General features: G+C 38.7%; 88 protein-coding genes, 1 tRNA gene and 1 pseudogene (1 of these 90 cut by a window edge). 35 read left to right on the top strand and 55 right to left on the bottom strand.

Going from position 1 to position 93,354, the window contains the following annotated elements; all coding sequences use genetic code 11:
* Positions 1–105: 105 nt before the first annotated feature.
* Both AACQ49_RS08050 and AACQ49_RS08045 read right to left on the bottom strand, forming a co-directional pair.
* Positions 106–528 carry a hypothetical protein gene (locus tag AACQ49_RS08050; protein ID WP_004251614.1) on the bottom strand — a complete coding sequence of 141 codons (423 nt, stop codon included), beginning with the start codon at positions 526–528 and terminating at the stop codon, positions 106–108.
* 415 nt (positions 529–943) lie between these two features.
* Positions 944–1,870: a helix-turn-helix domain-containing protein gene (locus tag AACQ49_RS08045; RefSeq protein WP_004251618.1), complete on the bottom strand. Its 927-nt coding sequence runs from the start codon at positions 1,868–1,870 to the stop codon at positions 944–946.
* Positions 1,871–1,973: 103 nt separating this feature from the next.
* Here AACQ49_RS08045 and AACQ49_RS08040 point away from each other — a divergent pair, with 103 nt between their 5' ends.
* Complete coding sequence (locus tag AACQ49_RS08040) at positions 1,974–2,309, top strand: carboxymuconolactone decarboxylase family protein (protein WP_004251632.1); 336 nt, start codon at positions 1,974–1,976, stop codon at positions 2,307–2,309.
* Between the two features lie 323 nt (positions 2,310–2,632).
* Here AACQ49_RS08040 and AACQ49_RS08035 read toward each other — a convergent pair whose 3' ends face one another.
* The 10 genes and pseudogenes from AACQ49_RS08035 to AACQ49_RS07990 form a co-directional block, all read right to left on the bottom strand.
* Positions 2,633–3,154, bottom strand: a complete 522-nt coding sequence (locus tag AACQ49_RS08035) for a YagU family protein (RefSeq protein ID WP_004247148.1) — start codon at positions 3,152–3,154, stop codon at positions 2,633–2,635.
* A 271-nt stretch (positions 3,155–3,425) separates the two neighbouring features.
* Positions 3,426–3,548 (bottom strand): annotated as a pseudogene (gene ymcF / locus AACQ49_RS08030) (cold shock small protein YmcF); the annotation flags it as partial.
* 7 nt (positions 3,549–3,555) lie between these two features.
* Positions 3,556–3,768: a transcription antiterminator/RNA stability regulator CspE gene (gene cspE / locus AACQ49_RS08025; RefSeq protein WP_004247137.1), complete on the bottom strand. Its 213-nt coding sequence runs from the start codon at positions 3,766–3,768 to the stop codon at positions 3,556–3,558.
* Positions 3,769–4,110: 342 nt separating this feature from the next.
* The gene (locus tag AACQ49_RS08020; RefSeq protein ID WP_004247136.1) at positions 4,111–4,509 is read right to left on the bottom strand and encodes an antiterminator Q family protein; all 399 of its coding nucleotides are present in this window, start codon (positions 4,507–4,509) and stop codon (positions 4,111–4,113) included.
* A gap of 27 nt (positions 4,510–4,536) precedes the next feature.
* Entirely contained in the window at positions 4,537–5,562 is a 1,026-nt protein-coding gene (locus tag AACQ49_RS08015) for a DUF968 domain-containing protein (protein ID WP_004247135.1), read from the bottom strand.
* Positions 5,562–6,269, bottom strand: coding sequence for a phage regulatory protein/antirepressor Ant (locus AACQ49_RS08010; protein ID WP_004247134.1), 708 nt, complete (start codon positions 6,267–6,269; stop codon positions 5,562–5,564). Before AACQ49_RS08010 ends, AACQ49_RS08015 begins: the two co-directional genes overlap by 1 nt.
* A 171-nt stretch (positions 6,270–6,440) precedes the next feature.
* Positions 6,441–7,532: a hypothetical protein gene (locus tag AACQ49_RS08005; protein WP_004247133.1), complete on the bottom strand. Its 1,092-nt coding sequence runs from the start codon at positions 7,530–7,532 to the stop codon at positions 6,441–6,443.
* Positions 7,533–7,544: 12 nt separating this feature from the next.
* Entirely contained in the window at positions 7,545–7,724 is a 180-nt protein-coding gene (locus tag AACQ49_RS08000; protein ID WP_004247132.1) for a DUF4222 domain-containing protein, read from the bottom strand.
* A gap of 288 nt (positions 7,725–8,012) precedes the next feature.
* Positions 8,013–8,471, bottom strand: coding sequence for a YmfL family putative regulatory protein (locus tag AACQ49_RS07995; protein ID WP_004247130.1), 459 nt, complete (start codon positions 8,469–8,471; stop codon positions 8,013–8,015).
* Positions 8,472–8,555: 84 nt separating this feature from the next.
* Entirely contained in the window at positions 8,556–8,795 is a 240-nt protein-coding gene (locus tag AACQ49_RS07990) for a transcriptional regulator (RefSeq protein ID WP_004247129.1), read from the bottom strand.
* 103 nt (positions 8,796–8,898) lie between these two features.
* Here AACQ49_RS07990 and racR point away from each other — a divergent pair, with 103 nt between their 5' ends.
* The 6 genes from racR to AACQ49_RS07960 all read left to right on the top strand — a co-directional run bounded on the left by racR (position 8,899) and on the right by AACQ49_RS07960 (position 13,296).
* Positions 8,899–9,381: a DNA-binding transcriptional repressor RacR gene (gene racR / locus AACQ49_RS07985; RefSeq protein ID WP_004247128.1), complete on the top strand. Its 483-nt coding sequence runs from the start codon at positions 8,899–8,901 to the stop codon at positions 9,379–9,381.
* Positions 9,382–10,029: 648 nt separating this feature from the next.
* A complete protein-coding gene (locus tag AACQ49_RS07980) occupies positions 10,030–10,404 on the top strand; it encodes a hypothetical protein (protein ID WP_004247126.1) in 375 nt (124 codons plus the stop codon).
* Positions 10,405–10,469: 65 nt separating this feature from the next.
* On the top strand, positions 10,470–11,297 hold the full coding sequence (locus AACQ49_RS07975) for a YfdQ family protein (protein WP_004247125.1): 828 nt from the start codon (positions 10,470–10,472) through the stop codon (positions 11,295–11,297).
* A 56-nt stretch (positions 11,298–11,353) separates the two neighbouring features.
* Entirely contained in the window at positions 11,354–11,884 is a 531-nt protein-coding gene (locus AACQ49_RS07970; protein ID WP_004247124.1) for a hypothetical protein, read from the top strand.
* A gap of 61 nt (positions 11,885–11,945) precedes the next feature.
* Complete coding sequence (locus AACQ49_RS07965) at positions 11,946–12,188, top strand: excisionase (RefSeq protein WP_004251672.1); 243 nt, start codon at positions 11,946–11,948, stop codon at positions 12,186–12,188.
* A complete protein-coding gene (locus AACQ49_RS07960; protein ID WP_004247122.1) occupies positions 12,169–13,296 on the top strand; it encodes a site-specific integrase in 1,128 nt (375 codons plus the stop codon). The genes AACQ49_RS07965 and AACQ49_RS07960 overlap by 20 nt, the downstream gene beginning before the upstream one ends.
* Positions 13,297–13,415: 119 nt before the next feature.
* On the opposite strand, the gene icd is transcribed toward AACQ49_RS07960, so the two are convergent.
* Positions 13,416–14,669, bottom strand: a complete 1,254-nt coding sequence (gene icd / locus AACQ49_RS07955) for an NADP-dependent isocitrate dehydrogenase (protein ID WP_004247120.1) — start codon at positions 14,667–14,669, stop codon at positions 13,416–13,418.
* A 138-nt stretch (positions 14,670–14,807) separates the two neighbouring features.
* Here icd and rluE point away from each other — a divergent pair, with 138 nt between their 5' ends.
* The 8 genes from rluE (at position 14,808) to AACQ49_RS07915 (ending at position 22,772) form a co-directional block, all read left to right on the top strand.
* Entirely contained in the window at positions 14,808–15,437 is a 630-nt protein-coding gene (rluE, locus tag AACQ49_RS07950) for a 23S rRNA pseudouridine(2457) synthase RluE (protein WP_004247841.1), read from the top strand.
* Positions 15,430–15,882, top strand: coding sequence for an NUDIX hydrolase (locus tag AACQ49_RS07945; RefSeq protein ID WP_004251825.1), 453 nt, complete (start codon positions 15,430–15,432; stop codon positions 15,880–15,882). The genes rluE and AACQ49_RS07945 overlap by 8 nt, the downstream gene beginning before the upstream one ends.
* Before the next feature lie 105 nt (positions 15,883–15,987).
* Positions 15,988–17,091: a tRNA 2-thiouridine(34) synthase MnmA gene (gene mnmA / locus AACQ49_RS07940; RefSeq protein ID WP_004247117.1), complete on the top strand. Its 1,104-nt coding sequence runs from the start codon at positions 15,988–15,990 to the stop codon at positions 17,089–17,091.
* Positions 17,092–17,093: 2 nt separating this feature from the next.
* Positions 17,094–17,723 (top strand): high frequency lysogenization protein HflD, encoded by a 630-nt coding sequence (gene hflD, locus AACQ49_RS07935; RefSeq protein WP_004247840.1) that lies wholly within the window; start codon positions 17,094–17,096, stop codon positions 17,721–17,723.
* A gap of 32 nt (positions 17,724–17,755) precedes the next feature.
* Positions 17,756–19,126, top strand: coding sequence for an adenylosuccinate lyase (gene purB / locus AACQ49_RS07930; RefSeq protein ID WP_004247115.1), 1,371 nt, complete (start codon positions 17,756–17,758; stop codon positions 19,124–19,126).
* A gap of 190 nt (positions 19,127–19,316) precedes the next feature.
* Positions 19,317–19,991 carry a two-component system response regulator PhoP gene (gene phoP, locus AACQ49_RS07925; RefSeq protein WP_004247114.1) on the top strand — a complete coding sequence of 225 codons (675 nt, stop codon included), beginning with the start codon at positions 19,317–19,319 and terminating at the stop codon, positions 19,989–19,991.
* A gap of 1 nt (position 19,992) precedes the next feature.
* Positions 19,993–21,456, top strand: coding sequence for a two-component system sensor histidine kinase PhoQ (gene phoQ, locus AACQ49_RS07920; RefSeq protein WP_004251833.1), 1,464 nt, complete (start codon positions 19,993–19,995; stop codon positions 21,454–21,456).
* Positions 21,457–21,650: 194 nt separating this feature from the next.
* The gene (locus AACQ49_RS07915) at positions 21,651–22,772 is read left to right on the top strand and encodes a ribosomal protein uL16 3-hydroxylase (RefSeq protein ID WP_004247836.1); all 1,122 of its coding nucleotides are present in this window, start codon (positions 21,651–21,653) and stop codon (positions 22,770–22,772) included.
* Positions 22,773–23,359: 587 nt separating this feature from the next.
* Here AACQ49_RS07915 and pepT read toward each other — a convergent pair.
* The 5 genes from pepT to lolC form a co-directional block, all read right to left on the bottom strand.
* On the bottom strand, positions 23,360–24,604 hold the full coding sequence (pepT, locus tag AACQ49_RS07910) for a peptidase T (RefSeq protein ID WP_004247111.1): 1,245 nt from the start codon (positions 24,602–24,604) through the stop codon (positions 23,360–23,362).
* A gap of 51 nt (positions 24,605–24,655) precedes the next feature.
* Complete coding sequence (gene cobB / locus AACQ49_RS07905; RefSeq protein WP_004247834.1) at positions 24,656–25,513, bottom strand: Sir2 family NAD+-dependent deacetylase; 858 nt, start codon at positions 25,511–25,513, stop codon at positions 24,656–24,658.
* 90 nt (positions 25,514–25,603) lie between these two features.
* Positions 25,604–26,851, bottom strand: coding sequence for a lipoprotein-releasing ABC transporter permease subunit LolE (gene lolE / locus AACQ49_RS07900; RefSeq protein WP_004247833.1), 1,248 nt, complete (start codon positions 26,849–26,851; stop codon positions 25,604–25,606).
* A complete protein-coding gene (gene lolD, locus AACQ49_RS07895; protein ID WP_004247832.1) occupies positions 26,851–27,555 on the bottom strand; it encodes a lipoprotein-releasing ABC transporter ATP-binding protein LolD in 705 nt (234 codons plus the stop codon). Before lolD ends, lolE begins: the two co-directional genes overlap by 1 nt.
* Entirely contained in the window at positions 27,548–28,750 is a 1,203-nt protein-coding gene (gene lolC, locus AACQ49_RS07890) for a lipoprotein-releasing ABC transporter permease subunit LolC (protein ID WP_012367767.1), read from the bottom strand. The genes lolD and lolC overlap by 8 nt, the downstream gene beginning before the upstream one ends.
* A 194-nt stretch (positions 28,751–28,944) precedes the next feature.
* On the opposite strand from lolC, the gene mfd reads away from it, so the two are divergent.
* Positions 28,945–32,400 carry a transcription-repair coupling factor gene (gene mfd / locus AACQ49_RS07885; RefSeq protein WP_161778971.1) on the top strand — a complete coding sequence of 1,152 codons (3,456 nt, stop codon included), beginning with the start codon at positions 28,945–28,947 and terminating at the stop codon, positions 32,398–32,400.
* Between the two features lie 88 nt (positions 32,401–32,488).
* Here the strand turns inward: mfd and umoD are convergent, their stop codons facing one another.
* The 21 genes from umoD to yceD all read right to left on the bottom strand — a co-directional run bounded on the left by umoD (position 32,489) and on the right by yceD (position 50,167).
* A complete protein-coding gene (gene umoD / locus AACQ49_RS07880) occupies positions 32,489–32,989 on the bottom strand; it encodes a flagellar biogenesis regulator UmoD (protein WP_036908097.1) in 501 nt (166 codons plus the stop codon).
* 888 nt (positions 32,990–33,877) lie between these two features.
* Positions 33,878–35,185 carry an NAD(P)/FAD-dependent oxidoreductase gene (locus AACQ49_RS07875; RefSeq protein ID WP_004247101.1) on the bottom strand — a complete coding sequence of 436 codons (1,308 nt, stop codon included), beginning with the start codon at positions 35,183–35,185 and terminating at the stop codon, positions 33,878–33,880.
* 394 nt (positions 35,186–35,579) lie between these two features.
* Positions 35,580–36,125 (bottom strand): alpha/beta hydrolase YcfP, encoded by a 546-nt coding sequence (gene ycfP, locus AACQ49_RS07870; RefSeq protein WP_004247100.1) that lies wholly within the window; start codon positions 36,123–36,125, stop codon positions 35,580–35,582.
* Positions 36,122–37,141, bottom strand: a complete 1,020-nt coding sequence (gene nagZ, locus AACQ49_RS07865; RefSeq protein ID WP_004247099.1) for a beta-N-acetylhexosaminidase — start codon at positions 37,139–37,141, stop codon at positions 36,122–36,124. Before nagZ ends, ycfP begins: the two co-directional genes overlap by 4 nt.
* A 38-nt stretch (positions 37,142–37,179) precedes the next feature.
* A complete protein-coding gene (locus tag AACQ49_RS07860) occupies positions 37,180–38,091 on the bottom strand; it encodes a phosphotransferase (protein ID WP_046335331.1) in 912 nt (303 codons plus the stop codon).
* The gene (locus tag AACQ49_RS07855) at positions 38,084–38,665 is read right to left on the bottom strand and encodes a penicillin-binding protein activator LpoB (RefSeq protein ID WP_004247096.1); all 582 of its coding nucleotides are present in this window, start codon (positions 38,663–38,665) and stop codon (positions 38,084–38,086) included. Before AACQ49_RS07855 ends, AACQ49_RS07860 begins: the two co-directional genes overlap by 8 nt.
* A 14-nt stretch (positions 38,666–38,679) precedes the next feature.
* A complete protein-coding gene (locus AACQ49_RS07850; RefSeq protein WP_004247095.1) occupies positions 38,680–39,081 on the bottom strand; it encodes a YcfL family protein in 402 nt (133 codons plus the stop codon).
* Positions 39,082–39,122: 41 nt separating this feature from the next.
* Positions 39,123–39,473 (bottom strand): purine nucleoside phosphoramidase, encoded by a 351-nt coding sequence (hinT, locus tag AACQ49_RS07845; RefSeq protein ID WP_004247827.1) that lies wholly within the window; start codon positions 39,471–39,473, stop codon positions 39,123–39,125.
* Positions 39,474–39,537: 64 nt separating this feature from the next.
* Positions 39,538–40,323 (bottom strand): metal-dependent hydrolase, encoded by a 786-nt coding sequence (locus tag AACQ49_RS07840; protein ID WP_004247093.1) that lies wholly within the window; start codon positions 40,321–40,323, stop codon positions 39,538–39,540.
* 67 nt (positions 40,324–40,390) lie between these two features.
* Entirely contained in the window at positions 40,391–41,377 is a 987-nt protein-coding gene (gene holB, locus AACQ49_RS07835) for a DNA polymerase III subunit delta' (protein ID WP_004247092.1), read from the bottom strand.
* Complete coding sequence (gene tmk / locus AACQ49_RS07830; RefSeq protein ID WP_004247091.1) at positions 41,374–42,018, bottom strand: dTMP kinase; 645 nt, start codon at positions 42,016–42,018, stop codon at positions 41,374–41,376. The genes holB and tmk overlap by 4 nt, the downstream gene beginning before the upstream one ends.
* Before the next feature lie 2 nt (positions 42,019–42,020).
* The gene (gene mltG, locus AACQ49_RS07825; RefSeq protein WP_004247090.1) at positions 42,021–43,043 is read right to left on the bottom strand and encodes an endolytic transglycosylase MltG; all 1,023 of its coding nucleotides are present in this window, start codon (positions 43,041–43,043) and stop codon (positions 42,021–42,023) included.
* A 17-nt stretch (positions 43,044–43,060) separates the two neighbouring features.
* Positions 43,061–43,888, bottom strand: coding sequence for an aminodeoxychorismate lyase (pabC, locus tag AACQ49_RS07820; RefSeq protein WP_004247089.1), 828 nt, complete (start codon positions 43,886–43,888; stop codon positions 43,061–43,063).
* A 144-nt stretch (positions 43,889–44,032) separates the two neighbouring features.
* Positions 44,033–45,274, bottom strand: coding sequence for a beta-ketoacyl-ACP synthase II (gene fabF, locus AACQ49_RS07815; protein ID WP_004247823.1), 1,242 nt, complete (start codon positions 45,272–45,274; stop codon positions 44,033–44,035).
* Between the two features lie 74 nt (positions 45,275–45,348).
* Positions 45,349–45,585, bottom strand: a complete 237-nt coding sequence (acpP, locus tag AACQ49_RS07810; RefSeq protein WP_004247087.1) for an acyl carrier protein — start codon at positions 45,583–45,585, stop codon at positions 45,349–45,351.
* A 157-nt stretch (positions 45,586–45,742) separates the two neighbouring features.
* The gene (gene fabG, locus AACQ49_RS07805) at positions 45,743–46,477 is read right to left on the bottom strand and encodes a 3-oxoacyl-ACP reductase FabG (RefSeq protein ID WP_004247085.1); all 735 of its coding nucleotides are present in this window, start codon (positions 46,475–46,477) and stop codon (positions 45,743–45,745) included.
* A gap of 8 nt (positions 46,478–46,485) precedes the next feature.
* Positions 46,486–47,418 carry an ACP S-malonyltransferase gene (gene fabD / locus AACQ49_RS07800; protein ID WP_004247084.1) on the bottom strand — a complete coding sequence of 311 codons (933 nt, stop codon included), beginning with the start codon at positions 47,416–47,418 and terminating at the stop codon, positions 46,486–46,488.
* 19 nt (positions 47,419–47,437) lie between these two features.
* Entirely contained in the window at positions 47,438–48,391 is a 954-nt protein-coding gene (locus AACQ49_RS07795; RefSeq protein ID WP_004247821.1) for a beta-ketoacyl-ACP synthase III, read from the bottom strand.
* Between the two features lie 4 nt (positions 48,392–48,395).
* Complete coding sequence (gene plsX, locus AACQ49_RS07790; protein ID WP_012367762.1) at positions 48,396–49,433, bottom strand: phosphate acyltransferase PlsX; 1,038 nt, start codon at positions 49,431–49,433, stop codon at positions 48,396–48,398.
* Between the two features lie 24 nt (positions 49,434–49,457).
* Positions 49,458–49,628 (bottom strand): 50S ribosomal protein L32, encoded by a 171-nt coding sequence (gene rpmF, locus AACQ49_RS07785; RefSeq protein WP_004247080.1) that lies wholly within the window; start codon positions 49,626–49,628, stop codon positions 49,458–49,460.
* Positions 49,629–49,633: 5 nt separating this feature from the next.
* Entirely contained in the window at positions 49,634–50,167 is a 534-nt protein-coding gene (gene yceD, locus AACQ49_RS07780; protein WP_004247079.1) for a 23S rRNA accumulation protein YceD, read from the bottom strand.
* A 141-nt stretch (positions 50,168–50,308) separates the two neighbouring features.
* Here yceD and AACQ49_RS07775 point away from each other — a divergent pair, with 141 nt between their 5' ends.
* Together AACQ49_RS07775 and AACQ49_RS07770 are read left to right on the top strand one after the other, a co-directional pair.
* Positions 50,309–50,908: a Maf family protein gene (locus tag AACQ49_RS07775; RefSeq protein WP_004247078.1), complete on the top strand. Its 600-nt coding sequence runs from the start codon at positions 50,309–50,311 to the stop codon at positions 50,906–50,908.
* A 65-nt stretch (positions 50,909–50,973) separates the two neighbouring features.
* Positions 50,974–51,351, top strand: a complete 378-nt coding sequence (locus AACQ49_RS07770) for a hypothetical protein (protein ID WP_223231955.1) — start codon at positions 50,974–50,976, stop codon at positions 51,349–51,351.
* Between the two features lie 106 nt (positions 51,352–51,457).
* Here AACQ49_RS07770 and rluC read toward each other — a convergent pair whose 3' ends face one another.
* On the bottom strand, positions 51,458–52,411 hold the full coding sequence (gene rluC, locus AACQ49_RS07765) for a 23S rRNA pseudouridine(955/2504/2580) synthase RluC (protein WP_161778970.1): 954 nt from the start codon (positions 52,409–52,411) through the stop codon (positions 51,458–51,460).
* Positions 52,412–52,942: 531 nt separating this feature from the next.
* On the opposite strand from rluC, the gene rne reads away from it, so the two are divergent.
* Positions 52,943–56,464, top strand: a complete 3,522-nt coding sequence (rne, locus tag AACQ49_RS07760) for a ribonuclease E (RefSeq protein WP_161778969.1) — start codon at positions 52,943–52,945, stop codon at positions 56,462–56,464.
* Positions 56,465–56,637: 173 nt separating this feature from the next.
* Here the strand turns inward: rne and tmaR are convergent, their stop codons facing one another.
* Positions 56,638–56,976, bottom strand: a complete 339-nt coding sequence (gene tmaR / locus AACQ49_RS07755) for a PTS system regulator TmaR (RefSeq protein WP_004247073.1) — start codon at positions 56,974–56,976, stop codon at positions 56,638–56,640.
* Positions 56,977–57,236: 260 nt separating this feature from the next.
* Positions 57,237–58,499: an MFS transporter gene (locus tag AACQ49_RS07750; RefSeq protein ID WP_004251857.1), complete on the bottom strand. Its 1,263-nt coding sequence runs from the start codon at positions 58,497–58,499 to the stop codon at positions 57,237–57,239.
* Positions 58,500–58,918: 419 nt separating this feature from the next.
* Here AACQ49_RS07750 and sbcB point away from each other — a divergent pair, with 419 nt between their 5' ends.
* On the top strand, positions 58,919–60,349 hold the full coding sequence (sbcB, locus tag AACQ49_RS07745; protein ID WP_161778968.1) for an exodeoxyribonuclease I: 1,431 nt from the start codon (positions 58,919–58,921) through the stop codon (positions 60,347–60,349).
* Positions 60,350–60,430: 81 nt separating this feature from the next.
* On the opposite strand, the gene dld is transcribed toward sbcB, so the two are convergent.
* Positions 60,431–62,200, bottom strand: coding sequence for a D-lactate dehydrogenase (gene dld, locus AACQ49_RS07740; protein WP_036905800.1), 1,770 nt, complete (start codon positions 62,198–62,200; stop codon positions 60,431–60,433).
* 217 nt (positions 62,201–62,417) lie between these two features.
* Complete coding sequence (locus tag AACQ49_RS07735) at positions 62,418–63,311, bottom strand: LysR family transcriptional regulator (protein ID WP_004251865.1); 894 nt, start codon at positions 63,309–63,311, stop codon at positions 62,418–62,420.
* Between the two features lie 149 nt (positions 63,312–63,460).
* Here AACQ49_RS07735 and AACQ49_RS07730 point away from each other — a divergent pair, with 149 nt between their 5' ends.
* Positions 63,461–65,110, top strand: coding sequence for an alpha-keto acid decarboxylase family protein (locus AACQ49_RS07730; protein ID WP_161778967.1), 1,650 nt, complete (start codon positions 63,461–63,463; stop codon positions 65,108–65,110).
* Positions 65,111–65,427: 317 nt separating this feature from the next.
* On the top strand, positions 65,428–68,355 hold the full coding sequence (locus tag AACQ49_RS07725; protein WP_161778966.1) for an autotransporter domain-containing protein: 2,928 nt from the start codon (positions 65,428–65,430) through the stop codon (positions 68,353–68,355).
* Positions 68,356–68,420: 65 nt separating this feature from the next.
* On the opposite strand, the gene AACQ49_RS07720 is transcribed toward AACQ49_RS07725, so the two are convergent.
* The 5 genes from AACQ49_RS07720 to yieE all read right to left on the bottom strand — a co-directional run bounded on the left by AACQ49_RS07720 (position 68,421) and on the right by yieE (position 76,038).
* The gene (locus AACQ49_RS07720) at positions 68,421–69,800 is read right to left on the bottom strand and encodes an APC family permease (RefSeq protein WP_004247065.1); all 1,380 of its coding nucleotides are present in this window, start codon (positions 69,798–69,800) and stop codon (positions 68,421–68,423) included.
* Positions 69,790–69,999 (bottom strand): hypothetical protein, encoded by a 210-nt coding sequence (locus tag AACQ49_RS07715; RefSeq protein WP_017628390.1) that lies wholly within the window; start codon positions 69,997–69,999, stop codon positions 69,790–69,792. The genes AACQ49_RS07720 and AACQ49_RS07715 overlap by 11 nt, the downstream gene beginning before the upstream one ends.
* Positions 70,000–70,750: 751 nt before the next feature.
* Entirely contained in the window at positions 70,751–72,757 is a 2,007-nt protein-coding gene (locus tag AACQ49_RS07710) for a ligand-gated channel protein (RefSeq protein ID WP_049219759.1), read from the bottom strand.
* A gap of 780 nt (positions 72,758–73,537) precedes the next feature.
* On the bottom strand, positions 73,538–75,025 hold the full coding sequence (locus tag AACQ49_RS07705) for an amino acid permease (protein WP_004247812.1): 1,488 nt from the start codon (positions 75,023–75,025) through the stop codon (positions 73,538–73,540).
* Positions 75,026–75,147: 122 nt separating this feature from the next.
* Positions 75,148–76,038: a DNA-binding transcriptional regulator YeiE gene (yieE, locus tag AACQ49_RS07700; RefSeq protein ID WP_004247811.1), complete on the bottom strand. Its 891-nt coding sequence runs from the start codon at positions 76,036–76,038 to the stop codon at positions 75,148–75,150.
* Positions 76,039–76,222: 184 nt separating this feature from the next.
* On the opposite strand from yieE, the gene AACQ49_RS07695 reads away from it, so the two are divergent.
* From AACQ49_RS07695 to yeiP, 5 genes are all read left to right on the top strand, one after another.
* Complete coding sequence (locus tag AACQ49_RS07695) at positions 76,223–77,308, top strand: YeiH family protein (protein ID WP_004247810.1); 1,086 nt, start codon at positions 76,223–76,225, stop codon at positions 77,306–77,308.
* A 146-nt stretch (positions 77,309–77,454) separates the two neighbouring features.
* A complete protein-coding gene (gene nfo / locus AACQ49_RS07690; RefSeq protein WP_004251877.1) occupies positions 77,455–78,300 on the top strand; it encodes a deoxyribonuclease IV in 846 nt (281 codons plus the stop codon).
* A gap of 84 nt (positions 78,301–78,384) precedes the next feature.
* Positions 78,385–78,801 (top strand): nucleotide triphosphate diphosphatase NUDT15, encoded by a 417-nt coding sequence (locus tag AACQ49_RS07685; protein ID WP_004247058.1) that lies wholly within the window; start codon positions 78,385–78,387, stop codon positions 78,799–78,801.
* 296 nt (positions 78,802–79,097) lie between these two features.
* Positions 79,098–80,339 carry a tryptophan permease gene (gene mtr, locus AACQ49_RS07680; RefSeq protein ID WP_004247056.1) on the top strand — a complete coding sequence of 414 codons (1,242 nt, stop codon included), beginning with the start codon at positions 79,098–79,100 and terminating at the stop codon, positions 80,337–80,339.
* A 134-nt stretch (positions 80,340–80,473) separates the two neighbouring features.
* Positions 80,474–81,046, top strand: a complete 573-nt coding sequence (gene yeiP, locus AACQ49_RS07675) for an elongation factor P-like protein YeiP (RefSeq protein WP_004247807.1) — start codon at positions 80,474–80,476, stop codon at positions 81,044–81,046.
* A 134-nt stretch (positions 81,047–81,180) separates the two neighbouring features.
* Here the strand turns inward: yeiP and AACQ49_RS07670 are convergent, their stop codons facing one another.
* The gene (locus AACQ49_RS07670; RefSeq protein WP_004247806.1) at positions 81,181–81,507 is read right to left on the bottom strand and encodes a hypothetical protein; all 327 of its coding nucleotides are present in this window, start codon (positions 81,505–81,507) and stop codon (positions 81,181–81,183) included.
* Positions 81,508–81,771: 264 nt separating this feature from the next.
* On the bottom strand, positions 81,772–82,083 hold the full coding sequence (locus AACQ49_RS07665) for a hypothetical protein (RefSeq protein WP_004247804.1): 312 nt from the start codon (positions 82,081–82,083) through the stop codon (positions 81,772–81,774).
* 346 nt (positions 82,084–82,429) lie between these two features.
* On the opposite strand from AACQ49_RS07665, the gene AACQ49_RS07660 reads away from it, so the two are divergent.
* Entirely contained in the window at positions 82,430–83,152 is a 723-nt protein-coding gene (locus AACQ49_RS07660; protein ID WP_004247803.1) for a phosphatase PAP2 family protein, read from the top strand.
* Positions 83,153–83,500: 348 nt separating this feature from the next.
* Positions 83,501–84,115 carry a bifunctional murein DD-endopeptidase/murein LD-carboxypeptidase gene (gene mepS / locus AACQ49_RS07655; RefSeq protein ID WP_004247050.1) on the top strand — a complete coding sequence of 205 codons (615 nt, stop codon included), beginning with the start codon at positions 83,501–83,503 and terminating at the stop codon, positions 84,113–84,115.
* A gap of 185 nt (positions 84,116–84,300) precedes the next feature.
* Here mepS and AACQ49_RS07650 read toward each other — a convergent pair whose 3' ends face one another.
* From AACQ49_RS07650 to rsuA, 3 genes are all read right to left on the bottom strand, one after another.
* Positions 84,301–84,648 carry a YejG family protein gene (locus AACQ49_RS07650; protein WP_004247049.1) on the bottom strand — a complete coding sequence of 116 codons (348 nt, stop codon included), beginning with the start codon at positions 84,646–84,648 and terminating at the stop codon, positions 84,301–84,303.
* A gap of 515 nt (positions 84,649–85,163) precedes the next feature.
* Positions 85,164–86,348 carry a Bcr/CflA family multidrug efflux MFS transporter gene (locus AACQ49_RS07645; RefSeq protein WP_004247802.1) on the bottom strand — a complete coding sequence of 395 codons (1,185 nt, stop codon included), beginning with the start codon at positions 86,346–86,348 and terminating at the stop codon, positions 85,164–85,166.
* A gap of 35 nt (positions 86,349–86,383) precedes the next feature.
* Positions 86,384–87,088, bottom strand: coding sequence for a 16S rRNA pseudouridine(516) synthase RsuA (gene rsuA / locus AACQ49_RS07640; RefSeq protein ID WP_004247801.1), 705 nt, complete (start codon positions 87,086–87,088; stop codon positions 86,384–86,386).
* Positions 87,089–87,284: 196 nt separating this feature from the next.
* On the opposite strand from rsuA, the gene AACQ49_RS07635 reads away from it, so the two are divergent.
* Together AACQ49_RS07635 and rplY are read left to right on the top strand one after the other, a co-directional pair.
* A complete protein-coding gene (locus tag AACQ49_RS07635) occupies positions 87,285–89,048 on the top strand; it encodes a DEAD/DEAH box helicase (RefSeq protein ID WP_161778965.1) in 1,764 nt (587 codons plus the stop codon).
* Between the two features lie 140 nt (positions 89,049–89,188).
* Complete coding sequence (gene rplY / locus AACQ49_RS07630; protein WP_004247799.1) at positions 89,189–89,473, top strand: 50S ribosomal protein L25; 285 nt, start codon at positions 89,189–89,191, stop codon at positions 89,471–89,473.
* An 83-nt stretch (positions 89,474–89,556) separates the two neighbouring features.
* On the opposite strand, the gene yejK is transcribed toward rplY, so the two are convergent.
* Positions 89,557–90,561 carry a nucleoid-associated protein YejK gene (gene yejK, locus AACQ49_RS07625; protein WP_004247043.1) on the bottom strand — a complete coding sequence of 335 codons (1,005 nt, stop codon included), beginning with the start codon at positions 90,559–90,561 and terminating at the stop codon, positions 89,557–89,559.
* Between the two features lie 163 nt (positions 90,562–90,724).
* Here yejK and AACQ49_RS07620 point away from each other — a divergent pair, with 163 nt between their 5' ends.
* From AACQ49_RS07620 to AACQ49_RS07605, 4 genes are all read left to right on the top strand, one after another.
* Positions 90,725–90,952: a YejL family protein gene (locus AACQ49_RS07620; RefSeq protein WP_004247042.1), complete on the top strand. Its 228-nt coding sequence runs from the start codon at positions 90,725–90,727 to the stop codon at positions 90,950–90,952.
* Between the two features lie 23 nt (positions 90,953–90,975).
* A complete protein-coding gene (gene yejM / locus AACQ49_RS07615; protein WP_012367752.1) occupies positions 90,976–92,709 on the top strand; it encodes an LPS biosynthesis-modulating metalloenzyme YejM in 1,734 nt (577 codons plus the stop codon).
* A 126-nt stretch (positions 92,710–92,835) separates the two neighbouring features.
* Positions 92,836–92,912 (top strand) — tRNA-Pro (locus tag AACQ49_RS07610).
* Between the two features lie 224 nt (positions 92,913–93,136).
* Positions 93,137–93,354, top strand: partial view of a LysE family translocator gene (locus tag AACQ49_RS07605; protein ID WP_161778964.1) — the beginning only. The gene runs 430 nt beyond the window's last position; 218 of the gene's 648 nt are visible here — the first part of the coding sequence; the start codon lies at positions 93,137–93,139; its stop codon lies off the right edge, out of view.

Below are 93,354 nucleotides of genomic sequence, written 5' to 3'. Positions count from 1 at the left end.
GCCGTTAGGCCTGCTGTTCCATAAGTTACATTGGTTAATTTTTCCATACGCATAGTCACCCCCTGAGGAGTGTCCGTTAATGATTAGTGTGAGAAAGTTAAAAAATTAGGCGGGTATTGATACTTTAAGTGCTTTTAATAAATCTTCAGGCAACTGTTCTTCCAGTGACGCATTAGAAACAATCACAAGGCCGTACATGGATATCCATGTATTCGTTTGTTGTAAGTGTCCTTGAATAAACTGTTTTGCTTTCTCTAAAAAATAAATACAACTCTCTTGTGTGTTTTTACGCCAATAAGATTCAATCGCCACCAGCAATGGAGCACCAGCATCACTAATTTTTTGCAAGCCGATTCGATATTGCTTTTTACCTGCGGAAGATGTCGTGCAAATTAATTGTGTCAGTTGTTGAGTTTCACCATCAGTCGTATGGATATTCGCCGTTAAAATGGCGGAGGTATTCTTTTCACTGTCTGTTTCTGAGGCATAGTGAAGACTAAACTGTAATTCGCTTATCTCTTTTGACATAACACACACCTTTTATTGATATATATCATATTTAGACAAGAAAAAGGTCACTGTAGTGACCTCATATAATTGACAATTAAATGATAATGATTATTATTCGTAAATGTGCTTTTTTTTCTCCGATATTGATACATTGCTTTATAGTTAATGATCGCTCTCGTTATTAACACTTTTCCCGAAGATTTATGCCGACATGACTCCTAGCGCGTCGGCTTTTTTTTACTCAAATCGGGAATGATAACTCGAACAGCATTCCCGTCACTTAAGTAATAGTGAACTTCTTCTGCTTCTCAATTCCCTTACTCAGCGATTAATTTAAGCGCAAATATAATTTCGTTTTTACTTTAGATAACAAAAAAGTCACCGAAGTGACTTCAAAAGAAAGTAATAATTCTTCTTTACTCTGTGCAAATTTTTACACTTTACTCTGTTGCTTCTTCCACTGCCCTGGTCTGCAATTAAATACACTTTTAAATGCTTTACTAAATGCAGCTTCAGATTGGTATCCGACTCTTTCTGCGATATCTGATAATGTATATTTATTTTGTTGTAATAATGAAAGTGCTTTTAGCATACGAATGGATTGTAGAACTTCGCCAGGTGTCGTATTCGCCGTTGCTTTAAATTGACGCACAAAAGTCGCTCGTGACATTGAAGCGACATTAGCTAAAGAATCAAGTGTCCACCCTTTTTGTGGTTCATTTAACATAGAATTAAATACACGACTTAACCGAGGTTCAGCTAATAATGCTAACCAACTTGAGTTTATATCTGGTTTTTGCCCATAAACACGTAATGCAAAAGCGAATAAAGTCTGAGCAAGCCCATTTAGTATCGCAGCCGCCCCTTGATTTGCATTAATGGCTTCCTCTCGAAGCAACTGGCTAAATAAATTCAATACTGTTAGCCCTGGCATTTCCACCAAATTTGCCACTACCATATCAGGAAACCCATTTAATAATAGTAACCCGCTTCCTTTAGCATAAGCCATTCGCCCGCAAAGCAAATCAACATGTTGAGTCTGATCTTCAGATTTTGTGTACTTAACAGGTAAGAAGCCATTATTTTTATGCAAAAAAGGGGGAGGTTCTATATCTCGTTCTCCACTCCAAAGGGTATGTGATTGCCTTCTGTTTAACATTAAAAAAGTGCCTTCGGATAAAACTATAGGGGCTGATTTTTCAATCTGAACATAACACTGCCCTGATAGAACTAAGTGAAAAATAGTTTCATGTTCAACAGATGAAACATGCGGTAAGGAAAAATGTCCTTTCATTTGACAAAACACATCTAATTGCAATTGCCCTTGAGAAAGGTATAAGAGTTGGCTCAACGTATCCATGAGACTAATTCACTAAAAATTGATTCGTTTGATGATGTCATCATCTTTTTTTTCATCCCATAATGTCAACCAATAATTCAGTTAACTCAATAAGGTTAATATCATGCTTAATTGGAATGAATATCGAAAACAATTAATGGGGCGTATTGGTGAGTTAGGAAAATTAACACCTGATACGGTTACTGGCTACCAAGCACTTTCCAATGCAGGTAAAAAAACTAATCATTTAGATGCAAAAACAAGAGAATTAATCGCATTAGCAGTTGCAGTCACAACACGCTGTGATGGTTGTATCGCCGTACATGCTGACACCGCTTTAAAGTTGGGTGCTAGTCATGAAGAAATTGCAGAAGCACTCGGTGTTGCTGTTGCATTAAATACTGGTGCTGCGATGGTTTATTCTGCTCGAGTATTGGATGCTATTGCACCTGAAAATTAATTCGTAATAAATCAATATCAGGGATATTAATTCAATAATCTCAATATATGACCCCAAAAATAATTGGGGTCTATTATTTAAGAGACTTATCATTACACATTGAGATTTTCATTTCCTTCTTCAAAGTAAATGCTCCATACCTAACTCTCTTAAAGTAAAACTCAACTAAATTAACGAAGAATTTAATCAATAAGATGCCGACTCACAGCTCTTGTGTGAACGTGATAACGAGGGTGATTGATTCTGTGGTCGGCATATACGAAAAAAGACCGCCTAAGCGATCTTTAAGAAATTTATAACAGATTAAGGTTGAACTTCCTTATCTACTCAGCATCATTTTCTTTAGTTAAACAATAACGCAAATTTTGTCTAATCGCTTCAATTGACCAGATCCAAAAAGCGGTTCCAACAAACTCAGAAATTAATGCTTGATAACCTGCTGTCCAAAGCCAGCCAGACAATCCTAGTAGAGGTACGACTAAACCATGAGCAAAAACAGAAACGCCAATACCAAAACAAATACCGTGTAATAATTTAACCTTTGGCAAGAATTCAGCAATAACACAATATGTCACAGCGATAACTATTGAGAATAATATATGAACACCATTACCGCCCCAATTAATACTATATCCCATCCAATGATAAGTCATAGTATCTATATTTAATCCAAGCTTTTCGAGTAAGACGACTGGCGGGGGTGTCGTTTCAAGTGTTCTCGGGGGAATTAGGTCTTCAAAACCAGATTTAACTAAAGCTGAAAAGATACCCGCTATAATACCAACATATATTGCTATACCAATATGCCTAGAACTTTTTTTCGTTAACTTAAACAAATCAATCATTATATATACTCGCTCTATAAATTGAATATTATGAGTATAGTAGAGATAAGAATACCTGTTTATTATTTTAATTATTAGTTAAACACTGCAGGTTTATTCTTATAGGATAACAATAAATTTCATCTTGAATATAAACAAACAATCAATGAAAACGAAAAACTTCCAACAAATTTTTTAATTAATAATTATAAATATATTTAAAAAAAACAAAACCCCGCCAAAGCGAGGTTTTGTATATTCAACTATTTAATGCTCAACTCATTTGAGCTGTCATCACACTTTTGCAAAAGATACATTTTGCGCCGTGCGGATTGTTCACTGTGACATCAAATTGTGATGTTCTATATTGTGAACCGCGACAACAAGGGCATTTAAAATAGAGGTAAATAGTAATAGCGCCTTTAGAGAGCCACCACGTTGCCTGCTGCTGGGCCTTTCATACCATTTTCCATGGTAAATGAAACTTCTTGGCCTTCCATCAGAGATTTGAAGTCATCACTCTGAATTGCAGAGTAATGTACAAATACATCTTTACTTCCATCTTTAGGAGTGATGAAACCAAAACCTTTATCATCGTTAAACCATTTTACTGTACCAGTCATTGTATTAGACATAGAATTTCCCTTAATTTATTTAATTTGCCATAAGGCATAGGCGGTTTGTTTTGTATTTTTACTTATGGGTATTAATTAGAAGGAATTCACAATGAAGAGGTATCGAGGATAACGCTAAATGGGAACAACTTTAAACTTACTAACATAAATAGGTCTGTACTTCCAAACCAGTGACGCTATTAAGCCATAGAAAAATTCAGATAGCAAACTTTATTTTTTAGCTGTAAATCAGATTACGTGCACCTCTAAAAAACACAACCTCGTTATACTCACGAGCTTTTCTTAATAGATAAACCATGTAATATCAAAACCATTATTAATACAATATATTGTGTTTTGTAATTACGCAAGACTATAAATAGGGTATTTTTTAATTATTTTATCCATATCTAATTTTACATTATCAACCGATAAACACCCTTCAATAAATCCTTCCGCTGCCTGTAATCGCTTAGCCACTTCATTATGCGAAATACCGAGTTTTGAAGCCATTGAACGCAAAGGATAATTCTTCACATAGTACATAATAACCAATTGAAACAAGTAACTATTATTTATCTTTAAATGTAATACCGCTTTATTGATTTTTAAGCCATCATCATCTGAACATTGCTCTTGGCTTCGTCTTGAACTTGGAATCAACCCTTTAAAACCTGCGGCAATTGATGAGTAATCGATACTATTTCCCTCATTAGCTGACCACGCTCCCCAACGCGATAAAACTTCCTGCATATCTCTCATACTAATGCTCCCCGTGCCGTATACACGTTAAACCAATGCCCCTATTCCTAATGAACGATTTAGAAAAGAAAATAACAATTCGATTTGATTGCCATAAGTGGCTTCCCACAACTTGGGATCACGATGTAACTCATCATGATGTTGCCGACATAATGGAATAGTGAATAAGTCATGAACTTTCGTTCCCATACCTCCCATACCATGGCCGATAATGTGATGTGGATCGTCAGCTTGTTGTCCGCAAACACAACAAGGCTGTGTTTTCACCCATTGAAGCCATTGGGAATTCTCCCAACGTTGCATTTTAGGTTTCAAAAGGAATGACGCTAGTGGCTCAGGATCGATAGCAACTTTTATGACTGGTCTTATCATGTCTAATCGTTCATTCATTGTTGATAGTGCTGTTACATTGCTTGGAATAATATCTGCTTCAGGAAAACCACCATGTACCCTGCGCTCTTTAGGTTTTTCAGACCAATCCAAAATTTGACGTAATATCGCATCAGGTAATTCATCAACCAGTTTATGCATCACAGCAAATGAGAAAAAATCGGGTACTGTCAGCTGGTGGCCATTATCCAATCTTAAACGACTGCGAATAGTGTCTACCATCCAAGCAATACGATTTTTATGAGCCAATTCAGCAACCCACTCAGCTGATGAATGGCGAATATGATTATCATGGTACCAACAAGTCCGTATCACACCGTCTTTATGCCATGTGGTTGTTAATTCATGATGATGATAACTGTCATGCTTATCGTTAATCTGACAACAATGGATATTTCTGCCTATCCACATATTCATCGATGACAATCCTCCCATAGCTTGGAGAACTTTTTTATTATTCAAAAAATCAACAATGCCCTTGTTATCCAATAATGGCTGTTCATTTCCTGTTAATGCCCCAGAAGGCCATTTATCTAAACTTTTTGGTACATCGCTAATAATCACGCGCGAATGTGGTTTAAATTGCTTAAGCAACTCCGCTCCAGGCTTCAATAAAACAACGCCAAGGTCAGACTGAATATAGGGCGTTAAGAGTAGTTTCATTAAATCTCATCCTCAACTTTATATTCAGCCCATAACCCTGCAATCCACTTCACACCTTTAGTAGTAAACCTTGATTGTGCAAAAGCGTGGTTATTTTTTTGGTTCGTTCCCGTTTTTATCTCAAAGCGACCAAGATCGACATGAGTTTGATAAGGCGTAAACGTATTATTCAAGCGATACATAATTTTCTTATCAATTAAAAAACAACGAAAATCGGTTTCTTTCGCCTGCAGTAATTTACACACTTGTCGAAATGTCATAGAACCATGGGATAAAACATAATTATCAACAAACTGAGCCTTAGGTGTCGCAATCGCCAGTTCACTTTCCAATTTTTGTTTTTCTTCTGCTAAGTCTGCTGCTAATCGCAATGCTTCTGGTAATGTTTGAGGAATGACTGGCTGCATTTTTGATTCTAATTCCTGCCAGCGATCAACTATTTTTGCTGTGAACTGAGGTGACAATCGAGCTACCAACACCAGAGAGTCTCTTTTATTAAAACGATATTCAGTATATTGATTGCCGTTATGTTCAAAAGGGAACTCAGCCAATGGCTGGGTTAAAATTTGAGCAACAAAAAGCCTATCGGCAGAACGCTTAACATCGGAATGATTACTTCCCGTTAAACTGGCAATCTCTCGACTCGACATAGTTAATTCACGATTCATTATGGGTAATACTGAAACTTCCATTATTTTTTGCATCATGCTATTTCTCTCCACGTTTTACTCGTGACCGTACATCACGTGATTAAATGGGCAGATTATTCTCTCCTTCACAATATCCATTAACATCAACTCAGGCATAAGTACCCCATAACCCAATCAATAATGTCACTACAAACCAAAAACCAACGAACAAAATGTATTTAGTTAGCATTACTGAGTCTCCTGTAACATTTCTATCGCTTGCTTCCAAATGCTGTTCCATGCTTGGCGACCTGAAAACTCACTCATACGACGAATGCCTGTTTTACCTGCTAGCTCAAGTGCAATTTCTTCAATGCGGTTTTTAGGTTTAGAGCGAGAGCCAATCAAGCGGGAAAAGGCACTATCGCGTTCAATGGTGTCAACTTGAACTTTTGGTTCATTCCTTGGCTCTTGGCTACGGATAGTGAGTTCATCAAAGTGTTTACGTAATTTTCGAGGACTTAAAATATTTTTGTGCCAGAATGAATCTTTGTTAGCCCAATCGAACAAGGCACAAATTTTCTCATGGGTACGCCCATCGATTTGGCGCATCAGGCGGATATCGTTCGCCCAGTCATACCAAGTAGGCTCTAACGCGGACGGATTCAGTTTTTTAACACGACCAAACATCCATTTCGCCGTTTTTAAATCATCTTCATCCCCCCATTTCTGCCCATTAGCGCTGTAAATCACTGCTTCAGGATAACGAGTTAAAAAATCATTTTTCGACTGGTCGCTGGATTCGTCAGAATTCTGCGACGAATGATCTGTTTCTGTTGTACTCTCTGAAGTAATCTCTGTTGTATTCTCTGTAAGAACAGGCCATTTTGACCCGTTCAGAACAGCGCATTTTGCACTGTTTGATGGTTTCAATTTGCGCTTATCGATAAGGTCATTTTGAACTGTTCGATCAGATGAATTATCACCATTCGATTGGGTCATATTGACCTCATCGGTCAGCAAGTGGTGATCGTAGTTAATCGCATAATAATTAGTGCGGTCATGGTTCGATTTATTGATTTGCTCGATGCGTAAAACACCCTGCTTTTTCAAATTAGTAAAAGCACGTTTAATCGTTGATTCAGAGAAAAAAGGAAATTGATTCTTCCACTCCTCAACTGTGTTATAAATCCAGCGTGAGCCGTCATATTCAACACCTGAAGTGGTTTCAGTTAGCCAATATTGAATTTGCTGTAACAGCATCGCCTCATTTAAACCAAGGCGTACCGCTAATTCAGGAATAACGACTAAAGGGCGACTTTTTAGTAATAATAAACTCATCTTGCCACCTCATTACTTAATACGTGTGTACTTCTCTTTAAAACGCTGTACAGGTTCACACTGTGGGTCGTCACAACCATCAAGCATAAAAATAACGCGCTGTTTTTCTCTGTCATAACGAACAACATGAACAACGATACCTCGGTGATTTTTATAGTAGCGATCAAGTTGGTTTGGGTTCTCATTGCTCATTGTCCCGCTCTCCACTTGAAAAATAAAAATCAGCCCATGCCTTTTTAAGAGACTGTCTATCTACCAAACATGCAGATTTCTTGTAGTTGTCTGGTTGTTCGTCAGAGACTATGATTTCTACATAGCGGAATGACTGACGACCTGAGACAGGTAAACATCGGAATTGCTTTTTAGGTACTAAATGCGCTAATCTACTCATGCTAATTTCTCTTCACACAATTGAAATTTGGCAAACCGAAGCCAGAGGCCGTACACCTTTGGCTTCACCCTTTCTGGATATAGCCATCTTTAATTTCTCTTTTGATGTAACAAAACAAACGCATTCATAAATGTGTGGATCTGCGAAATTAATCCATCCAACATCATTTTTATTTTCTGCTCTTCTTCGTTATCAATAACACCATCAGCCAAACTATTTTTCATCAGTAACGCTAAATGCCCTTGCATTTCATCAACATTGCTGCGTAATGTGAATAACTCGGTTGTGTCTAGTTCAGCTGGATTGACTCTATCCACTAACAAGCGATTGGATTCACGAGCAACAAACTCAGCAAACAAAACGGTTTTAGAAATATCTTGCATCGCTAACAACTCATTTAAATCAAATGAACGACAACCGTTTTTCTCATAAAGCTTGTTATTGAATGATGTTAAAGACAGACCGAGCGCACCAGCCATTGCTTCACGTCCACCAGCTGTCGCCTCACACATCGCTTTCACTACCTGTTTTATTGATTGACAACTCATTTCCTACCACCATTGATAGATTCTTGTAGTTAACTGCTTTAAACGGTTTTGCTATTGTTTATTTCAATAAAGTAAGTATAAAAATCATTGTTGAGTTCCCCGTAAATAAGACCAATCAACATCAGGCCTTAGTTCTTCACATCGAACCACTCCTGAAGTTACTTTTTCTATTTCAGGGCAACGTCGTGCTGGAATTTTTCGAGTTCCATTGATCCATTGATTTACTGTAGGCGGTGAAATACCCAAGCGTTTAGCCATTTCAGACTGCCCACCGACATAATTACATGCTTTTTTTATTGCGGTTGTGGCACTTATTTGATCCATTATTCAATTACCTCCGGCCTATATTGAAATACAATGTTAGGCTAAGCCTAATGTTAAATCAATAGGAATTGCCTACACAATATAAAGATAAGATAATTAGGCTATGCTTAATGGTAAAGATTTAGGCCGAGCGATAGAGCAGGCAATTAATAAAAAACTATCATCAGGATCAGTTAAATCAAAAACTGAGATTGCTCGACATTTCAATGTAAAGCTACCATCTATTTATGATTGGATAAAAAAAGGCTCCATTTCAAAAGATAAGCTACCTGAATTATGGAGTTATTTTTCTGATGTTGTTGGACCTGAACATTGGGGCTTAAAGGAGTTTCACCTCCCAGTAAATAAAGCTGAATCAAGATGTACACATGATGAACATCAACTTAATAGCCTTATTCATGCTTATATGTCAGCTTCGGCAGAAAGAAAAGAAATAATAAAATATCTTTTGCTGCAAAATAATACAAAAGAACCTTCTTGGGTTAATAGTGATACTAGGGCATACATTATAACTTTAGAACGACAAGCCTCTGAATGGTTAAATAACAATAAAAGCAATAAAAAATCCTCAAAGCGTCCAGCTTAAACTCATTTGGTCTGATGGAAACTTGTTAAGCTAGGCCTTTCCTAATTATCTACTCAATTGATTTTGATATAAAAAATAATCATCGTCTAATTTCATTTAATTTATTAGGCATAGCCTATTGACTAAAGATTAGGCTTAGCCTAATATCATTTATAACAATAAGCTAAATTTTTATATGTGAAGGAAAAGTAAATGATAACTGAACCAGTAATCATACTTCCAGTAAGTTTCACTGATGAAGATATTGCAAACTAGATGCTGAAATAGACGAGTACAGAATCAAAAGTGCTATTCAAACACAAAATAAATGATTTTTATGTGTGAAGAGAACGTGTGAAGAGAAACAATGGCTGACTGAGTCTTTTACCATTAAAAGGGGTTGTGGTGATAATGTTCTGCTCAGTCAGCCATTTTTATAAAGTTAGTTTTATAACCAAAGAGCGTGGGCGTGAAAAAAAGTAACCTGCAGCCAGCTAGAAATCCGAATCCCAATCGGGCTGATGCAACCACAGGTGGTCCACTCTTTTTGATTATGACTCTAACAATAAGTAAGGGTACTAATATTACTTGTGAAATGTCTTATCCGGGTTGTATCAACTCGCTAGTGCCCTTTCTTATTGTGTGAAGAGATAACATGAGGTTATAGAAATGAGCCAAGAAGATCGTAAGACAAATGTCCCTGACTTTCTTTCTGAATTAGATGCTGGCGTTTTTGAAAATAAAGTCTCTGCTGTTTTAAATGATGTGGCTTTAGGCGTTTTAAATAATGGTGGAAAAGGCAAAGTCACTATTGAATTAGATTTTGCTCGCCTTAGTAATTCAATGGAAGAAAAACGAGTTGAAATAACTCATAAGCTTAAATTCTCTGCACCAACACCTAGAGGAAAACGGACTGAGGAAGATACCACCAAAACACCTATGTACGTGGGTAAAGGCGGCAAGTTGACCATTATGCAAGAAGATCAAGGTCAATTATTTTCTTTACAAGGTCAGCCCGATGGTAAATTAAAAGCCATTAATTAGTTTTCTTATTTTTAATTAAACCTATCCATTTAATTTAATACTTTTAAATAAGTAGGAGTCTACTCATGTCTCAATTAGACGGTAATGCTATTTCGCAAATTCAAGATATGACCGTGGCTTCATTAAGCCTCGAAGCAATAGAAAAATCTCTTTGTCCAGCGATTGTGCTTCCGAATGACTTTAAAGTAAGTAGTTTAGAAAATTTACAAGAAGGTCGTTTCCGTTTTCGCGGGGAAATGAAAACAACCAGTATCAGCGACTTTGTTAAATACTCAATCAAGAATGCAATTGATGAAGGTGTTAGCTGCTTTATTGATGCCGATGAAATGAGTGCCGAAACTATTTTTAATCTCGGCACAATAGGTAAAGCAGGTCATGCTGATAACACTGCTATTGTGAAATTAAAACAAACCGCCCCATTCACAGCATTATTAAAAATGGATGGTGTTAAATATCGTCAAAAACAATTAGCCGAGTGGTTAGAAGATTGGCACGATTATTTAATGGCATTTGATGCTGACGGTAATGTTTTAGATATCAAACAAGCTATTTCTGCTGTTCGTCGTATTACGATTGAATCAACACGCTCTGCTGAACATGAAAATGCTGATTTTAGTGCTAAACGCTCAGTGTTAGAAAATGTTGAAGCAAGAAGCAAAGACATTATGCCTGCTACATTCCAGTTTACTTGTACTCCTTATGACGAATTAAAAGAACGTAGCATTAAATTACGTTATAGCGTACTCACTGGTGATGATATTCCCGTTTTAGTTCTTCGAATCATTCAACTTGAAAAACTTGAAGAACAAATCGCTCAAGAGTTTCGAGATATGCTTTGCAATGAATTCAATGAAAGCAAAATCGAAACATTCATTGGTAAATTTTCAGCGTAATTAATCGCACAAATGCCACTAACTTGGTGGCATTTGTAAATTGTGTGGAGAGAATAATGTCTTATATTGCAACAGCAACAAATAAACATTTCTATTACCTAGATGTACGGATCGAAGATATAGACATTCAAGATATTGCGACAGGTTTAGCTAATGAGTGTCGCTTTAATGGACAGATTGATAATTTCTATTCTGTTGCTCAGCATTCTGTATATGCAAGTTATTTAGTTGCACCTGAATTTGCTTTAGAGGCCCTACTTCATGATGCCAGTGAAGCTTATGTCAAAGACCTACCGTCACCACTTAAAAAGTTATTGCCTGAATATAAATTAATTGAATTGCGTGTGGAAAAAATGATCCGCAAAAAGTTTGGGTTACCTGAAAATATATCTGATGAAGTCCATTTTGCAGACCTAGTGATGTTAGCCACAGAAAAGCGTGATTTAGACATTGATGCAGGTAGTAACTGGTTAATGCTTGAAGGTATTCCAGCTAGCGATTTTGCTGTCACCCCGCTAACCCCTCGACAAGCAAAATCCCTATTCTTACGCCGTTTTAATGAACTTTATAAAGAGAAAAAGGGCTAATAACCACCAGCATTGACTAATATCTATTTAAACTGTGTACGGACAGTGTGGAGAGAAAAATATGCAAATGTTGACTTTAGAGGAGTGGGCGCAAGAAAGATATAAAAGTCGTCCACCAAAGTTAGGAACGCTACAACGATATGCTCGTGGTGGCCTGTTCTACCCACCAGCAAGGAAAGAAGGTGGCATTTGGCGCGTGAGAGAAGATGCCGACCTTGTCGGTAATTTGACATCACCGGTTATCAATAACAACGATAACCTTATTTTACAGAGGATCCTCAAAGATGGCTGCCAGACCTCGTAAAAATAACGTCAATATTCCTAATCTTTACCCATTACTTAGTCGTAAATCCAGCAAGGTTTATTGGCGTTATCGCCATCCTGTAACAGGTAAATATCATGCCCTCGGTGACAATGAAGCCGAGGCGAAAGCAATAGCCATTGAAGCTAATACAAGATTAGCAGAACAACGAAGCCGACAAGTTATGGCTATTAGTGATCGAGTGGCAAAAATTAAAGGTAAAGAAATCACGGTTAATACTTGGTTAGATAAATACTGGGCTATTCAAGAAGAGCGTTTAAAAGAAGGTGATATAAAGCCAAATACCTATAAACAAAAAAGGAAGCCAGTCGATTTAATGAGGCAAGCCTTATCCATGAAACCATTACCCGCAGTTGATGCCAGAGATATTGCTGGGATCCTTGATGAATATAAATCTAATGGCCAGCACAGAATGGCACAAGTTATTCGTTCTGTTTTAATTGATGTATTTAAAGAAGCACAACATGCAGGTGAAGTTCCTCCTGGTTATAACCCTGCCCTCGCCACTAAACAACCGAAACGAAAAGTAACTCGCCAACGCCTTAATTTTGATGAATGGAAAAAGATATTTGAGATTGCTGACAAACAACATCGTTATATGGGCAATGCCATGTTGCTTGCACTTATTACAGGCCAACGATTAGGTGATATCTCGGCAATGAAGTTTAGTGATATTTGGGATGATCATTTGCATATTATCCAAGAAAAAACTGGCACCAAATTAGCTATTCCATTATCACTACGTTCTGAACAATTAAATATGTCATTACGTGAAGTTGTTGCTCGTTGTCGTGATCGCGTTATTAGCCCTTATCTTATTCATTATTTTCATACCACTTCACAATCTAAACGTGGCGAACAAGTTACAGCAAATACACTAACGACTAACTTTAAAAAGGCGAGAAATAAAACGGATATTGATTGGGGAGAAGGAACACCTGCAACATTTCACGAACAGCGCTCTTTATCTGAAAGGTTATATCGAGCACAAGGTATAAACACTAAAGATTTGCTGGGTCATAAAAACCAAATTCAAACGGATAAATACCATGATGATCGAGGGAAAGATTGGATAAAAATCGTGATTTAATTGCTCAAATTTCAGGCGGTTTTGATAACTCGTTTTGATAACTTTTTGATAACCGTTTCAATATTGATAATAAAAACGGGAACTAATAAGCTCCCGTTAACTATTTATCAAATCAACAATTACATATGTTTGATAATCGCGTCACCAAACTCGCTACATTTCAGCAGTTTAGCACCGTCCATTAGACGTTCAAAATCATAAGTAACGGTCTTCGCTTCGATCGCGCCTTCCATACCTTTAATGATTAAGTCAGCGGCTTCTGTCCAACCCATATGGCGTAACATCATCTCCGCGGAGAGAATAATAGAGCCTGGGTTAACTTTATCTTGTCCGGCATATTTTGGTGCTGTTCCGTGAGTCGCTTCAAATAATGCACACTCATCACCAATATTAGCGCCAGGAGCAATCCCAATACCGCCAACTTGTGCTGCTAATGCATCAGAAATATAGTCACCGTTTAGGTTCATACAAGCGATAACATCATACTCGGCTGGGCGTAACAGGATTTGTTGTAAGAATGCATCTGCGATAACATCTTTAACAATAATATCTTTGCCTGATTTAGGGTTCTTAATTTTAACCCAAGGACCACCATCTAACAGCTCACCACCAAATTCTTCACGGGCTAATTCGTAACCCCAATCTTTAAAGGCACCTTCGGTAAATTTCATAATATTACCTTTATGCACCAATGTAACGGAGTCGCGATCGTTATCAATTGCATATTCAATCGCTGCACGAACTAAACGTTTAGTCCCCTCTTCTGAACAAGGCTTAATACCGATACCACAATCTTGTGGGAAGCGAATTTTGGTTACACCCATTTCATCTTGCAGGAACTTAATCACTTTATCAGCTTCTGCTGAACCGGCTTTCCACTCAATACCGGCATAGATATCTTCTGAGTTTTCACGGAAGATAACCATATCCGTCAGTTCTGGGTGTTTTACTGGGCTTGGAGTTCCTTTGTAATAACGCACTGGGCGCAGGCAAACGTAAAGGTCGAGTTGTTGGCGTAGTGCCACATTTAATGAACGGATACCACCACCTACTGGTGTAGTAAGAGGACCTTTAATAGAAACACGATATTCACGAATAAGATCTAAGGTTTCTTCTGGCAGCCAAACATCTTTACCATAAATTTGTGTTGATTTTTCACCGGTGTAGACTTCCATCCACTCAATCTTACGTTCATTGCCGTAAGCTTTTTCAACCGCTGCATCAACAACTTTTAACATTGCTGGCGTGACATCGATACCGATACCATCCCCTTCGATATAAGGGATAACCGGATTATTTGGAACAACAAGCTTACCTTTAGCATCTAATGTAATTTTAGCACCATTAGCCGGAACAACTACTTTGCTTTCCATTTACCTCTCCTTTCATGTAAGCGCACGCTTTGTTAATTTTTTGTAAGAGACCTGTCAATACTACTTGATTATTCAGCTAACGCCAATCGCTTCTCTTTTAAGGTATAATCAATCTCCCATTTTTGACAAAAAATAGCTATGGCAAATCAATTTAACAATAGATCGAAACTACGCAAATCTCACGCACTAGCAGGACAAAAAAAACCTTCTCGCCCCAGAGGTGAGCGTAAAGTGATTATCTTTAATAAACCCTTTGATGTCCTTGTGCAATTTACCGATGACAGCGGTAGAAAAACGCTAAAAGATTTTATCCCCATTCCTGATATTTATGCGGCAGGACGGTTAGATAGAGATAGTGAAGGTCTGTTAGTATTAACAAATGATGGCAAATTACAGGCCAAATTAACTCAACCAAATAAAAAAACAGGGAAAGTCTACTATGCTCAAGTAGAAGGCATTCCCACAGAGATAGCGTTACAACAATTTCGTGAAGGACTTAACCTAAAGGATGGGAAAACACTACCTGCAAAAATTGAAAGGGTAGAACAGCCAACGTGGGTTTGGGAGCGATTTCCACCTATTAGGGAGCGTCAATCTATTCCGACTAGCTGGTTAAAAATTACCTTATTTGAAGGAAAAAACCGCCAAGTTAGACGTATGACCGCCCATATTGGTTATCCCACATTACGCTTAATTCGTTTTAGCATGGGAAATATTACCTTGGATAATCTATTACCGGGTCAATGGAAGGAGATTAATTTTGTTTAAACCACATGTCACTGTTGCTTGTATTGTTCATGCAAACAATAAATTTTTAGTTGTTGAAGAAACGGTAAATGGCAGAGCCACATGGAATCAACCCGCAGGACATTTAGAAGCAAATGAAACCCTGATCCAAGCGGCACAACGAGAGTTATGGGAAGAAACCGGTTTAACCTTGCCGGTACAATATTTTCTGAAATTACATCAGTGGGTGGCACCGGACAATACGCCATTTTTGCGTTTTTTATTTTTGATAGAAGCACCAGAACAATTAGCCACACAACCACATGACGATGATATTAATGGCTGCTACTGGGTGACCGCGCAAGAGATAATCAATAGCCAACAATTACGTTCACCGCTGGTAAAAGAAAGTATTCTTTGTTATCAACAAAATGAACGTTATCCACTCTCTTTACTGGATAGCTTTGGTTCAACATTTGCCTCTTAACAATGACTTTCATGGTTAAGAAGGCAAAAAATGTATTCGTTTGATGCACCCTTGATAGTGATATGGTAAAGTATGGCGCTTATTTTTCCGCAGTGAGATCCATTCATGTCAGATAACAGCCAAAAAAAAGTCATCGTTGGAATGTCCGGTGGCGTAGATTCATCCGTCTCAGCCTATCTTCTTAAGGAACAGGGATATCAGGTCGTTGGTCTGTTTATGAAGAACTGGGAAGAAGATGACGATACAGAATATTGCTCAGCTTCTGCCGACCTTGCCGACGCGCAAGCCGTGTGCGATAAGCTTGGCATAGAACTTCACACTATCAATTTTGCCGCTGAATATTGGGATAATGTATTTGAACACTTTTTATCTGAATATAAAGCTGGCCGCACCCCTAATCCCGATATTCTATGTAATAAAGAGATAAAATTTAAAGCATTTTTAGAATATGCAGCCGAAGATTTAGGGGCCGACTATATTGCAACGGGCCACTATGTTCGTCGCCGTGATATTGATGGTAAAAGCCAATTACTGCGCGGTGTTGATAACAACAAAGATCAAAGCTACTTCTTATATACATTAAGTCATCAGCAAATCGCCCAAAGCCTTTTCCCTGTCGGTGAAATGGAAAAACCTGAGGTGAGAAAAATTGCCGAGAAGCTTGATTTAGCCACCGCCAAGAAAAAAGACTCTACGGGGATCTGTTTTATCGGTGAACGCAAGTTTACTGATTTCTTATCGCGCTATTTACCTGCCAAACCGGGTCCTATCGTCACCGTAGATGGCGAAACCATTGGTGAACATCAAGGGTTGATGTACCACACCTTAGGTCAACGTAAAGGTCTGGGTATCGGTGGCACAAAAGAAGGTAGCGAAGATCCTTGGTATGTAGTCGATAAAGATGTTGCAAATAACATATTAATTGTCGCACAAGGTCATGAACACCCTCGATTAATGTCCGTAGGCTTAATTGCTCAACAACTTCATTGGGTCGCAAGAGAGCCTATTACCGAAGCTTTTCGTTGCACGGTGAAAACACGATATCGCCAAGCTGATATTCCGTGTACAGTAACACCATTAGATGAAGATAAAATTGAAGTCCGTTTTGACTATCCTGTTGCTGCTGTTACACCGGGGCAATCGGCCGTTTTCTATCAAGACGAAGTCTGTTTAGGTGGCGGTATTATTGAAACACGTATTCAGGAGTAGATGTGGCTAAAGATTTTCGTGATATTACCCTTGCACTGGCAGGTATCTGCCAGGCAAGTCGTCTTGTTCAGCAAATTGCTTATCAAGGGAATGCAGACGAGAAAGATGTTGAAGTCATGGTTAACAGCATTTTTAATATCAACCCAACTTCAACCTTGGATGTTTATGGTAATCAAATAAGTCATTTGAAATTAGGTTTTCAAACTATAAAAGCTATCCATCAAGCGGTAAGAAGAGAAAAACTCACGTTTGAGTTGATGACTTATCAACAAGGCCTGATTAACCTTGAACGTATCATAAACAAAAATAACGATTATAGTTCGCATTTATCACAAAAAATATCTCAACTTGAACGACAAAAAAATTATTTTGAACCGCTTTCTGACGGATTATTTAATGCTCTCGCTGGCGTTTATAGTGATGCGGTCAGCCCTGTAGGGCCAAAAATTCAAGTTAATGGTTCGATTGAGTTGCTTAAAAACCCTATTATTCAAGCCAAAGTTCGTGGATTACTTCTGACAGGTCTTCGTAGTGCCGTACTTTGGCGTCAAGTAGGTGGTCGCCGTTTTGATTTTTTACTCCATCAAAAAACCATCTTACGACAAACTGATGATTTTCTCGCTCAATGTTAATACTTTAAAATTCAACCTGGGAGTTGCCAACAATGGAATTATCTTCGCTGACAGCGATTTCACCGATTGACGGTCGTTACGGTAGTAAAACCTCGTCGTTACGGACTATTTTTAGTGAATTCGGTCTTTTGAAATTCCGTGTACAGGTAGAAGTTCGCTGGCTACAAAAGCTAGCATCTTGCACCGACATTAAAGAAGTTCCCGCCTTTGAACAAAACGCAATCGATTACCTTGATGCAATTGTTGCTAACTTCAATGAAGATGATGCTGCTCGTATCAAAACTATCGAGCGCACCACCAATCATGATGTGAAAGCGGTTGAATATTTCTTAAAAGAAAAAGTGGCAGCTATCCCTGCACTACAGCAAGTTTCTGAGTTTATTCACTTCGCTTGTACTTCTGAAGATATTAATAATTTATCCCATGCCATCATGTTAGAAACAGCACGCCAAGAAGTGCTACTACCAGCATGGCGCGAGCTTATTGATACTATCAGTAAAATGGCGCAAGCATATCGTGATTTACCCCTGCTCTCTCGTACTCACGGACAACCGGCAACACCTTCAACGGTAGGAAAAGAGTTTGCAAACGTTGCATACCGTATGGAGCGTCAATATCGCCAACTTACTCAAGTAGAAATTTTAGGTAAAATTAATGGTGCAGTAGGTAACTATAATGCTCACCTAGCTGCCTATCCTGAAGTTGATTGGCACCAATTTAGTGAAGAATTTGTTACTTCATTGGGGATCACATGGAACCCATATACTACTCAAATTGAGCCACACGACTATATTGCCGAGCTTTTTGATTGCATCAGCCGCTTTAATACAATTTTAATTGATTTTGACCGTGATATTTGGGGTTATATCGCTCTTAATCACTTCAAACAGAAGACCATTGCCGGTGAGATTGGCTCATCAACAATGCCTCATAAAGTGAATCCTATCGATTTTGAAAATTCTGAAGGTAATTTAGGTTTAGCTAATGCCGTTATGGGTCACCTTTCCAGCAAATTACCAGTTTCGCGTTGGCAACGTGATTTAACTGACTCAACCGTACTACGTAACCTAGGTGTCGGTATCGGTTATGCATTAATCGCTTACCAATCAACCATGAAAGGCTTAAATAAATTAGAAGTTAATGAAAGTCATCTTCGTGAAGAGTTAGATAGCAACTGGGAAGTTCTTGCTGAACCAATCCAAACGGTTATGCGTCGCTATGGTATTGAAAAGCCTTATGAAAAACTTAAAGAGTTAACTCGTGGTAAACGGATCACGGCACAAGATATGATTGTGTTTATTGACGGTTTAGCGCTACCAGAACAAGAAAAAGCACGCTTAAAAGCGATGACACCTGAAAGCTATATTGGTTTTGCCAGTCAACTTGTTGATAAATTAGATTAATTTATCCAATACTTAAAAGGCAGATAATCTCTGCCTTTTTTTATATCGATGACCCGTCCTAAATAAGATAAAAACTATCTATAACTTAAACACATTGTCCGTTACGGTATTCTTTAAGTGCTAGATTGACTATCATTATCTTAATTTCTCTTACAGCAACTGATTTTTACTGATGTACACAAGGTGGAATATGCGGATCTTAATTATTGAAGATAATATCTTACTTCGCCATCATTTATCTGTGCAGTTTCGCGATGCAGGACATCAAGTTGATGCAGCACAAGATGCGAAAGAAGCCGATCACTTTATCGCAGAAAGTACACCTGATGTCGCCATTGTTGATTTAGGTCTTCCTGATGAAGATGGTATCAGCCTTATTCGTCGATGGCGGGAAAATAATATTACTATTCCTATTATGGTATTAACGGCTCGAGAAAGCTGGCAGGAAAAAGTGACCGCATTAAATGCCGGTGCTGATGATTATGTGACAAAGCCTTTTCATTTTGAAGAGATCGTGGCACGCGTTCAGGCATTAATGCGAAGAAACATGGGCATTGCCTCACAAATACTGACTATTGCCCCTTTTGAGTTGGATTTATCACGTAAAGAGTTCATGATCTTAGGTGAGCAAATCAAGCTCACTGCATTCGAATATACTATTTTAGAAACATTAATGCGTAATCAAAACAAAGTGGTGAGCAAAGATGTGCTAATGCGCCAACTTTATCCTGATGCAGAGCAGCGAGAAAGTCATACCATTGATGTGCTTATGGGGCGTCTGCGCAAAAAAATTCTCCAAAAATATGATAATGATGTCATTGTAACTGTACGTGGACAAGGTTATCGTTTTGATATGAAAGCTTAATATGCATAAAAAACAACGTTCGCCCTTCTCTTTACGAACAAGATTTTTACTTGCCACCAGCGCCATTATTTTAGCACTGACACTCTCTTATGGTTTGGTTGCCATAGTCGGTTCTATTGTCAGTTTTGATAAAACGACTTTTATGCTAATGCGTAGCCAAAGTAATCTCTACTATAGCTTAGCGCAATGGAAAGATGGGCAATTGCAGATTGAATTTCCGACTAACCTCAATAACAACAACACATCGCTGGTGGTTATTTTCGACGAGAAAGGCAATGTGCTATGGACGCCAACGGATTTACCTCAGGTGATCCCAAACAGTATCGCGCCAAAATGGCGCAATAAAGAAGGCTTATTTGAAATTAGTGTGAATGTTAAAACGACACGTTTTATGTTACAGCAACTGCCTCAATATCGAGCCTATCTAAAAAAACTCAACGAATATTCAAGTAATGATACCTTAACGCATTCCGTGGTTATTAATCACTATCCTGCGGCGGATAATATGCCTTATCTATCCATTGCGGTTATCGATCCTATTCCTCAAAGTCTGCAAAATGTAAGTAGAGTCTGGGATTGGTTTCTCTATATATTACTAGCTAATTTTCTTTTGGTGATCCCATTAATTTGGTTAGCAGCCCATTGGAGTTTAAGGCCGATTAAATCCATTATTGAGCAGATCAGCGCGTTGGAAAAAGGCACTCGCGATAATTTAGATGAAAATCCCCCTAAAGAGCTCAAAGGATTAGTTTATAATCTCAACATTTTATTGCGTAATGAACGCAACCGTTATAGTAAATACCGTACCAGTTTATCTGATCTGACCCATAGCTTAAAAACCCCCCTTGCTGTTTTACAATCAACATTACGTGCCCTACGTGCTGGCAAACAAATGTCTATAGAACAAGCTGAGCCAATTATGCAAAGTCAAATTGAACGAATTTCACAGCAAGTTGGTTATTATTTACATCGAGCTTCTCTTCACGGCGATCACGATATAACAACACGCAAGCTCCACTCTTTATCAGGCTTACTTGACAATCTTTGTAGTGCACTTAATAAAGTCTATCAATCCAAAGGCGTTGATATAACGTTAAATGTTTCCCCTGAAATGATGTGGTTAGGTGAAAAGAATGATTTTATGGAAGTCATGGGAAATGTACTTGATAATGCTTGTAAGTACTGCTTAGAGTTTGTCGAAATCAATGTAAGTCATGATGACAATTGTGTGATTATCACCGTAGATGATGATGGCCCAGGAGTCAGCCCAGAAAAAAGGGAGCTTATTTTTCAGCGTGGTACACGTGCAGATACATTGCGCCCAGGACAAGGTTTAGGATTATCAATTGCTGTTGATATTATTGAGCAATATAACGGTGATATCACCATTACCGATAGTCCATTAGGGGGGGCAAGACTCATCGTCACCTTTGCTGAGCAACAACTCACTACTGAAATAGAGTAACGCTCTTCTCTATCAACTTATATTATTGCTGATTTAATTTAGGTCTTATCACAATAAGATTGCGAGATGTATGATAACTACGCAGTTGTCAGTATATTACTCGTTATTACTCACATTGCACCAAGGAATGTTTAGCAGGAAGTTGTAATTCATTATATGATATTTTTAGGCTTCCCAAATTCAGGAAATACACAATGGACTATAAACTTAATTTAGATTGGCAATCATTTTTAGAAAGCCATTGGCAAAAACGTCCTTTATTAATCAAAAACGGCTTCTCTGGTTTTGTTGATCCTTTATCTCCTGATGAACTTGCAGGTCTTGCAATGGAAGATGAAGTGGATAGCCGTCTTGTGAGTTGTCAAGATGGGCAGTGGGGAGTTAAACATGGGCCTTTTGAGCACTTTGAAGGTTTGGGCGATAAAGATTGGTCGTTATTAGTTCAAGCGGTCGATCACTGGCATTTTCCAAGTGCGGCATTGATGAAACCTTTTCGTGTGTTACCCGATTGGCGTATTGATGATTTGATGATCTCTTACTCTGTTCCCGGAGGCGGTGTGGGTCCTCATCTTGATCAATATGACGTATTTATTATTCAAGGGCAAGGTCGTCGTCGTTGGCGTGTGGGTGAGAAAATCCCAATGAAACAGCACTGCCCTCACCCGGATTTACTTCAAGTTGATCCTTTTGACGCCATTATCGATGAAGAATTAGAGCCGGGTGATATTCTGTATATTCCACCTGGATTTCCTCATGAAGGTTATGCCATTGAAGAATCACTAAACTATTCTGTTGGCTTTAGAGCACCTAATGCACGAGAGCTATTTAGCGGTTTTGCTGACTATGTTTTAGCAAATGACTTAGGAAGCTACCGTTACAGTGATCCTGATCTTACTCCTCGAGATAATCCGGCATTAGTCCAGCATCAAGAATTAAATAAGTTGCATGATATGATGGAAGACTTACTTGCCCAACCCGAAGTATTCCGTCATTGGTTTGGGGAGTTTATTTCTCAATCTCGCCATGAACTTGACTTGGCCATTCCTGAACCTTTATATGAAAATGCTGAGATCCACGATTTACTGCAACAAGGTGAACAACTTCATCGTTTAAACGGTATTCGCGCACTGCGTGTTGGTGATAGTTGCTTTGTTAATGGTGAATTAATGGATACTCATCATATTGAAGCTGCAGATGCCCTTTGCCAATATGATTGTATTGATAAACAACATTTAGGTGATGCTTTAGCAGATCCAAAATTTATACGTTTATTGACGCATCTTGTTAACCAAGGCTATTGGTATTTTGAAGATTAAGTATAAATAAACTATTTTTATACAAACACACCCAGCTAATTATAGCTGGGTGTTATTTTAACTATGTTAATAAACAGTAACTGTTATCTTATTAAATAATACATTGCCTCTTTTAGTAACGTTCTTGTGCCATAAAATAACCATGGCAAAATGATAAAGAACGCACTCTGTAGCCCTAAAAGTAACCAGGTATGCTTATCATTTGATAAATATAAAGAAAATATAATAAGATGGGTAATTAAAAAATAGCTGAAAACGATAATAAACGATGCTTTATACTCTTTTTTACTAAAAGTATTATCACTGGTTATCGGTATTTTTTTACACAGACATTCTGATCTTGTTTGTTTTATTATTATTTTGGAGAGTACAGCCATTACCATTACGCAAATATCCTTATATCATTTTATTTAGATTATAAAGAATATTATTTGAAATAATCGGCCAATAACTTATAAAAAACAAACTTATTTTTAAAGTTTAATTTTAAATAATATGAAAACAAACCCTATATTTAAAATATAAAGATAAAATAATAGCCGAGATTGTCGGCTATTATGGGGCAATTATTTTACATAACTGCTCTATTAACAAATAACTTTTGCTTTTTCTCTTTCGGCAGTAATTTCAGCAATTCGCATAATAACACTTACTGCGGCTTCCATACCTTCTAAAGAGATAAATTCATGTTTGCCATGAAAATTATACCCACCCGTAAAGATATTTGGGCAAGGTAATCCGCGGTAAGAGAGCTGAGCACCGTCTGTACCACCACGAATAGGCTTAATATCAGGTTCAATATCACAATCAATCATTGCTTGTTTTGCAATATCAATAACATGTGGATACTGAACCACTTTATCATGCATATTGTAGTAGCTATCATCAATAGTTAGTTCAATATAGCAATCAGGATGTAGACCTTTACCTACTTTTTCAGCAATCGTGATCATGTTTTGTTTACGCTTTTCAAACTGATTGCGATCAAAATCACGAATAATATAGTGCATTTCGGCTCTTTCCACCGTACCTTTAATACTTTGTAGGTGATAAAAACCTTCATAGCCTTCTGTGTTTTCAGGGGTCTCTTCAACAGGTAATTCTTGATGAATACGCGAAGCGAGTCCTAACGCATTTACCATCACGCCTTTGGCACTACCGGGATGAACATTATTACCAACGATTTTAATACTCACAGAAGCGGCATTGAAATTTTCATATTCCAATTCGCCCACACCACCACCATCAACGGTATATGCCCAGTTAGCACCAAATGCTTTTAGGTCGACATAATGTGCACCACGCCCTATCTCTTCATCCGGCGTAAATGCAATACGGATATCACCATGAGGTCGATTTTGTGCTTTTAAACGTACCATCGCAGTGACTATCTCTGCGATACCGGCTTTATCATCAGCACCTAATAGAGTTTTACCATCCGTTGTAATTAATGTTTTACCAATCATTGAGTGTAAAATTGGAAACATAACCGGTGATAATACTTCATCACCAATACCTAGCGCGATATCACCACCACGGTAATCTTCAAGCACTTGAGGTTTTACATGTTTACCTGAAAAATCAGGTGAAGTATCAAGATGGGAAATAAAGCCAATAACAGGTACAGGCCAAGATACGTTAGAGGGCAAACTCGCCATAACGCATCCTTTATCACTGAGTGTCACATCAGAAAAACCCAGTTTTTTTAATTCTTGTACCAGTGCCTTCGCTAATTTTAGCTGACCATCGCTACTTGGTGACATTTTCGATGATGGTTTCGATTGTGTATCAAAACTAATGTATTCAAAAAACCGTTCTAATAATTTATCCATTTTGCCCCCTAAATCTCTCTAATAACAATAATAGGGAACTCTATAAAATAATTATTGCGTCAAATCAGCTTTAGGATCATTAATTAAATCAAACAATTTATGGACATATGCATCAACCACTTGGCTTGCGGGGCCATAATGTTTTTCTTCAAACTCACTCTCCACTAAGCTAGGTTCAAGGTTAAGCTCAACCGTGTGAGCCCCTGTTAACCGTGCTTCATGGACAAACCCAGCAGCAGGATAGACATTCCCCGAAGTGCCAATAGCGATAAAGAGATCTGCCTGTGCTAAAGCGTGATAAATTTCATCCATGCCGATTGGCATTTCGCCAAACCAAACAATATGTGGACGTAGAGGAGAGGGAAATTGGCAACAATGGCAATAATCTGTCGTTGATAAATCCCCTTTCCATTCAAAAACTTGACCTGATTGCGGACAGCGGACTTTCAGTAACTCACCATGCATATGGAGAATATGTTTACTCCCTGCTTTTTCATGTAAGTTATCAATATTCTGCGTGACCAGCAGGAAATTGTCCTTTCCTAGATATTGCTCAAGTTTTGCTAATGCATAATGTGCTTCATTAGGTTGAATTGAGGGTTGTTGTAATTGACGACGGCGCTCATTGTAAAACTGCTGAACCAGTTTAGGGTTGCGGTGATATCCCTCTGGCGTTGCCACATCTTCAACGCGATGCTCTTCCCACAATCCATCTTCTGATCGAAAGGTTTTTATACCTGATTCAGCCGAAATGCCCGCCCCGGTTAGCACCACTACTTTGGGTAAATTCATTTCATGTTCCGTTTTATGGGTTAAATGAAAATAACGACAACGTGAGTGTTGTCTACGTAAACTTTTTATCTTACGAAACTTCCTAAGCCGACGATGACGAAGTTTAAGTTTCATCATGGCAATCCTTGGTTTTTATATTTAACAATCAATAAAAATTGATAACTTTACTGTCTTATTTCCGTTTATATCCATTTTATGTCAATAAACTTACTGTCCACTTAAAATTCTAGCAGGATCGAGTTTAGTTGCTCGACGAGCAGGATACCAACTGGCAATCAAACTCAAAATAACCGTCGTCAAAAATACGGAGAAAACATCAATTGCATGTATTTCTGAAGGTAAGAAATCGACAAAATAGACATCTCCTGATAGCACACTATGCCCTGTCATGGATTCAATTACCGAGACAATAGGGGTTAAATTTAGTGAGACAACTACCCCCATAATAACACCGGCCACGCATCCGATCATGCCTGACAACAGTCCGTACCATAAGAAAATATTGCGAATATGGCTATCTCTTGCACCTAACGTTCGTAAAATAGCAATATCTCCGCTCTTATCTCTTACCGCCATAATCAGCGTCGAGACAATATTAAAACAAGCAACCCCAATCACTAAAATCATTGAGAGATACATAATGCTGCGGATCATCTGAATATCGCTATACATATAACCATAATCGCTGATCCAGCTTTTAGCATAAACATAGGCTTGGCTATTTAAGCCTGCATTATGAATAATTTCATTAGCTAGAAATGGATCGCTTGTTTTCACTTCAATACCCGTAATTCCTTTGCCGTAATCAAGATACTGTTGCGCATCTGCCAATGGAATTAACGCTAATTGGTGATCGAGCATACCACTGAGTTTAAATATGCCACTGACTTGTAAACGAATGCGTTTAGGTTGTAATAGCTTTTTCGGATCATCATTGTTAGGGATCAGAATAGTTAACCAATCACCTTGTTTGATTTTCAAAGCATCGGCAACACCTTGGCCAATAATGATTTGCTGTTGACCCGCTTGAAAATGTTGCCATGCATTATTTTGCACATAGCTCGGTAATAAACTGATATCACTTTGTTTATTCGGTTCAACCCCCATCACTTGTACCGCTTTTAATTCGGTTCCTTTTTCAAGTAATCCGGTTAATAAAATATAGGGGGCAGCAGCAACAACACCCTCAGTATTTTCAATCCGCGATAGTGCCGGTTGCCAAGATATAAAGGGTTGTTCTACCGAATAAATTTGTCCATGGGGAACCACAGAAAGAATGCGGTTTTTTAATTCACGTTCAAAACCGTTCATGGCACTTAATCCGATAATCAATACCGCTACACCCAACATAATGCCCAGCGTTGAGATAATCGAAATTAATGACACCATACCAGCACGTTTTCGTCCTTTTGAAAAACGTAATGCGGTAACTAAAGCAAGTGGCAACTGCGCCATTATTCCACTCCTGAAATCGCTTCTTGAGACTCTAATTGACCATCTTTCATTTCAAGTTGACGTTGAAAGCGTGCCGCGAGAGATAAATCATGAGTAACAACCAAAAAGGCAGTTTTCTTTTCTTTATTTAATTTCATGAGTAATTCGAAAATACCTTCCGCATTTTTTTGGTCAAGATTACCTGTCGGCTCATCGGCTAAAACTAACGCCGGATCGTTTACTAAGGCTCTAGCAATAGCAACACGTTGTCTTTCTCCCCCAGATAACTCAGAAGGACGGTGATGTGCACGAGCAGTTAATCCTACGGCATCAAGTAAAGACATCGCTTTCTGTTTGGCCTTTACTGCACTCATTCCACCAATCATTAGAGGCATTGCAACATTTTCTAATGCAGTAAAATCAGGTAATAAATGGTGGAATTGGTAGATAAAACCCAATTGAGTATTACGTAAATCCGCCTTTGCCGTTGAAGTTAATTTATTGAGCGATTGCCCTTTAAATATCACTTCACCTGAGGTTGGAGAGTCTAAACCACCCAATAAATGTAATAGGGTACTTTTACCTGAACCTGAGCTGCCGACAATCGCCATAAAATCACCTTGATTGATCGCGAAAGAGACGGATTTTAAGACTTGTGTTGAAATAGCACCATCTTGATACTGCTTACAAAGTGCATGACATTGTAATAAAGGGGTATTACTCATAACGTAGCGCCTCTGCTGGCTGAATAGTTGCGGCCCGCCAAGACGGGTATAAAGTCGATAATAGTGAAATCACAATAGCGGCAAAACCAATCATAAAGACTCGGCTCCACTCTAAAGTCGCGGGTAATTCTACCCCATGAGGAATAAGCCCTACCGCAGGCATAATCACATTTAGTTGGCTTGATAGTAACGCCCCTAACAAACCTCCCGCAATAGCACCTAAAATACCGGCACCTGCCCCTTGTAGCATAAAGATGGACATTATCTGTGAACGCTTTAACCCCATGGTTTGTAATATTGCCACTTCACCTTGTTTTTCCATCACCAGTAATGAAAGCGAAGTAATAATATTAAACGCGGCGACCGCAATAATTAGGCTTAATAATAAGCCCATCATATTTTTTTCCATTTTCACTGCTTGGAAAAACTCGCCCTTTCGTTCACGCCAATCTTTCCAACTTAAACCTGCTGGCAAAGGTTCAGCACTGTATTTTTCAATATTAAGAGGGGTTGAGAAGAATAGACGCCATCCGGTAATATTGCCGGGTTGATAGCGCATCAAACGCGCCGCATCTTGTTGATTGACCAGAAGTTGAGAAGCATCCGCATCACCGCCACTTTGGAAAATACCTTTGACTGTAAACAGTCGTTGGCTAGGCACTCGGCCCATTGGGGTGAGTTGGCTTACGCCGGGAACAATAAGGCGAATGCTATCCCCTTCTTTGGTTTTTAGCTGTTTAGCTAAACCACTACCGAGGATCACACCATATTCTCCCGGTTTTAATAACGAGAAATCGCCATAGCGAATAAACTGTGTTAGGGGTTCATCTTGTGCTTTGTCAATCCCTAACATCACGCCAACACCGATATTATCTTTACTTTGTAATACCACATCCCCTTCAACTAAAGGAACGACATTGATAACATCTTCTCGTTTTAATAACATTTGTGCAGTACTATCTTGTTTGGGTAGCTGCCCATTGGGTGTTGTGATAACAGCTTGTGGAATATAGGCCAAAATGCTGTTTTGTAATGAGCGTTCAAAGCCATTCATCACAGAAGTCACTGTGATCAATGCCGCAACACCCAGCATAATCCCTAAAGCGGATAGCCATGAGACGAATCGACCAAATTTGTCGACTGCGCGACCCCGCATATAACGGAGCCCTATAAAAAATGAGACAGAATTGTACATGAAAACTGTGCTGTTCCTGTTGCTAATGCTAAGTGTTCAGGGATAATAAAGGGTAGTCTTACTGAATGGAACCACTCTATTCCCAAACTGTGGTTTTTTCTTTTATCTTAACCTGCCCGCCAGTTTAAGCTTTGGCGATGTCGCTAAAGATGTGTTGGGAGTTAACTACAACCAAGAGTTCACATTACACGCTTATGTCCTCAGAATATCGTTATCAACTTCCTGTAAAACAAGGGGATACTCGCCAGCTGGGTCAGCTGACAGGTGCCGCTTGCGCCCTAGAATGTGCAGAAATCATTAAACGTCATGCTGGATTAGTCGTTCTTGTCACTCGTGATATGCAAAATGCACTGCGTTTACAAGATGAAATCCGTCAGTTTTGTGATTATCCTGTAGAGACATTATCTGATTGGGAAACATTGCCTTACGACAGTTTTTCTCCCCATCAAGAAATAATCTCTAACCGCCTTTCTACGCTATACCGTATTCCATCACTTCTCAAGGGAATTTTAATCTTACCCGTCAATACGTTAATGCAAAAAGTCTGCCCAACAGATTATCTCGCAAGTCATGCATTAATAATGAGTAAAGGAGAGCAACTTTCTCGCGACAATTTACGCAAAACATTTGATGAGGCGGGTTATCGTCATGTAGAACAAGTGTTAGAACATGGCGAGTATGCAACACGCGGCGCATTACTTGACCTATTCCCGATGGGCAGTGAATTTCCTTATCGAATTGACTTTTTTGATGATGAGATAGATAGCCTAAGAACTTTTGATGTTGATACGCAACGCACCTTAACAGAAGTCAAGCAGATCAAACTATTACCGGCTCATGAGTTTCCAACTGATCCTAATGCGATTGAACTCTTTCGTAGCCAATGGCGTGAACGTTTTGAAGTAAGACGTGATCCTGAACATATCTATCAACAAGTAAGTAAGCAAGTATTACCCGCAGGAATTGAATACTGGCAACCGCTCTTTTTTAGTCAGCCATTATCCAATTTATTTGCTTATTTCCCACAAAACACCTTAATTGTGACGCAAGATCTGCAAGATTGCGCTGATAAATTTTGGCAAGATATCAACCAACGTTATGAAAGCCGTCGTGTTGATCCCATGCGGCCATTACTGCCACCAGATGATATTTGGCTTAATGTCGAAACGCTCAATCAACAGTTGAAACAGTGGCCACGTATTCAACTTAAAACGCAAGCACTGCCGGAAAAAGCGGGTTATACCAATTTAGGTTATCAACCACTGCCTGATTTATCAGTCAATGCACAAAGTAAATCACCGCTTGATAATCTACGCCGTTTCCAAGAGCAATTTTCTGGCAGTATTGTTTTTTCGGTTGAAAGTGAAGGCCGGCGGGAAACCGTTCAAGAGCTCTTATCTAGAATTAAAATTGCCCCCAAACAAATTATTGAATTAGCGGATGCTAAAGAGAAAGGGTGTTATTTTATTATTGGCTCTGCAGAGCATGGCTTTATTGACAATTATCGTCAGTTAGCGCTGATCTGCGAAAGTGATATGTTAGGTGAGCGAGTCCACCGTCGCCGTCAAGATAATCGTCGCACCATCAATACCGATACACTGATCCGCAATCTGGCAGAATTAAGTCCCGGACAACCTGTTGTCCATCTTCAGCATGGGGTGGGTCGTTATCAAGGTATGACCACCTTAGAAGCGGGTGGCGTAAAAGCAGAGTACTTGATCCTCTCGTATGCGGGAGATGACAAACTCTATGTTCCTGTTTCGTCACTGCATTTGATCAGTCGCTACTCTGGTGGGGCGGATGAAAATGCACCTCTTCATAAATTAGGGGGTGATGCTTGGACTCGTGCGCGCCAAAAAGCAGCTGAAAAAGTGCGTGATGTGGCGGCGGAATTATTAGATGTCTACGCTCAACGAGCCGTAAAATCTGGTTTTGCGTTTAAATTAGATAAAGAACAATATCACACTTTCCGCCAAAGCTTCCCTTTTGAAACCACACCCGATCAAGAGATGGCAATTAATGCCGTATTAAGTGATATGTGCCAAGCCATTGCAATGGATAGGTTAGTATGTGGTGATGTTGGTTTTGGTAAGACAGAAGTTGCTATGCGTGCGGCATTTCTTGCAATAAGCAACAATAAGCAAGTGGCTATTTTGGTGCCTACTACCCTACTGGCTCAACAACACTTTGAAAACTTTCGTGATCGCTTTGCTAATTGGCCGGTCAATATTGAGATGATCTCACGTTTTCGTAGTGCCAAAGAGCAGCAGCAGATCACCGAAAAATTAGCAGAAGGCACCATTGATATCGTTATTGGTACACATAAATTATTACAATCGAGCATTCAATGGAAAGACTTAGGGTTATTAATTGTTGATGAGGAGCATCGCTTCGGTGTACGTCATAAAGAGCGTATTAAAGCAATGCGTGCCAATGTCGATATATTAACCTTAACGGCCACCCCTATTCCTCGTACGCTAAATATGGCGATGAGTGGTATGCGTGATCTGTCAATTATTGCCACCCCACCCGCTCGCCGTTTATCCGTTAAAACATTTGTCCGCGAATATGATGATCTGGTTGTTAGAGAGGCTATCTTGCGTGAAACATTACGTGGCGGGCAAGTGTACTATTTATATAACGATGTTGAAAATATAGAGAAAGCGCGTGATAGGCTAGCACAGTTAGTACCTGAAGCTCGTATTGGTATTGGCCATGGGCAAATGCGTGAACGTGAGCTTGAACGTGTGATGAACGATTTTCACCATCAACGATTTAATGTATTGCTCTGCACCACCATTATAGAAACGGGTATTGATATTCCGAGTGCCAATACCATTATTATTGAACGTGCTGATCACTTTGGTTTAGCGCAGCTACACCAATTACGTGGACGCGTTGGCCGCTCTCACCATCAAGCCTATGCTTATCTATTAACCCCTCATCCCAAAGCAATGACTAAAGATGCCCATAAACGCTTAGAAGCGATTGCCTCCCTAGAAGATCTCGGCGCAGGTTTTGCTTTAGCCACACATGATCTAGAAATTCGTGGTGCGGGAGAGTTATTAGGTGAAGAGCAAAGCGGTCAAATGAATACCGTTGGCTTCTCTTTATATATGGAGTTACTAGAAAGTGCAGTTGAAGCATTAAAAGAGGGTCGAGAGCCATCATTAGAAGATCTGACCAATCAGCAAACCGAAATTGAATTAAGAATGCCGGTGCTATTGCCCGATGACTATATTCCTGATGTCAATGTAAGACTCTCTTTCTATAAACGTATTGCCAGTGCCAAAGACTTAAATGAACTTAATGATCTAAGGGCAGAGCTTATTGATAGATTCGGCACCTTACCTGATGCAGGACGCAACTTATTACGTAATGCGGCTATTCGATTAAGCGCCATGAGTTTAGGTATATCTCGCATTGAAGCCCATGACAAAGGTGGCTTTATTGAGTTTGGTGAAAAAAATAATGTCGACCCGACTTATTTAATCGGTTTATTGCAAGAGCAACCGAGCGTCTTCCGTTTAGATGGCCCTACCAAATTGAAATTTATGATAAGCCTAACCGATCGAGAAAAACGACTCACTTTTATCGACGATATGCTCACCGCTTTTAGTGAACACAAAATAAACGCATTGTCTGTTTAGATAATAAAATGCAAAAAGGCCTAACATAATAAATATTAGGCCTTTTTTATCTTATCAGTTATCAGCGTTAATGCTAAAAAGAAAACCGTTACTCTTTACGGCAAGGAATATTTTCATTCATAGAACAATATGGCTCTTGCTCCAAAACAAGTCGGCCATCGCTATCTAGCGCGATGATATCGCCCGGTTTAAATGTCGTTCTCACTTTACCCGGTGTACCATCAATTGTGTAAAGCACATCATAACCGATAACTCGCCTTTCTTGGCGGTAAATGGGAATACATTCTCTGAATTGAGCATAAGGGAAGTGAGCAATACTTTTATTGTTTAGCGCTTCTATCATATAGAAAACACGGCACTCTTGCTCTGCGGGATGAAAACGCGATAATCTTTCTGGTGTAAATTGTGTAGGCAGTCCAATACGATGGCAATACTCTTCTGTCACAAAAACGGTTGATTTAATCGGTGTTGCTGAAACCACATGGGCAAATTGTGGCCGTGGAAATATCCACTTCCAAGCGACAAATAAAAGAATAGCTAATACAAGGATTAGTCCTATTAGTGTGAACTTTTTGCTATCAACACTCACTTTTTCCCCTTTTTATGCGTTTATCCCTATTTTACTATTTTTTTGTTATAAGCGGATTTCACTCTTTTATCACCATGTTGTAATTCAATATGTTGAATGAATAAGCTTATATGAAAAAATATATTATTACGTCCTTGCTGATTAACATCATAAGTAAACTATGTACTTATAACATGGTAAATACACCACTAATTATTGTTTTAATCAGTTAATTAAATACGCGCTATTTTCTAATTATTTTCAAAAAAATTAAGAATGAACTTAAATATTTCTTATCTCATCAATGAAATCTAATTTCATTTACATATTTATAAATATAGCGTAATGATAACATCAAGTTAACAAATGTAATCTCTTTTAAGAAACTTCTTCATTAACCTTTACATAGCCGATTTGCTTTTCACTATGCGTAACAGATTGGTTTGTACATAAAGATAATAAAAATAATAGATTAAATACATGTTTTTTATTCACATATATTATTTATAAGTTTTAATATGTATCTTTAAATACCATAACATTTTATGACCTAAATAAATTCTTAAAAGCGCCTATTTCTATTTAAGAAAAATCTTAATTTATGAAAAACCTCTATTCTATTGAAGATTATTTTTATATATAAATAATTAAATTTATAGAAATAACACTATATTTTTCATAAAGTTATTTGAAATTGAAGCTTAATATTATTAAAAAATTAATTCGATATCCACATAAATATTTTCTACTGAATTAATCATCTAATTCAGAGATTCTTATTTTGACTGTTCACAATTATTACTACTCTTTAGATAGATAAAACCCCCGACAATATAAATACTGCGGGGGGTTAAAATAAACTTTTGTTTGCTAAAAGAAACAAAAGTTAGAAAAATAAACCATTATTCACTAATGAAGTTTTAGTTTTGGTCTAATCACACGATTGATTGATCCAACTAACATCATCAAACCTGTTTTAAGATAACCATGTAACGCAATTTGATGCATACGGTATAAAGAAATATAAACGATACGTGCAATACGCCCTTCTATCATCATATCGCCTTTCATTAAGTTGCCCATCAAACTCCCTACCGTACTAAATTTAGAGAGCGAAACTAACGAGCCATGATCTTTAAACACATATTCTTTTAACGTTTTACCCTTTAACATGGCTAAAATATTGCTATAACAACGGCTTGCCATTTGATGAGCGGATTGTGCCCTTGGCGGAACAAATCCTCCCTCTTTTCGCGGACAGGATGCACAATCACCAATCGCAAAAATCGCATCATCTAATGTTGTTTGTAGTGTCGGCTTAACGACTAATTGGTTAATACGATTGGTTTCTAATCCAGCGATATCTTTCATAAAGTCTGGGGCTTTGATCCCCGCAGCCCAAACCATCAGATCAGCATCAATATGCTCGCCATCTTTGGTATTTAACCCTTTTTCATCGGCGCTTGTTACCATGGTTTTCGTCATCACGCGCACACCCAACTTAGTCAGCTCTTGGTGTGCTGCACTTGAAATACGCACGGGTAATGCAGGTAATATTCGCTCACCCGCCTCAACAAGCGTGATATTAAGAGCTGATGGCGCTAATTTTTTTAAACCATAACTATTGAGTTGGCGAACAGCATTGTGTAATTCGGCAGATAATTCCACTCCAGTTGCACCACCACCCACAATCGCAATATTTACTTTACGATTTTCAGCTTCTGCGTTGGAGTCTGCTGAATATTTTAAAAATAAATTGAGCATTTCATTATGAAAACGGTGTGCTTGCTGTGGGCTATCTAAAAAAATGCAGTGCTCTTTGATCCCTGGGGTGCCAAAATCATTAGATTTACTGCCTAAGGCCATGACTAAAATATCATAATCGAGTTGACGCTCTGGAACTAATAGCTCTTGATTTTCATCATAAATAGCAGCCAAAGTGATATTTTTATGTTGGCGATCAAGCCCTGTTAAAGTGCCTAATTGAAAATTAAAGTGATGGTTATAACCATGAGCGAGATAACTTAATGCATCAACACCATCATCTAATGAGCCTGTGGCAACTTCATGTAACAGAGGTTTCCATAAGTGACTATTATTTCTATCAACAAGGGTAATTTCTGCTTTTTTTTTGCGCCCTAACTTATCACCCAATTTAGTCGCTAGTTCTAATCCACCAGCTCCACCACCGACTATAACAATTTTTGTTAATGACATATAACGTCACTCCTAAAGATATTTACTGTTGTTATTTAAGTCATCTTGGTTAAATCCACTTAAATAACGACAGTTAAAACGTTTCAGTCAATGATTTTGATAATAGCCAAAGCTCATTGGCAATATGGTCATACCAAAGTTGATTTATATCAAAAAAATTTGAATTTTCATACCTGTTTTTTGATGAATCGAGTCATTTAGGTTGTTTTTCATTCGCCAATAGAACATCTTATTAACATATGGCTATTTTTTACCATAACTATCAATTAGATAGAGGATATAAGTGAATAATTCAGTCGGAATATGAGAGGGGCTTAAAATAATAAAGAAAAGGAAAAATATAAATCAAAAAAGATGGACAAAATGCACTCTGTCCATCTTACATAAGCCAATTTTAAGCGGGGATTTTGCTATTAAATGCTTTAATTTTAAAAAGATGTTCTGACAAGCTTTTGAACTTATGTGTCTGCGTTTCATCCCAAATAATCGAATAATAAGGTGATAACTCATCAGCAGAACGCTGGTTATCTAAAATCTCATCATGACGGGATAAAATCACTAATGCATTGTCTCTATTTTTAGAGCGAAAATCTTGAATACACTTAGTGGCAATATCTAAATACTCTTCAGGTCTATCAATCTTATCAGTCATATTTTCATATGGAAAAAGATTGGGGTTAATCATTACTTGGCGAATATTAGATAAAAAACCGATACGCTCTGCCCAGTAGCCACCTAATCCTACACCACAAATCAGCACCGGCTGTTTTGTCGATTTAATCAGTTTATCCGTCTCTTTGAGTAGATGTTGCATATCGTGACGTGGATGCAACGTACTGTAACTGAGAAAACGGACATCAGGATCAATAAACTGTAGCTGTAATACCTTCTCATGATTTCCCGGACTGGTGGAATCAAAGCCATGTAAATATATAATCATGCGCGCTCCTGCCATTGCTCCTGTAATTGGGTCAGCATTTGATTCGCTTTTTTCCAACGATCAGATGCTTGCAGTTCACTTAATGTGTAACGACCTCGGTGATGGTACAACGCCGAAATGCGTTCTGCTTTGACAAAGGACAGGTTATCTAACACACTTACCGCCCCTTTACGGTTATTACACACTAAAAGCATATCACAACCTGCATCTAATGAACGTTGTGCTCTCTGCGCATAACTTCCCATAATAGCGGCGCCTTCCATAGATAAATCATCAGAGAAAATAACGCCTTGGAAACCGAGTTGTTCACGTAAAATTGATTTCAACCAATAAGGAGAGCCACTTGCTGGACGCTCATCAATCTGAGAATAAATAACATGAGCTGGCATAATGGCATCTAATAATTGACGTTGGATAAAATCTTTAAAGATAGCCATATCACGTTGACGAATATCGTTTAAAGAGCGCTCATCACGTGGCGTTTCTTTATGGGAATCGGCTCTGACTGCACCATGACCAGGAAAATGCTTACCTGTTGATTTCATACCTGCAGAGCGCATTCCTTTAATAAAGCTTTCCGCCATATCCATAGCAATTTCTGGACACTCATGGAAAGAGCGCTCACCGATAGCAATACAGTCATGACCAAGATCTAGGACTGGAGCAAAGCTAATATCAATATCCATTGCGATCATTTCTGATGCCATTAACCAACCGGCCTCTTGTGCTAAGCGACTAGCTTGATAGCGCTCATTAAGCGCAGCATAAGATTGCGCGGCAGGTAAGCGAGTAAAACCATCACGAAATCGCTGTACTCGCCCTCCTTCTTGGTCAACGGCAATCACTAAACGCTCATGGGAAGCATCACGGATTTGGCGCACTAATTCATTTAACTGCTCAGCGTCGTGGAAGTTGCGGGTAAAGAGGATCAAACCACCAACAAGGGGATGCTTTAAAATTTCACGCTCCTCGTTATCGAGCTCATATCCTTCAACATCAAGCATTACAGGACCCATAACATTCCTCTCTTTGTTATTGCAATAATAAAATCTTTTCAATTCATCAGACTAAAATAGCGACGTAAAGGTTCAGACATAGCCAAAAACGCGTTATCTTTGGTTTGTTGCCAACGAACCTCATACCACATCAGCATCATATACAAGATAAAGGGTTCTCTTGATAAAATACGCTGCTTTAATACGTTAACCGAATAAAACGACTGCTGTTGTGGGTGCTGCCTATTTTGCTGATCATTATTTAATTCAGTATAGTGATGATATGCACAATACTCATGTAAAAATGCTGTTTGTTGTGCGCTGTTTAACTGATTTGCGGCAAAAAATGTCATTAATGAATCTGCCGTATCAATATCAGCGGCATATTCCCAATCAATAAATTTTATACCTGAATCGCTCAGAAGAATATTCTCAGGATGAAGATCCATGTGAGCTGGCGCGTATTTTATGAGTGTACGTCGAGGTTGACGTAAAAAATCGTGATGTAAACGTAACCACTTTGGTGATAATCGTTTTCTGTCAATATGATACCAATAGACTGAAAGTTCATGCCACAAATCAAGAGGAAGCCCAAAAGGTTTTTGCTGATGTAACTTAGCAATTTGATGAGCTAATGATTTGAGATGGGAGCCAAATAACTGCTGATGAGTAAGATGCTCACCCTCTAGCCACTGGAAAAAAAACCATGCACCATGGCGTTTAATAATATTTGGTGCAAGCTGAGTATTTAATAACTGTTTTAAAATCGAAGACTCTTTTTTAGCCCTGACAAAAAGTGCCGTTTTTTCAGTGCCATAATAACGAGCAACCCAATCTATCCCATTAGTTTGCAAACGAAAAGTACCGCCCCCTAATCCCGCTAAGGCGGTTATTTGCCACTGTGATAAGGGTATTGCGGGAAACCATTCCCGCAATAGGCTCAATAACTGTTGTTGATAAGACTTACTCAACCTTATGGCGCCCGCTCCAGAGTATTTCTCCGCTCGCAACCGACATTAATTGCATGCTGATCACACGATTATCTTTCTTACCATCGACAGTAGAAAACAAAATATAGTCTGCTTGCAAATAACGCGCTAAACCAATTGCCGCACTGCGCAATCCTAAGCTATCTTCACCGGATAGTCCTAATGCTTTTCTTGCTGACATCATTTGTGCATAAGGAACTGTTTGTAATGCACTAATACTATTTACCGAGTCGATAATTGTGTTAGTAGCATTAACAGCTTGGATGTTTCCGCCCGAATTATTTTTTACATTATCAACCACTAATAATTTGCCAGTTGCTAAATCATCAGTGACAGACATCTCTCTAATTAATGGCTGAATGGCCGCGTTCCAATTAATACTGGTTATTTTTGGCGGTGTTGGTACAACCTCTATGGGGGGCTCGATAGGTTTAGGTGGCTCTGTTGGCTCTGTGGGAGTAACAGGCTCTACAGGTGCTGGGGGTTGTTGTGGTAACATCGATGGACAACCTGCCAGTAAAAATACCGCTGCCACCACAAATAGCATTTTTTTCATATGACTACCTTATCCTAAGTAAAGAGATAGACTCTGACATAACTTACTGTTTTATTGGGTATATCAGCACTGATCTCAGTATCACCATCGCCCAAAATCATTACATCATTTACGCGGCCTGCCGGCGAAATTTCCAGTCCTTGCTCGTTATACCAATAAAAACGATAACGAATAGAGACAGGATAAGATCGCGTATTCGATAACGTCACCGTGGCGCGACTCCCCTGTTCATAACGCGTTAATAATGGTTTGCCTGCCACAATACCTACAGCTAAAACCGACGGCTCCATCACAATAGATTGTTGACGATTAAAATAGAGTTTATTGTCTGAATGAGACGCAAAACATCCAGCCAATAACGTTGTCATCAACAATACTATAAGTAATGAATAAACCCTTTTAGCTTGTTTTATCATGCTGCTACCTTGTTGCCATGATGATCTATTATCACATTAGATTATTTGCTTAATAATGGCCCTAATGGTTTTCCACCTAAAAGATGCATATGAATATGGAAAACTTCTTGCCCACCATGTTTATTGCAATTCATTACTAAACGATATCCCTCTTCTGCAATACCTTCTTGCTGAGCAATTTTAGCTGCCACAACAAATAGATGACCTAAAACTTGTTCATCTTGTGCAGTAACATCGTTTACCGTTGGAATAAGTTTATTGGGGATAATTAAAATATGAGTAGGCGCTTGGGGTGAAATATCACGAAATGCAGTGACAGTATCATCTTGAAAAACGATATCTGCAGGAATTTCACCACGAATAATTTTACTAAAAATTGTCTCTTCTGCCATTTTTATCACCTTATTATTTATTTTAATTCCTAGCCATCACTCGCCAATATTTCTATTGAACAACTTAGTCTGCGAGGTTTGGTATTTGAAAAAGTGTTGCAAAATTACGGGTGGTTTGCTGAGCAAGCTCTTCTATGCTCACCCCTTTTAATACGGCCATATACTCAGCAACATCACGTACATAAGCGGGTTGGTTCTCTTTACCACGATGAGGCACTGGCGCTAAATATGGTGAGTCCGTTTCAACCAGAATACGATCAAGTGGTACGATACGTGCAGCTTCTCTAATTTGCTCGGCATTTCTAAATGTCACAATGCCTGAAAAAGAGATGTACATACCAAGATCAAGTAGCGCCATTGCTGTTTCTTTATCTTCCGTAAAACAGTGCAATACACCGCCACAGTCTTGAACCTTTTCTTCTTTTAAAATAGTTAGCGTATCTTCACGAGCGCTACGCGTATGTACAATAACAGGTTTATTAACTTGGCGCCCAATGCGAATATGTTCACGGAAAATTTCACGCTGAAGTGACGCATTTTCTTGTTGATAATAGTAGTCTAAACCTGTTTCGCCTAATGCAACAACATCGGCCTCAGCTGCAAGGCGCGCAAGCTCAGCGACATCGTGTCCCTCATCAAGGTTTAATGGGTGAATCCCACAAGAAAAAGCCACATTATCACGCTTGCCGATCAGTTCGCGCATATTTTTAAAGCCAGGTAATGTTGTTGCGACTGCTAACATATATTTGACATCACGCTGTTGTGCTTTTTCTACAACATCATCAATATTTTTGTGCAGTTTTTCATAATCTAAGCTGTCAAGATGGCAGTGTGAATCAACTAAAAACATAATGTACTCTCATCGTTATATAACTTTATATTATTTCTTTTACTTGTCTGCTAAATGGAAAGGGAAATTATTTCCCTAGAGCAACTAGCTGGGCTTCCCAATCAAGTAACTGTTCTGCCAACAATAGCTCTTTATTGATTGCTGGAATGGTAACTAATTGATGGCGACACTGTTTCCAACTTTCGCTCACCGCTAACAACATTGCAGAAGGCAACTGTGATAACGCCATAATTAATGGCTGCTTATCTTGGTTGACACAATACACTTCAGCATGAGTTTGTCGTTTTAAAGCATCCAACAGTAATGATAATAACCAATAGATCTTACGTTCAGCATTATCTTGATTGAACTGAGCTAACAACCCATATAAATTTTGTTGTTGTAAGCTAACATATAACGCTTGGCAGAAGGCTTCCCTTTCTTGCCATTCTTGTTTTAGTAATGATAACGCTAAAACGGGCGCACCTTGAGATAGGTTTAATGCTGTGACACCATCGGCATAAGCCATATTAGGTAGCTGTTGTTGTAGCCAATGTATCGCATAATTCATCTCAGGCGGTGCTAAATGGTAATAGAAACAGCGACTACGTAGTGTTGCTAGCAATATTTCAGGTTGTTGACAATTCAATAAAAAATAGCAATTAACTGGTGGCTCTTCTAAGGTCTTTAATAACGCATTGGCTGCCGCTTCTGTTAATGCCTCAACCTCTTTTATCCATACCACTCGTGAGCCACCTTGTTGTGCATGGTGCTCAAGCTTTTCGGTGACTTTTCTAACCGCTTCGATCCCTATTGATGACTTTCCCTTTTCATTTTGCAAGATATGCCAATCTGGATGTGTTTCTGCCAACATCAAACGGCAACTATGACACTCATTACAGCTTTTTGAACCCTGCTTATTCTGACACATTAACCAACGACTTAATCCATAAGAAAGTGCATCAGCCCCCATTCCTTGAGATGCATGCAACAAAATCGCATGATGACCACGCCCTTCTTGGTACATACTTACCAGTTGTCGATATGCCTGATTTAACCAAGGATACCAATTCATAATGCGCTATTTTCCTGAGTCAGCCACTGATTGAGTACATCGCGAATATCCGCTTGTACTTTATCAATATCTTGTGATGCATCAATGGTAATAATCGAGGCGTCTTCTTTTGCTAATGCTTGATAACGTTCACGAGTGCGGTAAAAAAAGTCCATAGACTCTTTTTCTATTCTGTCCAATTCACCTCTTGCTCGTGCTCTGGCTAGACCAACGGCCGGATCTAAATCAAGATAAAGGGTAAGATCAGGTTTAAAATCTGCTAATACCGTATCACGTAGTGACTTCATCAGGGCTTTGTCAATTCCTCGACCACCACCTTGATATGCTTGTGAAGAGAGATCATGTCTATCCCCTATCACCCACTTACCTTGGGCTAAAGCTGGTTTTATCACATTTTCAACCAGTTGCACACGTGCAGCATATAACATTAGCAATTCAGCTTTATCGGTAACTTTTTCGCCTTCAATACCTTGTTTAATCAATTCCCGTAATTTTTCTGCAAGCGGAGTTCCCCCCGGCTCGCGCGTAAAGGCCAAATCGGTGATCCCTTGTTGTTTTAATGTATCAACAACCGTTTGAATAGCACTGGTTTTGCCAGCCCCTTCTAATCCTTCAATAACAATAAATTTGCTGTTTTTCATAATTATCTTTGTTGTAAGCGTCGGTATTGTGCGACGGCTTTATTATGCTCCGCCAACGTTGTAGAAAACTTATGTCCCCCAGTGCCATCTGCGACAAAATAGAGATAACGCGTATCCGCAGGATGTGCTGCGGCTTTAATGGAAGCAACACTTGGCATAGCAATCGGTGTTGGCGGTAGCCCATCAATTTGGTAGGTATTGTAAGGCGTATAGCCATTAAGATCACTGCGATAAATCGTACCGCGATATTTATCACCTAACCCATAAATCACAGTGGGATCAGTTTGTAAGCGCATATTACGTTTTAAACGATTAACAAACACTGAGGCCACTTTGGTTCTTTCTGCATCAATGCCAGTCTCTTTTTCAATAATCGATGCCATAATCAACATTTCATAGGCAGATTTATAGGGTAAATCACTATCGCGTTTTAGCCACTCTTCTTCTAATGTTTTTTCCATTTGCTGATAAGCACGTTTTAAAATGGCAATATCCGTCGTGCCTGCGGTGTAATGGTAAGTATCAGGAGCAAACCAACCCTCAAGATGGGTAATTTCAGGCTTCATTCCTATCTCTTGGCGTAACTTATCGCTTTCCATACCATTTGCGACAATCTTTAACTCAGGGGCTTTATCAAAAATAGCTTGCCAATCACTTAAACGGCTACCCTCGATAAATCGAATCGTAAACTGCGCCTCTTTGCCACTTTTTATTAACAGCAAAACATCTCGCAGTGTCATGCCTTTTGTTAAACGATAAGTCCCTGCTTTAAATTGACTGAGTTCTGGTTTTACTTTTAATAAAATTTGAAAATAATCTCCTTGTTTAAGAAGATTATTCTTAATAAGCAATTGTTCCATCGCAATACGCCCTGTTCCTGCCGGAACAGTAAGCAGCATTTCATCTTGCTTTACCACAACATTGTTCTCTAACCCACGAAGGCTTTGCATAATATATAATGTGGCTGCGCCAGCGCTAATCAATAATGCAAAAAAGGCTATCCAAACTAATTTTTTTATCTTCATTTATAACTCATCAAACGTTAAGTCAGTGACAAACAGTGTTGTAAAACAACATGGTAAGCGTCTCTATCGCGATATTGATAGTGCTTATCATCTGAAAAATAGATCTGTTTTACGGGAATAATGGGCATCAGTGCATTGGTTAACCAAATTTCATCTGCTTGATAGAGCGTTTGCGGTTTTTCTCGCACAATGTGAATATCCCAGTCCAATTGTTGCGCAAAATCTAATACCTGCTGGCGCATGATCCCATTCACACCCGAAAGGCTAATATCCGGGGTAAATAATTGATTTCCTTTACGCCAGAAAAGGTTTGCGGCATTCGCTTCAACTAAATATCCTTCATTGTCACACACTAACATGTCATCAAATGGGGTTGTTTCTAAATGGTGTTTAATCAGCACTTGCTCTAAGCGATTAAGATGCTTGATACCGGCTAATAAACTATTTTGTCCCAATCTCACTGGGCTAATGGCTAAAGAAACCCCTTGCTTTTGTAAGTTATGATAATAAAACGGGTAAGTTGAGCAGGATGTGATCACTGTGGGTGTGTCAAAGCCTTTCGATGAATAGCCTCGCCCACCGCTTCCGCGGCTAATAATCACCTTAATAACACTTTTTTCAGTGATTGTGGACGCTATTTGTAGAAGATGGCTGGCTAACCATTGCCAGTCTGGTGAGGGTAAAAACAGTGCATCACAACCGCGTTGTAAACGCTTAAGGTGAGCAGATAATAGAATAGGTTTACCTTGTTCAACGGCAAGTGTTGTAAAACAGCCATCACCAAATTGTACCGCGCGATCACTCACATTGATGCTTTGTTGCTGTTGTCCATTTACCCAATACATCAAACACCTTATTTATAATCTATGTTATTGATATTTTTTGTACATGATAAACAAGTTAATGTAAAAGGACAAAGCTATAGATAAAATAAAAGACCCAGCATGACGTCTGGGTCTTTAGACTAATTCAATACGCGAATAAGCGGTTTACACACGCTTAAAGAGAATCGAACCGTTGGTACCACCAAAGCCAAATGAGTTACATAGTGCATAGTCCATATTCTCAACTTTACGCGCTTTGTGTGGTACGAAATCAAGGTGACAATGTTCATCTTGATTATCAAGATTGATTGTTGGCGGTACAATTTGGTCACGTAAAGACAAAATAGTAAAGATAGACTCAATCGCCCCGGCAGCACCTAATAAGTGACCCGTCATCGATTTTGTTGAGCTAACTAATACATCAGTCCCTTTGCCAAATACCGTTTCAACAGCTTGCGCTTCTGCAATATCACCCGCATTAGTAGAAGTACCATGCGCATTGATATAACCGACATCAGCAGCAGTAATACCCGCATCTTTCAATGCGTTTTCCATTGCAAGTGCACCACCGGCGCCATTTTCTGCAGGAGAGGTCATATGGTAAGCATCACTACTCATACCAAAACCAACAACTTCTGCATAAATTTTAGCGCCACGTGCTTTAGCGTGTTCATACTCTTCGAGGACTAACACACCTGCACCATCACCTAACACGAAACCATCACGATCTTTATCCCATGGGCGACTTGCCGCTTGAGGATCATCATTACGTGTTGATAATGCACGTACTGCACCAAAACCACCAACACCTAATGGTGTTGTTGCTTTTTCAGCGCCGCCCGCTAACATCACATCAGCATCACCATAAGCGATAATACGAGCGGCATGCCCGATATTATGCACACCTGATGTACATGCAGTTGCGATAGAAATGGTCGGTCCACGTAAGCCATAAATAATGCTTAAATGGCCAGCAACCATATTAATGATGGTTGAAGGAACAAAGAATGGGCTAATTTTACGAGGGCCACCATTGATTAATGATGAATGATTTTCCTCGATAAGGCCTAAGCCACCAATACCAGAACCAATAGCAGCTCCGATACGACTTGCATTGGCTTCTGTTACTTCAAGACCTGAATCCGCAATGGCTTGAACACCTGCTGCAATACCATATTGAATAAAGAGATCCATCTTGCGCGCATCTTTACGCGAAAGATTGTAATCTTCATGATTGAAATCTTTTACCAATCCTGCGAATTTAGTCGCATGATGACTGGTGTCAAATTCTTCGATAAGGCCGATACCACTCTGTCCGGCACACACAGCTTTCCAAGAAGCTTCTGCGTTATTACCGACAGGAGATAACATGCCTAGTCCGGTCACAACTACACGACGCTTAGACACGCTTATCCTCCAAGGAGGGAAAAAGTTTAGGATTAAGAATATAGGCGGTCGAGTGACCGCCTAGATTAGCAAGCTTATTTACCTGCGTTTTCAACGTAATCAATAGCAGCTTGAACTGTAGTAATTTTTTCTGCTTCTTCGTCTGGGATTTCGATATCGAATTCTTCTTCCAGAGCCATTACCAGCTCAACTGTGTCAAGAGAATCAGCGCCTAAGTCATCAACAAATGAAGCTGAATTCACAACTTCTTCCTCTTTAACACCCAGTTGTTCAACAATGATTTTCTTAACGCGTTCGTCGATAGTGCTCATACTATTAAATTTCCTATCAAAACTCGCTTGCGCGATGATTTTCTTAGTTTATAAATACAGGAAAAGATCTAACCAATCCCGACTGTGTGGACTACTTTATTCGCTATATTTTGCATTATATTGTACGCAAAAAGCAAATATAAAGACGTCCCCGTAATTAGACCATGTACATGCCGCCATTGACATGCAATGTTTCACCCGTGATATAGCCTGCTTCATCAGAAGCTAAGAAAGCTACAGCACTGGCAATCTCTTTGGCATCACCTAAACGGTTAGCTGGCACTTGAGATAAAATACCGGCTCTTTGGTCTTCTGTTAACGCTCTGGTCATATCAGTTTCGATAAAGCCAGGAGCAACAACATTTACCGTAATGCCACGGGAAGCAACTTCGCGTGCTAATGATTTACTAAAACCAATCACACCCGCTTTTGCTGCCGCGTAGTTTGCCTGTCCAGCATTACCCATGGTTCCAACTACTGAACCAATAGTAATTATGCGACCATAACGTTTTTTCATCATAGCACGCATAACTGCTTTAGACAGACGGAAGACTGATGAAAGATTAGTGTCAATGATATCTTGCCACTCATCATCTTTCATGCGCATCAACAGGTTATCACGAGTAATACCTGCATTATTGACCAAAATATCAATTTCGCCAAATTCCGCGCGCACATCAGCTAAAAATTTCTCAATAGAGTCAGTTTCTGTGACGTTTAACACAAAACCTTTACCTTTATTGCCTAAATATTCGCTGATCGCTTTAGCACCGTTTTCACTCGTTGCTGTACCAATTACGGTAGCACCACATGCTATTAGCTTTTCTGCAATCGCACGGCCAATACCACGGCTTGCACCAGTAACTAGCGCTATTTTTCCGTCAAATCCCATGAGATCCCTCAGTCATTTCCTAATGCAGCGTCTAATGATGCAATATCATTAACTGCCGCAGCGTTCATCTCTTTAGAAATACGTTTCGTTAAACCAGTTAATACTTTACCGGGTCCTATTTCTAATAATTGTGTGATGCCCTTGCCAGCAATAAATTCAACCGTTTCAGTCCAGCGGACTGGGTTATAAAGCTGACGAACTAATGCATCTCGAATAGCATTAGCATCGGTTTGTGTTTTCACATCAACATTATTAACAACTTGAATTTCAGGTTGTTTAAATTCAATTTCTTGTAATGCAACAGCTAACTTATCTGCAGCAGGCTTCATTAAAGCACAGTGAGAAGGCACACTTACCGCTAAAGGTAACGCACGTTTTGCTCCAGCTTCTTTACATAATGCCCCTGCACGCTCTACGGCTTCTTTATTACCCGCAATCACCACTTGACCGGGTGAGTTAAAGTTCACAGGTGAGACAACTTGTCCTTGAGCCGCATCTTCACAAGCTTTTGCAATAGCATCATTATCTAATCCGATAATTGCATACATGGCGCCAGTACCTGCAGGTACAGCCTCTTGCATTAATTGACCGCGCAATTCTACTAGTTTAATCGCCGCAGCAAAATCAATTACGCCAGCACAGACTAAAGCAGAATACTCACCAAGACTGTGACCTGCCATCATTTGTGGCATTTTGCCTTGCTTTTCTTGCCATACACGCCAAATAGCAACGGATGCTGCTAATAATGCCGGCTGTGTTTTCCATGTTTTGTTTAACTCTTCTTCAGGACCATTTTGCACTAAATCCCAAAGAGAATAACCCAATACATCAGATGCTTGAGCAAATGTTTCTGTCACTATTGGATAATGCTCGGCAAGTTCTGCAAGCATTCCAATCGCTTGTGATCCCTGTCCAGGGAAAACCATTGCAAAATCAGTCATGTTTATTTTCCTGATAATATTAAAAACGGATAAGTGCAGAGCCCCAAGTAAAGCCGCCACCAAACGCTTCTAACAGAATTAACTGCCCACGTTGAATGCGATTGTCTCTTACAGCTTCATCTAATGCTGTAGGAACGGATGCTGCTGACGTATTACCGTGGCGATCTAATGTCACCACGACTTTATCCATTGTCATATCCAGCTTTTTGGCTGTTGCTGAAATAATTCTTAAATTTGCTTGATGAGGCACAAGCCAGTCGAGTTCCGATTTATCAATATGATTCGCTTCTAATGTTTCATCCACAATGTGGGCAAGTTCACGAACTGCGACTTTAAAGACTTCATTCCCTGCCATGGTGACATAAGCAGGTAAGTCTTGATTTTCTCTATCCTGATAAGGCAGAGCTAACAGCTCACCAAAACGCCCATCAGAATGTAAATGTGTAGAAATAATACCTGACTCTTCAGAAGCACCGACAACGACGGCACCAGCAGCATCACCGAAAAGAATAATTGTACCGCGATCGTTAGGATCTAACGCATGTGATAAGCGATCAGCACCAATCACTAAAGCTTGTTTCACCGTGCCAGCCTTAATAAATTGATCAGCGATACTTAACGCGTAAACGAATCCTGAGCACGCGGCTGCAACATCAAACGCGATACAATCAGCAATACCGAGGGCGTGTTGAATTTGACATGCCGCACTCGGAAACGCATGAGAGCCTGATGTTGTGGCAACGATAATTAAGCCAATTTCTTGTCTATCAATATCAGCCATTTCTAATGCATTCTCAGCGGCACTCGCACCCATTTTGGCAACAGTTTCTTCTTCTGTTGCGATACGACGTTCATGAATACCTGTTCTGGTGACAATCCACTCGTCTGATGTATCAACCATTTTTTCTAAATCGGCATTAGTTCGCACTTGTACAGGCAAGTAACTACCAGTACCTAAGATTTTTGTATACATACTATCAATCACTCTTGGGTAATACTGTATTCAGACGTGAGGCAATTCGTTCTGGAATTTGTCGCTCAATGGCCTGAACAGCCTGTTCTATTGCTGCTGTAAACGCGTTTTCATTTGCGCCACCATGGCTTTTAATGACGATACCGCGTAATCCTAACAGAGAAGCACCGTTATACTGGTCGGGGTTCATATGGCCAAAACGCTTATTTAGGCGTTTTTGTAACCATTTCTTCAATAATTTCATCCACCACGACGTTTTTTTATTGTCACCAGTAGAAGATTTAATCAATGAAAGGAAGACTCTAATCACCCCTTCCATTGTTTTAAGGGAAACATTACCTGCGAAGCCGTCACACACCAACACATCTGTTTTGCCGGTCAGTAACTCGTTACCTTCCACATAACCAATATAGTTTATATTTGGTGTCGCCTTAAGAACGGTGGCGGCTTCGCGGATATTATCTAATCCCTTACTCTCTTCTTCACCAATATTTAAAAGTGCCACTTTAGGTGAATGTATACCTGCAATTTCTTCTGCCATCACGGCACCCATAACAGCAAATTGAACTAACATTTGGCTATCACAGTTAACGTTCGCGCCTAAATCAAGAACGACGGTCTTGCTTTTTTTCTGATTAGGTAACACAGAAACCAATGCAGGACGTTCTATTCCATCAATCGCTTTTAGCCGAAGTTTTGCTAACCCCATCAACACACCGGTGTTACCTGCACTTACACATGCCTGTGCTTCCCCTGTTTTCACCAGATCGAGTGCCACGCGCATTGATGTGCCTTTACTTGCTCTAATAGCATGTGAAGGTTTGGCATCATTGGCGACAATATGTTCAGCCGGTATAACATGTAAACGGGAGATTAGCTCAGCATTTTGATTTGCAAGCAGAGGAGAGATAGAGTCTGGTTGACCCACCAGCAATATTTTTAAATGAGGATTAGATGCCAGCGCCCGCAAACATGCAGGCACTGTGATACGAGGACCGAAGTCCCCGCCCATCGCATCTAACGCTATGGTTAGATTTGTCAAAGTATCAACGAGCTATAAAGCTAATTACTTGTTGATAACCTTGCGGCCACGGTAGTAACCGTCAGCAGTTACATGGTGACGCAGGTGAGTTTCACCAGAAGTTTTGTCAACAGAAACATGAGTTGCTGTCAGTGCGTCATGAGAACGACGCATACCACGTTTAGAACGAGTTGGTTTGTTTTGTTGTACGGCCATTGACCTTACTCCTTAGTACTTTTCTTTAAACTGGCTAATACGGCAAATGGATTCGGCTTCTCTGATAATTCTTCAGGGAGTTCACCGAACACTTGTTCCGCGTCGGACACTTCACAGTGTTCAAAATCATGTACCGGAACCACCGGCAAGTTGAGGATTATTTCATCTTCAATCATCGCCAGCAAATCTATTTCACCAAAATCGTCTACGTCGATTGGCTCATATTCTTCCGGTAATGCTTCAGCCCGTTCATCACTAACAACAGGGCTAAAACAATATGTTGTGTGAACATGATAGGGAAAATGGCCCCCGCAACGCTGACACTCTAAAGTGACATCCACATCGGAATGCCCCTTGATGACTGCCAAACGTTGATGGTCAATATCAAATGATAAAGCCACATCAATATTACTGTCCACACTGACCACCGATTCAGCTAAGCGGCTAACTTGCTCAGAGGAATATTGACCGTCATAGTCTAAATTCTTCTGTGCTGCTCGCAGCGCATCAATGGTCAGGGGTAATTTTACCTTTTGCATAAGGCGCGCATATTATCTTTGTAATGGAATATAGTCAAAGAAAAAGGCGGGTTATCTACACCTTTCCACCAAAATTCGCTTTATCAGCGGCGCATAGTTTAGAATGTCGGGCATCATTTTGCTACGGATTTTATAAAAAATATGTTGCCACTGGTTCTTGCGTCGACTTCGCCCTTCCGAGCTCAGCTTCTGAAAAAGCTTGGAATGCCCTTTATACAGGCCTCCCCAAACATTGACGAAACCCCTTTGCCCACAGAGTGTGCACAAGCGTTAGTCACTCGTTTATCCTATGAAAAAGCGCGAGCTTTAGAGGTACAATACCCAAATCACTTAATTATTGGTTCAGATCAGGTTTGTGTACTCAATAAAAAAATTACGGGTAAGCCCCTTAATTTTGAAAACGCTTTTGCACAATTAAAACAAGCATCCGGTCAATGTGTATCATTTTATACTGGATTAACTTTATATAATAGCTCAACATTAGCCTATGAAAGTCATTGTGAATTATTTCAAGTTCACTTTCGGCATTTAACCGATGATGAAATTATCGGCTATTTAAATAAAGAAACACCGTTTTATTGCGCAGGAAGTTTCAAGTCTGAGGGGTTAGGAATTACTCTGTTCGATAAATTAAGCGGTGATGACCCAAATTCTTTAATCGGATTACCACTTATCCGATTGAATAAAATGTTACTCTCACAAAGAATTAACCCATTACTTTCCACAGATAATCAGGAATAGTCGTGATTGTCTTATTTTAATCTTATTTAGCGATAAAGCGTATTATGAATAAATTAGCATCAATTTTGGCAGCTTTAATCCTTACGGCATCGGTAGTAGGTTGCTCTGATGAGAAAGCACCTGACAATTCAGCCGTAAAAGCAGACAACAGTAGTAATGTTGCCCAAAATACTGATCCAAAAAAAGAAGATGAAAGTGCATCTTCATTTAAAAAGAACTTTATTAGTAGTTGCATACTCGGTTCTGGTGTGACTGATGATGCACTAATACCACAAATTACCGAAGTTTGTAGCTGTACTTACGACAACATCATCAAAGATTATGGTATGACCGAATTTATTCGTGTTGATATGGAAATGAGAAAAGACGGCTCTAAATCGCTACCGAAAGAGTGGAATATCGATAAAATTGTTGAGCAATGTATATCAACCATCACCAAATAACCTTGGCTGGATACTGATCCTATTTTCTAGGACGACAACGGTAAATCATTTGCAAACAAAGTGGGAAAAAATTTTCTCCCACTTTGCTAGTTTGAAAACAGTAGTATTAAGATTTTTGATTGCGTAATACTTGTAAACAGTAACGTAACGTTTTATCCATCGGCGCTTCAATACGCATTTTTTCCCCTGTTGAGGGATGAATAAAGGTTAATGAACTCGCATGTAAAAAGAGACGATTAAGCTTGGTTGAAGCTAATTGTGTATCAAAATCACGATCACCATAGCGATCATCAAAAGCAATAGGATGGCCGGCATGTAATGTATGGACACGAATTTGATGAGTTCGTCCCGTGACAGGACTTGCTTTAACTAAGGTCGCAAATTCAAAGCGCTCTTCTACCTTAAAGCGTGTTTCTGATGGTTTACCTTCACTACTTACTTTAACCACCCGCTCACCACTTTGTAGGATATTTTTCAATAACGGGGCTTGTACTACTTTTGTATGAGATTGCCATTGACCACGTACTAAGGCTAAATAATCTTTTTGCATCTGTTTTAATCTTAGCTGTTCGTGTAGTGAACGCAGGGCTGAGCGCTTTTTAGCAATCAATAATACCCCAGAGGTATCCCTATCAAGGCGATGCACTAATTCTAGAAATCTCGCCTCTGGACGCAATGCCCTTAAACCTTCAATCACACCAAAACTGAGTCCGCTACCACCATGTACTGCCGTCCCTGATGGCTTATTAATCAGCATCACATGTTCATCTTCATATAAAATACACTCAGCAAGTGCTGATACTTTTTCTAACTTAGGCGATACCGTATGTTCTTCTTTTTCTGCTACCCGGACAGGAGGAATACGAATGCTATCCCCTGCAGCTAATTTATATTCAGGCTTAATGCGCCCTTTATTAACCCGAACTTCACCTTTGCGGATAATTCGGTAAATCATACTTTTCGGTACACCTTTTAAGCGTGCCAGTAAAAAATTATCAATACGCTGGCCTGCTTCATCGCCATCAATGGTGACGAACTGAACTTGATTAAATGATTTCATAGTGGCGATTTTTTAGCTCTCTTAAAATAAAAAATGACAAACAAATTATTGGTGCACAAAATAACATCAAATTGGGTGCCTATTTTAACCTGATTAATGGGAAAAAGACGAAACATTAACTAATCTCTCATATTTATACAGAAAAAGTCACCAAAGCGGAAAAGTCATCTTGCTATAACCCCAACACCAATGGAATAATGCAGACTCTCCTGATTAAGTTTATCAGGTATATTTATGAAATTTTGTTTGTTTGATATTCAAATGCAGCAATGGCGTAAGACATAGTCGAATATCAAACAATTTAGTATGCCATAAATACATCACTTATTGAGTTGGCACATTACGTCTCAATTAAAGAGTGCTGAATTTTAGAACTGAAAATCAGACTCACCGACAAATTGCACCTCTATACAATCGACAACCGTGAGGTTGACGCCTTTGTAAAAGACACGAGGTCATCGGTTATCAATAGTGTAATTACGTATGTCAGTGGCACATTATAAAACGTGAAAATAACGAGTAAGTCACAATATGAAAAGAATGTTAATTAACGCGACTCAACAGGAAGAGTTGCGTGTTGCCCTTGTTGATGGGCAACGTTTGTATGATCTGGATATCGAAAGCCCCGGACATGAGCAAAAAAAAGCCAATATCTATAAAGGTAAAATCACCCGAATTGAACCCAGTCTAGAAGCCGCTTTTGTTGATTATGGTGCGGAACGCCACGGTTTCCTTCCTATCAAAGAAATTGCCCGCGAATATTTCCCTAGTAATTATCACTCACATGGTCGTCCTAACATCAAAGATGTTTTAAAAGAAGGTCAAGAGGTAATCGTACAGGTAGATAAAGAAGAGCGTGGAAATAAAGGTGCGGCTTTAACCACCTTTATTAGCCTTGCAGGTAGCTATTTGGTATTAATGCCAAATAATCCTCGTGCTGGCGGTATTTCTCGTCGTATTGAAGGGGAAGATCGCACTGAATTAAAGGAAGCGTTATCTAGCCTTGATATTCCTGATGGAATGGGGTTAATTGTTCGTACTGCAGGTGTGGGTAAATCCGCAGAAGCATTACAACAAGATTTAAGCTACCGTTTAAGACATTGGGATGCTATCAAAAAAGCAGCGGAAAGTCGCCCTGCTCCTTTTCTGATCCACCAAGAAAGTAACGTGATTGTACGTGCTTTCCGTGATTATTTACGACCAGATATTGGTGAGATCTTAATTGATAACGCTAAAGTAGTTGAAATGGCTCGTAGCCATATTGAAGCCATTGGTCGTGGTGACTTTGCTAGCAAAATTCGCCACTACACAGGGGCTGTACCACTATTTAGTCACTACCAAATTGAATCTCAAATTGAATCAGCCTTCCAACGTGAAGTCCGTTTACCTTCGGGTGGCGCTCTGGTTATTGATACAACAGAAGCATTAACCGCTATCGATATTAACTCATCTCGTTCAACACGAGGTGGCGATATTGAAGAGACAGCCTTTAACACTAACTTAGAAGCTGCTGATGAAATTGCGCGCCAACTCCGTCTACGTGACCTTGGTGGTTTGATTGTTATCGACTTTATCGATATGACCCCTGTTCGTCATCAGCGTGAAGTGGAAAATAGAATGCGTGAGGCTGTGCGCCAAGATCGCGCACGTATTCAAATAGGTCGCATTTCGCGTTTCGGCTTATTAGAGATGTCACGTCAGCGTTTAAGTCCTTCATTAGGTGAATCAAGCCATCATGTTTGTCCGCGTTGTTTAGGCACAGGGACTATCCGTGATAATGAGTCACTTTCTCTTTCTGTATTGCGTCTTATCGAAGAAGAAGCATTAAAAGAAAATACTCATGAAGTACACGCTATTGTGCCCGTACAAATTGCCTCTTACTTGCTCAATGAAAAACGTAAGGCAGTCACCGATATTGAGTTGCGCCAAGCCAATGTCAAAGTAGTGATTGTTCCTAATGATCAAATGCAAACACCGCATTTCTCAGTTATTCGTGTGCGCAAGGGCGAAGAGATCTCTTCATTAAGCTACAATTTAGCGCAATATCACGAAACTCAGTTAAATGAAGCAGAAGATGAAGCCGTACCTGAGCGTAAAGCGCCAGAGCAACCGGCGATATCCGCTTTTGCATTACAAGATAATAGCGCTGACACCACCAATAAGAAAAAATCTGCACCAACTCCAGCTAAACAGGTGAAGAAAAGCGAAACAACAGAGAGTGGTGGATTCTTTAGTGCTATTGCAAAATTCTTCTCTAACTTATTTGCGAGTCAGCCAGAGCCTGTCGTTGAAGAAAAACCGCAAGAAAGCAAAAAAGAGAATAATGAAAACCGTCGTGAGCGCCGAAATAATAACAATCGTCGCAATAATAACCGCCGTGAACGCGATAATGATCGCAATCGTGACCACGAGCGCAATCGCGATAACGTAACGAGCGAAGAAAATCGTAAGAACCGTAATCAGAAAGCGCAAAATGCCAATACTGAAGTCAGTAATGAGCAAGAAATCGCTGAACGTGAAGCCCGTCGTCAACAACGCCGTGAACAACGTGCAGAACAACGTCGTCGTCAGGAAGAAAAACGTCAGCAACAACAAGAAGCTGCGAAAGCCGCACAAAATACAGCGGAAAATGACAATGTAGCAAAACAGGCTGAGAAGAAAGAAGAACCTCGTCGCCCTGTTATGCCTCGTCGTGCTCGCCGTCAATTAACGCAATCTGTTCGTGTTACTGATGCTGTCGCAACACCTGCTATTGATGTTGCTGTGAGCGACTCACCGGTTTCTGAGCCACCAGCGACAGTGGTTAGTCAATTACCATCATCAGAAAAACAGCAAGTTGCGAAACCAGTAGCGACGGTTAAAGATGAGCAAGAACAAGTTTCTGCTAATGCGTTAACTGATACTGTAAAAGCACAAGAAGAAGTGAAAAAAGAAGATAATGCGGGCCAACAAGAAAATGTGATGCCACGTCGCTCTCGCCGTTCACCTCGTCATTTACGTGTTAGTGGGCAACGTCGTCGCCGTTATCGTGATGAACGTACATTAGTCTCCCCTATGCCGCTAACGATGGCCGTAGCTTCTCCAGAGCTTGCGTCAGGTAAAGTATGTATTCATTACCCTGTCACACCAATTAGTGATGCACCATTTGTTGAGAATAATGTTGAAAATAGCACTGACAATACAGTGGCTAAAAACTTCATTACACATAAAGATCCACAAATGGTTGCTATTGCACCAGAAGTATCAGAAACCATTGCTGCAGATGTTGCTCAGGCTCAAACAGCAAATACTGAAGCAACTGAAGCGACTTATTCGGTCACAGTTAGTACTGAATCAACCACTGAAGCTGTAGCTGAAATTGTCGCGATTGCACCGCAAGAAACGACTGCTGATGTTAATGAGTCAACTGCCGATCATGTAGAAGAAAACGCTGTTAACAACGTTATTGCTGACGTTAATACCCAAGAGCATGTTACTCGTAAAGAGAATATCTCTGCGGTATTAAATACAACGGAAGCTTATCTACATGAAGTGACTGAGCAAGCAGATGTTGCCGAAGAGAAAACAGAAACCGCTCATAATAAAGTCATAGCTAATGCTGATCATGAAACCGCTAGTGAAGACACCCATAGTGACATGACAACGCAAGCGCCTGTACCTGAGATGCCAGCAACAACCCAAGCATCAACTGAATGTGCGGCTGAGCAGCATGTAGAGCAAACTGCTTCTCAATCTACACCTGTAGAAACACAGCCTGAAGTGACCGAGCCTGTTGCTGAAACTAAAACGGAAACCGAAGTCGTATCGGTTGAAGTTAAGCAGCCAGCTAAAGTGACCGTTATTCGTCAAGAGCCAACAGTACGCCAGTTACATGCCAGCTCGCCAATGACGAAAGCTCCGGCATCTACAGATGCGCCTGTAGCAATTGAAATCAAAGCATGGGAGGCACGTCCAGCCTTTGATAAACAAGGCCGTAGCGGTGCAGGTGGTCATTGTTCAACTAATCATGCTTCATCTGAAATGACTAAAGCGTCAACGCATAGTGAGTCATAAGAGAAAAGAAGCAATAATATAACGCGATAAAATATCCGTTGTTAATCCAAGAGCCTGTTAATTAGCAGGCTCTTTTGTTTTATGGCTTGTGTGACCATAACTATGATGAAAAAACGAAAAAAAAGGCCTCTGAACAACCATTCAGAGGCCTTTGAATTTGCCAGCTAATATAATTAATTTTTAATATTAGGAATATTTTTAATTTCACCCATCGCTTTTAATTGTTTTGACAATTCACGACGCTCTTTAGAGAGATCTGCATTTTTTATGATGTAATCATCTACACGATCTTCATAGTCACTACGCATATTAGCGATAATACCGAGTACATCTTCAATTGACATACCAGGCTTAATGTATTCACTTAAGTTGTCTAATAAAAGAACACGTTTTTGGTTATCACGGATCTTTTTCTCATTGTCAGTGATCTCACGACGGATTTTGTTTTTACGACGATACATACGCACAAACTCCAGTACGTTTTGGAAAGACGGCTTGCTTGCGTTATCCATTTCCTACACCTTTACAATTGATATTTAAGAAAAATAGTACTGTTTAAGATTATCGCTTAATCGTGTCAATAAACAAGTAAAGTTTATAAATTTAATTGATTTGGCTTAATAAACAGTAGATTAGAATGATACGCTCTATTCAATATAGTCAATCAGCCGATATTCGTAAACCTAAATAAAATCGATAAAAAAAGCTACCACTCACGAATGGTAGCCATAAAAATTATCTAGCAGCGCTGTAATAGCTAATGCCTACCCGCTTAAATCGGTTGAGCTTTATTGTTACTATCGAGATCAGTCATATCATGTTGTGGTAATGCTTTCGAGTCAGCACGTAACAACACAGCAGAAAGTAACGTAGTACCGACTACCATACATCCCATCACCATATACGTAGGGGCAAAACCGTAATGATCATAGCCATAACCCGCTAATGGGGATAACAATGTTGCCACAATGGAACTGACACATTGGAAACCGACTAAATACAATGTAGAAGATAAACGCTTATCAAAATGTTGGCTGTTATATTTAAAAATAGAAATTAACAGGATAGGAAGCTCAACTGCATGTAATAACTTCATACAAGAGATCATTATCGGCCCTTCAACTAATCCAGAACCAATAATACGCGCAGCCATCACACTACTCGCCAATAATAAACCGTTTTTCGCCCCTATTTTGTTCACTAAGAAAGGCGCAACAAACATTCCTCCCGCTTCTAAGAAAACCTGTAAGGAATTAAGATACCCGTACATCTCATTACCTTGCTGTAATGATGCAAATTGTGAAGAGAAGAAAACCGGGAACTGTTGATCGTAGACGCTATAAATACAGGTTCCGACCACAAATAATATTAATGCCCAAAAGCGCGGTAATGACAGTAAGTTTAATGCATCATTGATGGTGAGTGCAGAAGGTTTACCATGCTCTAATTGATTAAAAGCATCTGGTTTATCTGTTTTTAGTAACGCCAACAGAATTAAGAAGATCACCCCCGCTATCGATGCCATAAAAAAGTTATAGTTAGGATCGATATTGATATTATGCCCAGCAATAAAGGTTGCCGATGCCCATCCCAAAGAGCCCCACATCCTCGCCCTGCCATACTCAAAACCACGAATACGGCTAACACGCTCAGTATAAGATTCTAAAACGCCGATCCCGGCATTAAAAGTCATTCCTACATAGAGCCCTCCGAGAATAGAGCCAATAAAAATATTCCAGCGCAATATTGCCGCAAAGCTAAGAAAAAAAGGCCCCGATAAAATAAGCAATACCGCTATAACCAGCAGTAAATTTTTGCGTAAACCCAGTTTATCTTGAATAAAGCCATAGAGTGGCTGGGCACATAAAGCAATCAATGATATAGCCGAGAATATCAAACCAGTATCTGTTGCTTTAAGTCCAACATATTGATGTAACCAAATAGAGATTAATGAAAACGATGAAGACCATGTAAAAAAGAAGAAAAATAGCAACGCACTTAAGATCACATAGTATTTTTTAGCATCTTTATTCATTGTTAAGCGCCTTATAAAGTCATTTTGCGACCAGAATGTTAACGTTAACTCCATTTATAACGTAGAAAATATTTACCATTATGTGATTTAACGCACTAAAGTTAACGTTAACATATAAGTTATGTGCGATAGATCGCTATTTGTATATCCCCATTAAACGAGGTTCTCCCTATACTCAACGCTATGCTCCTTTTATTTCTTATTCATTAGATATTTCACGTTTTAGTCAATATGGTTTACCATACCTTTTATCGCAGTTAAGCATTGTTAACAATTTGATATTTGTGACACTATCATCAATCAAACTTTGTCGTTATATCCATTGTTTAAACCCGATGCAACTCAATAGTGCAAGGTTTAATGCTTTAAAACTCATTTAAAAATCAATTAATTAAGCAGATAAATTACGGTAGGAAACCTTGTCAAATTCAGCTAATACCCCCACTTTCTATATCCATGACTACGAGACCTTTGGTACGCATCCTGCGATGGATCGCCCTGCGCAATTTGCCGGTGTCAGAACAGATATGGATTTTAATATCATTGAAGATCCTCTGGTCATTTATTGCAAACCGAATGATGATTACTTACCTCAGCCAGAAGCCGTCATGATAACGGGGATCACACCACAAATAGCACTAAAGCATGGTGTATCAGAAGCTGAATTTACTCGCCAAATTCATCAAGCCTTTAGCCAGCCTAACAGTTGTATTATGGGTTATAACAATTTACGCTTTGATGATGAAGTCACCAGAAATATCTTATACCGTAATTTTTATGATCCCTATTCCTATAGTTGGCAAAAAGGAAATTCACGTTGGGATTTACTTGATGTTTTACGTGCATGTTATGCATTGCGTCCTGAGGGAATTAATTGGCCTGAGAATGATGATGGTTTTCCGAGTTTTCGCCTTGAGCTATTAACTAAAGCAAATGGGATCTCCCACGAAAATGCGCATGATGCCATGTCAGACGTTTATGCAACTATTGCGATGGCAAAAAAACTCAAACAAGCGCAACCTCGTATGTTTGATTATTTCTTTAATTTACGTGATAAACGTAAAGTACAAGCACTGATAGATATCCCAACCATGACGCCGCTTGTGCATGTCTCTGGTATGTTTGGTGCAGCGCGTTCTAATTTAAGCCTTGTAGCTCCTTTAGCTTGGCATCCAGATAATCGTAATGCGGTGATTGTTTGTGATTTAGCTGCGGATATTTCCCCTTTATTAACCCTCACTTCAGAGCAATTGCGTGAGCGCTTATATACTCCTCGCAGTGAGTTATCTGCCGATGAGCCACCAGTTCCGATAAAATTACTGCATATTAATAAATGCCCTATCGTTGCACCTAAAAATACCCTCAGATCTCAAGATGCCGATAGAATTGGATTAGATATTGATAATTGTTTAAATAACCAAGCAATATTGCTGTCTAATCCTGAGATCCGCAATAAAGTTGTCGAGATTTTTGCTCAACAAACACCATTTACCCCTGCAGATGATGTTGATGCTCAATTATACAATGGCTTTTTTAGCGATAATGATCGTAGCGCGATGGAAATTATTCGCTCAACACAGCCACAAAACTTACCAGCACTTAATTTAACTTTTGAAGATCCACGTATGGAGCCGCTGTTTTTCCGTTACCGTGCGAGAAACTTCCCAGCCACATTAACTTATGATGAACAACAACGTTGGTTAGCGCATAGAAAAGAGCAATTAACGCCAGAAAAGCTGACTGAATATATCAATACCATTCAGCTGTTAGCAGAAGAACATAGCGATAACGAAGAAAAGCTAAAACAACTGCAAGAACTATATTTATATGCTCAAGAAATTGCGAGTTAATAACATCAGATAAGCAATTAAATTACGCAAAAGGCAGGTTTCCCTGCCTTTATTATGTTTAGCTGTCATAGAATAAAAAACTTATTCTTTGTTTTCTATATGATTAACTTCAGCTTGATGATGATTATGCCCGCAACCACACTCTTCTCCCCAATATTTTAATTTGGAGGTTTTACCAATGCCTGGGTTCATGCTATTTGTCGGATCGTTATGTTTATAAAACGCTTTTAATTGCGGTTTTGCATAATAGAGATGCCCTACATTATGCTCTGCTGGATATTCCGCACCACGTTTGTCTAGTAAGGCTAACATCTGTGCTTTAAGCGCCTTAGCGTCAACACCTTTTTTAATAATATAATCTTGATGCATAACGTGACACATAAAGTGACCACAGTACAATTTATAGAGCAATTGGTTTTCTATTTCAGGAGGCAGTTTTTCAAACCAATCTCGATCATTACGACGCAATGCAATATCCAAAGGTAGCACATCTTCCACATCGTTAATATGAACGGCATGATAACGCACCGCAGCACCCGCGGCGGCAAAACGATGTAAAAAGGCTTTATTACCTTCTTCTTCTGTACATTCGAAATAATCCCCCGTGGCATGTTTAAAATATTCTTTTAAATAAGTTGAGGCTTCTTCTATACCACTATCCGCCATTCTTAGCATTAAATGGTGCTCATATTTATCGCGATATTCTGTCATACGAGCAGGTAAATGAGCAGGCCATAACTTACTCATCAATTGCATTGTTCTATCAGTTAGATTCTTAGGCAAAAATGGCACTTTATTAAGAACAGCATCAACACGCCCTTTAATAGCAAATAATGCTGGCATCTTATCTGTACCTAACTTATCAATAATTAAAAAGGTATCTTTGCCATAAACTTCTGCCATCTTGTAGTAACTTCGATGCATATACTCACCCGCAACGGGTAATACCTTAAATTGACTGAGAATATGGCGACGGATATCTTCTAACTCATCAGGATCATTGGTCCCAATATAGAAAACTTGTGTGCGATGATCTGCTGGGAAAGTATCTAATCTTACGGCAAAAACAGAGAGCTTACCGGCGCTTCCCGCCGCTTCAAAGAGACGTCTTTCGTCATTATTAAATCGAGATGGTGTATCTGCATCAATATCACGTACTCGCTCACTATATTCATGATCAGATGCCAGTTTATCCGTCGCATGAATTTGTTTCGCATGATAATGTCGATTATCCAGATTGGTTAATATCTCTTCCGGAGTGTCACCTAAATCAATTCCCAAATGGTTGATAAGCTCTGCTTCACCTTGTTCATTAACACGGGCGTAAAGAGATAACTCAGTATAAGCAGGACCGCGGCGCACTAATGCACCCCCTGAGTTATTACAAATGCCTCCAATTACCGAAGCACCAATACAAGAAGAGCCTATCACTGAATGTGGCTCTCTTCCTAATGGCTTTAATACTTTTTCTAAGTGCCATAATGTACTGCCAGGAAAGGCAATAACTTGGTTATATTCAGAAAGAACTTGTATTTTATCTTGGCGCAAGGTACTGATGATAACAATATCACGATCATAGTCATCACCACTGGGGGTTGAACCTTCTGTTAACCCCGTATTTGCCGCTTGCATAATAATAATTTTATCGGCTTCAACACAGGTTTTAAAAATACGCCACTGTTCTAATAAAGAGCCGGGGAATACCACTGCCAGCGCTTTTCCCTGTCCGGAACGAAACCCTTTACGATATCGCTCTGTTTTATGCTCTTGGGTTAATACATGTTTTTTACCGACAATACCTTCTAACTTACGAATAAAATGCTGGTTTGTGGAGCTGCTACTCTCATTCATTGTCCCTATCCTATTCCTGTCTTGTCTGATTTTTCTCTTTATCACAATTTAATTTTTATTTAAAAATAATGAGATAAAAAGAAATGTATTATCAATATAACCACTTTTATACCATTGTGAGCAAGTTAATCACAATAAATTAGCCGCTAGTTTGATAAAATAATTATAGCTACCATTAATAAAACGCTTTTTACAAAGCGTATTTATCATTCCATGATTAAATATTCTCTTTCATTAATTTCTCTATTGCTAATTTATTCCATGCTTGGCAACTACGGCTTTGATAACTATTTTGATTGGTGGCTAAAGCTAATTGATAAGATAACGTAGGGGAAGTAATGGGAATAACCACTAAATCATCGATAGGATATTTATTACACATGCTATTAGGCAACAGTGTGATCCCGACACCGGCTTTAACCATTGCAATAATTAAATCTAAATGATTACTTCTCCCCACAATTTGTGGTTCAGTGTTATAAATCCCACAAGCACTACGTACCAAATCATTAATACGAAAATCTTCTGAAAAAAAGATAAACCGCTCTGTAATAAGCTGTTTAAAATTAACCTTCTTATCTTTAGCCAAAGGATGGGATTGTGCTACTAATAACATCAAGTGATCTTCTGAAAAAATGGTTAATTCAAAATCTTTATCATTAAAAGGTAACATCACTGCAGCAGTTTCTACCCTGCCTTCTAACATCGCATCTTCCATCTGTTTGGTGCCCAGCTCAAAAATTTTAAGTTCAACATTGGGATGGCGAGAGCTAAACGCCATGATAATATCAGCAAAATAGGTTGAGGCTATAACAGGAGGTAATCCGACATTTAAGGCGCCTGTTAAAGGTTCATCTTTATCATTTAATGCTTTATTCATACTATTAAATTGAGCGAGGATCTGCTTTGCATGCTCATATAAAATAGCACCGTCATCAGTTAATTTTACCCCATCCACTTCTCTTATTAATAAAACAGTGCCTAATTCATCCTCTAATTTTTTAATGCTGCGACTAATGGCTGGTTGTGTAATAAATAAAGCATCAGCGGCTCGGCTAAATCCATTTAATTGAACAACTTCAATAAAATAGCGTAAAACACGAATATCCATAAATAATTTTTACCTTATTACTTTTGGTTATACCCCCAATAATAATAAACCATTTCCTTAAAAACAAAATTAGCGATAGAACATTAAGCATAATGTAAGAACTTTACTATCATTTAGTAGATTATTATTTCAGATTTTCTGGAGATTATATGACAAACACAGTTATTAAGTACGTTTTAGACCGATTATATGATTTAGGTATCAAAGATATTTTTGGTGTTGCTGGTGATTATGCCTTCCCTATTGAAGACACTGTTTGCAACAGCCAACAACAGCGTTGGATTGGTAACTGTAATGAATTAAATGCGGCATATGCTGCAGATGGCTATGCTCGAATTAAAGGAATGGCGGCATTATCCACCACCTTTGGTGTAGGTGAATTAAGCGCGATTAACGCTATTGCCGGTGCCTATGCTGAAAATTTACCGATTTTCCATTTAGTTGGCATGCCAGCAAGTGGCGTACAAAAAAGTAAACGTCTTGTGCATCATACTTTAGGTAATGGTGATTTTGATGTTTTTTATCAGATTGCTCAGCGCCTTGCTTGCGCTCATACTATTTTAACACCCGAAAATTGTGTGGAAGAAATGGAGCGCGTAATAGAAACAGCATTAAAAGAGCGTCGTCCTGTTTATATTGGTATACCTTCAGATTATGCTAATAGCCAAGTAGTAGCGCCGTTATCTGTTACCGCACCACAAAAGCCAACAAGTGATAAAGCAACATTAGAAAAAGCAGTATCAGCAATCATTGAGAAACTCACCCACAGCAATAATGTCTGTGTATTACCAGGCTTTTTATCTGCACGTTTAGGGTTAACAGATAAAATCCAGCATTTTATTGATAAAACAGGTTTACCTTATGCCACTATGTTTATGGATAAAAGCATATTAAGTGAATCTAACGCGCAATATGTTGGTATGTATGACGGACAATTAATGACACCAGAGGTCAGAGAATTTGTCGAAAGTAGTGAATATATATTAGGGATCGGTACATTAATGACTGACTTTAATACAGGCAGTTTCACTGCTAATATGAAATCAGAACAATTTATCAGTATCATGCCAGACTATGTTGAAATTGATTCTGTGATCTACTCCTGCGTTTATATGACAGATATTCTTTCTGAATTAACCCAACGACTACCAAATAAAACTTATCATAAAATAACAGCGAAAGGATTAGGTGAAGCGGTTGCATCTGATAATGATAAAATTACAGCACAATATCTCTATCCTCGTTTAGAAAAATTCTTTAAGCCTAATGATATTATTATTGCAGAAACAGGAACCTCATCCATGGGATTAGGCTTCGCTTTATTACCTGAAGGTGCACAATTTCATAACCAAACACTATGGGGCTCTATTGGTTGGGCAACACCGGCTGCATTAGGCGCTGCATTAGCGGCACCAGAAAAACGTATTATTTTAATTACCGGCGAAGGCTCTCATCAGTTAACAGTACAAGAAATTAGTCAATTTGTTCGTTTCGGTTTAAAACCTATTATTCTAGTATTAAATAACGATGGTTATTTAATAGAGAGATTATTATGTGATTACCCCGAAGCTTATTATAATGATTTAGCTCAGTGGAACTATCATCAGTTACCGCAAGCCTTTGGTGCAACAGATTGGTATAGTGAAAAAGTGACGACAGCAAGTGAACTCGATAATGCGTTAAATAAAGCCACATTAACAGATAGTGCATCTTATATTGAGATAGTCACAGAGCGATATGAGGCCTCTGAATTAGCGCAAAAATTAAAAGAATCGAAAAGTTCATTATATTCATTCTAAAATGAATAAGTAGAATAACCAATTAAGCATTTAACAGTACAAAATAGATAAAGCTTAGCTAATTTGCTTAATAAATAAGGTATAATTTAAATCATCGGCATACTCTAATTTTTATTTTTAATATAGAGAATATGCCGATATTTTTTACTACATTGATCACACTATATTCAAACTATCATATAATGTTAGTAAAAATAATAAAAAAAACGCTGAATAAATTACTGCAAAACAATTTAGAAAATATCTCTAATATAATAATGCCTGTCATAAAAATTAAACATAGCTAATATAAATTAGCTCTCAATTTTTTAGAGACTATGGCTTATTTTATGAAAAATATCGTAATACCTACCTCGTTAAGCTGCTTTTTTTTACTTTTTTCCCATTCAACATGGTCTGAAACCAATATTTCACAAACCAAACAACGAATTATCGACCAACGTAATTATTGGTTAGATGAGATCAAAAATGGTGTTATCACAACTAGCCCTCAAAAAGGATCGAGAACCGCCGAATTAGATAGAATAATCAGCAATAATTATCAAGCCATTACCGGCGAACGTAGAGAACTTGCCGAAGCGGATAAGTCACAGTCTCATACTTATGTGTTTAATACCTATGCTAATATTTTATTTGGTGATAAGGCTAAATCGATCAACTTTAGCGATATTCAAGCTTATCAAGATCTCAATAAATTACATAGCACAGGCACCTATGCTTATGATACAAACAAAAAAAGAGTACGCTCGATAGATTTTATCTTAAAAGAACTTTTTTTACGTGGCCGACCTTATCAAGCACTTGATAAAGAAGGTCATTATCTTGATAACTACACCACTATAACAGGCTCATCTTATCCCAGTGGTCATACGTGGAACGGATACAAACAAGCTGCAGTGTTATCCATCTTATTCCCTGAAAAGGGCAGTGAAATGTTTGCCAGAGCAATAGAATATGGTGAAAGTCGAGTTATTGTCGGGGCACACTTCGCAACAGATACCATCGCATCCAGAATAGGCAATTATTACCTGCTGTCACAAATGCTTGCAGATGATGACACCACCCGCACTTTTGTAGAGCTTGCCAAAGAAGTCCGCCAAAATGTTGCTAACCAATGCAAAAATCCACATTGCTTAACGACCTCGACAACAATCACTAAAGATGAAACAGGTTATTACGCAACCAAAGATCCAGAGCCTGCGCCACGCATTACCCCTAATGAAATACCAACATCTGCCAACGCTTTACTGCGTTTACGCTTTGCCTATTTAACCAAAGAGCAACGACAATCTATCTTAGCGAGTACCGCCTACCCGAGTAATTCATTGGCTGGCTGGGCTGCAAACAAAGATGATCCAAACGCCAATTGGGGATTAATTAATCTCCCGAAAGCCTATAATGGCCCTACTTATTTCTACAATCATTTTATTGTTAATCAAATAACTAATGAATTTGACTTTGCTGAATTTGGTCAACTTGATGAATGGAAAAATGATATTAGTGGGCCTGGCAAATTAATCAAACAAGGTAATGGCACCTTGATCTTATCAGGCAATAACCATTTTGCTGGCGTTGAAGTTAATCAGGGTCATTTACTGCTCACTGGTGAAAACCACTATGCAAAAAATTCTTCCATTAATGGTGGTACATTGCTTCTTGAAGGAACACTAAACACTTTACTAGATGTCAACAAAGGAGCATTGCTATTAAATGGTGGGAGCGTTGATTCTCAAGTCAATATCAAAGGGATACTTTCTGGTAAAGGAAAAATTAATAAGCTGGCCGTTTATTCAGGAGGCATCGTATCACCGGGTCATTCAATAGGTACAATTAATATAGATGATACTGTTATTTTTAATTCTGGTAGCAACTACCATGTTGAAATAAATTCACAAGGTGATAGCGATAAAATAATCAGTTTGGGTACCGCGACACTGAATGGTGGAATGGTTAATGTATCGCTTGAAAATAGCCAAAATCTGCTAACAAAAGATGATGTTCAAAGTTTATATAACACAAAATATACCATTTTAACGGCAGATCACGGTGTTAATGGTCAATTTACTGATGTAAATCCAAACTATCTTTTTTTAGGTACCACACTGTCCTACGATAAAAATTCAGTAATACTAAATGTCGGAAGAAATAACACCGCCTTTTCAAGTGTGGCTAAAACAAAAAACCAACTATCAATCGCCAATGCGATAGACGCATTACCCTTGGGACATCCTATTTATGAAAGCATTATAAGAATGGATACAGGGAATGATGCCCGCTCTGCCTATAATCAATTAACAGGTCAAATTCATGCGGATATCTTATCTAACCAACTCAACAATAGCCGGCAAATAAAAGAAATACTCCTCTCTCAGATTAAAAATGCAGAAATAATTAATAGAGAGAAAGAAAGTGCAGGTAACAAAGGTCATGTTTGGGCTAAAATTCTCTCTAATTGGGAAAAGACTTCCAATGATGGCAATGCAAATAGCTATGATGCTTCCACCTATGGCGTACTATTAGGTGCAGATCAGCGGGTTAGTCACGATAAAATGCTGCTTGGTATTGCAACAGGGGTCACCAAAACCTCACTATCTGGTGATAACAGTCACGCAAATAGCGAAAATTACCACTTATCACTCTATGGTGGCTATGATTTTGACACAATCGCGTTACGTGCTGGTGCATCTAATACCTTTCATCGTATCCATACAACAAAATCGGTCAACTATGGTGTACAGTCAGATAAAAATAAGGCGAATTACAATGGGAACACTAGCCAAATTTTTATTGAAGCAGCTTATCCCATCACCCTCTCTGATACACAATTAGAGCCTTTTGTTAATTTTGAATATGCCAAAACAAAAAACGCCACCATTAACGAGCAAGGTGGACGAGCAGCCTTACAAGCCCATTCGCAAACTCTAGAGTCAACCACCTCCACTACAGGGCTACGTTTAAATAACCAATGGAAATTTAACAGTAAATCAACGGGTTCTCTCTATGGTGAGCTAGGCTGGAGACACCAATATAACGATGTAGAACGAGGGATCCATTTACGCTTCACACAAACCCAGCCTACATTTATAGCAAATAGTGTTGATGCTGCTCGAGATGCACTGGTGGTAAAAGCTGGAACGACTATCCAAATTAATGAGACATCAAAAGTCTCAATTGGATACAGCGGACTAGCGGCAAGAAATCAGCACGATAATGGTATTGATATGAAACTCTCTATCGCGTTCTAACTATAAACAAAAAATGGCCTCACTAATGAGGCCATTTTTAAACAATCAACACACTAAATACAATGTTATTTCTCTGGCATTTGAGGCATAGGTCGACGGAATCGACGAGTGATCCACACCATATAAAGTATACCAATTGCCCCCCAAATCAGTCCTAATTCCATAGAGCCTGGTTCAAGGTTTACCCACAGTACCCCCATTGTCGCGGCACCAATAATCGGTAATATAAGATAGTTAATATGATCCATTAACCCTTTATTACGACGCTCACGAATGTAGAACTGCGAAATAACAGATAAATTGACAAAGGTAAATGCCACTAACGCACCAAAGTTAATTAACGCTGTAGCAGTGACTAAATCAAAAAAGATCGCCCCTAGCGCTAAAAAGCCAACTAACAGTACGTTAAATGCCGGTGTACGCCATTTGGGATGAACATAACCAAACGCTTTCTCAGGGAATACACCATCACGTCCCATCACATACAGCAGACGCGCAACACCTGCGTGAGCCGCCATACCCGATGCTAATACCGTCACACAAGAAAACACTAAGATAATAGACTGGAACAAGGCCCCTGCTACATACAGCATAATCTCAGGTTGTGACTCTTCTGGATTTTTAAAACGTGAAATATCTGGGAAATATAATTGTAAAAAATAAGAAACAGCGATAAAAATTAAACCACCGATTAACGCAGTTAAGAAAATCGCTTTTGGTATCACATTACCGGCATTGGGTGTTTCTTCAGATAAGGTACTAATGCCATCAAACCCTAAGAACGAGAAGCACAAAATTGTCGCGCCGGTTATCATTGGGATTAATTCAGCATCCACTGACGCAAATGGGCGGAAAGTCCATAACTCCCCTGTACCTTCGCCGTTATATACGCCATGAATTAATAAACCAACAAATACCACCATTACAGCTACTTGAATAACAACAATAACGGTATTTAAGTTAGCCACAACGTTAATTCCGCGTAGATTAAAAAATGTCATTAACGCGACTAACGCAACAACAAAGATCCACGGATCAACGCCTGGGAATATGGCTTGTAAATAAATTTTAGCCAATAAGATATTTATCATTGGCATAAATAAGTAGTCTAATAATGAAGACCACCCAACCATAAAACCAACATGTGGACTCATGGATTTTTGTGCATAAGTATAAGCAGAGCCTGCTGAAGGGAAACGCTTGACTAATTTCCCGTAGCTCACTGCGGTAAATAAAATAGCGGTTAACGCAATAGCATATGATGTTGCCACATGACCATTGGTTATGCCTGATACAATACCGAAAGTATCAAAAATCGTCATAGGTTGTAAAAATGCCAACCCCATCATGACGACTTGCATTAGCGTCAATGTTTTGCGTAATTGAACACGGTTATTAACACCAGTTTGATTGGTGCCGATAGAGGAGATGACATTATCTGACATGAGCGAACCCTCCCATAACTTCGAACTGAGTACTTGATAAACTCAACCGACAGTTACTGGGAAGACTTCGCATCTGTCTATAAACAGAATAGAAAGAAGTTTTTGAGGACAGGAGTGAGTTTAGGAGACGCCGTGCTCCGTAGTCATCATTACCGCAGGTGCCGTTAGGCCCGACTGCGAAAGAGAATAATTGTACCATATTAGCATTCCTCTATCACGACAACCCTTTCTCTAAGGGGCTGGCTGCTAATCAAATTATGTTATCTATTCAGACTAAAATAAGTCTGACCTCTTGGTGTAGTAATAAGTAAAAAGCAAAAAAAAACCGATGCAGTTAAAACGCATCAGTCATATTTTTAGTGGGCGCATTTTGCACGTCTCAGACTTAAATAGCAATAGATTTTCATCAAAAAACCACCTTTTTTTACGATCTTTTTAAATAGCAAACTAAGTTAGCCTTTACTGTCACATTTCATTGACAATATTTGCGTTTTTATCACAAAGCCTAACTTTGAGATATAGCCTATTGTCGTTTGGTATTAAACAACAAAAATCATTAATACATTAACAATCAAAAAGTTAATTAATTCTGCATGTTATATACAACAATACCAACCAAAATAAAGTATTAATAATACATAAATAAATTTAATGTAAATTAATTGCTTATTTCACGCTATAAAGACTAAAAAAGATACAGCCAACTGAAATACCATTATTTTTCAACAAGCCATATAGAGTAATCAAAAACGATTTTCAGTAATAAGAAAAAAAGATTAAGTATTCAGTAAAGATAGTCAGTGGTTAAAACAAATGAACCTTATTTTTAGGTGATTCATTAAACTAAATATAAATGCCTATTATGCATTTTGCCAGTATTGGCTTTAATTAAATAACAAAAAAAGCTCCACATAATGTGGAGCTAGATTGACACACACTGAGGGATAAAACTAGAAGTTGTAGTTTAATCCGATGTTATAACGACGGCCTTCTAAGGTTGAACCGTAATTATCTCTTTCGATGCGACGATCAAAAACATTATAGACGCCACCGATCAGATTTAGTTGCTTCGTTAGACTATAGCTAGTACCTACATCAACAAAGGCGTATGAAGGTGTGCTCTTAGACATTGAAGTACGTGATAAATATTCTGATGTCTTACCACGGAAATTAATGCGTGCCCAAGTTTCCATTTCAGGGGTGGTTTCCCAATTTAAGGTCGCGTTTGCCATATGGCGCGGTTGCTTATTCAGAGGCTTACCTTTGAAATCACCACTCTTTTGTTCCGTATCTGTGAACGTATAGTTTGCTGCTAAATTCCATTCAGGGGAAATAATCCAGTTAGCAGTAACTTCAACACCGCGCATATTGGCTTTATCAACATTAGTTCTATCACTTACAAAATCATAAGGGTCGCCACTATTACCAACACCATCAGCTAATGTACAATCGCGCATACCCGGTGCTTTGTCTGAACGACTATCGCAACGACGAACTTCTGTTATTTTATCTTTAAAATCAGTATTATAAATCGTCAAACTTGCCGTTAAGTTATCACGATTATCCCAAATAATACCAATTTCCTCTGTCACCGATTTTTCTGGTTTTAAGTCAGGATTACCGTAAATAACTGCATCATAACGACCACCGCCAGTCCCTTGTCCCCAAGTAGCTGTCGCTTGACGTAAATCCGGTGAACGATATCCAGTAGATACCCCACCTTTTAATGTCCATTCATCAGCTAAATGCCAAACACCATAAACTCGCGGTGTCCAGTGAGTACCAAAGTTTTCATCTTTATCCATCCGTAAACCGGCGGTTAAAGCGAAGTCGTTTGTCAATGTCCACTCATCTTCAGCAAACAGCGCCCAACTATAGCGATCTAGCTTATTATTACCTTTAAGCTTATTGCCTTCATCTTTCAGCTCTTCATAGCGATATTGACCGCCGACACTTAACATATGATCACCAAACATAAAGACGGTTTGGTTACGAACAGTTGTATCATCATAATCCATTTTACGTGATGGATTGCGGCTTTCATCGCGCTGAACATAGGTATTCATAGTACCAAAATCATAAATACCATCATGGGTTAAGGCATAATGCGTTAACTCATAATCAGTAAAGCTACTTTGTGGTGCCTTTCCTTTAACAAGTTCAGCTGATTTTGAATAGCCAACACGTGAATCACGATGTTGATTATCTTTTTTAAATTCAAATTCAACGGTATTTTTCTCATCTGGTGTCCAGCTTAATGTGCCGCCACCACTTGCCGTGATCTGACGGTTATAGCCATCAACACGTCTATCTTCACCACGGTGAGAATATTGCCCTTGTAGCTTTAGACCTAACACATTATCAATCAATGGACCTGCAGCATAGAAACTACCTTGCCCTGTATTTCCTTCATTTTTACGCTCAGTCAACGTTGTGTCACCACGTAAACTAAAGTTCCATTCTTTTTGCGCTTTACGCGTAATAATATTGATAACGCCTCCCATGGCATCAGAGCCATATAAAGAAGACATTGGGCCTCTTACTACCTCAATACGCTCAATCGCGGGTAAAGGAGGTAACCAGCCTTGTTCAATACCTGAGTTATCACTATTAGGACGCGTTTCACGAGATGCAACACGCTTACCATCGACTAAGATCATGGTATACTTAGGATCCATACCACGAATACTAATATCAGAGCTACTACCGCCCCCCGTCACTAGCACCCCCGGAACATCTTTTAGCGCATCAGTCACATCACGATATGATTTTGTTTCTAATTGTTCACGAGTTACAACTGAAACAGAAGCTGGAGCATCTTCAACAGTCTGTTTAAATCCCGAAGCGGTTGTCACCAGTAACCTTTCAGGATCTTCTGCGGAAGCTGTCATCACAAAACTTGATGCAAGAGCAGCAACAACGCCAAGCGCAATTTTATTTTTCTTTAACACTACCATTCCCGATTCTCCAAGAATATATATTCTTTAAGTTTTATATAGATGGACAGATCGACAGTTGCTCAACAATGAAGGTAATTAATTTAATTACCCTTAGTTATTTTGATATTATTTTTATATCCCTATTGGCTAAATTCCTATACTTCTGCTGTTATTGTTTTATGCTTCTATAAGATTTTTATCATTCAAGTAATTTGACATATAAATTTTCTTTTAAAACAATGTGTTAATAAAATCCTATTAATAGTGACAATATATTTATCAGGCTTGTCTGTAGATTAATCAAACAAATATATACCTACATCTATTTGCATATTGCTATTGATTTTCTATCCAGCTGTTTCATTAACAGATAAATATGCCAAAGTTTAACCTGATAATTTATTCATCACTTTTTTGCATTAAAATTGATTAATTGAGAATAGTGTGACAAATAAGAAGAAAATTCGCTTAATTGATATAATACGCGATATTCAATATATGACTTCTTATACAACGATGCGTTATTAGATGAGCTAAAAATCGCTCTAGAGAGTGGATGATGACGCTTTACATACATCAGATCTATTTTCTATAACCAATAACACTGTCGTCACATTATTATGCAATAAATTGTTTGCTAACAATAAAGCAAATAAGAATACTTATCAATGCGATTGCGAATATAAATTAGAATTTTCTCTTATTTGTGTAATTATTAGTCATAGAATAGAAAAAGAGCCGGCTAAATTGTGATAAAGTTCACAAATTAGCCGGCTCTCTATTTAGTGATAAAACTAACTATTTTTTGTTTTCAATATGCTCAGGAAACTGCATTTCACTGTAGCGAATAAAACGTGTTTTCTTCACTATTTTATAGGTAAACCAAATCAGCAGGAATAATGGGATCCCAATATAGGTTGCCACAACACCATACCAGTCAATAGTATCTTCTAAAAATGCCTGATAGTTTTGACCTAATGTAATAATTAAACAGAGAATAAAGGCAAAAATAGGTCCTACAGGGAAGAAGCCTGAACGATATGGCAATTCATTCAGATCACGACCTTGTGCTACATAACCCCGACGAAAACGGTAATGACTGATTGCAATACCTAACCAAGCAATAAATCCTGTCATACCTGATGTATTTAATAACCATAAATAAACCGTTTGGTTACCATACATTGAGCTTAAAAAGCATAAACCCGCAACCACTGTTGTTGCATAAAGTGCATTACGTGGAACACCGTTTTTGGATAATTTACCAAAAAATTTCGGCGCTTTACCTTCTCTTGCTAAGGTAAATAACATACGCGTAGATGCATACATACCGGAGTTTCCTGCCGAAAGCACCGCCGTTAAAATAACTGCGTTCATGATAGCGGCAGCTGAAAGTAACCCTGCATTTTTAAATACCAGTGTAAACGGACTCACACTGATGTCACCCACATCATTACGTAGCAAGTTAGGATCGGTATAAGGAATGATTAAACTGATAATTAAGATAGCTAGGATATAAAACAGTAAAATACGCCAAAAAACTTTACGTACTGCTTTAGGAATATTTTTCGCAGGATCTTTCGACTCCCCCGCTGCGATACCGATAAGTTCAGTTCCTTGGAAAGAGAACCCAACAATCATCGCTACCCCTATCATGGCGGCAAAACCACCAGCAAAAGGCGCATCGCCGATTTCCCAGTTGTGCCAACCTGCATTTTCAGCGCCTTTCATAATACCGGTGATCATCGCAATACCCACCGCAATAAAAATAATCACGGTCGATACTTTAATTAATGAAAACCAATATTCAGCTTCACCAAATCCCTTTACAGAAATATAGTTAAGCAAGAAAATAACGGCTAAAAATAACGCACTCCAAATCCAACCATCCACATCAGGGAACCAATACAGCATCACGAGCTGCGCGGCGACTAAGTCAACTGCAATCGTCACAGCCCAGTTGTACCAGTAGTTCCAACCTAGTGCGAAACCAAATCCTTCATCAACATATTTAGAGCCATAGGTTGAAAAAGATCCGGAAACAGGCATAAATGCCGCTAACTCTCCAAGGCTGGTCATAAGGAAATAGACCATAAGTCCTATTAATGCGTAAGAGAGTAATGCGCCCCCTGGCCCTGCTTGAGCAACAGTTGCACCTGATGCGACAAAAAGCCCTGTACCAATTGAACCACCAATAGCGATCATCGCTAAATGTCGCGCCTTTAATTCTCGACGCAAAGTGCGTACCGCACCCGATTTTGCGGTATCTGTTTGTTGTTCTGACATTATCATTCCACGGTTATATTCATATTCCTAGCATCAATTGTAACAAATCTGGCTGTGGTGAATAGCAAGGATCTAGGATTATAAGATACCTTCATAATCGGGCTTCAATTATTAGTAACTTATCAAGCGTTGTCGATTAAATGTTCAGCATTACAATATGAAAGTAATTTTTTGAGGGCATCAGAGACATGTTTTTGGCGATGATAGACCAAATATAAAGTACGTTGTAATTTTAGACCTTCGACCTTTATCTCTTTTAAAGAGCCACTCTCTATTTGATCTTGGATCACTCGGCGAGATAAACAACTAATCCCCATTTCATACATTACAGCATGTTTTATCGCTTCTGAATTACCTAATTCCATTTCGATTCGATATCCGGGTAATGAAGCAAACAGCAGATGATTGAGTACATCTCGCGTCCCAGAACCGTTTTCACGTAGGATCCACGGCGCGGATTGAAGATCGGCTAATGTCACTGTTTTCGCCTTAGCTAAAGGATGTTCAGGGGAACAAAATATGACCATTTCATCCAGTAGCCATTTTTGGCTGATCAATTCAGAGCTTTGGCAAGCCCCTTCAATAAGGCCTAAATCAACACGGAACTCACTGACTGATTTGACGACTTCTTCCGTATTGCCAATACTCATTTCAAGTGGAATATCGGGGTAGTTACGATGAAAATTACCCAACATTTGTGGCAAAATATAATTACCAATAGTGGTGCTTGCAGCAATACGTAAAGCACCATTTCCGGCTTGAAATAACTGCTCTACTTCAGTAGCACGCTCAAGTAAAGAGAGTGCCCTTGGATATAATAATCGCCCGTGTTCATTAGTCACTAAGCGCTTCCCCACTCTATCGAAAAGTTGTACTCCTAACTGATTTTCTAGATCAGTTAAAGAAGCACTCACAGCGGATTGAGATAATGCCAACTGTTGTGAAGCCTGTGTTGTAGAACCACTTTTAAGTACTTCAGTAAATACTTCCAGTTGTCGCAATGTAATACGCATGTCCATCCCACCTTTTAGCTGTCATAGTAATAACATACTATCCACAAACCAATAACATACCAAGAACAATTGTGAAAATATACCTATATTAGTTTTAGTGGTTATTATTATAAAAATAATGAATTTAATAAATAATAGTATCTGTTATATGCTTATGCAAAATTTACATAAGCAAGGTTTTTCTATGTCAGAGCAAAGTCAAACAACCACATTGGCTAAAAAATGTTTTATTCCTGTTTATCGCTGGCTCCCCGGCTTGCTGCTAACAGGTATATTAACCGCCCTCGCTATTTACGTAGGTGATATTCCATGGTTTTCCAGTATGGGGTTAGGTGCTCTTACACTGGCTATCTTATTTGGCATTATTGCGGGTAATACGGTTTATCCCATCGCTAAACCTTATAGTGATGAAGGCGTTAAGTTTGCCAAACACTATTTACTACGTGCGGGGATCATCCTATACGGTTTTAGACTCACTTTTCAGCAAATTGCAGATGTAGGCGCAACAGGATTAATTATTGACGCTATTATGTTGACCTCAACTTTTCTCATTGCAATGTGGGTGGGGAAAAAATATTTTGGTCTTGATGATCAAACCGTCATGTTAATTGGTGCGGGTAGTAGTATTTGTGGTGCGGCTGCGGTCATGGCAACAGAGCCTGTTGTCAAAGCTCAGGCGAGCCAAGTTGCGGTGGCTGTATCCACTGTCGTAATTTTTGGAACTATCGGTATTTTCCTCTACCCATGGTTTTTCCATCTTAACGCTTTTGCGGGTTGGTTACCTTTTAGTGAAGAAACTTTTGGTATCTTCGCTGGTTCAACCATACATGAAGTCGCTCAAGTTGTTGCGGTGGGTCATTCAATTAGTCCAGATGCAGAAAATGCGGCCGTAATTAGTAAAATGATCCGCGTGATGATGCTGGCACCTTTCTTAATTATCCTTTCTACTTATATTAGTAAAAAGGGCCGTAAAACAGTAGGTGCGACAACAGAAAAAAGTCCGATAACTATTCCTTGGTTTGCTGTGTTCTTTATCTTAATGGCTGGTTTTAATTCATTTAATTTAATTCCTGCCGCTATTGTGAGCTATATCGTTACTATTGATACTATTTTATTGGCAATGGCGATGGTAGCACTAGGTTTAACAACGCATATTAGTGCGATACGTCAAGCGGGTGTAAAACCACTACTGCTAGCTTTATTTCTCTTTTTCTGGCTAACGTTAGGTGGTGCTGCTATTAATATCTTTATCCAATCTGTGTTGATGTGATTGTTTAATCTATCCTTGAGTATGTACCTGAGTATTGCGCAACTTATTCTAGTTTAAGTTGCGCCTTTTTATTTTCCTCATATTCGGATGTCAATAAGCCCACGATTTGTTATCGTAGTGTGAAATAAGATTAGAGGAGAACTATGATGAAATTTGTTGGCGCACATGTCAGTGCTGCAGGTGGTGTTGATCAGGCTGTATTACGAGCTCATGAGATCAAAGCAACGGCATTTGCTCTTTTTACTAAAAATCAGCGCCAATGGAAAGCAGCCCCGTTATCAACTGAATCGATTGATAAATTTAAAAAAAATTGTGAAATCTATGGCTATGGTCCAGCACAAATTTTACCACACGACAGCTATCTGATTAATTTAGGGCATCCAGAAGAAGAAGCCCTTGAAAAATCAAGAGCCGCTTTTCTCGATGAGATGCAACGCTGTGAGCAATTAGGCATTGAATTACTTAATTTTCACCCAGGTAGCCATTTAAAAAAAATCGATGTTGATAAATGTCTGCAACGCATCGCTGAATCAATTAATATCACCTTAGATAAAACCCAAAATGTGACCGCGGTGATTGAAAATACCGCTGGACAAGGCACTAACTTAGGCTATCGTTTTGAACATCTCGCCGCTATTATCGATGGTGTAGAAGATAAATCTCGAGTGGGCGTTTGTATTGATACTTGTCACACTTTTGCTGCAGGTTATGATCTACGTACCGTTGAAGACTGTGAAAAGACCTTTGCTGAATTTGATAATATTGTCGGCTTTCAATATTTAAAAGCCATGCACTTAAATGATGCTAAAAGCGAATTGGCTAGTCGTGTCGATCGCCATCATAGTTTAGGCCAAGGCAATATTGGCAAAGTACCCTTTACTTATATTATGCAAGATACCCGTTTTGATGGGATCCCACTTATCTTAGAAACAATTAATCCTGATATTTGGCCAGAAGAAATAGCTTGGTTAAAATCACAACAAACTCAATAACCTTATTTCTTTTTTACTTGCGATTTGATGTACTAAAATCGCAAGCCTCTATTTTTTTATCCGTATGCTATTTTGGAGTCTCTCATGTCTGTAGTCGTTGGTGTTGGAGTGATCATCGTCAATGAAAAAGGTGAAGTATTATTAGGTAAACGCTGTGGTAAACACGCCCCTTATTGGTCAATTTTTGGTGGCCATGTCGATCCGGGGGAAACCTTTGAGCAATGTGCTATTCGTGAAATTGAAGAAGAGATTGGCATTACCATCCCTACTCCTGAAGTGATTGGGATCAGCAACAATCTACAAACTTATCAATTAGAAGGTAAACATACCGTATCTATCTGTATGATAGCGCAATATCAAGGTGGCGAGCCTAAGTTAATGGAGCCAGATAAATGTTCTGAACTACGCTGGTGCTCACCTGATGATTTACCTGAACCCCATTTTGAAGCGAGCCGTAATTCTATTGCTTTATGGAAAAGTAAACGTTTCTATCAACCTTAATTAACACTCTTCATCATTATTCTGAATATTCTTTATTCAGAATAATGTTTTCCCCTACTTAGTTATTATTCAACGTGATCTTTTTTCTATTTAATTTCCTTGACTCTATTTGGCTTATTTTTGAGCACAAATAATTTAACCTATTGATTTATATAAAGATAAAAACTTATTGTACTATTTTTATTCATTTTTTTATTTAATAAACAAGGAAGTGCTCTATTTACACCCTCAGATCAAGCGTGTATTCTCTACACTATCAAGCTAGTACATTGAGTCATTTTTTATAAGGACATGTTATGTCAGAAGTCACATCCATTGCTAAACGCCCATCTATACTCGGTGGTGCGATGATTATTGCCGGTACGGCGGTAGGCGCCGGTATGTTCTCCATCCCTATTGTGACTTCCGGTGTGTGGTTTACCGGCTCTATCTTTTTACTCATTTATACTTGGTTTTGCCTATTTATGTCTGGCTTAATGATCTTAGAAGTTAATCTTCACTACCCCCTAGGATCAAGCTTTCATACTATTACCAAAGATTTATTAGGTAAAGGATGGAGTACCATTAATGGTCTTTCTATTGCTTTTGTTCTCTATATTTTAACTTATGCCTATATTTCTGCAGGTAGCTCCATCATTGTGCAAAATTTTGCTAATGTGGTTAGCTTGCCACAAGCCGTTGCAGGCTTAGTATTTGCCCTTGTTGTTGCTTTCTTCGTTTGGTTATCAACCCGAGCCGTTGATCGCTTAAGTACCATATTAATTGGCGGTATGATTGTGGCTTTTGTATTTGCTATCGGTGGATTATTTACCGAAGTGAAAATGCCAGTATTATTTAATACAACAGAAAGCCATGCCAGTTATTTACCTTATGCACTAGCCGCATTACCTTATTTATTAACCTCCTTTGGTTATCACGGCAATATTCCTGGATTAGTCACCTACTACCGTAAAGACGGTAAAGCCGTGATGAAAAGTCTATTAATTGGTACCTTGATTTCGCTGGCTATCTACATTTTATGGCAGTTTGTTGTACAAGGTAATATTCCTCGTGAAGGCTTTAAACAAGTCATTGCTGAAGGCGGAAATATTGGTAACTTACTGGCACAAATGCGTATCAATACAGCAAATACTTCCGTTTCATTCTTATTAGACTTGTTCTCATATATGGCATTAGCGAGTTCATTTTTAGGCGTGTCTTTAGGGTTATTTGATTATTTAGCTGATTTCTTTAAATTCTCAAATACAGGGACAGGACGTTTAAAATCGGCCATCGTAACTTTTGTACCACCTACTATTTTAGCGATTATTTTTCCTGATGGCTTCTTGTATGCTATTGGCTTTGCAGGACTTGCAGCCACAATTTGGGCGGCGATAATTCCAGCATTAATGGCAAAAGCCAGTCGTCAACGTCATCAGCAACAAAGCTTTAAAGCACCTGGTGGCACCTTTATGATTATCTTTGTGATCTTATTTGGTGCAATTAATGCGATTGCACACATATTAGCAAACTTTAATCTCCTACCTATTTACCGCTGATCTTCCGTCAAGCCAGCAATATGCTGGCTTGAACCTTCTTCTGCCAAAAAAATATTGCGAAATACTTGCCAAGTTTCAGTACTACGAGTAATTTTGTCGCCATTATCGTCAATGCTATTTATAGAAGGTTACCTATGGCAAAAGCTAATGAAATTAAGCGCGGTATGGCTATCAGTTATAACAATAAATTATTATTGGTAAAAGATATCGACATCCAAGCGCCAAGTGCTCGCGGTGCAAGTACTTTGTATAAAATGCGCTTTACTGATATTCGTACAGGCCAAAAAGTAGAAGAACGTTTTAAAGGGGATGATATCCTCGATACTATCAACTTAACACGCCGTGCAGTCAGTTTCTCGTATATCGATGGTGATGAATATGTCTTTATGGACAATGAAGATTATACACCTTACACCTTCAAAAAAGATCAGATTGAAGAAGAGCTGCTGTTTATTCCAGAAGAAGGCTTAGCTGGAATGCAGGTCTTAACTATGGATGGACAAGTTTTAGCTTTAGAGTTACCGCAAACTGTTGATATGGAAATTATCGAAACAGTACCGGGCATTAAAGGCGCGTCAGCGAGCGCTCGTACTAAGCCTGCGACTCTACCTACTGGATTAGTCATTCAAGTCCCTGAATATCTTTCTACAGGGGATAAAATCCGTATTCATATTGCTGAACGTCGCTATATGGGGCGTGCTGATTAATTAACCGCCAAAAACCTCCCTCACAAAGTAATATTTTACTGATGTGATGCTAAATAGGTCAGATAATCGTAAGAAACCCACTGTGACAACGATTATTTGACTTGTTTACCTAATCATTCCCTGTCAATACACAATTAAAAATATTGCACATTAATCAATCCATTTTTTTCAGCGCCATCCATCCAACGGATTTCAGCTTTCCCCATATTTTGAGGCAGTATAATTGATGATGATTGTTCAAAAGAGGTAGGGAAAATAGACTGGGTTGATGTAAAGACTTTGTTATTTTTGTAACATTGGTACTCAGCTTGATCGAGTGTGAAATTAATTTCACAAGCTGGATCAACAATCGCTCCTCGTACATAAATCTGTCCTGTGGTTTGCTGTGCTGTTGACGCCCAAGCAAATGATATCGAACTGGAAACGAGAAGACTGCATAAAATGGTCAGATATTTTTTCATAACGACCTCACTTCTTGTTTGCGCAGTAGGTATGAGGATCACGCCTACTCGACATACTTTTATCATAGCAATAAAATATGACATTCATATAGACACAATAAGAATGTTTGATGTCTATCAAATATGAGTGGTTTTTATTTATAAATAAAAAATCAACGTTGATTTAAGCTTAAGTCAAATATTCATAACTTTAATAACCTAATTATTTAAACATCAACTTTCTATTTAATTAACACAATTTATTTTATTATTAGTATTAATTAACTAATTATAAACAATATTCATTACTGCTAGATGATCGTTAATCCATTCGATATCCATAAAACCTTTATTATTAATTAATTGCGAGTTAAATTGCTGATTAGCATCTAGTTTATATTGGAAGTCTTTCATCTCCTTACCATTCCAACAACTTGTTTTAACAGTATTTTCTTCTGATGATGCATAACATCCGCCTTCGACAATAGCACCAACAAAAGTAATTGTTGTTGAGCCTAACACTTTACTTTCACGTGCTAAACTAGGTGCCGTTAATAATAGACCTAGACATGCTAAAACTATCGGTATCTTTTTCAAAATAAACCTCCTCTCATTTATTTAAGTACAGAATGTCCACGAGCCAATATGCTATTAAACTAATAACTAATATCGGCTAGTAACTTTATTTATTTAACTTTTATCTTTGATTAAAGTTTAGAAAGAAATTATAAAATACTCAAATTAAGACTATCAATAAAAAATATTCTATATTTGACTTATATCAAGATAAGAGAAGCTAACAAGGTTGAAACAAAAGGATAACATTTACCTTAGCAATTAATTGCAAAGATATTTTTTTTTATTTTGGCTATAGTCCCTGCCATAAACTTAGAGTATTTGTGATTTAGATCACAATTAATCAACGAATTTTTTAATTATCCTTATGAAACTTTCTACTGTTAAACAAAAATTGTCTCTTATCTTGCTGTTAAATTTGGTTGGATTGACTCTTTTTTTATCTTGGTATCTTCCCGCACAACATGGCTTTTGGCTTTCAATAGATACACATATCTTTTATTTTTTTAATCGGCAACTATTGCCAGATTCTTCTTTTGCTATGTTTGTGGCTTATGTCAATAATCGAGCATTCGATGTGATTATTCTGCTGGCGATGGGAGGGTTGTATTACCATACTTTTCGTCAGAAAGATTATCAGGGCAAACGCCATCTCATTATTGTGGGTATAGTTATGGTGCTAAGTGCAATCGTAATTAATCAGATTGGACAAAATATTCCTATCGAAAGACCTAGCCCAACACTTCATTTTCACGATGTGCACCGTGTAGGTGTAGTGACAGGAATACCGACTAAAGATGCATCAGGTGATAGCTTTCCTGGCGATCATGGTTTGATGCTACTGATCTTTTGTAGCTTTATATTACGTTATCTTTCATTTCGCTCTTTTTTATGCGCTCTTTTAATTACGGTAATTTTTTCATTACCTCGTGTTATGGCTGGCGCACATTGGGCTTCTGATATCTTAGTTGGTTCTATCTCGCTCACTTTAGTCACAACAAGCTGGTTATTAATAACCCCTGCATCCGATATCATCATTCATTGGCTAGATGAACATCTCCCTTTTAAAGGCAAAAAAGCATTTAGCTAATTAAGTATAAAAAATAAGTAAAAGTAAAAATAAGCGCCCTACTGAGCGCTTATTTTTTATCTGTAAAAGGATAGTTTTATAACAAAAAGATAATCATTTTTAGTATGTGTTCTTTATTATCTAATGTTTTGTAAATTAAGCCTCTTTCCTCTCGCCATTTGACTTTTCTTTATGTAAACTTTTTACGTTTCCACATTATTTATTGTTTAATGTGGATATTTACGTGCTTTAGAGCACGTTTTTCGCGAAATAGGGTTGCCAGAGTTAAATTACACTATATTCTCTGGTTATTTGGTGAATATTCATGTGCTCATCTCGCACATAAGGATGTAAGGGAAATCTGTCACAATGAGAAATAAACCGTTTATGAGAATGCTTAAGCTCATACCGGCGTTTATTGTCGTAGCTACGTTATCAGCCTGTAGTTCACAAAACGCGTCTTCACGCTTAGCTAATTCAACAACTGCCCCACTTAATAAATCTTCAAGCACATCTATTTCCCAAGCATCTCAAGATGAATTTGAATCATTGGTGAAGAATCTCGATATAAAATCTAAGATACTTGACCAATATGCAGACTGGAAAGGTGTTGCATACCGCTTAGGTGGCAATACAAAAAGTGGTATTGATTGTTCCGCTTTTGTCCAAAGAACTTTTCGTGATCAATTTGGTGTCGAATTACCTCGTTCAACCTCCGATCAGCAATTTGCCGGTACCAAAGTTAATCGTTCAACCTTAAAAGCGGGTGACTTAGTACTGTTTAAGACTGGTCGCACTATGCGTCATATTGGTATTTATATCGGTAATGATAAGTTTGTTCACGCGTCAACCAGCAGTGGTGTTATTGTTTCTGAAATGTCCAATGTCTATTGGAAAAACCGTTTCTATACAGCACGTCGGATCATTGATAATAATACAACAACAAGTCTTGCTGATAACTATTCTCAAGCGTCATTAAGATAAAATTTTCCCTTATATCTTATCGCAATAAAAAAGCCCCAATACTTATTGAGTATGGGGCTTTTTTATGTTGTTTTTTCTTGCATAACAGAGCCATATAGCCATCGTTAGTGAGTATTTTTATCTAAGTACATAGCAATAGATTGTGCATATGTCGTAGAGAAATACCCATTAAGAACAAAAAAGAACTACAGATAAGAGTAGTCTGTTGGAAATGGCTCAGCAATTGCAACCCCTGCATTTTTTAAGCAACAAAGTGCTGCGCACTCATCATCACTATGTAAAAATAAACAAGGTACGCCATCCCACTCAATAATCACATTTTCAATATTGAGATTATTCAGATACTTTTGTAAGTTCTGTATTGCCTCATCTAAAGTCATACCATCATGACTTAGTAGTTTTAAGCCAATCAAGGTATTTTGTCTACTAGCATCATTCTCAGGTAGAATTTCTACCCTTGTGCCTGTAAAGCCTGCTAGCCACCGATAACTCAGCGGCAGCTTATGAACCACCGAAAGTTGTACATTTTCCACAAATCAATCCTGTTTCATCAACACGTTAATTTAATACATCATCAATACGAGTTTGAACTGACTTGCTCACACACATATTAAAATATTGTTAAAAATAAAGCATGAACGTTACAATAATCTTACAAAAAGAGAGGTATTTTAAGCTATTTATTTCGCTTAACCTTTATCAACCTTCATATCAGCCCTGATTACTCTTTTCAATTATTCTTTCATTTATTTAACATTTTATCAACTATATAAAATAATTGCATAAAATTTTACGCATTTAAGTAAAACAATCTATCAATTTTTATCATGATATTTCATATTACTAAAACAATAGTAGATGATTATTAAAATAAACCCTAGTTAATTTAACAAAAACACAACATTAAGTGTTGATACAAATCAAATAAGTTACATTGAAGGGAAAGAATTTAGAGAAAAATTTAGTGAAAAACATGTCAATAAGGACATTTTAAAGATAAAAAGAAAGGAAAACGCTATAAATACAGTGTATTTATAGCGTGATATTCTTATTTATAACGACGAGCAAGTAACAAGAAACTCATGGCACAGATAACACAAAATGCCATCGAACTCACCATCGGCCACTCAGTTTTAGCGGGTAACATTGCAATAGCGGTTCCAACTAAAGCCCCCACACCAAAACGGATAGTACCGGCTAAAGAAGATACCGTACCCGCCATATGTGGATAGTCTTCAAGAATAACGGCCATCGCATTTGAGGTTATCATGGCTATTCCACCAACATACATAGCCACCCCCACAACAAGGAAGTAAAAATGTAAATTAAGGGCAACCACCAATATTAAGAATATGCCCATTAAAAACTGCACAGTTAACCCAAAACGTAACATATTCAGTGCACCAAATCGGCGCACATAGCGCCCATTGATACTGGTCATGACAATCAAGAAAATAATATTAAAACCAAAGTACAAGCCAAATTGGTCGAATGGAATACCATGTAGTTCGATATAAACAAAAGGCCCTGCACTTAAAAATGAAAACATCCCTGCAAAAGAAAATCCCGATGCCAGGATATAGCAAAGTACTCGACGTGCTCTAAATAAGCTAATAAATTGACTAAATGTCACTCGCAGGCTAAAACGTTGGCGATGCTGTTTGGGCAAAGTTTCCGGTATATAGAGCGCAATTAATGCAGCAGCAATGATCGCCGCAATAGCGATACTCCAAAAAATAGCATGCCATGAGAACCAGTTCATCACCCAAGCACCAAGTAATGGCGCTAATAATGGAGCAATCGTCATGACTAATGCAACAAATGACATGCTTCTTGAGAACTCATCTCTTGAAAACATATCCCGCATTAAAGCATTAATGACAACACTTGCAGCGGCAGCAGCAAATCCATGTAGAAAACGCATACCAATTAGCATATCGATCGAGTCAGATAATGCACAAGCGCTCGACGCTAATGCAAAAACAATCACACCACCTAGAATAACCGGTTTACGCCCTAGACTATCTGCCATCGGCCCATAGACCATTTGCCCAATAGCAAAACCAAAGATATAGCTACTTAATGTCATCTGAACTTGGCCACCAGGCACGCCAAAATCCCGTGCTATAGTAGGTAAACTTGGCAGATACATATCGATAGCCAGTGGCATAAGCATGGAAATAAGCCCCAATATTAAAATGAGGCTAAAGTACGACGGACGTTGCTCTTGCACGCAGTTAAACTCCAAAAAACGACAATATATAATTATTATTTAGGTAGATGAATGCTATTGATTTCTTCTTCTGTTAGCGGTCGGTATTCTCCTGGCGCTAAAGCATCATCTAATGTGATATCACCGATACGCTCTCGATGTAACGCGACAACATGATTACCCACCGCAGCAAACATACGTTTAACTTGATGGTACTTCCCTTCACTGATGGTCAGTTTTACCTCAGTCGGCGTTATTACTTCCAATGTCGCAGGCTTAGTCAATTCTTTTTCGCCATTTAACTGGACACCTGTTTTAAATTTCTCAGCGACATCCGTAGCAATAGGCTGTTCCAACGTTACGACATACGTTTTTTCACAGTGATGTTTAGGTGCCGTTATACGATGAGACCATTGACCATTATCGGTTAATAGCACTAACCCTGTAGTATCAATATCTAAACGCCCCGCAGCATGTAATTTATGTGCTAGTGGCTCATCAATAAAATAAAGAATGGTGGGGTTAACAGGATCATCCGTTGAACACACATAACCAATAGGTTTGTTCAACATAAAATAACGCGGGCCTAAAATTTGTGTCAACACATTGCCATCATAAGCAACTTCTTGTTCAGGTGTGATTTTAGTCGCACCTGTTTTTACCATTTCACCATCTATAGTCACAAGCCCTGCTCTAAGTTCACGAGCTACTAAATTACGGCTAATCCCCAATTGCTGGGATAAAAATTTATCTAATCGCATGAATTTCTCTGAAAAATGGAAGAGCACCATCTGATATGATGGCATCTATTAAAAATGAATATTAACAATAAAACAACTAATTAATTTACCCTTAAATCATTTAGCCTTTCACTGTATTTAATTACAGTCTTTCTGTTCGCACTCACCGCTAAAAAGTGCTACGCTGGTGCTCTGTTTTTGCTTTTGATGTATGGTTATGGCTTTTACACTTAGACCTTATCAGCTTGACGCGGTTAACGCGACAATCACTTATTTTCGCCAACATAAAACACCAGCACTTATTGTATTACCTACCGGTGCTGGAAAAAGCTTAGTCATTGCCGAACTTGCCAAAAGAGCACGTGGGCGGGTATTGGTTCTAGCACATGTAAAGGAATTAGTAGAGCAGAACCATAGCAAATATGAAGCCTATGGTCTATCTGCGGATATTTATGCCGCCGGATTACAGCAAAAAGAGAGTCGAGGCAAGGTTGTTTTCGGCAGTGTACAATCGGTAGCACGTAACTTATCGCAGTTTGAGCATGCTTTTTCTCTATTAATTATTGATGAATGTCACCGTATTAGTCTGTCTGAAGATAGCCAATACCAACAAGTGATCAAACAACTTCAAACCATTAACCCCCAACTACGCATCTTAGGATTAACGGCTACTCCTTATCGTTTACCGACTGGTTGGATTTACCAATATCACTATCACGGTATGGTAAAAGGAGATGACAATTGTTTTTTTCGTGACTGTATTTATGAATTACCTTTACGCTACATGATAAGTCACCATTTCTTAGTCCCACCAACACGTTTAGATATGCCTATTTTGCAATATGACTTTAGCCAAGTTAGAACTAGCCAAAATGGTATTTTTAATCAAGAAGATCTCAATCGCGAAGTAAAAAAACAACAGCGTATTACACCCCATATTGTGTCACAGATAATTGAATACGGTGAACAACGCCGTGGTGTGATGATATTTGCGGCAACAGTCGAACATGCGACAGAAATCTTCACATTATTACCCCAAGGACAAGCCGCGTTAGTCAGTGCTGAGACCCCCTCTTCTGAGCGTGACGCATTAATTTCACAGTTTAAACAGCAACAGCTACGTTATATGGTTAATGTTGCTGTATTAACCACAGGCTTTGATGCGCCCCATGTTGATTTAATTGCTATTTTACGCCCAACGGAGTCCGTCAGTTTATATCAACAAATAGTAGGACGAGGATTAAGGTTATTTGCAGGAAAAACAGAATGTTTAATCTTAGATTATGCAGGTAACCCTCACGACCTTTATCTTCCTGAAGTGGGTAGTAAAAAAACCAATCCAAATAGCAAACCGGTACAAGTGTTTTGTCCTCTCTGTCAATTCGCTAACACTTTCTGGGGCATAGTTGATGCAGATGGCGATATTATTGAGCACTATGGGCGACGTTGCCAAGGTTGGGAGCTTGATGAGCAAGGACAAAAAAAACAGTGTGATTATCGCTTTCGTTTTAAATTATGCCCACACTGTAATGAAGAAAATGATATCGCCGCACGGCGTTGTGTGCACTGTAATGAAATCCTAGTTGATCCTGATGATATGCTCAAAGCTGCTTTAAAGCTAAAAGGTGCCCTTATCCTTCGCTGTGGAGGAATGCAATTACTCAGTGGTCAAGATGAAAAAGGTGAGTGGCTTAAAATCAACTATTATGATGAAGAAGGTACTTCTGTTTCAGAACGATTTCGTTTAAAAACGCCTGCCCAACGTAAAGTATTTGAACTCAAGTTTTTACGCGAACACCAGCGCGCCCCTGGCGTTCCTTTTGTATGGCATAACGCTCAAGATATTATTAATCAGTTTGATTTATTACGTTATCCTGATTTTATTGTGGCACAAAAAAATAAAAAAGATGGCTTTTGGCAAATTCGTAATAAGTTATTTGACTATCATGGACGCTTTCGTAAAGCAGATACCTTATATTAAAGTCGATTTATATTTGCTGTTAGAGTGCTTTTTCGTTAAAATGCGCCCCGCTTTATCTGTTTTTAGATAAACCAAATCTCGAGCTTGTTGCTGGGTCGCCTGTAACAAGTATGTATTTTCTTTTTCATAAGAGAAAAAAGATGTTAACTATTAATGCAACAGTACGTAAAGAGCAGGGTAAGGGTGCGAGCCGCCGCCTGCGTGTGGCTAACCGTTTTCCAGCTATCGTTTATGGCGGAAATGAAGAGCCAATCGCTATCGATTTAGATCACAACGAAGTTATCAACCAAGAACACAAATCTGAGTTCTACGCTGATTTCGTTAACCTCGTTATCGATGGTAAAGCAACTAAAGTTAAAGTTAAAGCAGTGCAACGTCACGAGTATAAGCCAAAAATTACTCATATTGACTTCCTGCGCGCTTAATAAGCCAACCTTCGAGCTTTATTTTTCGGGACGCCGAGCATGTAACGCCACTTAATGTGGCGTTATTTGTTTCTATCTATTGCCTATTTTTCTGAGACTCTACGCTGTAACTGGTCGCGTAAATTAGGTGGAGTTCCTTTTATCGTCAGTGTATCGGTAGCAGGATCCCAAAAAATTCTTTCTCCCAACAGTTTCGCATCAAAATTAACCGTTAACCCCCCACCACTTCCTGAATACTTCATTAATTGACGTAATGTACTGCGATCTGCGGGAAAAGTTTCCGCTAATTCATACCCTTTTTCTTCTGTAAACTGTGCAAAGTTTTGATCACCTAATGGCGGTAACTCTTGTGCAAGTTCAGTTAATGCAATCTCTTCACCCGATTGCAATTGCTCATTACAATAGCTGTAGACTTGCTCACGACAAGTTTGGCGCTCTTGTTTATTCATGTCTGATGCTTCACAAAAGTCATCAACCGCTTGTAATAAGCCTTTATTTTGTACTTTAGTATTTAAACCTTCTTGCGCCCCTAAAAAGTCCATAAAGAAATCTGAAACTTTACGTCCTACACGCCCTTTTAAGAAGGTTAAATAACGTAAAGAATCGGGTGAAGTTTCCCATTCAGTTAAATCAATACGAGCGATAATATCTGCATGAGGAATATCTAAATAGCGTGTTGAAGATACATCAAGACTGTCATTGACCCACATGCTATTACAGCTATTCAATACAGCGATTAATAAATATTCCACCGCGAGATAACGATAATGACAAAAAAGAACCGTTCCCCCTTCAGCAAAAGGGTATTTCGCTAACTCATCTTTAAGTCTAACCGTCGCTGCACGAGAAAAACCTAAAAATTCTTCTTCACCTTGACGTTGTAAACGTAATGCTTGAGCTAATTCGCTCTCTTCATTAAATAAACCATAGGCTTTACTTTTTGCACTATAAACACGATGTAACTCTTCGACCATCTCTTGAACAACCGGCTCAATGTCTAAGAGTGAATCACGAAGTACCACTTCTAATGTCTGCTCATCACGCTTAATAAGTTGGTGCAAGACTAACTGGTTAATATCTAGACTCATGGGCGCCCTCCTTTATCCCGATTCTTTTTGTGCGCGTATTCAAACATCCCCTACTTTTACTATCAAGGGGTATAACCGCAAAATAATTAATTTAATAGCAGAAAAATAACACGCCTTGCGGTAACATATAGCGTTTTATCCATTTAGTAGGAATTCAGATTTTATGCCACAAAAATCCCGTTATAGTGATGAACAAGTTGAGCAATTACTTGCAGAACTTGTCAGCGTTCTTGAAAAACATCATACTCCTACAGATCTTTCTTTGATGGTGTTGGGGAACATGGTGACAAACTTGATCAATACAAGTATTGCCCCTGCTCAACGAATGCTGATTGCAGACTCTTTTGTTCACGCTTTACGTGCTTCAATTGATGAAGGCAATATTCACTAATAAACACAGAAATATTTATAGACATGGTAACGAGAAATCAGTCCTATCGTGAAAAAGTATCCCAAATGATCAGTTGGGGTCACTGGTTTGCGCTGTTTAATATTATTCTAAGCCTTTTGCTTGGGAGCCGTTACCTGTTTATTGCTGATTGGCCAAGTACCTTTGCAGGTCGTCTTTACGCTATTGTCAGTTGGATGGGCCATTTTAGTTTTATCGTGTTTGCTATTTATATCCTTATTCTTTTCCCGTTGACCTTTGTAGTAGTTTCGCAACGATTACTTAGGGTGATATCCTGCGCCTTAGCTAGCGCAGGATTGACATTACTTATTTTTGATATAGCTGTTTACCAGCAATTTCAACTTCATTTGACCCAGTTGGTTTGGGATTTGGTTATCAATCCAGATGAAGGTGAAATGGCGCGAGAATGGCAACTTATCTTTATTGGCATCCCCATTATCTTTCTTATCGAAATGCTATTTGCTACATGGAGTTGGCAAAAGCTGCGCAGCTTAAACCGCCAGCGATGGGGAAAACCATTAGCCTGTGTATTTATTAGTTGCTTTATTTTATCTCACTCTATGTCTATTTGGGCAGATGCTAATTTTTATCGCCCTATTACTATGCAACGTGCAAACTTACCGCTGTCTTATCCAATGACTGCACGTAAATTCCTTGAACGGCATGGTTTTATTAATCAATCTGAGTATGAGCAGCGCTTAATGAGCGAGGGTAATCCTGCGGCACAGAGTATCACCTACCCGCTTACACCTCTTGATTATTCTAAAGATGAAAGCTCATATAACTTACTTATGATTGTGGTTGATGGATTAGGTAATGAAGACGTTGCCAAACTACCGAGCTTGCAACAATTTGCTGATAATAACCTCTCTTTCTCTCAGCACTATTCAGCAGGCATAAATAACGAAACGGCGCTGTTTGGATTATTTTATGGCATTTCACCGTCTTACTTGGATAGTGTGTTAAGTAGCCGCAAAAACTCAGCGCTCTTTGACGCTTTAAATTATCGTCACTATCAATTAGCACTATTTTCAACTAACGGATTTAAATCGCCATTATTTACACAAGCGGTGCTGGCTGATTACTCACTACCTACTTCACGTAGTGAGGATAACGACACAACGATTAATAGTTGGCGTTCATGGTTGTTAAAAAATAAACAAAGCACACCTTGGTTCTCTTTCTTACAAATCAACGGTGATAAGCATACATCAGCTTCTCAAGCACAGTTAAATAGTCAATTAGAGACCATTTTTACTACTTTAAAAGAAAGCAACATACTTGATAATACCGTTGTGGTCGTAACGTCAAATTATCATCAGAACAATGATAAACAAGATAGCCAATGGCTTGTTAACAAAGACACTTTTAATTTAAGTCAATCGCAGGTTCCGCTGGTAATACATTGGCCTAATGTTACACCACAAAAACTAGATAAACTAACCAGTCACCAAGATATAATGACAACGCTAATGCAACATGTATTAGGTGTTATTAGCCCTGCAGATAACTATTCTCAAGGCGAAGATCTATTTGCTAATACGCGTAATCACCCTTGGATTTTTACTGGTGATAATGAAACTCTAGTGGTCTTTTTACAAGATAATACGTTAATGATAGATAAACATGGCAGATATGCTTTGTTTGATAAATCAGGCAAAGAGATCCAATCCGCCAAACCTGATTTACGCCTATTATTGCAAGTACTTGCTGAGCAAAAACGATTTATTGAGCGTTAGTATTAAAAAAAGACTATAAGTAAAAAGTTAATAACAACTGACGTCACTATAATGAATAAAAATACAGCAGTTAAGTATCTAAGGGGTTGCTTTAGCAGTAAAAAACAGTAATATACTAAGCACAATCGGCATGTAGCGCAGCCTGGTAGCGCACTGTCATGGGGTGTCAGGGGTCGTAGGTTCAAATCCTATCATGCCGACCATTTTTATTTAAAAAAACCAACCACTTACGGTTGGTTTTTTTATGTCTGGAATTTTCTTGGTGTAATACTGGTGTAAAACTGGTGTAAAACCCACATCAGATTTACCTTGTTTAAGTTCCAATTTTCCCCCTATTCTTATGCTGTAATTATTCTACAATTCATTAATATAGCTTATAGAATGAGAAACCTTGCAAACATACATTAAAAAATACAAATGGAATTATATGGAACTTTCTACATTACTTCTTTTTATCCCAGCCTGTTTTGCTTTAAACCTTGCACCAGGGCCAAACAACCTGCTTTCAATCAATAATGCAGCCTACTATGGGTTTGCTCGTTCATGTGCAGGAGGTCTCGGTAGATTACTCGCATTCGTGATTATGATTGTTCTAGCTTCATTTGGGCTAGCTGTTGTATTGCAAACATCTGAGTTCATTTTCAG

The sequence above is a fragment of the Proteus sp. G2675 genome (assembly GCF_963886535.1).
In the GTDB taxonomy this organism is placed as follows: Bacteria; Pseudomonadota; Gammaproteobacteria; order Enterobacterales; family Enterobacteriaceae; genus Proteus; species Proteus mirabilis.
This window is presented reverse-complemented; position numbering and strand designations above follow the sequence as displayed.

Coding starts and splice junctions, on each gene's coding strand:
- AACQ49_RS07705 (WP_004247812.1), bottom strand. CDS start 75,025: ATGTCAGAACAACAAACAGATACCGCAAAATCGGGTGCGGTACGCACT.
- yieE (WP_004247811.1), bottom strand. CDS start 76,038: ATGCGTATTACATTGCGACAACTGGAAGTATTTACTGAAGTACTTAAA.
- mepS (WP_004247050.1), top strand. CDS start 83,501: ATGAGAAATAAACCGTTTATGAGAATGCTTAAGCTCATACCGGCGTTT.
- AACQ49_RS07695 (WP_004247810.1), top strand. CDS start 76,223: ATGTCAGAGCAAAGTCAAACAACCACATTGGCTAAAAAATGTTTTATT.
- rluE (WP_004247841.1), top strand. CDS start 14,808: ATGGCAAATCAATTTAACAATAGATCGAAACTACGCAAATCTCACGCA.
- AACQ49_RS07980 (WP_004247126.1), top strand. CDS start 10,030: ATGAGCCAAGAAGATCGTAAGACAAATGTCCCTGACTTTCTTTCTGAA.
- AACQ49_RS08020 (WP_004247136.1), bottom strand. CDS start 4,509: ATGAGAGATATGCAGGAAGTTTTATCGCGTTGGGGAGCGTGGTCAGCT.
- rpmF (WP_004247080.1), bottom strand. CDS start 49,628: ATGGCCGTACAACAAAACAAACCAACTCGTTCTAAACGTGGTATGCGT.
- AACQ49_RS08050 (WP_004251614.1), bottom strand. CDS start 528: ATGTCAAAAGAGATAAGCGAATTACAGTTTAGTCTTCACTATGCCTCA.
- phoP (WP_004247114.1), top strand. CDS start 19,317: ATGCGGATCTTAATTATTGAAGATAATATCTTACTTCGCCATCATTTA.
- AACQ49_RS08010 (WP_004247134.1), bottom strand. CDS start 6,269: ATGATGCAAAAAATAATGGAAGTTTCAGTATTACCCATAATGAATCGT.
- cspE (WP_004247137.1), bottom strand. CDS start 3,768: ATGTCTAATACAATGACTGGTACAGTAAAATGGTTTAACGATGATAAA.
- fabG (WP_004247085.1), bottom strand. CDS start 46,477: ATGGGATTTGACGGAAAAATAGCGCTAGTTACTGGTGCAAGCCGTGGT.
- AACQ49_RS08005 (WP_004247133.1), bottom strand. CDS start 7,532: ATGAGTTTATTATTACTAAAAAGTCGCCCTTTAGTCGTTATTCCTGAA.
- AACQ49_RS07725 (WP_161778966.1), top strand. CDS start 65,428: ATGGCTTATTTTATGAAAAATATCGTAATACCTACCTCGTTAAGCTGC.
- icd (WP_004247120.1), bottom strand. CDS start 14,669: ATGGAAAGCAAAGTAGTTGTTCCGGCTAATGGTGCTAAAATTACATTA.
- AACQ49_RS07775 (WP_004247078.1), top strand. CDS start 50,309: ATGTTGCCACTGGTTCTTGCGTCGACTTCGCCCTTCCGAGCTCAGCTT.
- AACQ49_RS07620 (WP_004247042.1), top strand. CDS start 90,725: ATGCCACAAAAATCCCGTTATAGTGATGAACAAGTTGAGCAATTACTT.
- pepT (WP_004247111.1), bottom strand. CDS start 24,604: ATGGATAAATTATTAGAACGGTTTTTTGAATACATTAGTTTTGATACA.
- AACQ49_RS08045 (WP_004251618.1), bottom strand. CDS start 1,870: ATGGATACGTTGAGCCAACTCTTATACCTTTCTCAAGGGCAATTGCAA.
- AACQ49_RS07730 (WP_161778967.1), top strand. CDS start 63,461: ATGACAAACACAGTTATTAAGTACGTTTTAGACCGATTATATGATTTA.
- AACQ49_RS07875 (WP_004247101.1), bottom strand. CDS start 35,185: ATGTCATTAACAAAAATTGTTATAGTCGGTGGTGGAGCTGGTGGATTA.
- AACQ49_RS07960 (WP_004247122.1), top strand. CDS start 12,169: ATGGCTGCCAGACCTCGTAAAAATAACGTCAATATTCCTAATCTTTAC.
- lolD (WP_004247832.1), bottom strand. CDS start 27,555: ATGAGTAATACCCCTTTATTACAATGTCATGCACTTTGTAAGCAGTAT.
- AACQ49_RS07915 (WP_004247836.1), top strand. CDS start 21,651: ATGGACTATAAACTTAATTTAGATTGGCAATCATTTTTAGAAAGCCAT.
- AACQ49_RS07635 (WP_161778965.1), top strand. CDS start 87,285: ATGGCTTTTACACTTAGACCTTATCAGCTTGACGCGGTTAACGCGACA.
- lolC (WP_012367767.1), bottom strand. CDS start 28,750: ATGTACAATTCTGTCTCATTTTTTATAGGGCTCCGTTATATGCGGGGT.
- AACQ49_RS07850 (WP_004247095.1), bottom strand. CDS start 39,081: ATGATAAAACAAGCTAAAAGGGTTTATTCATTACTTATAGTATTGTTG.
- rsuA (WP_004247801.1), bottom strand. CDS start 87,088: ATGCGATTAGATAAATTTTTATCCCAGCAATTGGGGATTAGCCGTAAT.
- AACQ49_RS07720 (WP_004247065.1), bottom strand. CDS start 69,800: ATGTCAGATAATGTCATCTCCTCTATCGGCACCAATCAAACTGGTGTT.
- mtr (WP_004247056.1), top strand. CDS start 79,098: ATGTCAGAAGTCACATCCATTGCTAAACGCCCATCTATACTCGGTGGT.
- AACQ49_RS07670 (WP_004247806.1), bottom strand. CDS start 81,507: ATGAAAAAATATCTGACCATTTTATGCAGTCTTCTCGTTTCCAGTTCG.
- dld (WP_036905800.1), bottom strand. CDS start 62,200: ATGAATGAGAGTAGCAGCTCCACAAACCAGCATTTTATTCGTAAGTTA.
- AACQ49_RS07855 (WP_004247096.1), bottom strand. CDS start 38,665: ATGAAAAAAATGCTATTTGTGGTGGCAGCGGTATTTTTACTGGCAGGT.
- AACQ49_RS07795 (WP_004247821.1), bottom strand. CDS start 48,391: ATGTATACAAAAATCTTAGGTACTGGTAGTTACTTGCCTGTACAAGTG.
- yceD (WP_004247079.1), bottom strand. CDS start 50,167: ATGCAAAAGGTAAAATTACCCCTGACCATTGATGCGCTGCGAGCAGCA.
- yejM (WP_012367752.1), top strand. CDS start 90,976: ATGGTAACGAGAAATCAGTCCTATCGTGAAAAAGTATCCCAAATGATC.
- AACQ49_RS07995 (WP_004247130.1), bottom strand. CDS start 8,471: ATGAGTTGTCAATCAATAAAACAGGTAGTGAAAGCGATGTGTGAGGCG.
- hinT (WP_004247827.1), bottom strand. CDS start 39,473: ATGGCAGAAGAGACAATTTTTAGTAAAATTATTCGTGGTGAAATTCCT.
- AACQ49_RS08015 (WP_004247135.1), bottom strand. CDS start 5,562: ATGAAACTACTCTTAACGCCCTATATTCAGTCTGACCTTGGCGTTGTT.
- AACQ49_RS07710 (WP_049219759.1), bottom strand. CDS start 72,757: ATGGTAGTGTTAAAGAAAAATAAAATTGCGCTTGGCGTTGTTGCTGCT.
- mltG (WP_004247090.1), bottom strand. CDS start 43,043: ATGAAGATAAAAAAATTAGTTTGGATAGCCTTTTTTGCATTATTGATT.
- AACQ49_RS07685 (WP_004247058.1), top strand. CDS start 78,385: ATGTCTGTAGTCGTTGGTGTTGGAGTGATCATCGTCAATGAAAAAGGT.
- nfo (WP_004251877.1), top strand. CDS start 77,455: ATGAAATTTGTTGGCGCACATGTCAGTGCTGCAGGTGGTGTTGATCAG.
- fabD (WP_004247084.1), bottom strand. CDS start 47,418: ATGACTGATTTTGCAATGGTTTTCCCTGGACAGGGATCACAAGCGATT.
- rluC (WP_161778970.1), bottom strand. CDS start 52,411: ATGAAATCATTTAATCAAGTTCAGTTCGTCACCATTGATGGCGATGAA.
- AACQ49_RS07750 (WP_004251857.1), bottom strand. CDS start 58,499: ATGAATAAAGATGCTAAAAAATACTATGTGATCTTAAGTGCGTTGCTA.
- AACQ49_RS07715 (WP_017628390.1), bottom strand. CDS start 69,999: ATGGTACAATTATTCTCTTTCGCAGTCGGGCCTAACGGCACCTGCGGT.
- pabC (WP_004247089.1), bottom strand. CDS start 43,888: ATGTATTGGGTAAATGGACAACAGCAACAAAGCATCAATGTGAGTGAT.
- rplY (WP_004247799.1), top strand. CDS start 89,189: ATGTTAACTATTAATGCAACAGTACGTAAAGAGCAGGGTAAGGGTGCG.
- phoQ (WP_004251833.1), top strand. CDS start 19,993: ATGCATAAAAAACAACGTTCGCCCTTCTCTTTACGAACAAGATTTTTA.
- holB (WP_004247092.1), bottom strand. CDS start 41,377: ATGAATTGGTATCCTTGGTTAAATCAGGCATATCGACAACTGGTAAGT.
- cobB (WP_004247834.1), bottom strand. CDS start 25,513: ATGATGAAACTTAAACTTCGTCATCGTCGGCTTAGGAAGTTTCGTAAG.
- acpP (WP_004247087.1), bottom strand. CDS start 45,585: ATGAGCACTATCGACGAACGCGTTAAGAAAATCATTGTTGAACAACTG.
- racR (WP_004247128.1), top strand. CDS start 8,899: ATGCTTAATGGTAAAGATTTAGGCCGAGCGATAGAGCAGGCAATTAAT.
- tmaR (WP_004247073.1), bottom strand. CDS start 56,976: ATGGATAACGCAAGCAAGCCGTCTTTCCAAAACGTACTGGAGTTTGTG.
- purB (WP_004247115.1), top strand. CDS start 17,756: ATGGAATTATCTTCGCTGACAGCGATTTCACCGATTGACGGTCGTTAC.
- nagZ (WP_004247099.1), bottom strand. CDS start 37,141: ATGGGTCCTGTAATGCTTGATGTTGAAGGATATGAGCTCGATAACGAG.
- AACQ49_RS08035 (WP_004247148.1), bottom strand. CDS start 3,154: ATGATTGATTTGTTTAAGTTAACGAAAAAAAGTTCTAGGCATATTGGT.
- AACQ49_RS07735 (WP_004251865.1), bottom strand. CDS start 63,311: ATGGATATTCGTGTTTTACGCTATTTTATTGAAGTTGTTCAATTAAAT.
- AACQ49_RS07965 (WP_004251672.1), top strand. CDS start 11,946: ATGCAAATGTTGACTTTAGAGGAGTGGGCGCAAGAAAGATATAAAAGT.
- mnmA (WP_004247117.1), top strand. CDS start 15,988: ATGTCAGATAACAGCCAAAAAAAAGTCATCGTTGGAATGTCCGGTGGC.
- tmk (WP_004247091.1), bottom strand. CDS start 42,018: ATGAAAAACAGCAAATTTATTGTTATTGAAGGATTAGAAGGGGCTGGC.
- rne (WP_161778969.1), top strand. CDS start 52,943: ATGAAAAGAATGTTAATTAACGCGACTCAACAGGAAGAGTTGCGTGTT.
- AACQ49_RS08000 (WP_004247132.1), bottom strand. CDS start 7,724: ATGAGCAATGAGAACCCAAACCAACTTGATCGCTACTATAAAAATCAC.
- ycfP (WP_004247100.1), bottom strand. CDS start 36,125: ATGATTATATATTTACATGGCTTTGATTCCACCAGTCCGGGAAATCAT.
- AACQ49_RS07660 (WP_004247803.1), top strand. CDS start 82,430: ATGAAACTTTCTACTGTTAAACAAAAATTGTCTCTTATCTTGCTGTTA.
- AACQ49_RS07990 (WP_004247129.1), bottom strand. CDS start 8,795: ATGGATCAAATAAGTGCCACAACCGCAATAAAAAAAGCATGTAATTAT.
- AACQ49_RS07970 (WP_004247124.1), top strand. CDS start 11,354: ATGTCTTATATTGCAACAGCAACAAATAAACATTTCTATTACCTAGAT.
- AACQ49_RS07840 (WP_004247093.1), bottom strand. CDS start 40,323: ATGTTTTTAGTTGATTCACACTGCCATCTTGACAGCTTAGATTATGAA.
- yeiP (WP_004247807.1), top strand. CDS start 80,474: ATGGCAAAAGCTAATGAAATTAAGCGCGGTATGGCTATCAGTTATAAC.
- AACQ49_RS07975 (WP_004247125.1), top strand. CDS start 10,470: ATGTCTCAATTAGACGGTAATGCTATTTCGCAAATTCAAGATATGACC.
- lolE (WP_004247833.1), bottom strand. CDS start 26,851: ATGGCGCAGTTGCCACTTGCTTTAGTTACCGCATTACGTTTTTCAAAA.
- yejK (WP_004247043.1), bottom strand. CDS start 90,561: ATGAGTCTAGATATTAACCAGTTAGTCTTGCACCAACTTATTAAGCGT.
- AACQ49_RS08040 (WP_004251632.1), top strand. CDS start 1,974: ATGCTTAATTGGAATGAATATCGAAAACAATTAATGGGGCGTATTGGT.
- mfd (WP_161778971.1), top strand. CDS start 28,945: ATGTCCTCAGAATATCGTTATCAACTTCCTGTAAAACAAGGGGATACT.